This window comes from Acinetobacter sp. Ag2 (assembly GCF_001005515.1).
In the GTDB taxonomy this organism is placed as follows: Bacteria; Pseudomonadota; Gammaproteobacteria; order Pseudomonadales; family Moraxellaceae; genus Acinetobacter; species Acinetobacter bereziniae.
Genome location: NZ_LBNA01000047.1, coordinates 1 through 115343 on the forward strand (window position 1 = coordinate 1; position 115343 = coordinate 115343).

Here is a 115343-nt window from a genome sequence, read left to right on the forward strand (position 1 = left end):
AATCAATGATAATATTTCGATTAATCAATCAGTAAAAATCCACACAAGTTGTTCTTCATATTCTCTTAATGATCTTCTTCACGCTTCGTCAGCATCAAGCTAGGTCGGCTATATTACTCTCTATCTCTAGAAAGTCAACTGTGATTTCAAATTATTTTTTAAACTTCCTTTCTAAAACCCAACTTAATCAATTTAACCAAGTCATTGTTTTATAAGAAGTTTTAATCTTCATCACCGCCGATGGATGTGCATTCTACAGCATTCCTAACCTAACACAACCCCTTTTTTTAATCTTTCTGTTCGGATGGATGTTTTTTCCTCAAATTCACCCTTTTTTTTGCTTCTTTATCTATTTTTTAAGCATTATGAGCGCAGGTTGGCTCGATTTACTGGATAATTTATTTTCTTTATCGATTTCTTGCCACTTTAAAGGGCGACAATCAATATATTCACAATAACCACTTTCGCCTTGGTAGCGTTGTTCATTGATTTGCAGTTGATAACTAAAACTACCGACATAACCTGCCGCTAAACCAAATTTATAATCACCCCGACTTTGAGCTTGGATACTGATAGAAATTTTTTCATCTTGGTATTGCCACTCAAACTCTCTGGGCAAATACATTTCTTGTTGGTTAATCGTTTTTACTTTAGGGAAAACACGCTGAATATTAAATACAACTTGTCGATCAAACATTTTGGCTTCAAGTGTTTGAATATTTCGCATATAGATACGAGAATGCAAGGTGTTATTCATTTGGTCACAACTATAAACACAAATGATTTGTAACTCATCATTCAATTGAATGAGTTGATAAGTGTAGAGCGCATAAGGAAGATATGGAAAATTCACCATACGCATATATTCAAAAGCCGCGTATTGTTGAATATCATATTTTTGATCTTTGTATTGGATACAACCTTCACAGTGCGCAACCAAAGACCAATTCTCAGCAAAACCAAATTTCAAATGAATAAAATGCGAAACCAAAGGCAAAGTCGTGATCTTTAAATCAAAACTTAATTCGCTATCCCACCTTCGCATTACAAAATTTGGAATTTTTCCAAAAACCTGTTCTTTTTGACCAAACTCAAATTTTACTTTGGATTGATCATCAACCTGAAACTGACAATCATGCTGAATCGAATAGCCATTGAGTTGTCCCACCATATGGGCACTTGTACTGCCCAATACAGTGGCAGTATCTAAAGCAGTGGTCGAGATTTCATTTTGATTGCAGAAAACAGCGTTATTCGGTTGCCCGATCAAACTATAGAAATTGAGATAATGTAATGGAGCCGGTAAGTTAGCCAAAACCAACTTTTGATGCGCAATTTTGTATTTATCTTTGGGAGGGTGATAGCAAAGTTCAGTGGGCGTTTGAGCTTGATTCAGTTGTTTAGACTGATCTAAGAATTCTTGAAACAACCGCATATCAAGCTCCTTACCATAGGTTTTATTTTATATCTTATTCAACCGTATTCTTTCTTGCCAAGAATGTTGTTACAAAACCAGAAATAGCATAGATAATTGAAATCACCAATATTCCTACAGGAATATTATAAGTCATTGCTGCAAGGATAAATACAGCGATTGGCAATACAAAGAATGGTACTCGCTTACGATCCACTGTTTTAAATGAATAGTATTTAATATTGGAAATCATCAACAAACCAACGGCAATAATGACAAACGCATTGGTTGCCTGAATAGCACCATCTTTAAGATTAAAAATATAACTGAAATCTTGTCCAACCCAAACCCATGCGATAATAATGATTGCAGCCAAAGGACTCGCAACACCGATAAAATAACGTTTATCGACCACACCAATTTGTACGTTAAAACGTGCTAAACGGAATGCAGCACAAGCCGTATAAACAAAACAGGCAGCCAAACCAATTCTACCTAAATCATGCATACTCCAGCTATACATTAAGATAGCAGGTGCAACACCAAACGCCAGCAAGTCTGAAAGTGAATCGAATTGCTCACCAAAGGCACTCTGTGCACCAATTGCACGTGCCACTCGACCATCCAAACCATCAAATAATGCTGCCAGGAAAATGGCATAAATCGCTTGAGTAAAATCACCATTCATACTGGCAATAATGGAATAAAAGCCTGATAACAACGCTGAAGTTGTAATCAGGTTCGGCCACAAATAGATCCCGCGACGTTTTACTTTTTGCCCTTCATGCGTATGCTCTTCCTCTTCAACCTCAAAAGTAATGCCATCAAATCCAAGGTCTTGGTTTGAAGAGTTTGGGCTTTCTGGTTTATTTATATTTGTCATTTTCGAATCCTATCTATGGCTCTTATTTTGGAGCTGTTGATATCTCACCTAAGATTTTATCACATTCATTTCTAAGTGAAATTGATACGAATTACTCAAATTATTTGGTCATAATTTGTAATTCGCATCATTATTCACCTTTCTAGCTATTGCCAGAAATGAATTATTCGCCCACCAACCAACGCACAGCAGCATGCCCACCATTTTCACTCATGCGCAAATGTGGGAATAACCATTGCAATGCTTCATCCGCATCTTCAGAAAATTTCCATGGTGGATTGATGACCAACAAACCACAACCATTTAATCCAACTGGCGTATCGTCGGGCCATACACAAACTTCACAAATCAACTGACGGCGAATCCCTGTTTTAATCATTTTCTTTTCAAAACGTTCAATCATGGCACGGTCTTTGATCGGATACCAAATTGCGAATACACCTGTAGACCATTTTTTATATGCAGCAGCGATTAATTCAACCAGTTGCGGAAAGTCTTTACGTTCTAACTCATAAGGTGGATCAATCATCACCAAACCACGTTTTTCTTTTGGTGGAATTACCCCTAAAAGCCCTTCGTATGCATCACGTTCATGCAAGCCTGCACGTTTGTCGCGGATATTAAAATACAATTGCTGAAACACATCACGCTGCATTTCAAAGATTGTTGCCTTGTCTATATCTCGCATTGCTTCAAGTGCAAACCAAGGTGAGCCTGGATAAGCACCTTTTCCAGAACCTGCACGCATATCTTCAACCACTTTGAGGTATTGTTTTACCCCTTCTGGTGCATTGCGTTTAATTGAATCATCAAGCTTAACGAGACGATGAATGCCCGTTAAGAATTCACCTGATTTTTGCGCTTCAGATGTAGATAAATCGTATTTGCCCGCACCACCATGTGTATCTATATAACGATAGGGTTTGTCTTTAGCATTGAGACGTGTCAATAGTTGGAGCAATAACACATGTTTCATGACATCGGCAAAGTTGCCTGCATGGAAATGGTGACGGTAATTCATGTTTCGATTAATTCCTGAGTTCAATGGTTATTTTAACACGAAAAAATATTTCTTCACTGTCCATCGTTTGTTCTAATATAGCAACAGCCCCTCAAACACTAATTTTTGGTTATTTATGGAAGCACTTTCCCTCCCAAAGTCATGGAATGTTGATCAAATTCTTGATGATTTAGATCAACATGGATTTACTGTTATTGACCATGCCTACCCGGCTGAATATGTACAACAATTGATGCAAGAGTGTACCGAAAATTTAAACCGTTTCCGTGATGCGGCAATTCAAAATGGTGTAATCAGCAAGATTCGCAGTGATCATATTTTATGGATCAATGAAGATTTAGAAATTGCTCAACAGCATATCCAAGCGTTGCAACAGCTCGTTCAAATTTTCAATGCAACATTTTACTTGGGAATCAAAGAAATCGAAGCTCATTTTGCTTGCTATAACGCAGGTGAGTTTTATGCCTTGCATCGAGATAATCCTCAAGGCAAAAATGGTCGTATGATTTCTACAGTGTATTATTTACATAATGAATGGCAGGATAACTGGGGAGGTAAATTGCATTTACAAGACAAAAATAATGTATGGCATACTTTAGAACCCAAACCCAATCGAATCGCCTTATTCCAAAGCGACTTATTGCATGAAGTTCTTGAAGCTAAACATCAACGGCTTTCAATTACAGCATGGCTCAGAAGCGATACCCCTATCCTATAAGTGCTTTAACGAAAAGATCAGCCATATTGCAAATTCTTGTAGTTATAAAACTTTTAGGATTATTGAATAGCTTTGACCATTTTGGTCTTGAGTATTTAAATATGCAACGCTCCATCTCAAAGTAATCGGCTTTAAATTATTGAAATAAACCTCATAATAGAGTGTAGAAATTAAGAGGATTCAGCATATGTTTGATAATACAAAACAAATCATCTCGCGTATTGGTGAAACTGATCAATTGTATTTGTCAGGCAATACACCTGAACTTGCACTTGAACGTGGTGATCTACGTTTACAGTTAGTCACGCAAAGTCATTCAAAACAGGAACAGATACATTTTTTACAAGAAGCGATTGTATTACTTGAAACTGCGCGTCTGGAATACGAAGAAATGCCGATGTCATTGTATATACAGCTTTCTTTGCATTTAGCCAAAGCCTATATGATTTACTTTGAACTGACTAAAGAATCGCGTTATGCCCTGATCACACAGCAAATCTTGAAACCGATGACTCAACATGAGCATGCAGATATTTACTTTATGTTGGCTTATGCTTCTGTAAGCAAGCATGATTTTGCTTTGACTCGTCATTGGTTAAATAAATATATCAAAACTGCAGATTTTGATTTAACACTACTTCGACAACATCATGCTTTTCAACCTGTTCGAAGTGAACCTTGGTTCAGCCAAATGATCCAAAGTAAATTACATTAAGCATTTGGTGTAAAGTCACCATGACATGAACTGGCGACCCTTAAAAAAAGAAAAGATGGCTAGTGTAGCCATCTTTTTTGTTGCGCTTGGGAAAAGTGAAAGCGTTAAGCTGTTTGTAATTTATAAGCATCTAAATGGAGTTGTTGGTTTAACTCGTCAATCCAAATTGCCCAATCATCATCTTGTACCAAATGACTGATTAATAAATCACGCTGAGATCTATTCCAAAATGGTGCTTCATGTAGAGACACATTTGCGGGTAGCTGGTGGGTTCGTACATAAAGTTCAATCGCTGCTGAACTATTGGCTAAACCCAGTTGGGAAAACAGTAACTCTAAGGATGGTTTGTTCGTCCTGAGCATATCGCCCTCCTTATATAAGTTTATTTGTCATTAGATATACAATTAACTTATAAGAAAGGTCATACAAAAGATAGTTGTATTTTTGGTTTTCTTGTTTCAATTTGTGATTAAAATTCAAACAAAGCTTGCTTCAACAGACAGTGTTTCATTGTATTGTGTTCAATTTCACCAATAAAAAAGCACTCTATGTAGAGTGCTTTTTCAAAATTAATCTTAAATAGATTAAATTTTTTAATTATTTAAGCATATCTGCAATTGCAGCACGCTCTTCTTCAAGTTCTTGAAGTGTTTTATCCATACGTTCACGGCTGAATGCGTCAATTTCTAAGCCTTCAACACGTTTGTATTCGCCATTTTCACAAGTTACTGGAACACCGTAGATTACGCCTTCAGGAATACCATAAGAACCGTCTGAAGGAATTCCCATCGTTACCCATTCGCCATTTGTGCCGAGTGCCCAATCACGCATATGGTCGATTGCAGCATTTGCAGCAGAAGCAGCAGAAGAAAGACCACGTGCTTCGATGATCGCAGCACCACGTTTACCAACAGTTGGAAGGAATACGTTTGCGTTCCAATCAGCATCGTTGATTTTGTCTTTTAGGTTTTCGCCATTTGCAGTTGCAAAACGGTAGTCAGCATACATTGTTGGAGAGTGGTTACCCCAAACTGTAAGGTTTTTGATGTCAGCTACAGCAACACCAGCTTTTTGAGCAATTTGAGTTAACGCACGGTTGTGGTCAAGACGTAACATTGCAGTAAAGTTTTTCGCTGGAAGGTCTGGAGCAGATTTCATTGCGATATAAGCATTTGTATTTGCAGGGTTACCTACAACAAGTACTTTTACGTCACGGCTTGCTACTTCGTTAAGCGCTTGACCTTGACCAATGAAGATTTCACCGTTCACTTTCAACAAGTCAGCACGTTCCATACCAGGACCGCGTGGACGTGAACCAACCAATAACGCGTAGTCAGCATCTTTAAATGCAACTTTTGGATCATCAGTACCGATCATGCCAGCCAATAATGGGAAAGCACAGTCATCTAATTCCATCATTACGCCTTTAAGCGCAGCTTGAGCTTTCTCAAATGGAACTTCTAACAATTGCAAAATAACGGGTTGGTCTTTACCAAGCATTTCACCGCTAGCGATACGGAATAATAAGCTGTAACCGATTTGACCAGCTGCGCCAGTAACGGCAACGCGAACAGGTTGCTTCATGTAATTATCTCCAATGAGGATCGTTAATGTGATTAAACGGTTAAATCCGTTTTAATCGAATTATCATAAACGGCAAAGATTGTACTCCAATCCTTTGACACTTGCATGTAAAAGAGAATGAATTTCAACAAAAGTATGATAGGAAATATAAATAAAATAGCTCAAAAAGAATGGGTTCTAACGACAATTCAGCTTTATTTGTGAATATATCTGCTTTTCAGGGATGACCAGACACAAAATCTAAAATACCAACAGCGGCTAATATGTACCCTTGATTGAGAATGTATTTGGACAATTTGAAACAATATGATTCGAGCATTGTTTATACTGCCCATTGACCCGATAACATACTTGAACTTCAGTTAATACTGGATTTGATGATGAACTTTGACAAGTGAAGCGAATACTATCATTGTTCATTCCCGGATTTAATCTTACAAATTGTGTTTTTAAAGCATTGTGCTGTACGTTTTTATTTTCTGAACTGGTCAAATCTGCTGGAATTTTAAGTCGATCAGCCAAATTGATAACTGTTCTAAAATACTGACTGGCATTCATCGGGACACATCCCCCCACACTCCGCCAAAGTTGAATGCGGGCATTTTCCTCTGGCATCACTCGAGCTACAACCTTTGCCTGCAAAGGCGTTAAGCTTGCAGATGAATTGGTGGTGCAATTTCTCTCAGTTGTTTCGGGCAATAAACCTGAAATCGTTAATGAATATCCTTCTAAACATTTGCGTTGTTTTTGTTTAGATGAATCCAAGGCACAAACCGCTGGCGTCAATTGCACCTGCATCACATAACCTTGTAATTGCGGTGCTGCATGTAACGGCACATTGACCAAAAAAAATCCCGCACAGCATACAGTCAATGCCGTGCAAAACTTCTTTAATTTACGCAAAATATTGAAAATCATTGATTTACCAACAAAGTTTCATCCAAGTTTAAAGCGATTATTGTGATACACGAGTTGGAATCACAGGCATACGACTTTCAATGGCTTGAGGTCCTTGTCCTAATAAAATTCCATAATGCGCAGCATTGGTCATCACATTTTTTACATAGTCACGAGTCTCATTCAAAGGAATGGACTCTGTATACTGATCTGCTGAAAGATTTTGATAATCAGGTTGCCAACGTTTAGCACGGTTTGGTCCTGCGTTATAACCTGCTGTTGCCAAAACTGGATTACTGCTTAATTGCCCATGTATCATTGACAAATAGAAAGTACCATAACGAATATTGGTATTGGCATCACTGAGTGCAGCAGGATTATATGTTTCACCCATCTGTCTTGCCACCAATTTTGCCGTGCCTGGCATGATTTGCATCAAACCGCCCGCCCCCACATGTGAACGAGCAGCGGTGACAAAACGACTTTCTTGGCGCATTAAACCATATGCCCAAGCAGGGTCAATCCCAGCATTTCGGCTATGGCTAACAACTAAAGATTGATGTGGTGTCGCATAACGATAGGTATAGTTGTGTTTTTTCTCTGTACGCTCTGCCGCATAGATTGCCCGATCATACCAGCCCATATCAGTGGCACGTTTTGCAGCAGCAAGCAGTAATCCATCATCATGCTTCAAGTATGCCTGACGTACAGCCCAATTCCATTCTCTATTGGTATAGGTTGCTGGGGCATTGATATTACGTAAAGTAAACGCACGACGAAAATGAATATCACTATTTAACCGTTGTTGATCGTCTGTCGAGGGTTGCTCTCTTGCTGGGCTATCATTATATTTTTGCCCCAAATGATCTTTGGCAAGCAAATTATGATAATCATCGCCTGACATAGCCAAACGCTGATAAATCTCACGTGCTGTTCTTTTCGATAGCGCATCACTACGTTGTTCAGACGCACGTGCTAACCAATATTGCCAACGATCTTCTTGTTTTTGCGTGACGCTCATACTGTCAATTGCACGAATCACACTTTCCCATGCACCAAATCGTATCGCTTGGCGTGCATACACCTCAGCTTCTTCAGCGCTAAAAGGCACACCATAACTGGCATCAAAGTTTTGCAGCACTTCGCGATTAAAATTATTTTTCATGACTGTTGTGCCACCTATATAGCCCACAGTACGATAAATATATTTTTGCACATCTTCTGGCACACCCTGAACCAACTTAGGTACAGACTGCAAAGCACTGGTTAAATCTGTATCCGCTGCACGACCCAAGGCATACACTAAATAAGCATAATCTTGCACATTCGTTTTCGGTGCTGACCATAAGTAATTGAGTGGATTCGCTTGAATTTGGTTTAACTGGGTCAAAGATAAATTAATACCAATTGATTGTGCTGTCGCTATAGCCAAACCAGATTGTCCTGCTCTTAATTGTGCATAAAGACGTTGTTGACGATCTTGTGTCGTCATCAGTGGACTAGACAACATCATCCGCCCCAAACCATTACAGGATTCAGGCTGAGTGTTGGTCGTCAGCCAAACATCTTTGAATTCAGCAAAAACCAAGGCATCACCTGTTTTGGCACGAACTTGTGCAACGGCACAGCGTTCTGCTTGGTCTGGATTGGTGACATATTGCAATACAGGTTGGGCACTTGAAAAATCTGCTTGTTTGACTTTTTCTTCCACATAGTCTGCCGCTAACTTTTCAGCCATTGCCGATTGTGGGTAACGTTGCGCAAAGCTAATAATGTTGCCAGCAGGTTGAAAAGCAAGATTAGCATTCAACATCCAATATTCAGGATAGTAGCCTAAAGTATCATTTTGCATTGAGACACGGTATTGTTCTAAAGCACTTGGATTATTGGCATTACGCAGCGCATCGTTAAACTGCTCTTCAGCCGCATAAGTCACTTGCAGGCTTGTACATGCAACTGTGCCTAAAAGGTAAAGTTTTAATTTATTTTGCTTAAGTTGCTGCTTTAACACCGTTTTTCTCTCAACTTGCATGACGTGCCTTGACTTGCTGATGCACTTATTTGTGCCTAGTTTAATTATTCTAATCCATTTCTACTGTTGTGTTATGTAACCTCATGATTCATCATTAATAATCTATTCTGTTTTTCTTGATTTTTTTCATTTGTGTTCCTCACTGTTCTTAAGCTAGCAGTGATATTTAAATATTTCCCTGAATTCCATTTAAATGCTGTAAAATAGCGCGCCTTTTGCGAGTCTGTTAAAATAACAAACTCAATGCGAATTTAAAATTCCCTTTATTCATAGGATAGACCCCTCCATGACGGTTCAAACCTTCATTCCAAATGGTGCCAAAGCTGCCTCAGAAAACACTGTAACCCAGCCACAGCACACCCCAGCCGACGGTACGGTTAAAAAACTGTATATCGAAACGCAAGGGTGTCAGATGAATGAGTATGACAGTCATCGTATGGCAGATCTTTTAGGCGACTCACACGGTTATGTGCTCACAAGCGATCCAAGTGATGCAGATATTCTACTGATGAATACTTGTTCAATCCGCGAAAAAGCCCAAGAAAAAGTATTTTCGGAATTAGGACGCTGGCGCAAACTTAAAGAAAAAAATCCTGATCTTGTTATTGGTGTCGGCGGTTGTGTTGCTTCACAAGAAGGTGACAACATCCAAAAGCGTGCGCCTTATGTTGATATGGTTTTTGGTCCACAAACTTTGCATCGTTTACCGCAAATGTTAGATCAACATGTTGATCAAATTGAAAAACCTAAAAAAGATAAAATTAAGCTGGTGGATATCTCATTCCCTGACATTGAAAAGTTCGACTTTTTGCCTGAACCACGCGTAGAAGGCTACAAAGCATTCGTTTCTATCATGGAAGGCTGTTCAAAATATTGTTCATTTTGCGTAGTTCCCTACACACGTGGTGAAGAAGTATCTCGTCCTTTGGATGATGTCTTGGCAGAAATTGCAGGTTTGGCTGAAAAAGGTGTGCGTGAGATCAGTCTATTGGGTCAAAATGTGAATGGTTATCGTGGTGAGACCTTTGAAGGCGAAATTTGCACATTCGCAGATTTATTGCGTCTTGTTGCAGAAATTCCAGGTATTGGTCGCTTACGTTATACCACCTCACATCCACTCGAATTTAATGACGATTTGATCCAATGCTATCGCGACTTACCACAAATGGTTTCACATTTGCACTTACCTGTGCAAAGTGGCTCAAATGATGTTTTACAAGCGATGAAACGTAATCACACCATTGATGTTTATATCGAAAAAATTGCCAAATTGCGCAAAGTTCGCCCAGATATGCATTTATCTTCAGATTTCATCATCGGTTTTCCGGGAGAAACAGATGCGCATTTTGAAGAGACTTACCAGTTTATCCAAGATTTAGACTTTGACCATTCTTATAGTTTTGTATATTCAAAGCGTCCAGGCACACCTGCATCTGAATTACCAGATGACACACCTGATGAAGTGAAAAAGGAACGTTTAGCCAAAGTTCAGCATTGGATTAAGCAATCCAGTATCCGTAAAACAGATGCTATGTTGGGTACTATTCAACGCGTTTTGGTTGAGAATGTTTCGAACAAAGATCCAAATTTATTGGTGGGTACAGCCGACAATACACGTTTAGTAACATTTGTAGGTGATGCCTCTTGGGTCGGACGCTTTGCAGAGATTGAGATTACGGAGATTAAGACCTTAAATTTAGTTTACGGAGAACTCTTGAATCTTGAGCCTGACGTGGCGTAATGTAAGGGTATAGACTTTACTTTTAAAAAGGATATCTCTTGACTGCAGCGATTCGACGTACAGTAGCTTTTCCAGGTATTTCAGTTGAACGTTTAAAAAGCATGCTTGGTGCTTATAACGGTCATCTGAAACAAATCGAACAACGTTTAAATGTCAGTATTTCACACCGTGGCGACAGCTTTTATATTGATGGTGAATTAGAAGCAGTGGAGCGAGTTGAAGCCTTATTGCAGCGTTTGCATGCTGAAGCTGAACTCTCTCAAGAAATCAGTGCTGATACGATCCATTTAATGATTCAAGGCAGTCAAACTGACCGCGAGTTACAAGAAGACCTTTCGGACAATGAGCACACAGGCTTAGATGAAGTCTGGTTGCAAACCCGCAAAGGTCGAATTAATCCTCGTGGTGCCAATCAAAAGCGTTATGTACAACGCATTTTACAGAGTGATATTTCTTTCGGGATCGGTCCTGCGGGTACAGGGAAAACCTATCTTGCCGTTGCTGCCGCTGTCGACATGCTCGAACGTAACGAAATTCAACGTATTCTTTTGGTTCGCCCTGCTGTTGAAGCTGGTGAAAAATTGGGCTTTTTACCGGGTGACTTGAGTCAAAAGATCGACCCTTATTTACGCCCACTCTATGATGCACTCTATGAGATGCTTGGCTTTGAAAAAGTTGCAAAACTTATCGAACGCCAAGTCATTGAAGTCGCACCACTTGCCTATATGCGTGGTCGAACATTAAACCACTCATTCGTGATTTTAGATGAAGCTCAGAACACCACGCCAGAACAGATGAAAATGTTCTTAACACGACTAGGTTTTGGTTCTCGTGCAGTCATCACAGGTGATATTACACAGGTCGATTTACCACGAGGACAACAGTCTGGTCTGGCACACGCCTTACGAATCATCGAAAAAATCAAGGAAATTCATATCACACGTTTCCATTCTCGGGATGTGGTTCGTCATCAGCTGGTACAGAAAATCGTCGAAGCTTATGAAGGATGGGACAGTGAACAATATCGTTTAAGTGCTGAAGCACGTGCTGAACGTAAAGCACGTCAGGAAGCCTTAATTGCTGAAAATGATTCTGCGGCAGATGCTCAACACCTTGATGCAACTGCTTCAAATCAGGAAAATGTTTAAGGACTGTTTTTGAAACTTAGCTTATCGTTACAACAATCGTTTGAAGCACCAACTCTGGTGCTCAAACGTGCCTATTTAAAGAAAGTCATTGAAACCACTTTACGTTATATCGAAGTTGATCAAGATTGTGAAATTGGAATCGCTTGCGTAGATAATGAAGAAAGCCATCAATTAAACTTTGAATATCGTGAAAAAGACAAACCCACCAATGTGTTGTCTTTTCCAAGTGACATTCCTGAAGAAGTGCTACCACTTTTGGATGCGTTACCTTTAGGTGATTTAGTCATTTGTATCCCGGTGGTGTTGCAAGAAGCCATTGAACAGCAAAAAACGCCGATTGAACATTTTACCCATATGTTGGTTCATGGAACACTGCACTTGATGGGTTATGATCATGAAACTTCAGATCAAGATGCCGAAGAAATGGAAGCATTAGAAATCGAGATCTTAAAAAAACTTGGCTTCGAAAACCCTTATACTGTAAAAGAAGATTGATCTTCCGATCAAAATTAAATCCTTCTAAAAAGAAGGATTTTTTATTTCATCAAAACAGTACCTATGCACATCATTACCACGCACCACTCGCACGCATAGCGATACTTTGGAATCACCAAATATAAATCAACCTAAGCATATAGTTTGGTATTTTTCATCATAGATGGTCGTACTTACATATGACATGTGGATGCCTTCCAATGCATGGAAGACTCAAAAGATATGAATTGTAGCGCTCACACAGCATCAGTAAATCCCAAGCACCAGCGACACAAAATATTTTAGACTGCACGTTTAAGACTTCAAAAAATATTATCGAAAACTTTCCCAAATTCCAATTTGCCCTTCTTTCACGTGTGGAATATTGCCCAGTTTAATCCAGGGCATATTATCTCCATGAAAATCACTGCCTACTGAAACCTTTAATGCATGTTCAGCAATCATTCGATCAACCATTTGGCGTGTTGAAGCGGTTTCAATCGCAGGAGGTAACTCAATAGCATCGCCCCCGTGTTGAGCAAATAATTCAATCAAATAACGAATATTGGTTGCTGATAAATCATAGCGTGTAGGATGTGCCAATACCGCAAAGCCCTGACTTTCATGAATTACTTGTATTGTTTCTGCCAAGCCTAAACCATCAAACTTCACATAAGCTTTTTTGCCCTCTTTGATGTATTTATCAAATGCTTGCTGTGCGCGCTGCACAATGCCCTTTTCAACCAATGTTTTCGCAATATGCGTTCGTGTAATTCGATCAGGCTCACCATCTACCTTTGCCACAACATCGGCATAAATATCTTGGTGAATCAAAGGAATCAACAACTCACAAATTTCCTTTGCTCGTTCCGCACGAATTTTTTTCTGTGCTGTTAAAAGCCGTTGTAAAGGTTCAGGATTTTGCATATTGAGTGCAACGATATGTACGCCATAACTCTTTTTTGTGGCGGGTCTAGACCACTGACTCGATATTTCTACACCTGAAATGATTTGAATTGGTTGATTTTTTGCAAATTGTTCAGCTTGTATTAAGCCATCCATGCTATCGTGGTCCGTCAATGCAAGCGTATGTATGCCTTTTTCGATGGCAGCTTCAACCAGTAATGCTGGTGTTAAAGTTCCATCAGAAATATTACTGTGAGTATGTAAATCTATGCCTTGCATCTTTTATACTATCCCATCAACCTGAACAGACTAGATACTTTAACATGAAAGCACTTTTAGACTTTGTGCCCCTCATAATTTTCTTTTATTTATACAAAACGGTTGATCCCAAAGATGTTGATCATCCCTTACTACAGTTGATCGGCTCAGCAGGTGGTGTAAATAACAATAACATTCTTGTTGCAACAACAGGTTTGATTATTTCAATGCTTGTTGTCTATGGTGCTTTATTCATTTCACAAAAATTCCGTCTGGATAAACAACAATGGTTTGTTTTATTTATGACTGTGATTTTTGGTGGAATCACTTTAATGTTAAGTGATGACTTCTATATTCGCTTAAAAGCTGCAATTCTGAATTTAGTTTTTGCAGGCGCTTTCTTGCTTTCTCCTTATTTTGGTAAAGATAAAAAACCACTCATTCAACGACTATTTGGTCCGGTTTTAGACCTGACTGAAAAAGGTTGGAAAAATTTAAACTTTGCTTGGGCAGCGATGTTCATTGTGATGTCAGGTTTACATGTTTTCTTTGCTTTTTTATTTGCAGGCGGCAAATATTGGGGAGAATTTACAGCATTTGGTGACATGATTGTGATGTTTTCCTTTATCATTATCCAGTTTGTTATATTACGAAAACACTTCAAGTCAGGCGACGAATAAAGTGTTTTAGAAAAATCGAGAAATATCATGCCATTATTTGTAATTACCTGTACTGATCAAGAAGGTACAGTAGAAAAACGTCTTGCTGTACGTCCACAGCATTTGGCTCGACTAGAAAAATTAGATGCTGAAGGTCGTGTTATTGTGGCTGGAGCAATGCCCGTTGATCGTGAAAATCCCCAAGCAGGTTTTTATGGCAGTACGATGATTCTTGATTTTGAAAGTCGTGAGGCATTAGATGAATGGCTGAAAGACGAACCTTTCCTTAAAGAAGGAATTTATCGTCATATCGATGTTAAGCCATTCAATAAAGCATTACCTAAGGGATAACAAAATGCGCGTTGTCGTTCAAAGCTTACTTCGTCTGACTTTAAGTTCTACGATACTTCTATCTCCTATGTTATGGGCAGAGCCAACACAGGCACTCACAGCTCAAACAACGACAGCAGCGCCTTCCGCTCAGGCGAACCCAACTGTCGCGCCACCAAAACCCAATATCATTCCTGCAGTTGCTGGTGCAAATGCGACAGTTCAAACTCAGGCACAGGCACAAGAAAATAAACCTTTGACTGCTGAACAAATTGTCAAGGAAAAAGCGTCTCAAGATGCCAAAGTCAAGGCTTTAGTTAAAGACCAAGCAACTCGGTTGCAACAGCTTGAAAAAGCCAATTTAGAAGCCTTGGCGCAGAACCAAGAATTACAATTGAAAAATGATAATCTTGGAGTGCAGGTTCAAGTCCTACAAAGTGAACAAAGCGCACAAATGTTTTTATATGGTGCAGCTACCATTGCCGTGGGTGTATTACTTGGCTTTTTAATCGCAAGCTATATCTATACCAAACGCCGTCGTCAGTGGTAAACCACGATCAAGACCGCATTCATCCAGATACTCTAATGCCCTTCACGTATAAAAGTTGTTTTCGACATTTTTATGCCTGCTGGGCATTCTTATTGAAATATGTTTTAGAACAGCTAGACTACATTTAAATGCGATTTACCTACTGGAAAAAGTTGTAAATAGTATCTAGCGTCAAATCAAGTGTTGTAAATCTTCATGATCTGTTGGCATCATAATGCTCTATCGTTTTGAATATGAATAATTTCAAGCGTTCTCCACATCTCAATCATTAAAAGGTAATTCACGTTGTCAAATGCCATTCAAACTGCCGACTTAGACTGGCAATGTGTTGATGGAATTGAAGTTCCAATTTCAAAACAATTTGGTGATGTCTATTTTTCAAAAGACAATGGACTACTAGAAACACGACATGTTTTTTTGAATGGCAATGACCTTGAAACCAGACTGGGGGCTTTGCGTGATTTTGAGTATTTTTGTGTAGGTGAGACAGGTTTTGGTACAGGACTCAATATTCTCGCCTTATGGCAACTTTGGCAACAGGTTCGTCCCGATAATCATAGTCACTTGCACGTCATCAGCGTCGAAAAGTTCCCACTGTCTAAGCAAGATTTAATCCGTGCTTTAGCAGTCTGGTCTGAGCTAAAAGGTTTTTCACAACAACTGATTGAACAGTACCCCTTACCAATTGCAGGATGCCATCGTTTAAACTTTCCTGAAGCCCGATTTTCAATTGATCTTTGGTTAGGTGATGCACATGATGTCTTTCCCCTTATTGCAAAAACCCATCCCGTCAATGCATGGTTTTTAGATGGTTTTGCGCCTTCATGCAATCCTGACATGTGGGAAGCCAATGTTTTAAACAATCTCATCAGACTTTCTGACATAGGAACAACATTTGCCTCATTCAGTGTAGCAGGCGTGCTTAAGCGCGGTTTAACACAACACGGTATCACCATTTCACGTCCACGTGGTTTTGGACATAAACGCGAGATGTTAAAAGCGATGTGGAATGCGCCTGAGACCATTGCAGAACAAAGCCAAGAACAACAACTACACATTCATCCCACCTCAACAGATCATTTTGATCAACGTCAAATTGCGATTATTGGCGCAGGAATTGCGGGTTTAAGTTGTGCATGGGGTTTGGCTCAACGTGGACATCAAGTTACGATTTACGAGCAATCTGCCCCATTATCAGGTGCATCTGGTAATCCCTTGGCATTGCTCAATCCAAAACTCAGCCCGATTGAGCAGAGTTCAGAACATTTAATGACTTTAGCTTGGCAATATGCGCTTAATCATTATCAAAATTTTAGTGCCTTTCGTCCGATTGCCGTTCAGCAACTGGCACAAAAAAATCCGGATGAATTGCTTCACTTAGCGAGTGAATATCCTCAAGATTTACTTAAAGCACAAACAGCGGAACAACTCGATCTGCACACTCAATACAAAAGTTTGCAGTTGACTCAAGCAGGTTCAGTCTATCCGCAACAACTCAAAGATCAAATTCTTGAACATCCGTTGATTCAATTAAAACATGCCAAAATCGAAAATATTACTCAAACAAATGTTCAGCGACTGACCTTATTCGATCATCAGCATAGCCCTCTGGGCGACTTTGATCATGTGATTGTTTGCTGTGCCAAAGACAGCCAACATTTTTTTGAAAACTTTCCCATACTTAAACCCATCCGTGGGCAAGTGAGTTGGCTCAACAACAGTCAACACAAACTCAATCCCAAACATGCTTATAGCTACGGCGGTTATTGCATGCAACTTGATGATCAACAGTTGATCTTAGGCGCTTCTTTTTATCCTAATCGAGATGATAGTGAAGTATTAGCGGAAGACCATGTGCATAACTATGATCTTATCCACAGTGTATTTCCACAATATGCAGAAAGGCTCGCACCTGTTGCAGAATGGCATGGTCGTGCATCCGTACGTGCGCAGAGTTTGGATTATTTCCCATTGCTCGGAAAAGTTGAGAAAGACAAAGAAATTTATACTTTTTCAGGACTGGGTTCTAAAGGTTTTTTATTTGCACCATTGTGTAGTGAAGTTTTGATTGCAATGATTTTAAATGAAGCTTGCCCTGTGCCAGAAACGCTTTTGAGAAAATTGGATATCAAACGTTTCAATAAAAAACTAAAACCAAAGAAACCATACTTCAAGCCAAATCATGTTGATCGTTAATCACATCTACTGACAATAAAAAAGCGCCTTTCGGCGCTTTTTTACGAACCTTGTTCTAATGGTAAGCCTGCATCACGTGCAGCACGAGTACCGCCCATAAGCACGACATAATCGCGAGAACCATCTAAACTTTCTAATTTTTCAGCAGCACGAGGTGCCTTACTTCCACCGCCACATAAGATGTAGATGGACTGATCCGAATTCACTTGAGTCAAGCTCTCTGCACTTAGGCTATCGATGGGCTGATTTACAGCACCTTTCACATGACCTTCAGCAAAGGCTTTTGCGTCACGAACATCCCAGATAATGGCATCTTCTGGGAACTCAAATGTTGTAATTTCTAATTTACGGATCATTGTGCACTCCTTTGATGTAAACAACACTTGGCAAATGAAGAAAACATCCCTAGCATCTCAGATATTCTTTCTATTTGTAAAGGTCTAAACTATGCCATCTTTCGATATTGTTTCAGAATTAGAGATTTTTGAAGTCAATCATGCGGTTCAAAACACCCAAAAAGAAATTGCTACACGCTTCGACTTCCGTGGTCAGGATGTTTCTATCGAGATCAACGAAAAAGCCAAAGAGATTAAAATCTCAACTGAAAGCGATTTCCAATGTGAACAGGTTTATAGCATGCTTGAAAATCATTTCTTTAAACGTAAAGTTGATATCCAAGCACTTGATCCTCAAAAAATGACGGCTTCAGGTAAGAATGTTATTCAAGTGATCAAACTCAAAGATGGACTTGACTCAGATACCGCAAAAAAAATTAATAAAGCCATTAAAGAAAGCGGCGTCAAAGTGCAATCTTCTATCCAAGGTGACAAGATTCGTGTAACGGATAAAAAGCGCGATACATTACAGCAAGTTATGGCGTTTTTAAAAGAACAACAGTTCGGTGTACCTTTACAATTTAACAACTTCAAAGACTAAAGTCTTTAATAGCCCTATAGGTTAAGACATGACTCAGACCAATCGTTTATCTAAACTTGTAAAAGCGACTTCTAAATTCCCTAAAGGCATTCGTAGTACGCTCTGGAGTAAAGCCTTTGGTCGAGTTGTCCCTATGGTGGGTACAGCCAATATTAAATATCTCGAGGTCAGCTCTTCAAAAGTGGTGGTGGAGATTAAAAACCATCGCGCTATGCAAAATCATATTGGTCAATTACACGCTGTTGCAATGGCATTAATTGCAGAAACAGCCACAGGTTTTGTGACAGGAATGAATGTTCCTGATAGCTCAATTGTATTGATCAAAAGTATGCATATTGACTACAAACGCCCATCTAAGGGTGACATGACAGCAACAGCTACCCTTAGCCCTGAACAAATTTTAGAAATGCAGACGTCTGAAAAGGGTGAAACCCTAGTTCCAGTTACGATTATGGATGAATCAGGCAAAGAACCTGTAGAGTGCCAAATGGTTTGGGCATGGGTATCTAAAGATCGCCTAAAAAATAAATAAATGTAAATAAAACTTACTTTTAAGTAAGTATAAAAATTACTAAAGTCCCCATAATGAATGACGATTGGTCACTATATTCATCAATATTTATTCATCAAGATGATGTTAAAACATCATCTTGAAATATTGAGAATAATCATGAAATCCAATATCCCACGTAAATTAATTGTATTGATGCTCATGTTGAGTCCTGTTTTATTTTTAACAGCATGTGCCCAAAATCAAATCAACTCTAACCGCACTAACAACAGCACAAAAGTCGTGGCGGTAAACCAGCTTGCACAACAGAACAAAGCACTTGTGACTGATTTTTATGAGGGTGTATTTCAGAAACACCAAGTCAAAACTTATGCTGATCGCTATATTGGTGAACAGTATATTCAACACAATCCACGTGTTCCTGATGGCAAAGCACCATTTGTGAACTACTTTACCCAATATTTTCAAGACAATCCGGAAGCAAAAAGTGTGATTAAACGTGCGGTCGCTGAAGGAAATTTAGTATTTCTACATGTTCATTCCACAATGAATCCACAAGATCGAGGTGTTGCGATCATCGACATTTTTAGAGTTGAAAATGGCAAGATTGTTGAGCACTGGGATGTACGACAACCCGTTCCTGAGGCTAGTGCCAATCAAAACACCATGTTCTGAAACAGCAAATCTGTACTGTTCGAACCCATAAAAAAATCCCAAACAATGTTGGGATTTTTTAATTTGAAGCCATCACACTGTTTGTGATGCAAGGTGCTTTTGTTTGACATCCTCAGGAATTTGTCGTTTATTCCCTGTAACGTCTACAGCAACAAAAGTGAATACACCTGCTGTTACACGCTTGGCAGCACGTGAACTGTCGTGACTGTCCCACACTTCAATCTGCATTTGAATGGAGGTATTCCCCACTTTTAAAATTTTGGTATAACAACTAATCACATCACCCACTTTCACTGGAACAAGGAAAGTCATTTGATTAATCGAAATAGTTGCACAACGCCCTTTACTAAAACGTTCTGCATGAATAGCGCCAGCCAAGTCCATTTGTGAAACAATCCAACCACCAAAAACATCACCACTCCAGTTTGTATCCGCTGGCATTGCGATGGTTTGTAAAGACAGTGTACCTTCAGGTTTTACATGAGAATCTGACACAATAACTCCGAGCCCGTGAATTACTTAAGGGCATTCAATTGTTGATCTAACCATTCTTGTAATTGGTTAGCCCGTAACGCACCGCTAATTCTAGCAACTTCTGTGGTTTTATTCATTAAAACCAAGGTTGGTATGCTACGAATATTAAATGCACTACTCAAACGAGGGTTGGCTTCTGTATCAATTTTGGCAAAAACCACATTGGGATTACTGCCCGCCACTTGGGCAAAATGAGGTGCCATCATTTTGCATGGACCGCACCACTCTGCCCATAAATCTATCAGGATAGGTAAGTCACTGTGACTCACAAAATTACTAAAATTCTGTTCATTTAATTCAATTGGAGCAAGTGGTATAAGATTTTGATGGCATTGCCCACAACTCGGCTGCGCATTCAGCTTGTCTTCAGGAACACGGTTTTTTGCGCCACATGATGGACATACGATAATCATCTAGCTCACTCCTATATGTTGGTGTAAAAAGTCTAATTGGGTCAAAATTGCTTTTTCCAACCATTTCCCGTGATAAATATCAAAATGCGCCATATCCCACTCATGATATTGCACAAAAGGTGCTATGTTCGTCGCCGTTTCTCGACTAGATTCTATTGGGATAAAACTGTCTTTTTTAGAAGCAATAAATAACACTGGAATATTTATACTTCTTACTGTCTGAATCGGTCTAAAACGAATTAAGTTAAAGAAAACACGTGCAGGAACTTCACCACTCCAAAAATAATCGGGATGTACAATCGACATATAACCGCTGTAGCTATCTTTGGTTGGAATGAAGCAAAGATCATAGGGATGCACGACAGGTAAGGTACGTGGCAGCATCCCAACTTTTGCCCCCATATAATCTTGACTGGATATTTTTAAAGCTTTAGGAAGCTGCTGAATCGGGAATGATTTTGCCGTTTCTGCCCCATCGACATAAGGTACCTGTACCATGATCCCTTGAACATTTTTAAGTTCACTGGCAAGGCTCAATACATAACCACCACTCAGCGATGTCCCCCATAACACCATTTTCTTAGAATTTATTTTCTTTTGTGTTGCCACATAATTAACGACCGTTTTCCAATCTTCCATCTGATTTTGTAAAGAAATCAGTTCACGGGGAAAGCCAGTACTCCCTCCCCAGAAACGATAGTCAAAGAGCACAACCGCATAACCAGCTTGCGCAAATTTTTGTGCATATGCAATCAGTCTAAATTGTCTGAGACAAGCAAAGCCATGTGCCATAATGATTACAGCTGGTTTCTTTAAGTTTTTAGGACGATAAAAATCTGCGGCTATAACTTCTTGCCCGATCGGGACATACAGTGGTTCAACTGTATATGCGTACATACACACTCCATTGCGTTATCTTTTATAGATATTTCTTTTATAAATCTTTTGTAGTCCAAACTCAGTTCTGAGCTTAATGCTATTATATATAGCATATTTGATTTTAAATAATATAGGAGTGACGAAATGAGTGAAAATGTTGGTTTCGCAGGTCAAATAGGTCCAGAACATATTGCTCAAGTTGCAGAGAAAGGGTTTAAGTCTGTGATCAATAACCGCCCTGATTTAGAGGGTGGTTCAGAACAGCCTACCAGCGCACAGATCGAAGAAGCAGCACGTGCTGCTGGGTTAGATTATGTATTTTTACCTGTTGTTGCAGGACAAATTACAGAAGTCGATGTCAGAACGTTTGCGAATCGTTTTAATGAACTTCCAAAGCCGGTCCTTATGTTCTGTCGCACAGGCAATCGTTCAAATAATCTTTACCAAATTGCCAAGCAAATGGACTTATTAGACGACGAATAAAGATTGTTTCATTGAAACAAATATCATTGAGAAGCATTATTTCTTGATTAATTTTGGAATATGAAAATCATTAAAGCCATTTCAGTATACTGGAATGGCTTAAGTTAAAATATTGATGAAAAATAAAATTTAAGAATTTCACATAAAATGACGTATGTTAGTTATATAGAAAATAAATAGTTGGTGAACAAAATGTCATTCGTCATACCAGTGTGGGTTGATTATGGGGCGATTGAAGTGCTCTGGTATAGCCCTTTTGACAATATGGAAATTATTATTTCATGGTGGGAAGATCAAGAAAGTATTGATATATATAAATATAAAACAGATATCCAAGCTGCTAAAGCGATCCTACCCAATGGAATAATAATAAAAGTTACAACGCATAAAGAATCTGATTTCTTCTACAAAATACATGCAGAAAAAAAAGTCATTCTTATGCTTGATAACGATTACACATCGTATTTATCCTTTGAAGGAAAGAAATATTTTCATAAAGGAAAGCTTAATTTTTCTCCTACTCCACCCAGCATTTAAGCGAATACAAAAAACTTAACAACCTCGTTGGTATAAAATCAATTTTTTATGAGCGCATTTTTTCAAATGTCTTTTACTCACACGAATACAATAAGCTTTGACAATTTATTTATATTTTTTTGATGTTAAATCTAGCTACAATTTCCACTGACTGATCAACTTAATCAGGTTGTAATACTATCTATTCTGAAATAGTGATATGACACTATCACATCATTCACGCTATGATCATTTAGATCATATTTTTTCCTATTCAATAAGAAAAGGATTTCTCAATGCAACAAGCTTTATTCGGTGGTGGCTGTTTTTGGTGTACAGAAGCCGTTTTTTTACAGCTTAAAGGTGTTCAAAAGGTGGTAAGTGGTTATGCTGGTGGGCATACAACCAATCCTACCTATGAGGCGATTTGCAATGGAGATACCAATCATGCTGAAGTGATTTTGATTGATTTCGATCAACAACAGATCAACTATCAACAATTGCTCACTGTATTTTTTGCAATACATGATCCAACCACATTAAACCGTCAAGGCAATGATATTGGCACACAGTACCGTTCTGTCATTTATTATTTCAATGAACAGCAAAAGGTCGAGTCTGAAAGCTTTATTGAGCAACTCAAAGCAGATGGGCTAAATATTGTCACTGAACTCAGTCCAGCCCCAATCTTCCATCCTGCGGAAGAATATCATCAAAACTTCTTTGCTCGAAACCCTGCGCAGGGATACTGTAATTTTGCCATTCCTCCTAAACTGCTCAAATTACATAGCCAATTCCAAGACTTACTCAAAGATTAAGTCTTTTTAAAATTTAAAGCGTTTAAAATCCGTATAAAAAAACCTCCCATCTGGGAGGTTTTAAAAAATATTATCATTTTCTTGTTATTTATTAATTATCACTCATAAACGCAAGATCATTTAATCCTGCCTCACTTGCACGTGACATCACTTGTGCAACAGTATCATAACGCGACTCTTTATCGGCTCTTAGCTGAACAGCTGGTTTAACAGCTTTTTGTCCTGCTTCATCAAATCGTTTTGATAATTCATCTAAAGTAATGATTTGATCATTCCAAGCCACTTCGCCTTGCTGATTAATACTAATCGTAATGGCTTCAGGAGGTGGAGCATTCACTTCAGCGGTAGTTTTCGGTAAGGTTAACGGTATCGATGGGTTAGCAACGGTTGCTGTCACCAAGAAGATGATCATCAATACCAACATAATATCGATCAGCGGAATAAGATTCATCTCATTCATGCCAGAATCGTTGTCTTCTCCCAATTGAAAAGCCATTAAGCTTGACCTCCAACTAAACCTTTATTTGTTGCTTCAGCTTCAACTTTTTTTGTTGAAGATTCTTGCTGCAACATCGTATCAATCAATAAACCATGTGCTTGATCTTGTAATTCATTTGACAAAGTGCGATTGAAACGTACACAGATGTTATACGCCAATACAGCAGGAATTGCGACTGCAAGACCAAGCCCTGTCATGATCAACGCCTCACCAACAGGTGTTGCAACTTGCGCTAAACCTGCTTGACCGCTTTTACCGACAGCAACCAATGCATGGAAAATTCCCCATACTGTACCAAATAAACCCACAAATGGTGCCAGTGAAGCAATCGTACCTAATACAGAAACACCCTTTTCAGCATTGGCTTTCTCTACTGAAATCTGACGCAATAAAGCTTGTTCTGCAACTGCTTTACGTTGATCAAATCCAAGTGGTGCAAGTTTTGCCTTTAATGCACTCAACGCTTGAGCGAGATGGTCTTGAGCAACCTGCTTGAGTTGACGCGTGCCCAAAATACGCAAAATGAACACAGTCCACGTTGCAATAGACATTGCCAATAACACGAAATACAGTGTTTTACTGACCGCATCAGCATGTTGCCAATAAACTGAAAAGTTCATATGCACATTTCCTAATTCTTAAAAAAAATCATTTTTTAGAGACTGACAACGCAAAATCCTGCCTAATTTTAAATGGTACACCAGTGCCATTTTCTTTGTAGGCTTTAAATTTTGCAGATTGTGTCTGTTTAACAACGTAACTGTCTAAACTTGAGTTACCACTCGATTGGATCACACGTACATTGGTAATATTTCCATTCGCATCTGCGGTAATTTCAAGATTTACAACCTTTGTACCATCTTCAGGTGACATCAGTTTAAGTAACTGGTCTTTTGCAATTCGAGGACTGCGATTCCAAGACACTTGTCCGTCACTGACATTACGTGGCGTATTTCTTTGTTCTTGCTCACGACGCTGACGGTCACGTTCCTCTTGTTCACGCTTCTGTTGATCCAAACGTTTTTGATCTTCTAAACGCTTTTGCTCATCTAGACGTTTTTGCTCATCCATACGCTTCTGATCTTCTAAACGTTTTTGATCATCTAAACGTTTCTGCTCTTCAAGCTTTCTTGCACGATCATCATTTACAACAGGTTTTTTCTGTTCAATGATTTTCGGTTTAACCACCGGTTTCGGTTCGATTTTCTTCTCTACCGGCTTAGGTTTAACTTTAGGCTTGATCTGTTCAACAGGAGGTGGAGGCGGTGGTGGAGCATCTTCTTTGAGCTTTAAAAATTTGATTTTTAAAGGTTCTTTCTTGATTTGAGGTAATTCAAAAGCCTTCATATTACTGATTCCCCACAATACACCTACATGCCCAACAATAACTGCTAAGACTGCAGCAAGGACTTTTTTCTTCATCGGTGGAGGCGTTTGAAGTGGTGCAGAGGAAGACTGACTCATAAGAATCTAAATACCTAAAATTGAGTAAACTGTAAAATAATCAATTTACAGATTAAGCTCATCGGATAGAACAATTAAAGTGCAACAATGATAAATGAGAAGTGTTTTCATTTGCAACAGCTTTTTTTGCGTTTTTTATCATTTTTACAAATAAAAAAATAAAAAGGGATGCTTAAAGCATCCCTTTTTCATCTTAAAAATTTAACCAACATTCACATATTATTGAAATACAACAGTCTTGTTGCCATCGACAATAATACGATCTTCAAGATGCCATTTGACTGCTCTTGCCAAAACATTACGCTCAACATCCTGACCTAATTCACGTAATTGCTCAACAGTAAAATCGTGATTTACACGTTCTACATCTTGCTCAATAATTGGTCCTTGGTCCAAATCAGCTGTGACATAATGGGCTGTTGCACCAATCAACTTCACACCCTTTTCATAGGCTTGTTTATAAGGATTAGCGCCGACAAATGCAGGTAAGAATGAATGATGAATATTAATCACCTTCATTTCCCATTTTTGTACAAACTCTTCATCAAGAATCTGCATATAGCGTGCAAGCACCAGCAAGTCATTGCCTTGCATGAGTTCATCAATTTGCGCATACGCTTCACGCTTATTTTCTTTATTGACTGGAACCACATGGAAAGGAATACCAAAGTTCTCTACTGACTCACGCAAATCTTCATGATTTGAAACCACTTGTGTGATTTCACAATGTAAACCGCCACGTGAATGACGCCAAAGTAACTCAAGTAAAGCATGGTCGACTTTAGAGACCAAGATACCTACTTTTTTAATATCGCTCACCAAGCTTAAACGCCAATGCATGCTATAGCGTTCAGCAACATTACTTGCAAAAGTTTGGATCAGACTTTCACGACGAGATTGCAAATGGTCAAGTTCAAATTCAACACGCATGAAATAACGTCCGCCCTGAGCTTCAGTTGCGTATTGATCAAGCGCGGTAATATTTGCGCCCTGATGATACAAAAAGCTCGATACAGCTTGCACGATTCCTGGCTTGTCTTCACAAGTAATCAGTAGACGTGCTGTGTTGGCAGTAGTCATGTTCATGTTGAAGGATATCACTTATAAATTAGTTTAAAACAGCCGAGTATTCTAACGCTTTTTTAGCAGCTTTCAATCTTGATTCGGCATCAATCGTGTTTTACTGCCGATAAACTTGCAAATAATTCTGAAGAACCAAAACTTTCCAACAAGCGCTCATAGGTTTCACGGCTTTCACCACGCAAATACGGACCTTCCAAAAACACCATTTGACGTAACGCCTGCCAAATCCATTTTTCATCCAAATGATTGGAATCACTCAAATGCCCAGACATATAAAGGAAGTTTGTCCAGTTGGTCAGTACAATCCAAATATTGATAATCAACGCTTCAATTTCAGAAGCTGTCATCTGCATCAAGCCCGCTTGAACAAAGGCATGATAAATTTTTTGTCCCTGCTGCATCACTTTTCCAGCGAAACGAGGATATATTTTTCTAAAATCATCATTATTTTCTATTAAGTGATAAACATCACGATGTAAGAAACGATATTCCCAAAGTTGGCTACTCAAAACTTGAAAATAACGAATCTTATCATTTGCATTGACTTTACGGTCATCGGGTAATGAAAGCATATCTAATGTTTCTTTTTGATATTGCTCCATCAACTCTTTAATGATTTCTTGCTTGTTTCGAAAATGATAATACAAATTTCCAGGACTAATCCCAAGCTCAGCAGCAATATGATTTGTCGTAACTGCACGCTCTCCGCGTTCATTAAAAAGTTGCAGACTAATCTGCAAAATTCGATCTTTCGTTTTCAAAGTTTTGGAGCTTGACATCCTATTACCATTTTTAACCGTTAGCACAAGCTAACATAAAGTGACTTGACTATTTAGAGTATTTACTCTAAAAAATATATTATATTAACCTATTCGTAAATGGTGTTTGTCATGAACAGTCATACAAAAACAAATTCAATGACTTCCTATTCACCTGAAGTTCAACATATGCACGATCTGCTTGAACAACAGAAAGCTGCTTATCAGCGTTATCCTGTTCCTACAGCTAAAGAGCGTATTGAACGTTTAGCTCGCTTGAAAAAAGTTTTGGTAAAATATCAAGATCAATTTGCAGATGCAATCAATCAAGACTACGGCAATCGTTCAATCAGCGAAACTAAAATCGGTGAACTACTTACCTGTTTAGAGCAAATTAAATATTATAGCAAGCATTTAACAGCATGGATGAAACCATCTAAGCGCCATGTCTCTATGTTACACCAACCAGGCAAAGCCTGGGTGCAATATCAACCTCTAGGTGTAATTGGAATTATCGCACCTTGGAATTACCCATTGTTACTGTCAGTTGGACCGCTGATTTGCGCCTTGGCTGCTGGTAATCATGCCATGTTAAAGATTTCCAGTTCATCTTCTCAATTTGGTTATGTGCTTGAAAATGCATTATCAGAAGCATTCCCACAAGAGTTGGTTGCAGTCGTGAATGGTGGTGGACAAATTTCTGATGCTTTTTCGCATTTAGCCTTCGATAAAATCATTTTTACTGGTTCTACCAATGTTGGTAAAACAGTGATGAGTGCAGCGGCAGAGAATCTTGTGCCTGTTATTCTTGAACTGGGTGGTAAATCACCAGTGATTGTACATCCGTCTAGCGACTTAAAATTGGTGGCTGAACGAATTGCATTTGGTAAGCTTTGGAATGCAGGTCAAACCTGTGTTGCACCTGACTATATGTTCCTGCCTAAAGGTAAAACTGCTGAGTTCATTGATTCATTTAAAGAAATCGCTACAGCAATGTACCCAACCTTGCGAGACAATCAGGATTACACCAGCATCATTAATGATAAACAATACAATCGTATCCAAGGGTATTTAGAAGATGCGCGTCAACAAGGTGCTCAATTCACTGAGATTAATCCTAATCATGAGGATTTAACCGCTGTACGAAAAATTGCCCCAACATTCTTAACAGGTGTCTTACCGACTATGGACATTATGAAGAATGAAATTTTTGGTCCAGTCCTTCCAATCATGGAATATGATCAAATCGACGATGTGATTGACTTTATTAATGGCAGACCTCGTCCACTTGCTTTATACTATTTCGACTTTGACAATGCTCGTGCTGAATATGTTTCCCAACGTACTCACTCAGGACATTTCGGTCAAAATGCCGTTCTAACCCATGTTGCACAAGACGATCTACCATTTGGTGGCGTAGGTGCTTCGGGTATGGGCAAATATCATGGCCCAGAAGGTTTCTTTGGTTTATCACATGAGCGTTCAGTGATGTCTATTCCTAAGCTATTCAGCTTAAAATTCATCTTAGCGCCTTACGATAAACCCCTAAATAAAATTTTAGAGAAAACTTTCTTACGCTAACTGATCAAGGCATGATCTATCACAATAGATCAGATTGCGTTTTGACGAATTCCGCTTGTCTTTTAAGCGGAATTTTGGTATAAAACGCCCCTTGAATGAATTCAATCCGTTTTATTTTGACTGGCCATACAGATTTGCTGTTGGCTAAATCAATGGAGTTACACCATGTCTAAGGTTTGCCAAGTTACCGGCAAGCGTCCAGTCGTTGGTAACAACGTCTCACACGCCAACAACAAAACTAAACGCCGGTTCGAGCCGAACCTGCATCACCACCGTTTCTGGTTAGAAAGCGAAAAACGTTTTGTACGTCTTCGTTTAACCACTAAAGGTATGCGTATTATCGACAAATTGGGCATTGAAAAGGTTGTTGCTGACCTACGTGCTCAAGGTCAAAAGATCTAAGGAGTCTGAACCATGCGTGATAAAATTCGCCTAGTTTCTACTGCTGGTACAGGTTATTTCTATACCACTACTAAGAACAAACGTACTATGCCGGAAAAAATGGAAATCAAAAAATTTGATCCAAAAATCCGTCAACACGTTATCTTCAAAGAAGCTAAAATTAAATAATTTTAGTTTTCTTAAAAAATACGATCCATTTGGGTCGTTTTTTTTGCCTTTTTTTTCTTCAACTTGTTAAAATCTTCATCAAATTTGGCACTATTCGTGCATTTTATATGGTTTCAACTAGAGCCATACCCTTTTAGAAATGATTTTTTGAATGATTTCTCCTAAAAATTAAGGAGTATTTAGTGCCTCATGACGTAGATCTGATTATTTTGCTTGCAGTTGGCTTTGGTATAGCCCTCATTTTTGGCTATATCGCTGCACGTTTACGCCTTCCTCCTTTGATTGGTTATCTTATTGCAGGGATTATTATTAGTCCTAATACACCCGGTGTAGTCGCAGACATCACACTTGCCAATCAGCTTGCTGAATTAGGCGTGATGTTTTTGATGTTTGGTGTAGGCATGCATTTTTCCCTCAATGATTTAATGCAAGTTCGAAGAATTGCTTTACCTGGTGCAATTTTACAAATCGCAGTTGCAACCTTGTTGGGAATAGCTGTTTCCATGTTTTGGGGATGGAGTTTTGGATCTGCACTGGTCTTTGGTTTAAGTTTATCTTGTGCTAGTACCGTGGTTTTATTGAAGGCTTTGGGTGATAAAGGTTTACTCGATTCGATCAATGGTAAAATTGCAGTTGGCTGGTTATTGGTCGAAGATCTGGTCATGGTACTGGTTTTGGTTCTGCTTCCTGCAACCGCAGTACTTTTGGGAGGACATCCCATCGCAGGGCATGAGTCAGATCAAAACATTTGGATGACCTTAGGCATCACGCTACTCAAAGTCACTGGCTTTATTGCCTTTATGCTCATTATTGGGAAACGACTTGTTCCAATGATCATGCAATATGTCGCTCGTTTGGGTTCTAGAGAGCTTTTTACCTTAACAGTGGTTGCAGCAGCAGTTTCAATTGCTTATGGCTCTTACGCGATCTTTGGCGTCTCTATGGCATTAGGCGCATTCTTTGCGGGGATGGTGGTAAAAGAGTCTGATTTTAGTCATCGTGCAGAAGAAGAAACCTTACCATTAAGAGAAATTTTCTCAATCCTCTTCTTCGTTTCTGTGGGAATGTTGTTTGATCCGCGCATTATTATTGAACAACCTTTACATATTTTAGCCGTGATTGCCATCATCATGATTGGTAAAACACTCGCAGCAATGGCGTTGGTTTTATTCTTCCGCTACCCGATCAATACTGCATTGACTGTTGGTGCAAGTTTGGCACAAATTGGTGAGTTCTCATTTATTCTTGCGACATTGGGTCTCTCACTTGGTTTACTCAGCCCTGAAGCACAAAACTTGATTTTGGCAGGTGCATTATTCTCGATTACCCTAAACTCATTCCTGTTCTCTGCCATTGAGCCTGTACAGAACTGGATTCGTGAACGCTCACATTTAGCACGCTTGCTTGAACGTAGTGGTGATCCTTTGGCAATGCTTCCTGATGAAGTCGATCAAGCTTACTTGCGTGACCAAGTGGTGATTGTCGGTCATGGTGAAGTCGGTCGTCGTATCACCAAAACACTTATGGAAGATGGTATTAAAGTCGTGATCGCAGAAGAAAATCGTGAAATCGTAGAAAACTTACGTGAAAAAGGTATTGCTGCGGTTTCAGGTCGTGCCACTGAACCCAGTGTCCTTATTCAAGCGCATATTCAACATGCAAGACTATTGGTTATTTCACCGATGGATATTGTCGATATTCATAAAATTGTCGACACAGCAAAATTACTGAATCCAGAAATTCAAGTTTTGGTTTGTGCTGAAAATAAAGAAGAGGCAGAAGTTATTCGCAAAGACAATGTTGGTGAAGTCTATTATGCAAAAGAGGAAATGGCGAAAAATATGAGCAATCATATTTTGAATCAAATTCAAATTGCACACCATCATGAACCAACGCATTGAATTTGAATTGAGCTTTCAGCTCATTTAAAACAAGTGACAAAGAAAACGCACTTTAAAGTGCGTTTTTTATTTATTTTAGAAAACCAAACCTTAGCTGTACTAGCTCATATATTTCGGCTGCACATCAACAACTTCCGCATGCCATTCATCCGCCTGCTTTTCAAGTAAAGCGAATAATGCAGCTTGAATCATTTGTTGAGCTATTGCTGGTGTTTGATCACCCAATAACGCTTTCACTTCTTCATTAAATTGGATCGTGACCAATGGATCCTTTTCAGATCCTGCATTACGCAATGCCAATTCACCACCTTCGAGTTGTACTAACTCCAAAATAGCTTCTTGATTCCCAAATAACTCTTTTAACTGTTCGATAGACATAAATCCTCCATGCTCAACATGGGGCAAAGCACTGAATGCACTTTGCATCTTGTAGATATTTTATATAGTCATTTAAAACAAAATTTCAAGTGAATCTGATCAAAAAGATCAGAATTCAACCATTTCATTACGAAAACCATCAATAAGTTGTGATAAATCACGATGCCATTCTCTTAAAATTCTGGTATCTGGCAACCATGCTTGTGGTGTTTGTGTCACTTTAATAATTAAATTAGAAGATGTCTCATCTTCAGGTTCTGGCGCACTCGGTTCAGGTGCATATTGGCAAAGTCGATATGCTCTTTTAAGCTCAGCAATAAATCCTTCTTTTGCCAATTTTTGCATCACCAAAACTTCAGGTGATACTTGCCCTTTTGCTGCCATGTTCTCTTCTATCGACTTCAACGTAGGAGACAAATCATTTAAGCGATAATAACGAACCAGTTCCTGTAAAAATGCCAGAACTGCGCCATGTAAATGAAATACGGCTGCTTCACGCTGAGCTTGGGCTTGCTGAACATTTTCTGTCTGTTCTGCCTGCATACATGAAAGACGAGCAAAATAAAGTTTTTGATTGGTACGGTCTGCATGAAAGCGAGCTACACGTGACATGGATGTTCCCTAAGATTTTGGCATTTACTATATAACACCTGTTGATATTTCAAACATGCACTGTGTTATCAATTAAAACAACATAAACAAGGCATGAAAAAATGTCCACTGTCGCAGGTATCTGTGAAGTGTCAACATACTTTACTTAGCTTAATCTTTATTTCACAAAAATCACAATAAATTTTATCCATGTCGAATGTCAATAAAATGAATAGAAAAAATCCAGCAATAAAACATATTTAAATTATTATCTTATAATATTTTTTTATAAATCGTATTTGCAATAAAAAGGAGCACTCCCTGCTCCCTCTTTTGATTTAAGCTTCTGGTTTTTCTTCAGCAGCTTTGACACGAATCCCATGACCATGTAAACGCAAAGTATTCAAACCCTTGATCGCTTTTACAGCTTCTCTGCCATGTGGCATTTCAACAAAAGCAAAACCTTTTGATTTGCCTGTGGTTGCATCCAGCACCAATGTACAAGACTTCACTGTGCCAAATTGTTGGAACAACTCTAATAATTCAGCTTCTGTTACAGTGCGTTCTAAACTGCGAACTAAAATTTTCATCTTACAACCTTAAATATAAACGAGGCAAAAAACATCAAAAAGCACTCGCCTACCTACTTTTTGAATGAAAAACGATTGCTATAGTTTAATCCAGATCAATGCCAAAATCTAAATTAATCGCTTGCCGCTCGATTAAAGCACTTTTAACCGTTTGTTCTCGTTGTCTGTAATGAGTTTCTGTTGTACATAAATTTCGAGTTAAATCATTGAAGAAATAACTTTCAATTTCTCTGCCTTGTTCATCCGTCTGACGATGCGCCCAAAAGTTTAAATTTTGCTTGGTTAAAATCAATTCGTTCTGTGCACGGGTGAGTGCCACATAAAGAACTCTGCGTTCTTCCTCAACTTCATCAAAATTACCTTGTGCGCGTGCATGCGGATATTGTCCTGCGGATACATTGGCAACATAACACACTTTTTGTTCAGTTCCCTTTGCCGAATGAATCGTAATCAGTGTTACCACATCATCTTGCGACTGACGTTCGATCTCACTAATTGAAACAGGGTCAAGCACATACTCTTCTAAAAACTCACTTAATTGGCTATGTTTTGAGGCAAGCTGTTTAACCAGATCAAAATCACCCACGCGTTTATGCCAATCCTTCTTAGCATAATTCTCTTCTAACTGATTGAGAATTGCTTCAACACCAAGCCGAACACAAGCTTCAACTTCAGTTTTCAACACACTCATTTGCTTCATGATCAACAAGGTATGATCTGGAATACGCCCAAATTTCTCAAGTTTCTCCGTAATTTTTTCAATATCAGGATCAAGTAACAGCTGTTGAGCAAGCTTACTTGCACCGACATCACCAACACCATTCCAAAGGGTTAAGAAACGCATCCAAGCAATATCATCAAGCGGATTGGCAATCACACGCAATAAACTCAACAAGTCTTTGACATGTGCCGTTTCAAGTAATTTCATCCCACCAATAAACCGGTATGGAACATTGGCTTGAATAAATGCAGCTTCGATATGTCTGGCAGCAAAAGCTGAACGCACCAAGACCATATGATCATTCCATGCCGAGCCTTCCAACAAATGACGTTCTTTAATGTCGATTGCAATCCACTTTGCTTCATCAAACTCGTTTGGGAAAACATGCATACGTGGTTTAAGACCATCGCCGCGGTAAGCTTCTAGTTTTTTATCATAATGAATCGGGCTTTGCTCCAATAGCCAATTGGAGAGGTCTAAAATCTCTTGCGTAGATCGATAATTTTTTTCTAATTTGAAAATCTCTGCGTCTGGTACTCGATCTTTGAAATGATGAATGTTTTCAAAATCTGCACCACGAAAACCATAAATAGATTGTGCATCATCACCGACACAAAACAATGAGGTTTTTTCTTTCAACGGTTCTAAAATCGCCCATTGCAAAGGATTGGTATCCTGCATTTCATCAACCAGCATGTATTGACATAGGCTTGCCACATACTCAACCAATCCCTCCGATTGCGCCAAAGCCGATGCAACAACAGCCAGAATATCATCGTAATCGAGAAAGCTACGAGTGCGTTTACGGCTTTCGTACTCTTTCATAATTTCAGCAATTTGATCTTTATATTCTAAAAACTCAGGCAACTGTTTTTCTAAAGCTAAGCTGAGTTTTTGACGAGTATTGCGAGCAAAAGAATATAAATCACAAAGTTGTTGTGGCTTGGGTAACGCATTCGGGTTCTTTTTATCATCCTTGCCCCGAATCAAACGAAATAACATCAATTGATCATCACGATCAATGATTGAAAACTGGTCCAGACCAAATGCTTTCGGTGCACGGCGCAGTAGATACATGCAAAAGGTGTGGAATGTCGAAGCTCGTAATCCTCTCGCCTGATCACCCAATGCCAACTCTACTCTTGCTACAATTTCACTGGCAGAACGACGAGTAAAGGTCAAAATCTGAATTTGATTCGCAGGAATACCTTGATCTATGAGATATGCAGCACGAGCGACAATGGTTTTTGTTTTGCCACAACCTGCCCCTGCAAGCACTAGACTATGCTTGTTTTTAGTCGTAGCAGCTTGTTTTTGTTGAGGGTTTAATTCATCAATCAGGTTGGCTAAACTCATTTTCACTCATCACTTTATGGATGGTCGTTAGTTTAGCAGAGCTATCATGAAATTATGTAGTTTAAGCTCATGATCAAGTCGTGAATTGACGCTTTACTCTGGATCGAAGATCGAGAAATATTGAAGATAAAAGATTCAACCTCTATAAAAAACAATCAAAATTTACTCGATCTAGAAACACTATAGATTGATTAAGCGAGCCACATTTTCACAACAACGCTGTAAATTTTGCTCACCTTGCTTCAACGCTGTTTGTAACTCACAAGCACCATCAACAATTCCGAAAATTGCAGTAAAACCTTCAGTGTATAACTCCTCAATTCCTTGCCCCACGTACCCAGCAAAAGCAATCACTGGTTTATTCAACTTCTTAGCAACTTGCGCCACTCCAAAAGGGGTTTTACCGAACTTGGTCTGAAAATCCATACCACCTTCTCCAGTCAAAACATAATCAGCTTTCGCAACTTTTTCAGCAAGTTGAGTTTCTTCAATCACAAGCTCAACGCCTGAACGTATTTTCGCACCTGTAAATACCATCAGACCAAAACCTAAACCACCTGCTGCACCCGCCCCCTGTACATCGGCAACATCGACATTTAATTGATGTTTTACCAACTCCGCAAAATATTTTAAATTTTGATCAAGTTTTTCAACCATCTTTGGTGTTGCTCCTTTTTGTGGGGCAAACACATAAGAAGCGCCAGACGCTCCACACAAAGGATTAGTCACATCACTGGCAATGATAATCTCGGTCTGCTTTAAACGATGGTCCAATTGCGAAATATCAATGCTCTCAATTTGCTCCAGTTGCCCACCACCAACATTCACAATGTGCATATTTTTATCTAAAAATTTTGCTCCCAATGCTTGTGCCATTCCTGCACCTGCATCGTTGGTAACACTGCCCCCTAAACCGATAATGATTTTAGACACACCCAACCCTAATGCTGCTTTGATCATTTCACCTGTACCCATAGTTGTTGTCACTAAAGGATTACGTTGGGATTTTTCGATCAAGTGAATACCATTCACCATCGCCATTTCAATAACGGCTGTTTTGCCATCATCAATTAAACCTAAATAGCTTTGAACATTTTGACCGATCAAAGGACCTGTGACTTCAAAATGTACTTTACGACCATCCCGAGCAGCGACTAAAGCATCAACGGTTCCCTCACCACCGTCAGCCATAGGTACATGAATAAATTGCGCATTAGCAATGACTTTTTCAATGCCGCGTTGCATTGCAAAACAGGCTTGTTCAGCCGTCATACTTTCTTTAAATGAGTCTGGAGCAAGAACAAAAACTTTAGTCATGAGAAAATTTATTTTGGTGATATTCAAAAAATAACATAACGATTTTTTTATAGCGAATAAACTGTGAAGTGAAAAAATTAACACTCAAGAAATAATCATTATGCAACGTATAAATCTCGGTAAAACTGCCCCTGAACTCTATAAAACGGTCATCGAACTTGAAAACTTATCTATGCAAAAAGTTCAACAAGCTGGGCTAGATATAGGTTTTTCACATTTATTGAAATTACGCGCTTCTCAAATCAACCAATGTGCTTTTTGTGTGCGCATGCATACCCAAGATGCAGTTAAAGCAGGTGAGACGACTGATCGTATCTCCCTGATCAGTGCTTGGCGTGAAAGCGAATACTTTAATCAAAAAGAACGTGCAGCGTTAATTTTAATTGAAGAAATCACATTGCTTACCCAGCATCATTTTCCTGATCAAGCTTATGAGCAGGCAGCGCAACATTTATCCAGTGCTGAAATTACTGCAATTGAATGGATTGGCATTGTGATTAATACATGGAATCGCATTGCTATTTCTAGTCAATATCGTGTTGCGCCTGAATAAGTTGTAAACATTCGTTTTTTAAATTAAGTACCTGAAAAGATCAAATTTCATCAACTGAAACGGCAAAATAAAAAACGCCCGATGTAATACATCAGGCGTTTTTTATTATTGGTCTATTTTAGAAGCAAAGATTAAATTAGTGACTTGCAGGAGGAATATGCTTAATTGCTGCGGCAAAAGTCAGGTAATTCACTCCTTGAAATAAAATATCTACACCTAAGAATAATCCAAGTATCCAAAAAGGAGCATCTGGTGAAGCCAGAATAATTGCCCCTGTTGCCAAAGTTAATAAACCTGAAAATAATGTCCATCCCCATCCAGACATTGGCTTGAGCATAAAAGCATTAAAAATACGAATAAAACCACCAATCAATAAAGCAATTGCCAGAAGATTGGTAAGCACCACTGCGGTAGTCACGGGTGACTTAAATGCATAATATCCAGCAATCAGATACAGCACACCAAACAATGCCCAAAGCCAGCGGAACCCGCCATCAAAAATTTTAAATGCTGCGATAAGATGCAAAACCCCACCAATCATCATCAACGCACCAAACAGTACGACAACTGTAAGTGTTGCCATACCCAATGAAGCCAATAAGACCAATCCAAAGATGACCAACAATGCCCCAAGTAAAAGATACCATTTGCGGTTTTCATGGAGTTGGTGACGAACTAAATCATTTCCGACTGTACGCATATTCTTCTCTTGTTTGTTATTCATTGATTTGATTGTTGATCTAATTCAGCATCTTGTCTGTATAAAATCTGCATCTAAAGCATATAAAATATTGCCTTTATACGAAATCAACAAAATAACAGCTTTCCCTAGATACTATTTTACCCACCCCATCTCTTGTGCAGTTAAGCGACTGATCATGGTATCTTCCAAATGTTCAGGGGTTTTACTTTTGCTTTGGGAAAGTGGAATATAACCGCCCATAATTTCTGCATGCTGTTGCGGGTAAAGTGGTTGTTGCTCAGGATTTGCATAACCTGTTGGATAAAGAGGCTGCCCTGTCGATAAATCATATTTATCTTGAGCACCAAAGGTATGTAATAACTCATGTACTAAGACAACTTGATTACTTGCACTTTGCTTTGGTGAGGCAAATAAGTTGACTGAGCCAATACGCCCACGTTCTAAGGCAGTTGAGTGCTTTAAAACTTTCTGTAAGTTTGGATCATAATAATTCAAATACAAGGTCACAGATGGCGTTCCATCTGCTCCTTGATGTTGATTCCAAGCATAGAATCTGAACTTTAAACTCCATAATATCGTATTCAATATATTTGAAGATTCAGGAAACTTTGGCGGTAGAGTATTTAATTCACGCCCAAGCTGAAAATGAAAAGAGACTGCTTGACCACGAAAAAGTTGAGATTGCTGTGCCAAATAATGCGTCATCACTTGTAAATCATCGACAGAAATTTGCTGTATATAATGGGATGTAGAGACTTGTCCATCTGCATTGATTGGATGGAGTAAAACCACAATCGGTTTTGTCCAGTCTTGATTCATATCTCGCCAAGCATTCATTCCCACAACAAGTAGAATACCCAATAAAATTGCAATTCGAAGTTTTTTCCACATTGAATTTAGCTCTGTTTTTTACGCTTTTTAAGAAACATTTGACTCCCCTCTATTTTAGTTTCAAAGACTTCCACAGCTTTTATCAGTCCTGATAACTTTGTATAACCATAATCACGAGTATCAAAATCTGGCTTTACTGTACTTAAATAGGTACCAATAGAACCTAGATATGCCCAACCGTTGTCATCTGAGTTGTCTTTTACCGCCTTATAAATCAAATTTAAAGTGGCTTTATCAATGGGTGTTTTCGTTTCTTCTTTATCGATTGGAGAAGGTTTTTTGGTATCTTCATTATTTTTAGTTTCAGTACTTTGTTTTTCTTCTTCTTTCTCTTCAGCAATCAAGTTTTCAATCGAAATAAATTTATCACAGGCTTTTTTAAATGGCTCAGGTGTTTTCTTACGCCCAAAACCATAAACAACTAAACCACTTTCCCTTATTCTTGAAGCCAAAGGGGTAAAATCACTATCACTAGACACAATACAAAAACCATCCAATGCACCACCATATAATAAATCCATCGCATCGATGATCAAAATCATATCTGTAGCATCTTTACCGCTGGTATATGCAAATTGCTGTACAGGTGTAATCGCATGCGGCAATAAGACTTCTCTCCATTTTTTTAGAGAATCACTGCTCCAATCTCCATAAACACGCTTTACACTAGCAATCCCGTATTTTGCCACTTCCTCCAATACCGACGAAATTGAGTTCACAGATGAATTATCAGCATCAATTAAAACCGCAAATTTTTTAGTATTTTCCACAATATCCCCAATTTTTAGTTTTTTATTCATTCATTTATCATACCGCTTCCCATAATAATTGATATAAAAAATGCCCACTTTTGTGAGCATTTTTATGAGTAATTAAAACTTAGGCTTCAACCCATTTTCCATCTTGGTAAACCAAGGACCACTTGGTTTGTTTACCTTCTGGTGTTTCCGAACCAATATACTGTGCTTGATTCTTACGACTGAATTTCACCAATGTCGGATTTCCATCTGGGTCTTGATCGGGTGCTTGCAAAATAAATTGATATTTTGGATCGAGTTGATCTGCAACAGAACGCAATTCAGCAACCTTAGGTGCACGTGTTTCACGTACTTTCGGGAACTTACTTGCAGCCAAGAATAGACCCGCAGCACCATCACGAAGAACAAAGAAGTCATCATGTTTGGTTGAACGTAAATGTTCCATTTTGATTGGATCTACACGTGGTGGCGCAGGTTGACCATTCTTCAACACTTTACGGGTATTATCACAGCTCATACAGGCAAAATAAGGACCAAACCGACCATTTTTTAACTGCATTTCACCATCACACTTGTCACAAGGAATGGTTGGACCATCATAGCCCTTGATTTTGAACTCACCTTCTTCAAGTTCATAACCATCACAGTCTGGATTGTTTCCACAGATATGCAGTTTTCGACCACCATCAATGACATAGCTGTCCATTGCAGTACCACAAATTGGACAGCGTTTTTTCGACATCAAATCGGCAGTTTCAGCACCATCATCATCGGAAAGTGCTGCCAGTGATTCGACAGGCGTAAGATTCAACGTGCCCTTACAACGTTCTTTTGGAGGTAAGTTGTAACCTGAACAACCCAGAAAGACACCTGTCGTCCCTGTACGAATCTGCATTGGACGTTCGCATTCTTTACAGTGTACCGCCTCAACTTCTACAGGTAAGTTACGGCGCATGCCATTCTCACCTTGAGCTGTGGTTAAACGCTTTTTAAAATCGCCATAGAAACTATCAAGAAGCTCTTTCCAATTACGTTCGCCATCTGCAACTTTATCCAACTGACCTTCTAAATCCGCTGTAAAAGCGTAATTCATTAGATTGTTAAAGTTCTCATCCAAACGGTCTGTGACAATTTCCCCCATCTTCTCAGCGAAAAGACGGCGGTTGTCTAACTTGACATAGCCTCGATCTTGAATCGTCGAAATAATCGCAGCATATGTCGATGGTCGCCCGATACCCCGTTTTTCCAATTCTTTGACCAATGATGCTTCAGTAAAACGTGCAGGTGGTTTAGTGAAATGTTGAGAAGGATCAAGTTTCTCAAGTTTTAAAATTTCACCCACTTTTACGGCTGGTAATAGAACATCATCATCAGATTTGTTTTGACCACGAACTTTGGTAAAACCATCAAAAACTAGAGTACGACCTTTGGCTTTGAGCTCTACGCCATTGGCATCCACTAAAATTGTTGAAGATAAATACTCTGCAGGTGTCATTTGACATGCCACAAATTGACGCCAAATTAAATCATATAAACGTTGTGCATCACGCTCAACGCCAGCCAAGCTATCGCCTTTTAATCCAACGTTTGAAGGACGAATTGCTTCATGGGCTTCTTGTGCATTTGCCTTGTTGCCATAGCGATTGGCTTTTGCAGGTAAATATTTCGAACCAAACTCTGTTTCAATGTGCTGACGCACCATACTGACTGCATCATCACTTAAAAATGTTGAGTCAGTACGCATATAGGTAATAAAACCAGCTTCATATAAACGTTGTGCAAGCATCATGGTTTTCTTTACTGAGAAACCTAAGCGTGTACTTGCCGCTTGTTGTAGCGTTGAAGTGATATATGGCGCACTTGGATTAACCTTAGTCGGTTTATCTTCACGAGTGGCAACTTTATATTCAGCATCTTTTAAAATTTTCAACAAAGCATCAGTTTGCGCTTTATTCTGTAATTTTAATGTCTTACCAGCTTGCTTCACTACTTCTAGGCGAATCTCATCTTTTTGAGATTTAGTGTCTGCAAAAACTTGCCAATATTCTTCAGGAATAAAGGCACGAATTTCACGTTCACGTTCCACCACCAATTTCACAGCTACAGATTGCACGCGACCCGCAGATAGACCACGTGCAATTTTTTCCCATAACAATGGTGAAACCATAAAGCCAACAACTCGGTCTAGAAAACGACGAGCTTGTTGCGCATTGACTCGATTTAAATCTAGACGTGTCGGCTGTTTAAATGCTTCTTGGATGGCATTTTTGGTAATTTCATTGAAAACCACACGATGGTAACGGCTATCATCCCCACCAATGACTTCTCTCAAATGCCAAGCAATTGCTTCCCCTTCTCTATCCAAATCCGTTGCGAGATAGATTTCATCTGCATCTTTGGCAAGCTTTTTGAGTTCGGCAACAACATTCTCTTTGCCGGGAAGCACTTCATACTTAGCTTTCCAACCATGTTCTGGATCAACACCCATACGATTGACGAGTGCGGATTGTGCCTTTTCAGCCTTCTGATCTTCCGTCAACTTGGTGCGTGTTGCTGGCTTTTTTTCTGCTGTTTTACTTGAGCCGCCTGTAGGTAAATCACGGACATGACCTACGGATGACTTTACAATGTAATTTGAGCCTAAATATTTATTAATCGTTTTCGCTTTTGCAGGCGACTCCACAATCACTAATGCACGCTTTTTTCCAGCATCAGGAGATTTTGCTGTAGTGCTTTTGGATGTGGACCGAGGAGCGTTCGCCATAATAAACCACTGTTCCTATTATTAAGTTAAATTTCAGCCAATTTGAGTAAATATGCTTTCATATCATCAAGTTGTGTTGCTCTTAGGTCAGATTCTTCATCCCAATATAGCCCTACACAATTTGCCTGCATATCAATAGCATAAATCCCCTTTAATGCAATGGGAAAATCTTTAAATTTCGCATCACCTTGAATCACGTGAAGCTTTTCATCTTCGACACATGCACGCATCAGCGCTAAACGTGCATCAGGAATCAGCACACTATAATAAGCCACCATACTTGCACGAGATTCTGTTGCCATTGGGATTTTAGTCCATTCTGGCGCAGCCACCAAACGCGGATGCAAACCCATCTTTCGGGCTTTTTCACGCATTAAACCTAATGCCTTTTCTCTTGGGCTTACGCGTAAGCCAAAAATTGAGCCCAGTACAAAAACAACGATTACGAGCGCAACCCAAAGACCAGTGTGTTCCATAGTTCACCTTTAAATTCCTATATTAGAGTTGCATAAGCTGAATATAAAACGCAAGTTTAAAATTAAAATTACAACGAATCTGTAATTTTAAAGTCAGCTTAATGTCTTATTTTTCATCTCTATTTTTTTCGTAAAACGTCATCCAATCACCCAATGAGCGAATCGAACTTTCCAAAGATTTTCCCAATGCAGTAATTTGATATTCTACACGTGGAGGTACTTCTGGATAAATCTGTTTGGAGATCAGTTGGCATTCTTCTAAAAGCTTTAACTGTTTTGAAAGTTCCTTTTGAGGAATCGGTGCTAAAGCCTTTTGTAATTGATTAAATCGCACAGGATGTTGAGCTTGTATAAGATGATAAACAATCGGCAAGACCCATTTGCCTGAAAATATCGCAACGAATCGCATAATTGAACAGTTTTGCTCATATTGCACAGTTGTCATTTTTCACCTTACATAAAGCTACAATTTATAAAAGCTGATTTCAGCCTATTTCAAACCCAACAGCGACTTAGTTACCATTTGGTAAGTTCTTACATCTGCGCATAAATTTTCACAATATACGTGTTTCTTAATGACATTATAGTGAAAAAATGAGATTAAAAGACAAGACTGTTTTAATCACAGGTGCAACCAGTGGAATTGGCTTTGCTGCCGCACAACGAGCCATTGAAGAAGGTGCACGAGTAGTCTTTACTGGACGGAATATCAATCAAATTGCACAAGTTCAACAGCAATTAGGATCGCAAAGTTTCGGTTTTACATGTGACCATGCTGACTTAAATTCACAGCATGATTTTCTCAAAAAATTACAGCAATTATCCTTTATCTTTGATGTGATTTATATCAATGCAGGCGTTGTGAACCATCAACGTTTTGGGCAATGGAGCGTTGAACAATTTGATGAGGTGTTAAATACCAATCTAAAAGGTCCTTTCTTTTTGATTCAAAGCCTTCTTCCCATGATTAATCCAAACAGTTCAGTAATTTTATGTGGTTCAACCAGCATTCATATCGCATTAGAAAAAAGCAGTGTGTATGCTGCTTCAAAGATCGCCTTACGCTCCTTGGTCAAAACACTTTCAAGGGAACTGTTAAATCATAAAATACGCTTTAATCTGCTTTCTCCTGGACCGACATTTACACCTGCACTGAATAAAGTCGCAGACAGCCCTGCTGAAGTTGAACAGCTCAAAACCAGTATTGAAAATTTAGTCCCACTACAAAGACTTGCCACAGCAACAGAAATTGCCAACGCCTTTATTTATCTTGCTTCTGATGAGTCTCGTTTTGTTGTTGGAACAGAACTATTGATAGATGGTGGTGTTGCCAACTTGTAAAGCATTTAAATCAAAAAATCTGAAAGTAGATCAGAGATCTCTTGGAGTGTTTCTCTCATCTACTTGAACAGCATTAATTCAAATACATTTCATGACTGTAGACCACTTCATGCCCATTCCAATAAATATAGCCTTTTTCAATCAACTCTTTAAGCAATAAACGAACATCAGATTTAGGGAACATTTTTTCCAATAGATCGCGCAATGCATAAATATCTTTGGGTTTCGATGTTTTTAAATCATTCAGTTTATGAATCACTTCAATTTGAACAGGATCAATCTGCTCAAAGTTTTTAAACAGCACCTGTTGTACCGCTTCAAGTGATTCCTGATCATCTATTTCTTGGATAACCTGTTGCGGATGCGCATGTAAGCTTTCTAAAATTTGATCAATTTTATGTAATTTAATATGCGATTGTTTGTCCAGCTGTTGATCAGCTTGGTCATGAGAAGTTGAATTTTCTATATCGAGACTGATCCACTGTTTTAAGACCTTTTTCCGATAAGAAATTTGTTCATCAAGGCATTTCACAATTCTTAAATTAATCAGCATTCCTACAAGATGCTGTGCTTTTTCTGGCACAATTTGCAATGTATTGGCAACAGAGTTGCGTAATTTTTCAATTGTATTCGGCTTTCCTGTCATCTTTGCTAAAGCATCACAATACTTTTTAACCATTTGTAAATACGGTTTATTTTGAATTGTTTCAAGACTTGGAAGCTGTCGTTTTTGACTTGGCAATTGACCAGTCGGATCAATTTGAACAAGACGGCAATCGAGATGTACATTACGGATGATATCCAACAACACCGTACAAGTGGATGTGGCAGAAATAATTTCGATCTGTGTATCTGGTGTTAAGAGTGCCAATAATTGCCCTGCAATCACGGCATATTCATATTCTTTTTGAGCCGCTTGAGGAACGTCTAAAATCACCACTTGACCACTGTTGATCCAACTGGAAAGCGCTGTGAGATCAGTCAGTGAATAATGAAAATGCCCAGTACAATTAAAAAGATATAATGTAGCGTAATGCTCAACCATTTTACCCAGCATTGATGCTGTAGGCATATTATTTTCAAGGTCAAAAAGAACAACTGTATCCGGCATGGTCAAAAGTTTGCAATTAAACAGTGGCGTGCATTACAGCGGGCTTTCAGTAAAAGGTCAAATAAAATTGGAAATTTAACTATAAATTTCCAATTTTTACGCTCAGGTTAAATTGCACATGTCTAAAGACTATTGAATACTGGCAATCACATGATCAGCCTGACAAGTTGTCCCCACGTTTGCCGATATTTGTATTTGACCACTTTGGTGTGCGAGCACTTGAACTTCCATTTTCATGGCTTCCATAATCGCCACTACTTGCCCTTCAGTGACGTGCTCGCCTGTTTGAACTTTCCATGCCACGATTGCGCCATTAAGGGGTGCAAGCAAATGCTCAGGTAGAGTCTCAAAGGATGTTTTTTGATCTACATGTTGACTCGTTGGCATAATATTTTGGGCAAACAGCCCCGCAGGCAGTCCCAAACGGTGTAATTTCCCATCAATTTCGATATAGCTCAATGTCATCGCTTGCTGATGTTGAGGAATACTTCGCTGCGTCGGTTTTAATACCTGCTTAAAGTCATTTTCAATCCACCGAGTATGGACTTTAAATTCTTCAGTAAAATCAGGTTCATTCAATACAGCACGATGAAAATCTAGTACTGATGCAACACCTTCGATTTTAAATTGCTTGAGTGCACGTTTTGCACGTGCAATTGCGATCTCACGGGTTGAGCCTGTCACAATGAGCTTCGCCATCAAAGAATCAAAGTGGCTTGAAACTAACGAGCCTGTACGCACCCCTGTATCAACACGTACACCATGACCAAAAGGTGCTTCAAATAGACTCAATGTGCCAAATGCAGGAATAAAGCCACGACTTGGATCTTCCGCATTAATCCGGAACTCAATAGCATGCCCAAGTGCCTTTGGTGTATCTTGAATAGACAGTTCTTCACCTAATGCAACTCGGATTTGTTCAACCACCAAGTCTACCTGTGCTGTTTCTTCAGTCACAGGATGTTCGACTTGCAAACGCGTATTTACTTCAAGAAAAGACAATGTACCATTTTGGCTCAACAAATATTCAACTGTTCCTGCTCCGACATATTGTGCTGCCTGACAAATATTTTTTGCAGAACTAAGGATTTCTTGATAAATCTCATCACTGATAAATGGCGCAGGAGATTCTTCGACCAGTTTTTGATTACGGCGTTGTAGAGAACAATCTCGTGTCCCCAACACCACCACATGTCCATGCTGATCAGCGATCACCTGTGCTTCTACATGACGAGGATTATCTAAATATTGCTCAACAAAACACTCTCCACGACCAAATGCAGCCTTGGCTTCTCGAACCGCAGACTCATAGAGCTCTTTCACTTCTTCAAGTTTCCAAACCACTTTTAGACCACGACCACCGCCACCGAAAGCAGCTTTAATTGCAATAGGCAAACCATGCTGTTTGGCAAAGGCTAATGCTTCTTCTGCATTATTCAAAGGATCTTGTGTACCTTGAACCAGAGGTGCGCCGACTGAAGCTGCGATTTTACGTGCTTCAATTTTATCTCCTAATTTTTGAATCGCAGTTGGAGATGGACCTACCCATTTTAAACCAGCATCAATTACTGCTTGAGCGAACTCTGCACGTTCTGATAAAAAACCATAACCAGGATGCACCATCGTAGCTTTAGATTTCTTAGCAACATCAATGATGGCATCGATATTTAAATAGGTTTCTTTAGCGGTTGCTCCCGCTAAACCCCATGCCTCATCTGCAAGCTCGACATGTAAGCTGCCGATGTCATCATCTGCATACATGGCAATAGATGTGATACCCATATCACGACACGCTTGAATAATACGTACAGCAATTTCGCTACGGTTGGCGATTAATAGTTTTTCATTGGCATAATTTTGCTTGTTCATTTCAATTCTCTATCTCTACAAATTCGGCAATTTTTCTAAACTTGACATGGCAATCTGCAGGTATTTGCGCCACCAGATTCCAATGGTGTTTAGCAACCGAGGCAATCACGGGATAACCACCAGTAAGTGGGTGATCGTTCATAAACAAGACCGGCTGACCATTTGGTGGAATTTGTAAAGCGCCAATACAGGTACCTTCACTTTCCAACTCATGGGTCACTTTACGGTTGAGTGGTTGTTTACCCAACAAGCGCAAACCAACACGGTTACTTTCATTGGTGACTAACCAGGATTGATTGCACAGTTTCTCAATACTGTCTTGATCGAACCAATCCGTGCGGGGTCCCATCACAATATCCAGTTCAACCGTGTCGCCAAGTTGAGGGAGATTGGCTTTTGCCACGTCATTGATCGTGATATTGGATGGGACAACTTGACCTTGGTAAAGCACATCCCCCACTTTTAAGGGATGTGGACCAAGAATTGCTAAACTGTCAAAAGAACAGCTATTTAAAACAGGCTGAATGTCGAAACCACCACGAACTGCAAGATAATTTCGTAGTCCAGCACGAGGAGTTTGTATGTGAAACTCATCACCACAATCTAATGCGATGGGTTGATAACACTCAAAATCAGCGTTTTGACCATCTGCAAATTTCACATGAATATTTGAAATTGCACCCGCCACAGCAATAACCGCTGAATGTTGCATTTTTGCTTTTAAACCGCCATTTAAAATCTCAATTACGGGTGTGTCAGTTGGATTACCCACAATTCGATTGGCACTGTGCATAGAATCAATATCCATCGCACCTGCTGTCCCAACACCAATACTGGTCTGTTGAAAGCGACCTTCATCTTGAATCGAAGTTTGCAATCCAGATGCAGTCAGTTTAAATAATGGTAATTTTGAACCATTGTCTTGCACCGAGGTGATCTGTTTTGGTACATCTACAGAAATAGGATGACGTGTCACATCTTCAAAATTTACAGTCATTCCGGGTCTTAACAGTGCAGGATTCGAGCGTTCCAAATCCCACATTTTTTCAGCTGTTGTACCAATCAATTGCCAACCGCCAGGGCTATCCTTCGGATAAATGCCTGAATATTGACCTGCTAAACCTAGAGAGCCTGATGGAATTTTTTTACGGGGCGTTTTTAAACGCGGAATATCCGTAAACGGCTGGTCAGGACTATTCATATAGGCAAAACCAGGCGCAAAACCAATAAATGCGACATCCCAAGTACTTTGATGATGTTTACGAATCAAATCTGCGACAGATAAGCCCTGTAACTCTGCCACTTGTGCTAAATCTTCACCATCATAACGAATGGGAATAATCACTTGCTGGCAATGTCGCTGAATATCTAAATCTATATTTAAGCTACCGATTAAAGTCGATAAGGTTTTGAAGTCAGTGTTGATCTCATCAAAAAACACCAAAATCGTCTTTGCAGCAGGAATTAAATCTTTGATTCCTTTCAAGTGTAAATTTTGCAATTTGCTGTATAACGCCAAAGTTTCTTGCAAACTGGCAAGTTCAATCAAGAAACTATCGGAATTTACTGATAAAAATCGCATTTACTGATCCTTTCTTTTTTAACCCATCCAGACACGATCTGGAATGTCGGTAATCAACATGTGTCCCGGTGCATGACTAATTGCAAATGGAATTTTTGAGTTCATTACAGCTGCTTGAGGTGTTACACCACACGCCCAAAACACAGCAATCTCGCCCTGTTCAATACGAGATGCTTCACCAAAATCAGGTTGATTAATATCTTGAATACCTAAACTTTCAGGATGTCCAATATGCACAGGTGCACCATGCACACTTGGCATACGTGCGGTAATTTTCACAGCTTCTGAAACTTGATCCGCAGGAATTGGTCGCATGGAAACCACCATATTTCCTGAAATGCGCCCTGCTGGTTCGCAACTAATGTTGCTCAAATACATGGGTACATTGGTTTTATCATGAATATGACGGACTTCTATACCAGCATCTTGCAATGCTGTTTCAAAAGAAAAGCTACAACCAATTAAAAATGTCACCAAATCTGGATGATCATTGTAAATCTCAGTTGCATCGGTCACTTCATCGACCATTTCACCATCTTTCCAAATTCGATAGCGTGGAAAATCGGTTCGAATATCTGCATCCAATGCCAATTTTGTGGCATAAACACCTTCTTCTAGAACATCGAGAACAGGACAACTTTGAGGATTACGGTGCGCATATAATAAGAAATCATAAGCCCAATCTTTGGGTACAGAAATCATATTCACTTGGGTCATACCCGGTGCCATACCAGCCGTAGGTCGATCAAAACCTGCACGAATTTGCTGTCTTGCTTGTTGGGTCACTTTTAATTGTGCTGGGTCAACTTTGATATTTTTCAACATGTGTATCTTCCTTTATCCACAAAATGAACGAACCTGAATATCATTTTTTAACAGTTCAGCTTTAATCGCAGCAGACATTTCTAAAGCACCAGCCGTATCACCATGCAAACAAATCGTATCGGCTTGGATCGGGGTAAATACCCCATCAATGGATTCAACTCCACCGTTTTTCAGCATAGACACCACGCGTTGAGCGACAAAATCAGCATCATGCAGCACTGCACCTTGCAAACGGCGTGAAACCAATGAACCATCTCGGTTATAAGCACGATCTGCAAAAGCTTCAGAAACCACTGTTAGCCCCGCTTGACGCGCCTGATCGACCAGATTAGACCCCGCTAAAGCGACCAATACCAACTTGGGGTTATACATTTTTATCGCTGCAATGACGGCTTCAGCCTGAACTGCATCTTTGGCAATCGTGTTATAAAGTGCACCATGTGGTTTAACATAGCTCACTGCCGAACCAGCCACTTTGGCAAGTCCATCCAATGCAGAAATTTGGTAGAGCACATCAGCAATCAGCTCATCCTGAGACAAATCCATATTGCGACGACCAAAACCAACTAAATCAGGATAAGCAACATGCGCACCGATACACACATTTAATCGCACAGCCTGCTTTAATGTTTGTAATATCCCTAATGGATCACCTGCATGAAAACCACAAGCAATATTGGCACTACTGACCACAGGCAAAATTTGCTCATCATTGCCCATTTTCCATGAACCGAAACTTTCACCCAAGTCACTATTTAAATCGACAAACATCAGCGTACTTCCTTTTTAATTGAGTGTTAGATTGATTACAGTTTAGTGAGATAATTAAATACTGTTGTGAATGACATATATCCCATCCACCATGTCAGTAAGCAGGTCAGCACACCTAAAATCAATAACCATTTTGGATAGTTATAATTGCCCATGAGGTCTTTACGACATGCAGCGACATAGACAAAAATTGTCAAACCAATCGGTAAAACCAGCCCATTAAAACCACCGACAAAGATCAATAATCCAGCTGGTGTTGCACCTAAAACTACATACAACAGTAATGCCAAAGAAATAAAGCTGATGGTGATATAGTTGGTTTGTTTAGCATTTAGATTCTTTTTAAAAGCTGAAATAAATGAAACTGATGTATAAGCTGCACCGATGGTACTACTGATCCCTGCTGCCCAAAAAATCAAGCCAAACAGTTTAAACCCAAAAGTACCTGCGGCATATTGAAATGCTTGTGCTGCAGGATTGGCATCATGGCTGGCTAGATCAATTGTTGCACCACTGACCACCACACCTAAAAACGCCAAGAACAAAACATAGCGCATGATCCCAACAACTACGATCCCTTTGGTTGCCGCCTTTGCAACTTCATCAATATTTTCTGGTCCAACAGCACCCTTATCGAGTAAACGGTGTGCACCGGCATAGCAGATATAGCCTCCGACGGTTCCACCGACAATCGTGGTGATAATCGCAAAATCAATTTGGTCAGGCGCAAAAGTTTGTTGAACAGCTTGTCCCACGGGTGGCATGACAATAAAGGCGACAATGACAATTAGAATAATTTTGAGCAAACCCAAAACAATCATACTTTTGTCCATCACCAGTGTGGCTTTTCTGGAAGCAAAAATAAGAATAGCCAATGCACCACTGAGTACACCACCAACTTTGGTATCTAAACCAAATAAGGCATTTAAGCCAAGTGCTGCACCTGCAATGTTTCCGATACTAAAGAAGAATCCGCCAAGAATGACCAAAAATGCAAGTAAATAACCGCTGCCAGGTAAAGCCTTGTTGGCAATATCAGAGGCTCGCATCTGAGTCAGGGTCACCACACGCCAAATATTTTGTTGAACCACATAATCAATCAGAATAGAAATCAAGATCGCAAAGCCAAATGCTGCACCTAATTTCACTGTAAATACAGCAGTTTGTGTAAGGAACCCCGGACCCATTGCAGAAGTTGCCATCATAAATATCGATGCAACAATTGCCCATTGACGGTCAGATAATATAGTAGATTTCAATAAAGACATGTATGCGTTCCTCATCCATTTGAGCTTAATCAACGCTATTTCAAGTTAAACAAAGAACATCAATTTTTCTGAAAATATGAAATTCTTTTATCCTTTAAATCTTGAAGATTTTTTTTGGTAGTGCCCTACCAAATCTATATTTGAAATAAAAGCATAGGAAATGAGCCAGAACAATCAGCCAAAAAGATTAGCAATAAAATTTTAAAATATTGAATTTAATATGTTTTATTTTAAAAATATCATTTTCATAATGATTCATTATAGATACCGATAAGTTCTAATTATCAATAATGTGACAATTTTGGAACTTTAAAAGATCAAATTATGAATCAAAAATAAAGTACAACAGTAATAATTACTTAATTTTTAATTTTATCATTCAACTTTTTCATTGCTTTATCGGAGATCAACACCGCCAAATCCGTTAGTTTTTCCTTTAGAGCAGTATTATTTCCCTGAGTATAAATTGCAGTGAAATGAAAAGTCTTGAGCTGAATCGGGGTATCCAATATCTCTAAGCGACCATCTAAAATTTCCTTGAGTGCAGTCAATTTAGGGACAACAGCTATCCCTAAACCTTGTTCAGCTAAACGTAATAAGGTTGCCAATGAATAACTGGTAATTGAAAGTGGCTCATCTATTGCCTGTTCTTTCATTCGAGCTTTGAGTTCTTTATAAGGATAAGTAATTCTTGGATAAGTCAAAATAGTATGCGACATCAATGTACGAAATGACATTTGTCCGATGCCTCCTTTAAAGGAAGGGGATGCTAAAAAACTTAATTCAAAATCACACAGTGAACGTTCAATACATTCAAAGGGTAAAGTCGGTCCAAGCAAAAAAGCCATATCCAAATCGCCTACGCGTACACCTTCTTGCAGATCAGGAGTCAAACTCACCACGATTTCGATAGAAACTTTAGGAAACTCTTTTTGGACTTGCTCCATATATTCCACTAACCATGTGTGTACGATGGTTTCAGAGACACCTAAACGAATTGTACCCGTTAAATATTGGCTTTCAGTAAGCTCGGCAACCAGATCTGTTTCAAGCCGCATAAATTTTTCAGCATACTTGAATAATGTGGTTCCCTTATGGGTGGCTTTGATTTGACGAGAACTACGATCCAGTACTTTAAAGCCAAGGTCATTTTCAATCGCAGTAATTTTTTGTGAAATTGCGGGTTGTGTAGTTTGAAGTTTGGTCGCTGCTTTATTAAAACTTTTTAAAGTCACCACCCAATAAAATGCTTCAAGGTTTTTTAAGTTCATGATCCATCTTGACCTTATGTATGAATGATGACGGTATGCAAATCCTTTGCCAGCGTAACGGATAATTGTGTAAATGCATAAGCAGTTTAAATCATGCCAGCAACACTCAAATTACATTTTATCTCCTCAGTAATGCGGTGGACGATTGGTCATTGGATCAAAAGCAGCAATACCTTCTGACAAATCAGCGGACTCTACACGTTGATAAAGTAATTGCATTTGTTTTTTTAAATCAGCAATTTCCAAGCTCTGTTGCACAACTTGATCATTTAATTGTTCGACTAAATCATCTAAAAATGCAATTCGGACTTGCAAATCTTCGATAGGTGCGGAAAATGACGCCTGATCATCAAGATTTTTATGTTTAGTCATTTTTAGTCCTCACTGTGGGATGTTTAGGAAACCGTATGGCCTATATTACTATAAGGGATGTCCAACTTGCGTTTGGTGGACCTGCCCTGCTCGATGGCGCAAACTTCAATTTAGAACGTGGCGAACGAGTCTGTTTGATTGGCCGTAACGGTGAAGGTAAGTCTACTTTACTCAAACTGATTGAGGGAAGTTTATTACCCGATCAAGGTGAAATTGCCTTACAAAACGGAATCACCATTTCTATGCTTGCTCAGGATGTCCCTATGGACTCTGGCAAGGTTGCGGATATTGTCGCTGAGGGTGCAGGTGAAGCTGCTCAAGTCCTCAAAGAATACCATGAAGCGAGTGATGCTTGTGTATTAGGTGATATGGATGCTTGTGACCGCATGGGCAACTTGCAACATAAGCTTGACCTACTTGATGGTTGGGCTTTAGAAACCAAAGTTAATGCTATTCTCAGTAAAATGGGCTTAGATCCAGAAGCTGATTTGGCAGATTTATCTGGTGGTCGTAAACGCCGTGTTTTGTTGGCACGTGCTTTACTTACCCAACCTGATGTTTTATTACTTGATGAACCGACCAACCATCTAGACGTTGAAAGTATCGAATGGTTAGAAAAATTCTTACTCGACCAAAATAATCTCACGCTGTTATTTATTTCGCATGACCGTGCTTTTGTCGACAGTATTGCGACCCGTATCGTTGAATTAGATCGTGGTATTTTACGTAGTTATGAAGGCAACTACTCAAGATATCTCGACTTAAAAGCCCAACAAATGGAAGCAGAAGAAAAACAAAATGCTTTATTTGATAAAAAACTGGCTGAGGAAGAAGCTTGGATTCGTCAAGGCATTAAAGCACGACGTACCCGTAATGAAGGTCGTGTTCGTGCATTAAAAGATTTACGTGAACAGTCTAAAGCTCGTCGTTCGCAGCAAGGCAAAGTCAGTATGGCAACGCAAGAAGCCAATCGTTCAGGTAAGTTAGTCTTCGATATTGAACATTTACGTGTTGAATATGATGGCTACCCAATCATCAAAGATTTTTCTGCATTGGTTCTGCGTGGTGATCGAATCGGTTTGGTGGGTGATAACGGTGTCGGTAAAACGACATTGGTAAAAGCTATACTGGGTGAACTTGAACATGGTGGTTCGGTTAAAACAGGTACACAACTTGAAGTGGCTTATTTTGATCAACTGCGTAATGCGCTAGACCTTGAAAAATCAGTCATGGCAAATGTGTCGGAAGGCTCAGACTTTGTGGATGTTAACGGTGGTCGCCGTCATATCTACAGCTATTTACAAGATTTCTTATTCTCTCCTGAGCGTGCACGCACACCCGTTAAAGCACTTTCGGGTGGCGAACGAAATCGTATTCTTCTGGCAAAACTATTGCTCAAACCATCCAATCTGATCGTCATGGATGAACCAACCAATGACTTGGATATGGTGACTTTAGAGCTTCTTGAAGAAATGCTCAGTGAATATAAAGGGACCTTGTTGTTGATCTCGCATGACCGTGCCTTTATGGACAATGTGGTGACATCGACTTGGGTATTTGATGGTAAAGGCAATATTGATGAATATATTGGTGGTTATCAAGATTACCTTGAGCAACGTCCTGATCAAAAAGTTGTAGACCAAAAGAGTGATGTAAAAAAAGCCATCGCCAAAGCTGAAGCAGCCTCAGTAGCCGTTGAAGCACCAGTCAAGAAAGTAAAGCTGAGTTATAAAGACCAACGTGCTTTAGAACAATTGCCTGCCGAAATTGAGGCATTGGAAAAAGAACAGTCTGAACTCTCAGAAAAACTCGCAGACGGTTCATGGTTTGTCACAGATGCCGATGCAGCAACACAAGCTTCTCAACGCTTGGCTGAAATCGATGATCTTCTGTTGGAAAAAATGGAGCGTTGGGATCAATTAGAAGAGATGACCAAAGGTTAATTTTTTATTGTTTCTTCCAAAAAACTCCGTAAATCTGCGGAGTTTTTTTATTGTAGCAATACTCTAAAAAATCAGCACAGTTTTCACTCTAGGTATTCCCATCAGGATAAATCGCTAGCATTCCTTGATAAGTATTAAGCGTATAGATCATCTAAAGCTTGGCGCTTTTCAGGACTATGTCCTGCAAAATATAAAAAATGTGCCTGAAATTCAGCACCCGTAATAAATAAGGAGGGTTGATCTTTTTTATGTTCTAGCCACTGAAAATCTTTTAAATAAGGCTCTAAATCTGCATAGCTGTTGATCATACTGTTGTTTCCTATTTTTTATGAATGTGCCAAAGTGGCAAAGCCTGTAATCAGTAAACCACCACCCACTGCCTCACTTGCACCGATTGCCCCTGCTGTAGCCACTGCCCCACCTGCTGCGCCTGCCAAAACCACTGTTCCACAAATAAAAGCCCCTGCGACCCCAACACTGGCGGTAATTGGAATCATCATGCTTTGATACTCTTGAAGGGGTACAAGTTTGCGATAAAACTGTACTTGTGGTGAGGGGGGCACAATCAATTTACCTAAAGCACCCAGCATACTTGGAATGCCTTTTTTAGGAGTTAAAGCAATAGTTGCTGGGCGAAATGTAGCATTTTTATACGGAGTTAGATTTTTAATCGGCGGATAAACTGGAATTTTTGTTCCGCCACTGGGTGGTTTTCGGGTATCACAATGACAATCTTTATCGGAGACTTCTCGTACTTTTTTGGGAGCAATATCTTCGTAAGCTTCATATTGACCTAGCGCCCAATCATCCTTACCAAACTTAATTTCAACCAAACGCTCAATATTATCATCAAAGGGATAGAAACGCTTCCAATCAATCATCCCTGACATGCGCATTTCAATAATTTCTGCGGCTTTAATGGTTAAAATAGTCAGGTCAGGAATACGAAAATCACCTTTGGCAAGGTTTTCAATTTGGTTTTGCGCTGCACCGAGTGGAAATGTAGAAGGACGATGCATCCGTTCAGGGTTATCACTCATTAATGGTTTTGGAGGATCGCGTGTCATATCGTAACCTACTTCCGCAAGATATGCCCATACCCCAAAGTTTAAATCAGCTTCGGCACGAATCGCTGTTGTAACAGTTTGTTGGTAAAGCTTTTGTCCAATTGCTCCAATTTTAGGGGCTTTACTGGCTGCGCAAATATGTGCACATAAATAAGTTTTATTCATACCCGTTTCTAATTTAATGTCCGTACCTTTGGTACTGGGTTTTGTCGTTGATGGTTTGGTTTTATTGGGACTGGTAGAACCTGAACCACCTGTATGACGTCCAGCCATTTTTCTTATCCTTATTCTTTATCTGTGGTGTGGTATTTGTCGAAATCAGTATTTTCATCATCGTCAAGCGTTTCAAAATTGACTGGCAATTCTTCATGAGTCCACAAATGTTCTGTTTGCCCTTGTGCGTTGGTATAGCCTTCAATGAAAGAACCATCTTCTGACGTTAAACGATATTTTTGATTGACGACTGGGTGATTATCATGGTCATACAAGGTGAAAAATTCATAATACTTTTGAGGTTTAGAAATCAATTGTTCTGGAATGCTTGTATCGCTACGTCCATCACTCCATCCCATTAAGTTCTGACTGGCTTTAACCGTATGCCCGCAACTCAGTACACAACCATCATAAGCAATCTGTCTATCTTGATCGAGATGTCCTATCCAGCCTTGTTGAATGGTTTGAGGACGATTACAGCAAATTGCTTTCATTCCCACTGAAGCGACAGGTCGCCCTAAAATGATATTACTCACATTACCTTCAACCACGACCCCACCACCCGAAGTGCGATCACCAATACAGATATAATAATTAACCATTATATTTTGTTCTCTCTTTAGATATTCTAATAATAAAAAAACATCAAATAAAAAAATTATTTTATTAACAATGACATAAAATAAACATTACTATCAAGAGCAATAGTTAAGTTAAGAATAGCATTAAAAAACAGACTTTTCATTGTTAATTTGAAAGTTCAAAAGGCAACAAATCTTATTTAAAGAATAAATGAAGGCAATACTTTAAGCATTAAAATTAAATAAATCTTAAAAAATTAAAACACTTACCATTCCCCTATCATCTCACTCTACATCATTGCATTTATACTGATTTTCGCTACAAGCACTTCATGATGTTTCCATATAAATGCCTGAATATACAACTATCGAATCTAATTCAGATCTCGAATTATTTAGTGAGAATATGATCATGAAAAAAGTTACATCATTACTTATTGCAGCATTTACAACAGCAGTTTTTGCAGGTTCTGCAATGGCAGCAACACCAGCACAACATTCATCTCAACCAGTGAAAACACATCAGGTTCAAAAACAGCATAAAGCTGGACATGCCAAAAAACATCATGCAGCTGCTCATAAATCAGCAACAGCAAAAAAAGTAGAGGATAAAGCTGCAACTAAATAATCGAGTTAATTTAAACACTTTATAAATCAATGATCCTCATGCTTAAAAGCTACATCAATGATGTAGCTTTTAAATTTTTATCGCTAGAAATAATATAGATAGAGATCATTTTAAAACTTTTGCTTTACTTAAACCCCAATTTTTCAGCGGGCTTGATCAGCCACAATGATAATCTTCTTAATCCTCTATCAAATATAGACTGTTGTAAAATCCAGCAGGTCAAAACAGATAAAATGATACAAATACTCACTTCAATAAAAAGATCGAAATCCAATTGCCAATAACGTGCAACCAACATCACCACAAATCCATGTAATAGATAAACAGCCAGTGTATTTTGCCCCAAGTGTACAAAGTGCTGATTTAAACTTTTAATCCATACAAAAGTCGCATAAATCCCCAATGATGAAATGAGCAGACATGCTAGTCTCATTCCGATTCCTACAGGTATGCTGACTTTAAGTTGCGAATAACTCAAACTGCCATATAACCAAAATGGATTCAGTTGCGTGAAATAGACCAAAATAGCGATCAGCCCTAGAAGAGATAGGCTCAAAACTTTGCTAAAGTGACTTTGCTGAATTTTGACTAAAATCTCTTTTCCATATAGTGCACCAGCAACGAAAAATGGTAAAAAATTAAAAATTCGTCCAATTGAATATTGATAATTGTTCCAAGGGCTTAAACCAATACATAAAGCAAAAATCAATGCAATCAATAGGGGAAATTTTGTTTTTATCAAAAAATGGGTAATCATTGTCCATGCAATCATGCCCAACAGATACCATAGAATCCAGTAAGGTCGTTCAAATAAATTCCAATTGATTTGGAACTGCCCAGACCAGATGGCATCAAAGGCAGGAAATAAAATTTGAAAAGGTAGATACAGCGAAATAAAAAATAAAATATTCTTCCGCCATTTTTTTTCGTTAAATAACATGCCTGAAATAAAAATAAATGCAGGCATGTGTATAAAATAAATAGTCCCCAACAAGGCATGGTTAAATGAGTCATCCCATCCAATCATTCGTTCGAGGAAGTGTCCGAGAACCACAAGAAATATAAGGGTTGCCTTACAACTGTCTAAGTAAGTATCTCTCATGATCAAATGGTCGAGAATAATGATTGATCATCATTATATACCTAAAATCTGTAATTGATTTTGCTCAATCTCAGCAAGAAGCTGTCGATAAATTTTAAAATTTTCTAAATCAAAACAGACAAAATTGACTTCTTGTAAATGTGTTGTTTGCTCCAAAAAATCTGTCGTGGCTTTGATCGCAATCGATGCTGCATCATTTTTTGGAAAACGATAGATTCCTGTAGAAATATTGGGAAGTGCCAGTGTATTCAATTGCTGTTGTTCCGCCAGTTTCAGACTATTGGTATAAGCGGATTCAAGCAGTAGAGCTTCTCCTTGTTGCCCATCTTGCCAAGTCGGTCCCACAGTATGAATAACAAAGCGACTGGGTAATTGTCCAGCTGTTGTGATTACGGCTTCACCTACTGCACATCCCCCTTGTTTGGCACGAATTTTTTGACAATCAGTTAATATTGAATCCCCACCTTTCCGATGAATTGCTCCATCTACACCACCACCGCCAAGTAAAGAGGTATTTGCAGCATTTACAATCGCATCAACCTTTTGCAGTGTAATATCACCTTGAACTAATCGAATAATTTTCATTTTACTTCCTTGCTCATCATTGTTGATGATGATTCACATCTCGAGTTTTCTTCTTTAAACGGCTTCATGCTACACTTCTTTCAGTTTTAACCACCCCCAAATTTACAAAATTGCTATGAGTAAAAAGCTTCAATACGAACCTGGAAAATTTTATTGGGCATTTTTACATCCAAAATATTGGGGAATATGGATTGCAATTGTGTTCTTGATGTTACTAGCGATCTTACCTTGGGCAATTCAACACCGACTCGCGACGGTATTAGGAAATATTGCCTTTGATCGACTTAAATCACGCCGTGAAACAACTGTACGCAATTTGGAAGTCTGCTTTCCAGAATGGTCATCGGAGCAAGTACTTGAAAATTCAAGACAAGTCTTTGTTGACCAAATGATAGGTGTATTTGAAACTCTGAATGCATGGTATTCCCCACAGTGGTTTAAAAATCGTGTCAGTATTGAAGGCTTAGAACATATTACAACTGCAAAACAACAAGGTCAGGGCATATTACTTTTAGGTACACACAGTACAATGCTCGATGCAGGTGGTTATTTATGTGCCCAATTCTTTGAACCCGATGTGGTGTATCGTCCGCAAAATAATCCTTTGTTAGACATGCTGATTTATCGTTGCCGTGCAACCATTTATAAGGCACAGATTGATCATGACGATATGCGAGGATTGATTCGCCACCTCAAGGAAGGCGATGCGATTTGGTACAGCCCTGATCAAGATTTTGGACTGAAACAAGGCGTGATGGCGCCATTTTTTGGTACACCTGCGGCAACAGTAACCGCACATCGACGCTTATTAAAAATATCAAAAGCTGTGGCGATTCCTTTGTATTTTTATCGTCATGGAGATATTAAAAATCCAAAATATCATGTCTTGATTGAACCTGCCGTCGAGCCCTTACCGAGTGATGATGAATTGGATGATGCTATTCGTGTCAATAAAATCATCGAGAATCAACTTCGGATCGCACCCACACAATATATGTGGTTCCATCGTCGTTTTAAAACCCGTCCAGAAGGTTATGAAAAAATTTATTAAGTTCTTACTTTTATTTGGCTCGAATTTTAAAATCAAAAAAGCAAAGTTAAATATCCTGTAATATCGTTTCAAACATGGGCTAACAAATATAGCCGATTCAATCATCATCAAATTTCACAAATTGATATGTATTGATATGGCTATATTGGTCTCTCATTTTGAGCTGTTGCTTATCCAGTGAAATGATTTCTAAATCTTCATTTTTTGACTTGCCTGAACCATCATCCCATAGAATCCTCATTTGTATGCCATCTTGAGTTGAGTTTAATGCTTCGATAAATCCTGTTTGATCTTGAGTGATGAGCAAATAATAAGACGAAGCTTGAGAAAAACTGATTTCGGTTAAATCTTTGCGTGAACAAGGTTGCTGGCAATGATAAATACGGCGATTGAGACGTTCCCAAATCTCGCTGGATTGTAAATCATTTAAATTCTGTTTGTTCTCTTGCCGTCGTTCAACCTCTTGAGACTTTTGAACCTCAACACTCGACTTTTCACAGCCTGTTAAAATTAAATTTAAGCAAAATAGTAGAATTATTTTTTTCATTTGATTGTGGATCATCATTCAAGTCAGCGTATTTAAAAAATTGAAAATCAATACATATAATTTTTAGGTTGAAGTCATCAACCTTTCCATATTCTAAAGCGAGCCATTGCCCAAATCACATAAGGCCAAAAAATCATATTAACGATGCTATGAATACTGCTCCAAATTCGCCAATATCCCTTACCAAAAATATCTGCTCGCGCATTAAAAATCTCAATACTAAAAGCCAAGACAACCGTGAGAATCATAGCAATATTGGATTTCAGTTGGCGTTTATGAATTGCAGCGACAATAAAGTAGAAGATTAAACCTGCATAGATAAACAAAGCATCACTACTTAAACCTGTAAAATGTTTAAGGCTCAGTGCAAATTCTTGGATTTTTGATAGCAACATAAGGACTCAATTTTTATTTTCGATCTTGTCTATCACAAATTATATACTATAAATAAAGCATAACCCGAGTTCTGCGTCCTGCAAAACTCGGGTTTATGAGGTTGTGCTTTCAAATCTTATTGTTATTTTACTGTGGTTATCCATTCCAACATCAAATCCTTGATGATTGCTCCATCGACTTCGTCTTCCTTAGTGAGATTTTCCGTTCTCGTTCCATGTGTCGATGAGTAAAGATTAAAACGAATCGTGTTCAGATACTACCCGCTTAGAGACTAAATCCACGTAAGAAATTGCTTACAAAAAATCGCCTTTTTCAAGATTTCTTGTTAGACAATGACATGTCCATTTTATAGTCTTGAGCCAATTCATCGGTCACGATCTTCTCTTCTTTTTCTGCTTTTTCAATACCTTCCTGAATAGCTTCTTGAGCTTCTTGCTCATCAGAGTCAGTTTGTTCCAACTCCTCTTGACTTTGTTCAAAAATACGACTTGATTGTAACACCACATAGATTGGAAAATGATCTGAACCAATATGAGGCAACCGCTCCATATGAACTAAAGCAAAATCTGTACTGTGAAATAAGTGATCCAATGACCACCTTAAAAACTTATAGTCGGCATGAAAAGTGTTGATATATCTACGCCCCACACGAGGATCAAGCAACCCACTGATGCGTTGAAACAATCGTGTTGTTCGAGACCAAGCCACATCATTTAAATCCCCCATCACGATACAGCTTTCATCTAAATCCTTGATTTGATCACCCACAATCAATAATTCCGCATCTCGTAAAGTTGAATCTTTGGCTTCTGTCGGGCTGGGTGGTTTTGGATGCAGGCAATACAATTGTACAGTCTGTCCAGAAGGCAAAATCACTGTGGTATGGATTGAAGGAATTTCATTGCTGAGAATAAATTTAACCTCGCTGTCGACCAGCTTTAACTTGCTATAGAGATGCATGCCATACAAATTATCTAAAGGAACAGGCACACGATAAGGATAGTCTTTTTCGATCTTCGCCAACTCATTTTGCCATGTTTGATCCGTCTCAAGTGTAAGCACGAGATCAGGCTGATGTTTTTCGATTTGCTCAATCAGTAAATCATATTGCTGATTTGGCGTTAGTACGTTCGATACAATGACTGAAATCTGTTGATCTGGATTCAATTGATCATGTTGCACATGTTGAACTTGCTTTTTCCAGATAAAGGTATAGGGCAAAACCATTTTTAACTGAAAAGCCAAAGCAGCAATCAATAAAAATAAAATAATCTCACGCGCCAAGTCCCAAGGTGCATCCCAAAATAGCAATAACACCAAAGCAGTCAAACCCACATATAAAATCTGTAGTCGTGGAAAATCTGCCCCCCTAAACCACCATTCATCTCGTGGAATCAGTGACCAGAAGCTGAGCCAAATCACGATCACAGCAAGGATTTCTATCCAAATCATATTTTGTCACTCTTATATTCTTAATTTTTGAATGATTCATAAATTAATATCAATTTTGCATGTATCATAAACAAGATATATTGCACAATATAGTTGTGTTTTCATTGTGTACGCTATTGCAGTTACACGTCCTTTTGATACACTCAAACCCCTTTTAATTTTTTAACGCACCGAGGCAAAGTGACATGAAAGTAGGTCTGGTCGGTTGGCGCGGGATGGTTGGTTCCGTCCTTATGCAACGTATGGTTGAAGAGAATGATTTTGCTCATTTTGAGCCATTCTATTTCTCTACCAGTAATGCAGGTGGTGAAGCCCCTGCTTTTGGTGGTAAAACTGCTCCAGCACTTATGGAAGCGACGGACATTACCAGTCTGAAGCAAATGGATGTCATTATTACCTGTCAAGGTGGTGATTATACCTCTGAAGTTTTCCCAAAGCTTAAAGCAGAAGGTTGGTCAGGCTACTGGATTGATGCAGCGTCTACTCTACGTATGGATGACGAAGCAATCATTGTTCTTGATCCTGTAAACCTAAATGTCATCAAAGATGGTTTGGTCAATGGGATCAAAACCTTTGTCGGTGGTAACTGTACGGTTTCATTGATGTTAATGGGTATGGGTTCATTGTTCCAACACAACTTGGTGGAATGGATGACTGCGATGACCTATCAAGCAGCTTCTGGAGCTGGCGCACAAAACATGCGTGAATTGATTACAGGCATGGGCTATTTATATAACAATACTCAAGACTTGTTAGATGATCCTCGCTCTGCGATTTTAGATATTGACAGTAAGATTGCCGAATTACAACGTGGTGAAGGTTTCCCGAAAGCAAACTTTGGCGTACCTTTAGCTGGCTCTTTAATTCCTTATATTGACAAACAACTTGAAAGTGGTCAGTCAAAAGAAGAATGGAAAGGTCAAGTTGAAACCAACAAAATCTTAGGCAATGCTCAAATTGTTCCGATTGATGGTCACTGCGTACGTATTGGTGCAATGCGTTGCCACTCTCAAGCATTGACTTTGAAATTGAAGAAAGATGTGCCGCTTGATGAAATCGAAGATATGATTCGTCAGTCTAACCAATGGGCAAAAGTTGTACCCAATACACGTGAAGCATCAATGAATGATCTTACTCCTGTAGCGGTTACAGGAACGCTCTCTGTGCCTGTAGGTCGTCTGCGCAAATTAAATATGGGTAAAGAATATTTAGGCGCATTTACTGTGGGTGACCAATTACTTTGGGGTGCTGCTGAACCTTTACGTCGGATGTTACGTATCTTAATTGACTATAAAAATGCTTAAAGTCACAAAAAAGCCTTAAACATTGAAAAAGCCGATCTATCTTGATCGGCTTTTTTATGTAACTATATTTGTGTAACTCTAATGTTAATAATTTACATATAGACTACAGCGAAATATTGTATCATTGGGATGCCTTGAAATTTGTCAGAGCAATGGATAGAGATGACTGTATATAACAAATTAAAAATTGCCATTTTAGCCATCATGACGTCGCAAACAATCAGTGCGATTACGATAGATCCGATTCAAGTTCAATCAGGGTCTGGGGATCTTCTGTACGCAGAAATGAAATTTAGCAATGCCAATCCAAATGAAAAAATAGAAGTGGGTTTGGCAGATGCAGACGATATACAACATATTGGAATTACCACACAGGCACCTGGACATTTAAATTTTTATACGCGTCGTTCTGGCGATGGGACTGGGGTTATCGTCATTACATCTTCTCGCCCCATTGTTGAGTCTGAACTCAATATCTTACTCAAGGTTAAAGAAGGCAGTGCTACACATATTCAACAAGTAAGAACACCTTTAACACGTGGACGCAATAACATTCCTACACCTATGGTAAATGCCAATGCTAAAGAACAGCCACTTAAACCTCAAATTATTGTGAGTGAAAAAGACATTGCATTGAATTTGCCAACCAGCACTCAATACCAAGTTACAACACCACAAACGGTAACATCACCAACAATCAAAAAATCTAATGCAGTGCCTGATACTCAACAATCATTGGCAATCAGCGTTATTGCGCCTCCCCCACTAAAAACTGAGCAAAAAACTGCGGTGACCAATAGCGTAAGTTCTCAAAACACCACCTCTGTAGCGGTCAATAAAGACGACACTCATTCTACTGTTGTTGCAAATCCGCAAGTGGTGATCCAACCCAAACCTATTGCACAACCTGAAAAATCATCCCAACAGACTCAAACAGCACACACCCCAGCACCAAAAACTGAACCACAAAAAATAGAAAAAACTGCTGTTGAACATAAATCTGAAAAAGCCAATACGATCAAGCCTAAAAGTGACACTCAAAAAGCGTCCCAACAAAATAAACCGACCTCCAATAATAGTTTAGACAAAGCACCAAGACATGTTGTTCGTGCCAACGAATCACTTTGGAAAATTGCATCTCGTATCGCAGCAGAAACACATCAAAGTGTTCCTGAAGTCATGCGTCAAATCAAAGAGAATAATGCAGATGCTTTTATTCAAGGGGACATCAATCGTATCCGTCGAGGTGTTGCATTGAATTTAGCTGCAAGTTATCAACAAGTTCCACAACCGAAATCTAAAGTTCCACCTAAGGCACCTCAGATTGCCAAAAAGCAATCTGGTTCTGCCAAATACCGTTTAGATCAGGCGGAGATGAGTTTGGTTGCAGATAACGAGCAATCTTCTGCACAAGGTTCTGCAAAACAAAATACACAGGTGAATCAGACAACTGCTGAATTATCTACAAAAGTTATGACATCTCGTGAAAAAACAGTTAAATTACAGAAGAATGTGACCCAACTTGCATCGGCTTTACAAGAAAAGAATCAGCGAATTCAATTATTAAATGCTCGGCTTGCTCAATTGCAACAGCAATTACAACAGCAAAATGTAAAGAAGCCAAATAGTTAGGATATATTAAGGAAATTGATTCATTGTGCTCAATGAAGGGGAAATAAAATGTTGTTGTATGTGATTCCATTTGTTTTACTGTTGGTGGTTGCCATCGTTTTAAAGAAACGTGAAGATGCCAATAAAGAAAATACCAATACGACGAGTAAAAAGACCAACAATAAAAAATCGTCAAAAAAGAATGTAGCACGTACTGCACGTACCTCGCAAAAACAACAACGCACAGCTGTTGTTGAAAACGAAGTTGTGGTGCAACAAGCAACAAAACCATTGAGCCCTGAATTAAAAAGTAGTATCGAAAAACTGATTGCTGCAAAAAACTATTTTTCAGCTGAAGCAAAAATCAATCAAGCACTCAATCAAGATAATGCTCAACATGAGCTCTATCTTTACCTCTTGGATGTGCATTTAGCACAAAAAGATGAATTTGCAGTGAATCAATTGATTAACCATATTCGCTCATTGGGTCTTGATGATATTGTTGCTCAGGCTGAAGAAAAGAAAAAAGCTACTCAAACTGAAAGCCCGATTGAGTCGATTGCTTTTGTTCCAACTACACCAGAGCCTGCTGTTCCAGAAGTCAAGAATACTGCTGCATTCGATGCTTTGATTGGCAATATAGAAGCAACCCCAACGCCATCTACTGCAACTTTAGAAACACCTACTCGCAATGACGTTGAGACACTTGACTTCACCCCATCAGTTGCTCAAGAAAAATCAGAAGAAAAGCCACAAGCACTCGAATTTAATTTAGATTCATCCCCACAGACACAGACACAGACACAGACACAGACAAAGACACAGACAGAGCCTACTGTAGAGTTTTCTTTCGAAACAGTTAAACCAACAACTGAGACTGCAAAAGAAACCATAACGCCTTTAGAATTTAGTTTTACACCTAATGAGCCTATCGTTGCGCCAGTTGAAAAGCCTGTCGAAATTGAAATTGCGCCTGAATTTAAACTGGATTTTGCTGAGCCTGTTGCAACTCCAGAAAAAGAACAGACGGCAGCGCCTCAAGCATTCGAATTTAAATTAACACCAACAGAAGCTGAAACACCTGTTGAAACACAGCCTACTTTTGTTTTTGATCAAGAAACAAAATCAGAAAGTGTTGAACCTGAATCGGCAGCTTCTCAGTTGAATTTAGAAGTACCCAGCCAAGTTGAAGCAGTTACGCCTGTTGAAACAACTGATCCATTGCTAACTTCATTTCCTGAGCTTGCTCAAGTCAATGAAATTCAGCTTAATTTAGATCTTGCCCAACAATATATTCATCTAGGTGCTTATGCTTCAGCACGTGCATTATTGTCACAGGATGAGTCTGTATATACGGCTGAGCAACGCCAACAATCACAAAATTTACTGCACCAAATCGCTTGATGAGGTTATTGTCTGTTGCAATTTGATAATACGAATTGTCAGACATCACTAAGCGATTTAAGATAAAGCAGTCATTCATGGCTGCTTTTTATTATGAACAAAAAAATTGCTTTAATTTACATGGGTGGAACTTTTGGGTGTATTGGTGAGCCTTTAGCTCCCATGCCTGAACATCAATTCATTCCACAGCTCAAACGGATTCTCCCACCTCAACTGAAAATTGAATGCTTTAAAGCGCCCAGTATTAAAGACAGTAGTGCATGTACTGCAATTGATTGGTTAATGCTGATTCAACAAATTCAAAGCTTACAACTACAAAATTTTGAACATTTTGTTGTGATTCATGGGACTGATACCCTCAGCTATGCTGCTGCAACTTTATCTCGTTTCCTCGCTGAATCATGTCATGTCATTCTTACAGGAAGCCAATATCCTTTACTCAATCTTCAAGGCGATGACACACGTGATTTTACTGATGCGATTGATAATTTAAATACAGCACTCGATGCCATCACCAAGTTACCTGTAGGTGTTTATCTCACATTCTTCCATCAAGTGATTCATGCTCGTACTGCGTTAAAAACCCATAGTACTGCTTTGGACGCATTCAGAGGCTTAAAAGCGGAAGAACCTATTGATCATGACTCAACTGTTATTCAAATCCAGCTATCCCATATTGAAAAAGCCAAATCATTAAATATCGTGAATTGGATGATGGTACCCACTGAATTATTACAGTTTGAAAATAATCTCAACAGCCTCATTCAACAGCCTCCAGAATTTTTAGTGATTCAGGCTTATGGTGTTGGAAATTTAGCGGTTAATGAAATGATTATCCAAAGTTTTAAAAACTTACAAGCCAAAGGTTGCCAAATTATTTTATCAACTCAAGTCCCTCTAGGCGGTATGGATCAACGTTATGCGATTAGCAAATGGATTCAGGACTCAAAAATTTTAGTCAGTGATGCACTCAGTCAAGCAGATCTTTATGCCAAAATTCTAAAAATTTATTTACAATACCCAACTTCGCAACAATGGCATGACCATTGGTATGATCATCCTGAATAGAGGTATTTATGCAACGCTTTGCAATTGGTATTGAGTTTTGTGGCATTCGATATAAAGGTTGGCAAACTCAACAGCCTGGCGTACGTAGTATTCAGGAGACAATGGAAAAAGTACTAAGCACCATCGCGGATGAACCCATTATCTTACACGGTGCGGGTCGTACTGATGCAGGTGTCCATGCCACCAATATGGTTGCTCACTTTGATACCAATGCGATTCGTCCCATGCGTGGCTGGTTAATGGGATCTAATAGCCAATTACCCAAAGATATTTCTATCCAGTGGATCAAAGAGATGGATCGTGATTTCCATGCTCGTTTTAAGGCACAAGCACGTCGTTATCGCTATGTTGTCTATCAATCAGCGAATCGCCCTGCTTTATTACACAAGCAAGTTACCCATGCTTATTATCCACTTGATGTCGATAAGATGATTGCAGCCGCGCAAAAATTTGAAGGAACACATAATTTCGAAAGTTTCCGTGCTGCGGCATGTCAATCCAATCAACCTGTACGCCATGTTAAACACTGTCGTTTAATTCGTCATGGCAATTATTTGGTTCTGGATATTCAGGCTGATGGCTTCTTGCATCACATGGTTCGCAACATTATGGGCTGTCTACTTGAAATTGGTCAGGGCTTGTATGAAATTGATCACATTGACGAAATTTTTGCCGCACAAGACCGTAAAGCCGCTGGGATTACAGCCCCTCCTGACGGTCTATATTTCATTCATGCAGATTATCCAGAACAGTTTGAATTACCGCGACCACCTCTAGGACCACATTGGCTAAATATGCCCGAATAACTCTTTTCCAAATGAGATAAAAAATCCTTCACAATTGAAGGATTTTTTATCCAGAAAGCAGTTTAAAATTTCTCAATAATTAAAACGTTGCACTTAACGCTGTTTACGTTTTCTATATTCAACAGGTGTTTCATTGGTCCAACGTTTAAAGGCACGATAGAACGTACTTGGCTCAGAAAAACCTGTGAGATATACAATACGCTCAACACTTTCATTGGTATTCGCCAATAATTTTTTGGCTAAACGGCAACGGTAATCTGAAAGGATTTGCTGAAAACTGGTATTGGCTTCTGACAATTGGGTGCGTAACCGACGAGGGGTGATGCTCAGTTGAGCCGCCACTGTTTCCAAGGTTGTTTCACCGCTCTCCAAAGTTGAACCAATTGCTCGGCGAACTTCGCCAACCAAATCATAACGTGCCAATTCTTGAAGTTTTTCAATTGCCAACTGCTCATGTAGCTGTAACAGCTCTGGTTCAGCTTGCCACAATGGATAGTCTAAAATTGAAGGATCAAAATACAACCGTGTTTCTTTTTGCCCCAAACTTACAGGACAGCCATACACACGATAATACTCACCATCTGAAGCACCTTGAGAAAAGTTAAAATCGATGTAGATCGGTTCAAAGCGTCCTTCAGTAATGAATTTAAAGAAGCGTAAAATCCCCGAAATGGCACACTCAGAAAAATGACGGTTGACAATATTTTCGCCCCAGGGTTGTTCACCATTGGTTAAATAACAACGTCCATTGTCATCAACCACCAACTTCGCATGGAAAGCGTCACTGATCAGACGTTGATACGCAAGTGCTCGTTTGAGCCCTTCACCAAAGTTTTCACTTGAAATGAATAAATGCTCAATCACCTGCCCACGATAAAGGGGTAAATGTTCTCCGAGATGTAAACCAATATCTGGATCGTTACTGACTTCCTCGGCAGCCACCCAAAATGCAAATTGTGCATTTAATGGCGTTCGTGCATTTTGATCAACCTGACCCAATGCCACGCCTGCCTTTGATAATATTTCTTCTGTCGGCAATCCTGCACGACGGATCGCTTGATAGCCTAATCGTAAAACAACCGAAGCATCAGTTAGCTGGCTCACGCAGTGCCCTTCCTTGTATGTTATTCATTTATACTTAAAACCTTTGATTTAGATTACCGTCGATTGACCGAACTGACAATATTTATCCGCTTTTTTTTGTAGAAATTGTTTAACAATATGTTCGCCTATTTTCAAGTCATCTGCCACCTTCCCATGCCGAATAATCTTGTTTTTCTATAAAAAATTGCCTATAATTTGCGCCTTTCCAATTTGATCATCAGGTAGGCTATGGCCAATAAAGAGGAACTTATCGAGTTCGAAGGCGTTGTCACCGAAACGCTTCCTAATACTATGTTCCGTGTACGTTTAGAAAACGGTCACGAAGTGATTGCTCACATTTCTGGTAAAATGCGTAAACACTATATTCGTATTTTAACTGGCGATAATGTAAAAGTAGAAATGACACCTTATGACTTAACTAAGGGTCGTATTACTTATCGTGCACGCTAAGTTTTAGTGTAAGCAAAAGCCACTATTAGGTGGCTTTTTCAATATCTATACAATATACCATCTGGCTTACGATACATTGTTATTGTCTAGTTATTACGTTCCTGACGCTAAAATCTATTGTTAAATCTGTTTATTGATTGCCATACGTCGCATGTCATCAATTTATAATTATCCGTAAAATTCTCATTTTTACACTGCCTCTAATTATTTGTGGTGTATTTTCAACATCTTCGTCACTTTTCCCTTAATCGCATTTCAAATTTAAGCTTAGGGGTTCAATCCAACTTCGCAATCTGTCTACAGACACTTGCTTGTAGATTGATTAAACTCATTGCATAGAGCGTTTCAAATCAAACTCTCACTTGATTGGGTGAAGCTGATGAAAAAATATTTATACACCTCTACATTTGTTTCGATCGCTTTCAGTATTGCAGGCTGTCAGAGTGTTGATACCCGACCTGCAAATTTAGATCAATATTTACAACAGTTTATTGGTAAATCCAGCGCTGAAATACAAGCCGAACTAAACTTTAAAGCTTTAGGTTATCAAGTCAGTGATCATATCCAAACCACCAATGACACATTAACATATACCATCCTTCGCCCTATCAATATCCCGATGACAGGAAGCAATGCAACGGTCGGCTCAAATGCAATGGGAATGCCTGTCATTCGCTTTGACACGGCAAGCACACCGAGTTACGATGTTAACTTTAATTGCAAAGTCAGCTTTAAATTAAACAATGATATTGCCGAGTCCGTTGAATATATGGGGAGAGCCTGTTAAATGTATTTGATCACAAAGCAATAAAAAACACAGCCTAGGCTGTGTTTTTGAAAGTGATCTAAAATCTAGACTTAAGCAATCGCTGTAACCACAGCTGTACCCATCTCAGCAGTACCTACTTTGGTCATCCCTTCCGACATAATATCGCCTGTACGTAAACCTTGGTCCAACACTTGCCCTACAGCATCTTCAATTGCTTTTGCAGCCATTTCTTCACGGAAGGTATAGCGAAGCATCATTGCGACAGAAAGAATTGTTGCCAGCGGATTCGCCACGTTTTGACCCGCAATATCAGGTGCAGAACCATGACATGGTTCGTACATCCCTTTGCCATTTTCATCTAAAGATGCAGATGGAAGCATACCAATCGAACCTGTGAGCATCGCAGCTTCGTCTGAAAGAATATCACCAAACAAATTACTTGTAACAATCACATCAAATTGCTTTGGTGCACGTACCAATTGCATTGCTGCATTATCTACATACATGTGTGAAAGATTGATATTTGGATAGTGCTGTTCTTTCAATGCAGTGACGGTTTGTTTCCAAAGCTCAGTCACTTCAAGAACGTTGGCTTTATCCACCGAGCAGACTTTACCGCCACGTAAATTCGCCATTTCAAAAGCAACTTTCGCAATACGCTTAATTTCAGACTCTGCATAGACGTCGGTGTTATAACCCTGCTTCTCACCATTTTCGAGCTCACGGATACCACGTGGCTGACCAAAATAGATACCACCTGTGAGTTCACGAACGATCAGAATATCTAAGCCTGCGACAATTTCAGGCTTAAGGCTTGAAGCATCTGCCAACTGGGGATAAAGAATTGCCGGACGTAAGTTTGCGAATAGGTTTAATTCACTACGAATTTTTAATAAACCACGTTCAGGGCGGATCGAGCGCTCAATCGTGTCCCATTTTGGACCACCGACTGCACCGAGTAAAATTGCATCTGCTTTTTTTGCTTGTTCTGCTGTGACTGCTGGATAAGGTTCACCGTGAGCATCAATTGCAGCACCACCCAATAAACCATGTTCCCATGTTAAACCTAAATTAAATTTTTCATTGACACGTGTAAGTACTTTTTCAGCAGCGGCAACGATCTCTGGACCGATACCATCACCTGCCAAAATCAAAATTTGTTTAGACATTTGCAGTTCCATTTTTATTCAGCATCTATACTGATTTGAGATTAAATTTTTTGCTCAACAAATTCGCTCACCCCTGTCACTGCATTATGAGGACGACAGAAACGGCGAATTGTTCGAGTTTCTTGAAGCATATCGACACAGAGTGGTGTTGGTGAGGAAACATTCAATAAGCTTCCTGCACCCTGTGATCTTTGGCGATACATTTTAAATGTATATTTTTGATTTGCTTTAAAATCATGAATCACATGAAAAACTTCAGCATGATCTTTGGTAATTGGATAGAACCGAACCACCATTTCATATTGCTGCGGTGGAATCGTTAAATACACACCAATTTGATCTAAAGGCTTACCTGTGAGCTTTAGATAACCTTTATCAATGGCTTTACGATTCGCACGCTGTGTATTTTCCTGCATGATAATCAAATCATTTAATCGCGCAAATTCACAATGCTCTGCACCTGAGCAATAAACTGAAACTGTATTTTGGCTCATCTGATTTTTTTCAGCTTGTTTAATACGAACCAAATCAACCATTTGTGCTGATTGGCATGCACTCAAGATTAAACCTGTCAAACTGATTAAAACACCACGAACTAAAAACTTAGTCATCGCTCAACCCCAACCCTTGCATTACCGAGCCAACATTCATTTTGTTATGCTTTGCATGTTAGCAAGAGTTAGGCATTCACGCTACGAGTAAAATGTTCACTGAAAATTAACCTTGAATTTCAGCAAATACCCAAGGACGTGATTGCTTGGTTTTTTCTTCATAAGCACGAATTTCATCTGCTGCCTGTAAAGTCAAACCAATATCATCCAAACCATTCAATAAGCAGTGCTTGCGGAATGGATCTACTTCGAATTTGAATGCCTCACCACTTGGTGTACGGACTTCCTGTGCTTCTAAATCTATCGTGAGCTGATAGCCATCAGTAGCAGCACATTCTTTAAATAATTGATCAACAATTTCTTCAGACAAAATTACTGGCAACATGCCATTTTTAAAACTGTTGTTGAAAAAGATATCTGCATAACTTGGTGCAATCACGGTACGGAAACCGAACTCTTCCAATGCCCAAGGCGCGTGCTCACGACTTGAACCACAGCCAAAGTTTGCACGAGAAATTAAAACAGATGCACTTTGATAACGCGGCTGGTTTAAAACAAAATCTGGATTCTTAGGACGCTTAGTATTATCCTGCCCCGGATAACCCTCATCCAAATAACGCAATTCATCAAATAAATTGTCACCAAAACCCGTACGTTTAATTGATTTTAAAAACTGTTTTGGAATAATTAAATCTGTATCAACATTGGCACGGTCTAATGGTGCAACAATACCTTGTTCAACGGTATAAGTTTTCATAGTTTGCTCCTTAACCCAGCTTAGAATGAACGAACATCGACAAAATGACCTGCAATCGCCGCAGCTGCTGCCATTGCTGGACTCACCAGATGAGTACGACCACCATTCCCTTGACGACCTTCAAAGTTACGGTTTGAAGTTGATGCACAGTGTTCGCCAGGCTGTAACTTATCCGCATTCATCGCTAAACACATCGAGCAACCCGGCTCACGCCATTCAAATCCAGCTTCGATCAAGATTTTATCTAAACCTTCAGCTTCTGCTTGTTGTTTCACTAAACCAGAACCCGGTACAACCATCGCTTGCTTGATACTTGAAGCCACTTTTTTACCTTTGGCTACAGCAGCAGCTGCACGAATATCCTCTATACGAGAGTTGGTACAAGAACCAATGAAAACACGGTCCAATTGAATATCTGCCAACGCCTGACCAGCATTTAAACCCATATATTGATAAGCACGAGTCCAGTCATTACGTTGCACGTCATCTTTGGCTTGTTCTAAAGTTGGAACCGCTTGAGAGACTGGAATGACCATTTCTGGAGACGTTCCCCAAGACACTTGTGGTTCAATTTCTTCACCATTTAAAACCACAACTGTATCAAAGTGTGCGTCATCATCAGAATGCAAAGTATTCCAATAAGCTACAGCAGCATCCCATTGCTCACCTTGTGGTGCATAAGGACGACCCTTTACATACTCAATCGTTTTTTCATCAACAGCTACCATACCGACGCGTGCACCGCCTTCGATAGCCATATTGCACACCGTCATACGACCTTCAATCGACATATCACGGAAGACTTGACCACCAAATTCAATCGCATGACCTGTACCGCCAGCAGTCCCAATTTTACCAATAATGGCTAACACCACATCTTTAGGCGTCACACCTTGACCCAATGTACCATCGACACGAACCAGCATATTCTTCATTTTCTTTTGAACTAAGCATTGTGTTGCCAATACATGTTCTACTTCTGAAGTTCCGATTCCATGTGCCAAACAACCAAATGCACCATGTGTGGCTGTGTGTGAATCACCACATACCACCGTCATTCCTGGTAAAGTCAAACCTTGCTCTGGACCAACCACATGTGCAATCCCTTGACGAATATCATTAATGTCAAATTGCACCACATTAAATGTTTTACAGTTATCATCTAAAGTTTGAACTTGGATACGTGAAGTATCATCTTCAATTCCAGCAATTCCTTCAGAACGTTCTTTGGTTGAAGTGGGTACGTTATGGTCAGGAGTCGCGACATTGGCACTCAAACGCCATGGTTTACGCCCAGCAAGCTGCAAACCTTCAAATGCCTGAGGAGAAGTTACTTCATGCAATAGATGACGATCGATATAAAGTAATGCAGAGCCATCATCTCGTTGTTTTACTAGATGGTCATCCCATAATTTATCATATAAGGTTTTTGCTTTTTGGTTTTCGCCTGCCATGTCGATGTGCTCCACTGGACTGGGTAATTCTTTCATTAATGTCGATTATAACCACGTTTTTACATAAATCTAATTTATCATTTTTATCAGTTTAAAAACTTTTTGGAATCCATTAAAACTATTTCCATATCATTCTTTGCCAGATAAATGACTTGAAATCATGCTCTATTTTTCAGCTCAAAAAATCATATTTTCAAATAATAGGCATGATCAAAATTCAAAGATTCATTGTAGATAAGCTTAAATGAAGTTAAAAGTTTAATCCTCATCAACCCTAGCTCTCCAATGAAATCAGTTTGCTAGATCACCGATTACACCATGACCTAACTTTCACTTTTCCCAGAACTTTTAAATAGAATGATAAAAGTGAGCATCGATTTATTTCACCTTAATCTAGGCGGTTAACAACCTCTTTTCAATTATTCTTTATTATTTATTTAGAAATCCAATCAGCATGAGTCAAAAAAACCTTTTTACATTGCAATTGATAATGATTATTATTTAAATAATGAATCAATAAGTGGTGAACCTCGTGGCAAATATCCAAAACTTCTTACAAAACAATCAACGCGTTTTCAAGAAAACATTAAGCTACTACATCATGCACATTACTGTCGCAATGTTGGTTGCTTATGTGGTGACGGGTAACTTTTGGATGGCTGTGACATTAAGTCTACTCGAACCTACAGTTCAAGCCTTTGCATTCTTTTTCCATGAAAAAGTCTGGAATAAAAGAGATCAAAAAATTGCTCAAAGAACAGAAGTGAAAGCTTAGATAAATTGACTGTAGCTGTGGAGGTGTTAATCACCACCACCTCCACAGCTACTACAACTACTACAAGAAGATGAAGAGTCTGAACTATGACTATGAGAGTGTCCAGAATCATGTGAAGAACTCGAACCAGAACAGGAACTTGAAGAACATGACGAGGTTGAAGATGAACAAGAGGATGTCGTGGCTGTAGAAGAAGCGTCTGATGTGGAGCTCATCATTTGACTATACATTCCAAGCATGAACGGCAAACTAAAAATCAGTCCTTTTTCCCAACGAATATGACCATCGACTAGAAACAATCTCGGTAAAACTTGAGTATTTTCTGGATTTAAACCATGTAAATGGCATGTACTTTGCCATGTATTGAGCAATTGTTTTTTTTGAGAGGCTCTTTGTGCTTCTGTCGGTAGTGGATCATGGGGTTGATGAATTAATTCATAACCTAAGAAGTTTAGGCACATCGTTCGATAAAATGTATCAAACTCTTCAATTAATACATGCCATAGGGCATCTACAGAATGAGAAGGCATAGCATACGCATCTTTACACAAAAGATGAATCGCTAAATAATCTTTAAAACCCTCTTCAATATAAGCATATGATGATGTCGCAATATTGGGATGTCGCTGTTTAAATACCCGCCAAACTTCAGCAGGAATTTTAAAATCATTCCATGCGCGGATTTTTCGTAGTCTGTATATGCGTGCTCTTAACCAAAATATACCGATGATGCCGACAAGAATGGCAAGAAAATAAATTTGGAAGAAATATAACAATACTAAACTGATTCCCCCGAGAATCAGCATAATCACTAGAAATCTTCCCCAAGATATTGGCAATGTGTCACGAGCGCGTTGTTGAAAGTCATCAATGGTGCTTCGAGTAGGTTGAGTCAAATAATATTTCCTTGATTATTTTTATTGTTACACTATAAATCAGTCAACTTAGCTGTGTACAGTTTAAACCTGTATGAAAGTTTTATCATTGTAACCAAGCACAGATCACAATAGCCAAAATCGAAAAAAAGTGAAAATTACTTTGATTAATTCTTAAAACTTCTCAATAATAAAATACGCATAAAAATTCTTTATGGATGGAAAGATCATGAATCTCGCTGCTTTTGAAGCTTTTGTCAAAGTTATGGAAACTGGTTCTATTTCGATGGCAGCAGAACATCTATTTATTACCCAGCCTGCTGTGACCAAACGGATACACAGTCTAGAAGAATATTTTGGTGTCAAACTATTTGAATCCGCAGGACGTGGTGTTCAAGCAACACATGCAGCACATTCACTATTGCCCAAAGTAAAAAATTGGCTCAATGAATTAGGGGATATTCACCATACCCTCAGCCATGAGCAAGGTGAAGTAAGAGGAAAACTCAAAATTGGAACCAGTCACCATATTGGTTTACATCATTTACCACAGCACTTAAAAAAATATGTACAACTCTTTCCAGAAGTTAAACTGGATGTACATTTTGTCGACTCTGAACAAGCGCATGAACAAGTGCTGGCAGGCGACTTGGAACTTGCTTTTTTAACCCTGCCCCCTCAGGGAGATGAACGTTTAAGTTACATCACCATCTGGAATGATCCTTTGGTTTTTGTTGTGGCTCCTTTTCATCCTTTGGCGCAAAAAAGAAATCTTAAACTTGAAGATCTAATTGAGTATCCAAGTTTATTGCCAGCTGCACAGACGTATACCAGTCAGATCACCTTAGCTGAGTTTGAAAAGAAAGGCTTAAAACCTAAAACCACCATGAGTAACAACCCTTTAGAATCTATTCGCATGCTGGTTTCAATCGGTTTAGGTTGGTCTGTTTTACCCAAAACCTTGCTCAATCAAGATTTACAACAGTTGGATCTTCATTTTGAGATGAACCGTCAATTGGGAATGGTTTGGCATCCTGCACGTACTCAATCCAGAGCTGTTCAGGAATTAATTGAAATGATGAAATAAGAAAAAATAAAGCGCTGATTATTTGAATAATGAGCGCTTTATTTAGATTGAGAATATCCTCAGCCTTATTTGACTGAATCTTCATGCAAAGACTCATTTAATTGGTCAACAATGGTTGCCCACTCCCCATCAGAACTCAATTTTTCATCTAAAAACTGACGTTGTGCATCGGTCCAAAACTCAGCTTTAGTCAAAAATGTGTCGGCATCTAACTGATGATTTTCAATAAAATTTTGAATTGCTTGTTCGCTAGAGTCTAAACCAAGTTGCTCAAATAAATTGGTCATTCTTGGACGTGTCTGGCTCATTATATAATCTCCATCAGTTTTAAAAGTTCTCAGCTCAACATAGCATTTTTACACTGAAAATGAAGCACAAAATATTCATTTATAAAAATATTTACAATTGATGAACAGATCAAATTTAGCAACCCATTCAGCATTTTCTATTCAGTGATTTGAACAGGATTGGACCGAATACATTGCTTGAATAACGCTGCAAATCAATCATAAATCCAGCTCAAAAGTTACCTTTTTATCACAAATCATGCTGTATTTTTTTATTGTTGCTGGGTTTTAAATGACAGACTCTGCTGCTGTATTTTTACTAGATTTTTATAAAAAAACAGCACCGAAGTGCTGCTGATAACGAACAAGCTGGATTAGATCGACCAATCCTGAATATCCCAACCTTGTTCTTTGGCTAACACTTCTAAACGATCATCTGGGTTTACCGCAATCGCATGATCTGCATACTCCAATAAAAAGCGATCATTGATCGAATCTGAATATGCCCAGGATTCAGTCACATCACGTCCCTCAAGCCATTGATCCAAACGTGCTAATTTGCCCTTTTGATAACATGGGATATTGGTGACTTTGCCCGTGTATTGTCCATTTTTAACTTCTGCATTGGTTGCGATAATTTCAGTAATTCCAAATTCACGAAAAATAGGCGCAGTGATAAAATCAGAAGTTGCTGTAATCCCTACTAAAGCATGCCCTAAATCTTTGTGTTTTTGAATCGCAGCAAAGCCTTTCGGGCGCATTTGTGCGCGAATGACTTTTTTCATAAACAACTGATGTAATTCAGTTAAATAGTCATTGTCATGTTGAGTCAAAAACTCAAAAACAAACTCATTATAAGCAATCGGGTCAAGTTGCCCTGCTTTATAATCTTCATAAAACTGATCATTCATCGCACGATGGCGAACTGGATCGACCAAGCCTTCATTGACCAAAAACTCTCCCCAAGAATGGTCCGAATCTGTATTTAATAAGGTGTGATCTAAGTCAAACAGCGCCAATTTCATGAAAATACTCGTTTAAACTGAAATTTAAGAAAAAAATTGTAAATCTATCACCGCTAGTCGATAGAAATTCGTTAAGATCATAGCAATTTTACAACATTATTACTTTGACTTTATCGAGTTGGACAAAAGAGTGTCAGTCCCCATATATAAAGTCAGATGAAATTAACAAATTTTAGGTAGCCAAATGATCGACTCAGAAGGTTTCCGACCCAACGTCGGGATCATTTTGGCAAATGATATTGGACAAGTTTTATGGGCAAAGCGCATTGGGCACAATGCATGGCAATTTCCTCAAGGAGGTATCCAATTTGGAGAGACTCCTGAGCAAGCTCTTTTTAGAGAACTACGTGAAGAAGTTGGGCTCTTACCCGAGCACGTCCAAATAATTGCCCAGACAGATGACTGGTTGCATTATCGTTTGCCACTTCGATACATTCGTTCGGACTCCGATCCGATTTGTATTGGACAAAAGCAAAAATGGTTTTTACTCAAACTCACAGCTTCAACGAAACATATTCAGTTGAATCTCTCTGATCCGCCCGAGTTTGATCAATGGCAATGGGTCAGTTATTGGTATCCACTTGGTCAAGTGGTTAATTTTAAACGAGATGTTTATCGTAAAGCGATGATGGAGTTATGTATGCAAATGCCACACTACACCCCTGAAATTTCTTCAAAAATATGAATGATTTTTCAAAGTAGTGCTGTTATAAATAATACTGATGAAAACGCTTTAAAACATAGCTTAGATTAGGAGCATACACCTATGTCGAACATGCAACTGGACACCTTAAGACGCATTGTACAAGAGATCAATGCATCGGTCAGTTTGCATGAATCTTTAGAAATCATGGTCAATCAAGTTTCTGAAGCAATGCATGTAGATGTATGCTCGATTTATCTGTTAGATGAACGTAATCAACGCTATGTACTCATGGCAACCAAAGGTTTAAATCAGGAGTCTGTTGGCAATGTTTCCCTACAATTAGGTGAAGGTCTCGTTGGCTTAGTCGGTCAACGTGAAGAAATTGTCAATTTAGACAATGCATTTAAGCATGAACGGTTCGCCTATTTCCCTGAAACGGGAGAAGAAATTTATAATTCGTTCCTTGGCGTACCTGTCATGTATCGGCGCAAAGTAATGGGCGTAATGGTGGTTCAAAATACTGAACCTCAAGACTTTAGTGAAGCAGCGGAATCTTTTTTAGTGACTTTGTGTGCGCAGCTATCAGGCGTTATTGCACATGCTCATGCTGTTGGAAATATTGACGTATTCCGCAAGCCAAGTAACTCCTCTAATTACAAAACGTTCCAAGGTTCATCGGGTGCAGGAGGAATTGCTCTTGGTCGTGCCATTATTCTTTATCCTCCCGCGGACCTTGCTGCTGTTCCAGATCGTGATGCCGATGACATTAGTGAAGAACTCAAGCTTTTAGATCATGCGATTGCTTCTGTACGTGAAGAAATTCAATCACTTGATGACAAAATGCAAGACTCACTTATGGCTGAAGAACGAGCACTGTTTAGTGTGTTTTTACGCATGCTGGATGAAAATGCTTTGCCTACTGAAATCAAAGAAATTATTCGAGATGGCAGTTGGGCACAAGGTGCTGTAAAGCATGTGATTGACCGCCACGTTGCTCTCTTTGCTCAAATGGAAGATGATTATTTACGAGAACGTGTCTCTGATCTCAAAGATTTAGGACGGCGAATTTTAGCAGCCTTACAAGAAGGTGATACCAGTCATAAGGAAATCACCTCTGAAAGTATTCTGATCGGAGATGAGATTAGCACTGCTGCATTAGTTGAGCTTCCTGTCGATAAGATTGCAGCAATCGTCACCTCTGAAGGTGCAGCCAACTCACATATGGTGATTGTCGCCCGCGCACTCGGTATTCCTACTGTAGTGGGTGTCACTGAATTGCCCGTCAATACCCTTGATGATGTTGAAATGATCGTGGATGCATATCAAGGACGTGTTTTTGTTAACCCACCACGCCGTCTACGTACACGATATAAAGAAATTCAAAAAGAAGAAGAGCAAATTGCCAAAGATTTAAAGCAATACGAAACCAAAGATGCCATCACGCCTGATGGCGTTGCTGTAAAGCTTTATGTCAACACAGGCTTGATGATTGATGTAGTTCGTGGTGTTCAACGTGGTGCCAAAGGTGTAGGACTCTATCGTTCTGAAATTCCGTTTATGTTACGCGAGCGCTTTCCTGGCGAAGAAGAACAACGTGCTATTTATCGTCAACAGTTGAGCCATTTTGCCAATAAACCTGTGGTAATGCGCACCTTAGATATTGGCGCTGACAAAGACTTACCTTACTTCCAAATTGAAGAAGAAAACTCAGCTTTAGGTTGGCGAGGCATTCGTTTTACCCTTGACCACCCTGAAATTTTTTCTTCGCAAATTCGTGCCATGCTTAAAGCCAGCATTGGCTTGAATAATCTTCATATTTTATTGCCGATGGTAACCAGTGTCAGTGAAGTTGAAGAAGCCCTCTATTTACTAGAGCGAGACTGGATTGCAGTTCAAGAAGAAGAACAGGTTAAAATTACCAAACCTAAAATTGGTATCATGGTTGAAGTACCAAGTGTGCTTTTACAAATTGGTGAATTTGCGGAATTGGTTGATTTCTTCTCGGTGGGTTCAAACGATTTAATCCAATATCTGCTGGCTGTCGATCGTAATAATCCACGTGTTTCAAGTGTTTACTCACACTTTCACCCGTCCATCTTGCGTGCTTTAACACGTTTGGTTCAAGAGTGTCATAAATACGATAAACCAATTAGTATCTGTGGAGAAATGGCGGGAGATCCATTGTCTGCAATTCTGCTGATGGCAATGGGTTTCAATACTTTATCGATGAGTTCAAGCAATATCTTACGTGTGCGTAAGGCGATTTGTCACGTTTCAATGAGTGATGCAGAAAAGCTACTTGAAGAAGTTGTGGCAATGAATAACCCATTGATGGTGAAAAGCTGGATGGAGTATTACTTTAAACATCATGGTCTAGCTGACATGGTAAAATCAAATCGCTTAGTGAATATTTAATTCTTATTTTTCTTAAGATTAAGCAAAAATCGTAGTCCACAAAAAAGGTCGATAATCATCAGAATATCGACCTTTTTTGTGTTTATCATAACCGCGTTTTGCATTCTTTTTACGATCTACAAACACTTGGCTCTTGTTGACTTCGTGCATGTGTTTTGCCACAAAGTTGTGAATCACAACCTCAGGCATGACTTTTTTCTTTGCCATTTTATTTACCTATTTTATGATTTACCACCTCATGAGTGGGACTGTGATATTACGCTTTTTTGTGCAGAATACAAGTATTTAAATTAATCAGCTTTGTCACTATTTAATGCCTAATCCTTGTATATATCATATTGAGACAATCTTTCAGATTGATCTTAAATGGATTTTATTCACCAGCCGACATCTTTTGAATTCAATTAAAGTTTTACAAATCAAATTAAAAATCACGTATAAATTTTAAACACCGTTCTCTATAGTATGCACATAAATTTGAATATAAGCATACTCAATACAACATAGGTTCATAAGTTAAAATTGGAGAATAATGTGCTCAATCAAAAAAAATTATCAAGCGTTCTACTCTTGTTGGTGCTTCCAACCTTCGGCTTAATGGGATGTAGTAAACCTGAGAAAGCTGAAGTCATAACAACCGAATCAAGTGCAAGTTCTGTTGCCTCAGAAACAGTAAAAACCGAATCTATTCAGAACACTTTTGATCTTTCACAGATTCCAATTTCAAATATTACGCTCGGTCAATTCCCCTATATTTCCTTGCCGAATGGCTATCAGTTTCATGACGCAACCAAAGTAAATTTTGAGAAAATACCGTTTTGGACAGGTCAACATATTCAAAACATTGAAGGGCAATTGTATAGCGCAGCTATTCAACAAAATGAGGATTACAAAGAAGGTAGCTTCTTAGAGTTACAACGTAATTTGGAAAATGTAATTCAACAATTGGGGGGCAAGCAAATTACAATGAGTAAAATTCCTCAACAAGCGTTAGACAAGCTTCCACAAAAGTTCCAAGTAGATTATGTTGCTGGTTTAGGAGATGTTTTTAATAACCCAACCCAGACCTTTGTAGTTCGTCAAGCGAATAAGAATATCTGGTTTCAACTTACTCAAACAGGAAATGGAAATGCCGGCTTATTGGTTGCTGAAACAAAACCTGTTGAAATTACAGCAAAAGTATTAAATTCAGATCAATTAAAGACTGCTTTAGACAAAGAAAATAAGGTCAATATCGAGGTCAACTTCGCCACAGATCAAGCCAATATTTTGCCTGAATCTCAGGCTCAAATAGAACAAGTCATTCAATTGTTAAAAAATAATCCTGAACTCAAATTAACTATTAATGGTCATACCGATGGTTCAGGTGATGCAAAACACAATCAAGCCCTTTCAGAACAGCGTGCAAATGCTGTTGTTAAAGCCCTCACCGATAATACTGGGATTCAACAAAATCGATTAACTGCAAAAGGTTTTGGTGATACTCAACCAGTTGCAGAAAACTCAACAGAAAATGGTAAAGCTTTAAATCGCCGAGTTGAGCTGATTAAGTCTCATTAATTTTTCTGATGAAATATTGAATTTCTCAAATTAACAAAACCCATTTTAAATCAATGGGTTTTGTTTAAGATCTATTTCTTGCATATGCAACACACTGAGCAAAATGCTGCCTAGAATAATCAAGTAAATAGTCAAATGATGTTCTAAAACGATAAATCATCCACTTATAACCTGCGATTGATTTGCTATTTTTCAAATCTTTTTTGATTCAAAAATAAAAGTTTTAGTAACAATCACTTATCAACATAAAAGAAAGATAAATTACAAAAAAAATCAATAAAACACAAAATATTAAATATTTTCAATAATATAAATTTGCTTAACTTAAAAAATGCATATATATTGTATATACATTTTTGATTATCACCTTTGGGGATATACGTCATGGCTGAATTACCCAAAAAGACAAAGGTGAATAAAAAAGATGGGCAACTCTTAATTCGCATTAACAGTGCTGAGCGTGATCAGTTTTTACAACTCTGTGAAACGATGGACACCAGCGCAGCACGTGAGTTAAGAAAATTTATCCGTAGTTTTATCAAAAAACATCAGCCAACGGATACTCAAACTAAGGAGTAACATGATGTCTAAGCAAGTTAAATCTTTAAAGCAGAAAATCAAAGCACGTTTGGAAAAAATCTCCAAACACGAAGGTAAATTAAAAAAGCTCAAGAAAAAGCTTAAAAAACAGAAGTAATTCCGATAACCTATTTTAAGTTTGAACTTTGATAAAAGTCGCTTAAAAAGAAGGGCATTATGTAAATAATGCCCTTTTTACACGGCTAAAGAACTTAGGCAAAAGCTCTACCTAATAATCTTTCTACATCTACCGATTTGGCATCCAGCATTCCAACCACCCTTCCATAAAACGCACTATAACGTGTTGCAATAAAAGCATCCGCAACAAAATCGGGTGCATGTTGTTTCAGCAAAATAGCCTGTGCCAAAATAACTAATCGGCTGACTAAGCTACGTGCCATAAATTGCAATTCATCTGCTTGTAAGCCATCAAATAATTTAAATAAAGCTTGTAATTCATTTTGTAGAATTGAATCTTGAGATGCGACTTGTGCCAATGATTTAAATAAGACTTCAATTGAATCGCGGTCACGTTGAATGGCACGTAATACATCCAAGCACATCACATTACCAGAGCCTTCCCAAATCGTATTCACTGGAGCCTCTTTAAAAATACGCGCCATAATTCCTGTATCAACATAACCATTGCCACCAAAAACTTCCATCATTTCGCCAGTCAATTCCACAGTACGTTTACATATCCAGAACTTTGCGGCTGGGGTCATGATCCGTTTCCACGCCAGTGATAATTCATCTGTATTTTCATAGCAATGCGCTAAATGAAAGCTCAGTTGCATGGCTGCTTCCGTTTCCAAGGCTAAATCGGCTAACACCGCTTGCATCAAAGGTTGTTCTGCCAAATGTTTACCAAAAGCTTTTCGTTGGCGTGTATAGGCAATGCACTGTACCAATGCTTGTCTTAACATCGCACTTGAGCCTACAGAACAAGTCAAGCGCGTATAATTTGCCATTTCAATAATGGTTGGAATGCCCCGTCCCGCTTCTCCGATCATGATGCCCCAAGCATTTTTAAATTCGACTTCTGAACTTGAGTTACTACGATTACCCACTTTATCTTTTAAACGTTGCACATGGATATTGTTTTTCGTGCCATCTTCCAACCAACGAGGAACAAAGAAACACGCCAAACCATCTTGTTCAGTTTTCGCAACAACTAAATGTGCATCACACATGGGAGCTGAGAAAAACCATTTGTGTCCTGTCAGTAGATAAGCCTGTCCACGACCTGATTCAGCAACAGGTACTGCGATGGTTTGATTGGCTCGAACATCTGAACCACCTTGCTTCTCCGTCATCCCCATACCTAACCAAATTGACTTTTTTTGAGCAATTGGCAAATCTCGTTCATCATATTCAGTAGATAATAGTTTTTCACCCACTTTTGCCCATAATTCAGGTTCATTTTGAATGAGTGTAATACTGCCTAAAGTCATCGAATTTGGACATAAATTGCCACACTCAACTTGCCCACTCAGAAAGAAACGTGCTGCCCAATCCACCCATTTGGTACTCGATTGTGGATGATTAAATGGATAAGCATGGGTATTAAATTGACGATTGAGCTTCATCCATTGGTGCCATGCTGGATGAAATTCTAAGAAATCTTTACGACGACCACGAGCATCAAAAGCATGTAATTCAGGGGTATGGCGATTGGCTAAATCGGCATATTGATAATATTCTGTGGAACCCACAATCTGCGCGAGTTGACTGAGGTTTTGCTGATCTGTACTGCCATAACGTTGCAATATTTCCTGCAACACCTGATCCGTTTCAAATAGATTGTAAGCTTGTAACTCGTCAAACTGGTTACTGATTTCATGGGTTTGCCAATTTTGTAGCGTGTTCATCCTGAAAATCCTATCTTGTTGTTTTAACCAATTACATTCAGTATAGAAGAAAATACCTTCAAGGATGTTCGGATTATTTTTATGGCTTTACCTGCAATCAATGTGCGTCGTAAACCTCGCCAATCAAGGGCTCGTATCACGCAAGAAGCGTTGATTGAAAGCTTTGTTCGGCTTTTACATGAACATCCTGCCCATAAAATTACCATTCGAGAAATCACCGATCTTGCTGGTGTTGGTTTAGGTACCTTTTATGAGTATTTTTCTAAAAAGCAAGATTTGATAGCGTTAACCATCTATCAACATGTTAAAAACAATGCTGAAACTCTTAAAAGTTATGCACAAAGCAGATATGACTTATCCACAGATTTGAGTTTTACTGACTATTTAGCGCAAATTATTCATTTTCAGATTGAGCAAATCCAATCTCAACAGTTTTTATGGGCGCAGTCTTTTCTCTTAGAACGGCAGATTTCAAGTATAGAAACTTATCAAAAAAGTTATGCCATGATGGTACAGATGTGGCAAAACATACTTAAACCTTTTATTCAGGATAATGAACAACTCCAACAGATCAGTCTAAACGTACAACGGATTTGCTATGGTTTTGTCTCTCAGACATTGTTGATTGAACCTGAGTTTAAAGATTGGAAAGTTTTAGAAAATGAAATCCTTCAGCAACTCAGCGTAATTTCAGATAAGGGAGGATCGCTGAGTTAAAAAGAAGAGGATAGTCGCATGACTCTTCATTTTACCATTCACTTTTCTTAGGCGAAATATCTTATGTTTTATAGGAAATTCTACAGGATTATCTTAACTTTCAGATTTAAAGAAGAGACCACTATCCCAACTGAAGCTGTATTTTGATTTCAATATTGCAAAAATTTATTGATTCATTCTTCCTAGCTTGTAAATGGGTATACACAACCATTTAATCGCAAAAACAAATCAAATATAATATTTTTATCAATTTTACAAATATCAAAGTTCAACTTAAAGTGTAATTGTCTCTTTTAAAAAAGCACACAACGCTTCGTATAGAAGCTGTGTATTTAAAGCAGATATCTAGTACTGCCCTGTGTCTTAAATTAAAAGATTAATCATTTAATTTAAGGACAAATAGATTTAACAATTGTTCACTATATTGGTTTTTGAAATACAGTTAATGTCATGTAATAGCGAATATTCTTTATCTATTCCATCTATTCAAAAATGAATACATGATTAATTAAAAATGGAGAAATAGAATGAGCCAAGACTCAAAAAAATGCCCTGTCACCCACCTAACAACTGCTTTTGGCGCACCTGTTGTAGACAACCAAAATAGTTTAACGGCAGGCGCACGAGGTCCTCTGCTTGCACAAGATTTATGGTTAAATGAAAAGCTCGCTAACTTTGTACGTGAGGTGATTCCAGAGCGTCGCATGCATGCCAAGGGTTCTGGTGCTTTTGGTACATTTACTGTCACTCATGACATCACACAGTACACACGCGCTAAAATCTTTTCACACATTGGTAAGAAAACAGAAATGTTCGCTCGTTTCACAACAGTCGCAGGTGAACGTGGTGCAGCAGATGCAGAACGAGATATTCGTGGTTTCGCATTAAAATTCTATACGGAAGAAGGTAACTGGGACCTTGTCGGAAACAATACCCCTGTATTTTTCATGCGTGACCCACGTAAATTCCCTGACTTAAATAAAGCCGTAAAACGTGATCCTAAAACCAATCTACGTAGTGCAACCAATAACTGGGATTTCTGGACATTATTACCAGAAGCGTTGCATCAAGTTACGATTGTAATGTCTGATCGCGGTATCCCGAAAAGCTTCCGTCATATGCATGGTTTCGGTAGTCATACTTATAGCTTCATCAATGCAAACAACGAACGTTTTTGGGTGAAATTTCATTTCCGTACACAACAAGGTATTGAAAATTTAACTGATGCCGAAGCTGAAGCAGTCGTAGCAAAAGATCGCGAAAGTAACCAGCGTGATCTATTCGATTCAATTGAAAATGGCAACTTTCCAAAGTGGAAACTTCAAGTTCAAATCATGCCAGAAACTGATGCAGAAAAAGTTCCTTATCATCCATTTGACCTCACCAAAGTTTGGCCACATGCAGATTATCCATTGATTGATGTTGGTGAATTTGAGCTGAATAAAAATCCTGAAAACTTCTTTTTAGATGTTGAACAGTCAGCATTTGCACCAAGTAATTTAGTGCCAGGAATCAGCGTCTCACCTGACCGCATGCTACAAGCACGACTTTTTAACTATGCAGATGCGCAACGTTACCGTCTTGGTGTGAACTATCAACAGATCCCAGTCAATGCTGCACGTTGCCCTGTCCACTCCAATCATCGCGATGGTCAAGGTCGTGTAGATGCCAACTATGGTGGCTTACCGCACTATGAACCGAATAGTTTTGGTCAATGGCAAGAACAGGCTGAGTTTAAAGAACCTCCATTAAAAATCAGTGGTGATGCCGATTATTGGGATTTCCGTCAGGATGATGCAGACTATTTTAGCCAACCGCGTGCCTTGTTCAACTTAATGAATGATACACAGAAACAAGCTTTGTTTGACAATACGGCGGGTGCAATGGGCGATGCCTTAGACTTCATCAAGTATCGTCATATCCGTAACTGCTATGCATGTGATCCTGCATACGGCGAAGGTGTTGCAAAAGCATTAGGGCTCAGCGTTGCCGATGCGCAAGCTGCTCGAGACAGTGATCCTGCTAAAGGGCATCCTGGTTTTCTATAATTGATTGAAACATGAAAAACCACCTTCGGGTGGTTTTTTATTGTCTATAAATCAACTATATTGAAAAAAAGCTCCCATCTAGAGTGAAAACATGCAACAGAAAATTGAAGAGATCATTCAACAATATGACATTATATTATTCGATGAAATTTGTGTGTTATGCAATGCTTGGGCAAAGTTTTTAATCCAGCATGATACTCAAGCAAGATTTAAGTTGGCTTCCGTTCAATCTCCACTGGGTCAAGCCATTTTAAACTACTATCAAATGCCCACTGAACACTTTGACACCATGTTGGTGATTAAAAATGGACAAGCAAGCCGTGAATCTACAGCATTTTTAAAAGTCATTGAAGAACTAGGCTTTCCGTTTTCTGCTTTAAAAATTGGCTATTTAATTCCAAAGTTTATCCGAAACTTTGTGTATCGCCGAATCGCTTTAAATCGCTATCGCCTATTTGGTACCACAGATCAATGCCTATTCATTTCTTCACATCATCAACACCATTTTTTGGAACATGTTGTTTATGAATCCACTTCAAGCAATTAGCCATGCCTTATTGAGTATTCAAATCACTTTAGCTGTATTATGGATTTATCAAGGCTTGGTGCCTAAAGTCATATATAAGGTCATTGAAGAACAGCAGTTTTGGGAATTTACAGGGATTCAATTCCTGAACATTCCAAGCTTAATTCAACTCTCTGGCGTTGGAGAAATCATATTTGGCATATTGTTTTTAATTTTTAGACAATCAAAGGTACTACATTATTTAAATATCATGGCAATGCTGTTCTTTATCGTTGTGGTTGCAGTTGTTTATCCACACTATTTTGTTCAGGGTTTTAATCCCTTTATCATGAATACAGCTATGGCTGCACTGTCGATTGTTGCATTACAGCTTTTGGACACTGCTAAACATTCGTAAATTTACATACGGGCATTGTTGCCAAACTGTTCTTTCCATCCCTGAGTTTCACGAGCAATTTGTTTCGCCAATCTGGTTTTTACTTCTTTAATTAGCAAAGCCCGTTCCTGTCCATGAACAAAACGCCCTTTATATTGGGTTTGCATAGTTTGAACATAATCATTCAATATACGTTGCTGTTGCTTGGTTTTTGGTGGGTGATGTAGAAATTGCAGATAGCCTTCGTCAGGATTTATCTTTAATGGATCATCCATGACATCTTCAATGTAAAGTAACGCACTTACTAGTTTAACATTTCCCTTTGCATCTACAGTATAAGTTTGTTTACGGACGCCATAGGGATAACTCCATATCCCCTGTCGATCCGCGGCAGCCCAGTAACTATAAAAAATAATCTGATTATCTTTGACTGCATAATCACCTACTTCGATTTGAGTGATACTACAGTCGCCAGATGTTGCATATAGGGTATGCGTTAAAAGTTTTTTGCCATGCCGATAAAATTCAATATCATTACGGATAAGGTCAACATCATCTTGATTCGAGGCACTTTTTAACTCAAAAACAGTTTGATTAATTTTTAGATTTTGATTCTCTGCAAAAGCAGTGCTAGATAATGCTAGTGATAGCAGGAAACATTGAATTGTATTCATTGTTCAGCTCCCTCTTTTTTTAATCAGGCATAAATATTATGTTCTAATTAAGTTCATCCATTTTAATTTATAAACATAACTTTTCTAAAACTGGAAGCAATTCACCTGCCTGATCAAAAGGTTGTGTTTGACGATAATGCGCTACTCTTTTGACCCGTTTATAATCCTGATCATCTCGACTCTTAAATTGTTCCAGTCGAGTAAATGCCCGATCTTTACATAATAGTTGATAATAATTAATTGTATATTGTTTTTTCGGATTTACACTTTTCACCCAAGCTTGGATAAGTTGATTACCATCAGATATGGTGGTGATACTTTCAAAAAATTGGGTATCTGCATGCTGATGAATTAATTTCCATTCATCCCCTGTGTCTAAATCGTATTTTTCATGAAGAGGCTTAATCCGTTCAGAATCATCAGATGATGAACTCTCAGATGTTGCCATCGTCAACTGTTCTGCAACAGCACACAGCTCATCTGAAACACAATCTGTTGCATCAGTTGCTGCAACTGTTACAGGTTTTGCCACAACCGAAGTGAATGTCAAACTCAACAACAGTGTACTTAAAGCTATTTTTATCATTTTTATCTCAACCATTGATATAAGTTAGACCACCAATTTACGTCCTTCACGAATGCAATAGAATGGATTCACCATTTTCGATGAATTCTTCATGGCCTTTTGTAAATCAAGTTCAGGCTGATCACGATTTTCATCAGTCAATTGGAAAGTACGGTAATGTATCGCCAAAGAGCGTTTAGCTTGTAAATCTAAATGTGCCTGAAATGCATCTTGTGGATTCATGTGCATATATTTCATCAACACGCGCGGTTCATATGCACCAATAGGCAATAGTGCAATACGTGGTGCACCTAAACGCTTTTGAATTTCTTTAAAATGTGGTCCATAGCCTGTATCGCCTGCAAAAAAGAAATGACCATGCTCAGACACGACCGAGAATCCACCCCACAAAGCAATATTTTGATCACGTAAACCACGACCAGAACCATGTTGTGCTGGCGTATAAACGATTTTTAAGTTTTTAAAAAGTGCAGATTGCCACCAATCCATTTCAATCACATGAAATTCTTTAGGTAAATAACTGGCATTGCCTAAACCCGTGTAGATCGGCATCGCAAATTTGTTATGCAACCATCTCAATGTTGCTAAGTCCATATGGTCATAGTGATTATGACTCAATAAAACAGCATGAATTTCTGGAAGTTGTTCTAAAGCAATTCCTGCAGGAATAACGCGTTTTGGACCACGACCATGTTTTGGACTGACATAATCTGCCCAAACAGGATCAGTTAAGAAATTATAAGGACCTATTTGTACCAACACTGTGGCATGACTTACAAACCAGACTTGCCAATCGTGATCATCGACTTCTTGGCGATTTTGCGGAAGTAGCCGCTTAGTTGCATAAAACTCTGCTGCTTCTTTTTGAGTGTCTACATTCCAAGTATAGGATTTACGTGTTCCCAGCCACTTCATAAGATCCCAACGGCTACGACCTTGTGGTTTACGTACTTCATTAAAGAAACGTTCGCCATTGTGTTGCTTAGAACCAATTACACTAAATACAGGTTTATACCAGGTGTGTGACAAACAATTTTCAGTATCAATTCGATAATGCAATTGCTGTATATGCTCAGATTGAATTGTCTTTTCTTGCATTGTATGGTCTTGTACCGTTTTATCATCCAAACGGACGATTGGCTCTTGTTTCGACATGATTACTCTAAACGCCCTTTCATTCTTTCAAGCCAAACTTGCTGTGTTTGTGGCTTGACAAATAATGCCACGATTTCGGGATGAATACTTTTAATCTTTACTTCAATTCGGTTGACACATGCTTCAATCTCATCAGAAGTTAAACCATCTTTAAACTCTAAGCTTAATGATGCAATCACCTGATGAGCACCCATTTGTTCAGTCAATACACCATTTGCTGAATATACGGCAGGATCTTCCTGAGCAACTTCTAATACATTATGACGCAGTTTTGGATCAGCAGTTTCACCCATCAGTAGTCCTTTCGTCTCTCTGGCTAAAAGTAAAGCAGAGATTGCAAGAACCACACCGATCAATATTGAAGCAATACCATCCAGTATAGGTAAATCAAACTGTTGTGCGCAGAATATACCAACAAAGGCAATGATCAAGCCGATCAATGCTGCAGAATCCTCAAAAAGCACTGTAAATGTCGTAGGATCTTTACTGCGGCGGAAACTTTCAAAATAGCCCATTTTCCCTTTCATTTTCTTAAAGCTTTTTAAGGCAATAAACCACGAAGTTCCTTCACACAGCATTGCAAATCCAAGTACAACATAATTCACCAAAGGTGATTCTATAACTTCTGGATGACGAATATGTTGAATACCCTGATAAATTGAAACCATTGCACCCAATGCAAAAACCAACAATGCAACAATAAATGCCCAAAAATATAACTCTCGACCATAGCCAAAAGGATGTTGATAATTTGCAGGTTGCTGAGATTTCTTTAAGCCATACAATAATAAAATTTCATTGAGTGTATCGACTACAGAATGAACAGCCTCACTCAACATAGCCGAACTATTGGTGATATAAGCGGCGATGAACTTTACCAAAGCAATTGCTAAATTGCCCAAAAGTGCTGCATATACAACAATTTTGTTGGAATCTGACATTTATTGTCCTGCTTTTTATCATCAAATACATCAATTTGATTTTTATACCTATCCTGCCTCATATTAACCAAACAACTTGTGATTTATTTTTATTTTTTGTTGCTTTTCACAATTGAGTGAATCTTTTTATGCAATCTGATTTAACCCCTATTCTAATGACTCATTCAAAGCACCACCCACAATTATTAGAAATTTGGGAGGCATCTGTACGTGCAACACATGATTTTTTAAATGAACAACATATTCTGCAAATTAAAGAATTAATCATTCAGCACCATTACTTTGACCATGTAAAATTGTTTCATGTGGAACGCGAACAGCAAATTGCAGGTTTTATGGGGCTAGCTTATAAAAAAATTGAAATGCTATTTGTAAACCCTATTTTTTTTGATCAAGGTATTGGCTCACTGTTGATTCAAAAAGCTTTTGAATTAGGTGCGGATGAAGTGGATGTCAATGAACAAAATACTCGCGCTTTAGAGTTTTATCTTAAACATAATTTTCAACAAATGGCGCGCTCTGAACTTGATGCGGAAGGTAATCCCTTTCCAATTTTGCATTTGAAACTGAAAAAGTAATCAAGACGATAAAGCCTGTATACCGTATGAGATAAATCTAGATCATCTCATACGGTAATAAGCTCAAAAAGTTGTAGTTAAAAGAATAATGATTAAATATTGAATTGCTGTTCATTAATATATTTTAAGAATTATTTAAAAGAGGATTTTCTATATTGAAATATCTATGGGTTTTAATAATCCATTTATTTTCTAAATACTATAACCATCTTCACCTGATCATTGTTTATCGATTATACTCTTGCAAAATCTTAATAAGACTTTTTTTGGATTATTCTTTGGACGAGTTATATGGAATTACGACACCTAAGATACTTCATTACTGTGGCTGAAGAGCTGAACTTCAGTAAAGCAGCATTGAGGCTTTATACTGCACAGCCCTCACTCAGCCAACAAATCAAAGATCTTGAAGAAGATGTCGGTGTCAAACTATTGCATCGAACCAAACGGAAAGTCGAACTGACAGAAGAAGGTGCTGTTTTTCTTGAGCAAGCACGTCTCACCTTGGCACAAGCAGATAAGGCTGTTGCCATGGCTCGACAAGTTTCTAAGGCAAAACAACAATTACTACGCATAGGTTTTGTACCTGTTGCTGAAATGAAAGTCTTCCCTTATGTGTTGCCCAATCTCAGAGTTCAAAACCCTGATTTAAAGATTGAGCTACTCAGCTTAGACAATCACGAACAAATACGTGCCATCAAAAAAGGTGATTTGGATATCAGCTTTACTCGGCATAATTTTCATAATGATACAATCGAAAGTAAATTTGTATTGCGTGAACCACTCATTTTTATTTTGCCTAAAGACCATCCACTGGCACAATACGAGCGTATTCCAGTAAAAGCACTCAATGGCGTTGATTTTGTGATTCCTGCGGAAGAGCCATCAGGTACATTACACAATTCTATTTTAGACTTTGCGAAGCAGCATCATATTGAATTTAATGTTGTGCAAAAAGTAGACAATATTTTATCTCATATCAATTCTGTGGGTATGGGGCTCGGTTGTAGTATTGTGCCTGGCTATATCGCTCCATTGGCAATGAGTAATACCGTCATTCGTCCATTAGATGTTGAACTTCCTTATTTAGACTTATATGTCAGCTATAAGAAACTTACCCACGCTGTTGCAGTACAAAAATTTATGGCTTTACTGACCAAAACGTTCCATCTTGATATCAACCGTATAGACAATTAAATGTTGCTATGGGATAAAATCATGCTGTATTTACATGATTCATCGCACAGAGTGCTTAAGACATTCTCTTGCTTACAAACAGCGAAAACTTATTCATCATTGAAAGCAACAAATACACTTGAATAAGTTACTTTCAATCTCATATATTTCTCATTTTAGAGAAAAATATCCTCTAAAGTATTAGAATGGGGGATTACCGAAGCTTTTCACTTTCTTTAATCAAGAACGACAACATAAGTCTCATCATCTGATGCTATTTCAGTTAAGATATTTCTGAATAATCATAACAATGATAGTAAAGGCTGAATGATTGTGGCGATATCGACATTTCATCATATTCGTACAGGGATTCAATCTCGTCCCTATTTTTTTATTACTTTTCTTATCACTTTTGTGGTTTATGCTGTATTGGGGCTAAGTACAGATTGGGCATGGTCAACCAAATTGTTATTCGGTTGGAATATCGCAATCATGATCTATCTAGTACTGACCATGAAGACTTTATGGGCAACCCATCAAACCCACATTCTCAAGCGAGCCCAACAACAGGATGCCAGTAAGTGGATTATTTTACTTTTGGTCATCTTTGCTTTAGTGATGTGCTTCATTGCAATTGTGGTTGAACTCTCACATATGCCCAGCAATACAATGTTTAAATTTGGGCATTTGAGCTTGGCGATATTGACCATTATTTTCGCATGGTTATTTATGCATACTGTGTTTGCCATTCATTATGCACATGATTTTTATTTGGCTGTGGCAAAGCATCAAGATGGCGGATTGGATTTTCCCAAAACACCTGAACCAACCTATCCTGAATTTCTATATTTTAGTTATGTGATCGGTACTTCTGCACAAACCGCTGATGTATCCATTACTTCTCGCTCAATGCGTGTCTTAAATATTTTACATATCCTTTTGGCCTATGGCTTTAACACTACAATTTTGGCGATCTGTATTAACGTTGCCGCAGGTTTTATCTAAATACTGAATAGCGACATGAATTCGAATCAATGTCATCGTAAAACTGTTGAAAACTCATACCGTAAAATATAATTTCTCATTTGTCGGCGACACCTCAACTTTCCGAGACAATGATGCAAAACCAGTCTAATTCCTGATTTTGCATGGTCTTGAAAGTTACTCTGCAAAAAGTGTTTGAGGATTTTTTAAGTTTTTGCGACTTTTGACTGCATCAAGATATTTTTCAATTGCTGGATGACTTTCAATCTGTGCCATCTTTAATTGCCAAAATAGCATCGAGCCCACAAAAACATCCGCTGCGGTAAATTGCTCACCACAAAGATAGGGTTGAGCTTGTTCCAAGCCTTGAATTAAAGCCGTATAAGTATCCTGAAAATTCCCATACCCGATATACATTTTTTGGTCATCAGAAATTTCAACTTTTAATGCGCGATCTGAATTGGCTGCATCCCACGGACCAGCAGCAAAGAGTAACCAACGGTAATATAAGCCACGTTTTGGATCATCTAATGCAGGTGCAAGACCTTGATCAAAAAATTTATCTGCCAAATAAGCACAAATTGCCGCCATTTCATAAATCACAATATCGCCATCAACCAAAGTTGGCACTTTCCCAAATGGATTAATTTTTAGATAAGATTCTGATTTCATTTCAGTATGATACGCCAACTCAATTTTTTCAAATTCAGCACCAAGTTCAATTAGTAGCCATTCAATCACAAGACCTCTAGATTGTGCGTTGGTATATAGTTTTAAGCCCATTTTTTCCATTCCTTTATTGTGGTCCTTTAACTATAGTCATGGGCTGTGTCAGTTTTTGTCAGGAGCGTTTGTGTTTGATTTCCTTTCTTGCTCTTTTTGCCACCATGCCTGAAAAAGATGACGTTTAAATTCAGGATAGACTGTTTCTGACACATGCATTTTTTGAATGCGATCTAAACGAAAATTTCGAAAGTCTTCGCGCAATTCACACCACGCAGCCAAAAGCATTTTGTCATTAAAATAGCCCAACACAAATGGCCAAAGTACTCGTGTAGAAATATTCTGTTTTTCATCTAAATAATCGACTTCAATTTTGACTTGATAGCGGATTGCCAAACGCACCTGTTCTACAGTTTTTTCATCAACAGCCAACCAGTGATTGATAGAACGAAGCATGGTTTCATTAATTAATTCCTGTTTATTTTTTGGAAGCACTGCATTGAGCTTCGTTAAGACGGAATGTGAGGCACTTTTCAATGCGGGATCTGGCACAGATTTTAACCAATGCAGTGCCAAAAACACTGCTTCAACTTCTGTTTCATCCAGACTCATCGGGGGAAGCAAAAAGTTTTCTTTGAGCTGAAAACCTAAACCTGCACTGCCTTCGATATGAACACCTTGATCTCGTAAACTTTCAATATCCCGATAAACGCTCCTAACACTGATTTCTAAATGCTCGGCTAAATGGCGTGCAGTAATCGGATAACGTTGTTCCCGTAAATGTTGGAGTAAAGTGAGTAATCGTATTGAGCGGCTCATAAAAAATTTTCTTGTAATGTTTTTTGCTTTTGAGTAAAGAACGTTGTTTGCCATATACAAACAACGTAAAGAGACATTTAAGCGACTTCAGAAGTATTGATTTGCGTCTTTAAAAATTGATGTAAAACAGTCACATTATTGGCAATCATCAAGGGATTAAATGTTTTCAGTACCTCAACACTATGCACACCATAACTCACACCCACACGCGGCATTGCAATTTTTTGCGCCATTTCCAGATCATATGAGGTATCCCCCACCATAATCGCCTGTGTAGCATCCATCCCCGTGTAATTTAAAATTTCAGTCAACATCAAAGGATCTGGCTTAGATTTAGTCTCATTGGCTGCGCGCGTGACTTCAAATAATTCAAGACTTTGTGTTTGAGCTAAAACTCGATCTAGACCACGACGGCTTTTCCCTGTTGCAACAGCCAATTTAATATTCTGATTTTTTAAATCGTACAACATCTCAGAGACGCCAGCGAACCACTGATCATCTTTAGAGTGTTCAACATAATGATCGCCATAACACTTCAAAATATCTGCATGCAATGCAGGAACTTGAGGAAATAGCACTTGTGCCACTTCAGGCAACCCTAAACCAATAATGCTTTTAGCTGCTTCAGGCGTTAAGGGTTGATCATAGACTTTTGCAGCAAATAATAAACTTTCAACAATTTGCCCAACTGAATCAAATAATGTTCCATCCCAGTCAAAGACAATCAGTTCTACAGGCTTTTGCATGAATTACTTCCAATATGTGTTCCGTTGATTGGGTCTTTACATTCCCGATAAAGGTTACCGTATCACAGACCAAGAGAGGTGATATTGATTTATTTTCATCCTTGACAGGTTAAAGGCATCACTTATTTTAAACATGTGGAAATTTCATCATCAAATTTCCACATGTTATAAAGCAAAAGAATAGGATCGTTTGATCCAATTAATCTTTCTTTTGTGCTCTTAGCTGTGCAACCAAACTCTGCATATCTTCGGGTAAAGGCGCGTCAATCACAGGATAACCCGGAATTTCCAAGCGCATCGCATGCAAACATAAGCGACGTGGATTTGGTCCGCGATATTCTGTCTCATGACCATATTTTTCATCCCCAACCAGAGGATGACCAATACTTAATCCATGCACACGAATTTGATGGGTACGCCCTGAAAGAGGTGACGCATAGACCAAAGTGGCATGCATAAAACGTTCAGCAACATTCCACTGCGTCTTAGATTCTTTACCATCTTTTGACACACGTACACGACGTTCGCCATTAGATAACTCATAACGCAATAATGGTTGGTCAATAAGTTGACGATCCAGACTGACCTGCCCTTTCACGATTGCGGCATAAGTTTTTTGAATCTTATGCTCCCGCAGCAAGTCTTGTAGTGTTTTTAATGTACTGCGTTTTTTACTGACCATGACCAAACCAGAAGTATCACGGTCGATACGGTGAATCAGCTCTAAATATTTTTTGCCTGTTGCTGCACGCAAGCCTTCAATCAAACCATACGCTACGCCACTCCCCCCATGTACAGCAATTCCAGAAGGTTTATTGACCACCATCAATCCTTCATCTTCATAAATTACACGGCTGAGTAAACTCTGTGCGACTTTATCAGACACAGGAGCATCCGTTTCATCTTTCTGTTCAAATCGAATGGGAGCAACACGGATTTGATCACCAATTGCCAATTTAGTTTCAGCCTTAATACGCTTTTTATTGACGCGTACTTGCCCTTCACGAATTAAGCGATAGATCCGACTTTTTGGCACACCTTTAAGACGCGTAAACAAGAAATTATCTATGCGTTGACCTTCTTGATGCTCGTCCACTTCAAACCAAGTGACACTTTGCCATTGTTGCGTAGAATTCATACAGTTACGTGATCCAATAAAAAACTAAAATTTGATTAAAAACTGATCATTTAGACTATACTTTTCATACAAAATAAGTGTATAGCCCATAGGCAGATGATTCAAGGTTTGCTATAGTCAGCGCACGGATACCACCGTAAGTGAAGTTTATTATGTTCCTTTCACCCATTGAAAATGGAATATAAAAGGTAAACCTCACGACAGATGCGGAAAGGTCCCAAAAGAATATGCCGACGCCGAAGGCTTTATTATATCGGCAAAAAGACAAACTGTTGCGTTTAATTGTACTTAAAGTACAGAAATCGGTTTGTTTAAAAATATATGTCGCCAACCCAGACGTTGGTTTTTAAACATAAACTGATACACATCAGACAAGTCGCTTTAGAGTGTTTTTCAGGACATAAGTGTTTGAGGCATTGGAACTGCACAATTTGTAAAGATACGATGATCATTCCGTATCAAGACGCTCTCACCAAAGTTGAGAGACTCTTCGAGCAATGTGATAGTGAAAGACGAACAAATCAGTCATCCAATGCACCACTTTGAGTACCAGTGAAAGCCTCAAAACTTTAATTGTGCAAAGATTAAAGAAGTATTGCAGCATCAATACAGGTATCAAAAGCCCAAGCTTGCTCAAAACAAGTGGGTTCATTACTGAAATCATATAGATGTACTGATGGTTTGAGTTTTGATCCAATATTCAGATGTTCGCTTCACTTAAACAGATAGCGAGTTGTTGGTGTGAATCACTATTAGGTGTTACACCCATGAAACGTATGTTGATTAATGCAACACATGCAGAAGAAGTTCGCGTTGCACTCATCACTGGTCACCGTCTTTATGATTTCGACTTAGAAAATCGTACCCGTGAGCAAAAGAAAGCCAATATTTATAAAGGGCATGTCACTCGCGTAGAACCCTCTTTAGAAGCTGTATTTGTAGAATATGGTGCAGGTCGTCAAGGTTTCTTGTCGATGCGCGAAATAGCCAATACATACTACAAAGCAGACCCTCGTCAAACTTCAAATATTCGTGAGTTGATCACAGAAGGTACTGAACTTTTAGTTCAAGTTGAAAAAGAAGAACGTGGCAATAAAGGTGCTGCGCTTTCGACGTATATTTCACTTGCTGGTCGCTATTTGGTGCTTATGCCAAATAATCCAAAAGGTGGCGGTATCAGTCGTCAAATTTCTGGATCAGTTCGTGAAGAATTGAAAGAAATGTTGGCATCATTGAACACTCCACGTGGTATGAGTGTCATTGTACGTACTGCGGGGATTGGTCGCTCACAAGAAGAACTACAACTCGACTTACAACATTTATTGGACCTTTGGGCGCAAATTCAAAACTCAGCGAACTCTGGTCCATCACCAATGTTGGTTCACCAAGAAGCAGGTGTGGTAACACGTGCAATTCGTGATTACTTACGTGATGACGTAGCAGAAATTTTAATTGATTCAGAGCAAGCATATAACGAAGCCTATAACTTTGTTAAAGCAGTGATGCCAAATCAATTGGATAAACTCAAAACCTATACCTTGAATGAACCATTGTTTGCTCACTTTGGTATTGAAAGCCAAATTCAAACGGCTTATGAACGTGAAGTCAAACTTCCTTCAGGTGGTTCGATTGTCATTGACCAAACTGAAGCATTGGTTTCAATTGATATCAACTCAGCAAAATCAACACGTGGTCACGACGTAGAAGAAACTGCGTTAAGCACCAACTTAGAAGCTGCGGAAGAAATTGCGCGCCAATTACGTTTACGTGATATCGGTGGTTTGGTTGTAATCGACTTTATTGATATGACCAAAGAACGTAACCAACGTATGGTTGAAGCCAAACTTCGTGAAGCAACACAAAGTGATCGTGCACGTATCCAGTTCGGTCAATTGTCACGTTTTGGTTTGATGGAAATGAGCCGTCAACGTTTACGTCCTTCATTGGAAGAAGCAACAGGTTATGTCTGCCCACGCTGTCACGGTACAGGTATGGTACGTGACTTACGCTCACTGTCTCTTTCAATCATGCGTAAGGTTGAAGAAATCGCGCTTCGTGAACGTCATGGTGAAGTTCAAGTTGAAGTGCCTGTTGAAATTGCGGCATTCTTATTAAATGAGAAACGTCACAGCCTAGTTTACTTAGAGCAAACCTCAAATGTACGCGTGACTGTACTCCCTCACCCGCATTTAGAAACACCGCATTACGAAATTTCGTATAACCCAGAAGGCTTTGCGCCGACAAGCTATGAGCGTACAGAAGCAACACGTTCAAGTGAAAAAGAATTGGGTTACCAATCTTCTGAATGGCATTTGGAAGAAGAACAGACTCAGCAAAATACAGCACCTGTTCAAGCTCAAAACAATAAGCAAAATAGAAAGCAACAACCTGCTCAAGCTCAAAAAGCAGTACCAGCACAAATTGCTCAAACATCATCAAGCCCATGCGCTTGGTTAGAAAACTTGTTTGTACAAAAACAAGCTGCAACCATTGATCAATCACGCACTGCAAATAATGCAGCAGCAGCAATTGAGCAAATGATTAATGGTGGAGCTGTCAGCCGTGGTCAGTTTGGTCAAATCAATCAGCATGCTTCAACAGCGATTGAAGCTCAGATTGTTCCTGAAACAAATGCTTATCTTTCACATACACCTGTTCAAAAGTCAGAACCGCGTGAATATGAAAAGCATGTTGAGAAAGAAGAAAAATCTCAACGCAACAATAAAAACAAAAATCGCAATAAGCATAAAGAGTCTCGTGAACAAGCGAATGATCAGCATCAAGTGATCGAAGAAGTTGTTCAAGTGACTCGTCAAGAGCAACGCCAAGAACAGCGTCAAGAGCAACGTGATCAACGTCGCCAACAAAAGCAACAGCGTTCACAACACGATCAACAGGCTGATAGCAACAATGAGCAAGCTGTTCCACGTCGTGATCGCAATCATCAACAACGCCCAAATCGCCCAAATCGCCATCGCGACAGCAGCGTATTTAATGATGAGCAACAATCAGCGCCTCACAACGCGCCTGTAGAGTTAGCTCAAACTCAAGAGAAACAACCAAAAGTTGAAATTATTGATGCACCACAACATGCGTCAATGACAACTGCATTGGTGGTCAATCTTGATCAGGCGCAAAGTGAAATTGTTGCATTGACACCACAACAAGCCACAGCACCTGCAAAAGCGAAGAAACATGATCGTCATGAAAAAGGCGAAACTGTCGCAAAAGCACCTCGCCCTGCTGAAACTCAACCTGTGGCTAAGCCTGTTGAAGAAAATCAGCATGCACAGGCTGAACCAGAACTCAGTATTGAAAAAGCTGAAGTACAGCAACCTGTTCAACGTGCGAGCAATGATCCTCGTCAAAAACGTCGTCAACAGCGTGAAGCAGCACAAGCAAAAGCAGCAACACCAAAGATCAGACCTTCACAAGTACCGACATTAAACCAGTACTCAGTTGGTTCTTTGATTCGCCATGTCTATGGTGATGATTGTGCGGTATTGATTGAACAATTTGGTCTAATTCCAACATTCAATCGTGCATTGCTTAAGTTCACAGAAGAGTATTCTGCAACCTTAATGGTTCAAGAAACTGCTGAACCTGCGAAGCAACCTGTGACACGTGATGTTGCTGTTACAAAAGCAGCACCAGAAGCACAACCTGCTGAAGTGTTAGACTTAACTCCACCAAAACCTGAAAATGACCGTCGTGTAGCCAATGACCCTCGCGAACGTCGTCGTTTAGCAAAACAGGCTGCGGTACAAGCAAAGCAAGAGCATCAGGCTGAACTTGAGCAAAATCAAGAACAAGCACAACCTGTAACGCCAGCTGAAGCTAAAGCAGAAGACACAGCAACTGTAGATGTTTCTGCACCGAAAGCTGTTGAAGAAAAAGCACCAACAGAAAATACTGTAGAAACCCCAGTAGCGCCTGTTGCAGCTAAAACAGCTACAGCAACTGAAACAGTAGCAGCAAAACCATCTAAAAGCGCAACAGCTGCGACAGAGAAAGCACAAAAAGCACAGCAAGCTTTGGCTTTAGATACAACAGCAACTTCTGATGAGGCAGAAACATCTAAGACAGATGTTGCGGCAACAGAAGAAAAGCCTGCTCGCCCTCGTCGCCCTCGTGGACGTCCACCGAAAAAAGCGACACCACCTGCTGCGGAGTAATTCAGCAAGTTTGCTTAAAATATAGCGATTAAAGGAAACCTAGTCATTTCGATGGCTAGGTTTTTTTGCTATTTTGAATAGATTTTAAAGACATTTGTCAGATTAGGTTGATTGCACTAGTCTTAAACGATTAAAAAGACAAATGTCTAAACGATAAGGTGGTTTTTATTTCCAATTTGATTCTCGAATCTGGAACTAAGAATAATATCTACAGATCATGTATACATGTTTACTCAAATGCAGACATGACATGAAAGTTGATGTGTACCTTATGCAGATCAATGACACACTAAGAAATTGTATCGGATTACGAAAAAAAAATAGGATTGATATGAGTCAAACAACACAGACCGATCTCATCGGATTTGCTGATGTAGCCGAGCGCTTACCACAGCTCATCAATAAGCTTCCAAATATCCTGACTGGACTTAAACAAGCTTATATCAGAACGCCCAACACACCTGCTGGGCTAGGTCTAGCTTTTGAGCGTGCGGTCAAACGTAATCCATATGGAGATGCGTTATTATTTGAAAACCAACGCTACAGTTATAAAGAACTGAATGCTTGGGCAAATCAAATTGCACATTTCTATCTTTCTCTTGGTATAAAAAAAGGCGATGTGATCACTGTGATGATCGAGAATCGTCCAGAGTTGATTGCAACAGTGATCGCTTTAGCAAAAATTGGCGTAACCTCTGCACTTGTGAACACTTCACAAACAGGCAAAGTACTCACACACAGTGTCAACCTCGTTAATCCTGTGGCAATTGTTGTGGGAGAAGAATGTCGTGCCGCTGTGGATGAAGTTCGTCAAGATTTAAACATCGCTTCAGATCGCCTACACTGGTTTGCAGATCAAGACACCTTAAAAGAACCAGGTAGTGCACCACAAGGCTATATCAATCTTGCACAGCAAATTGATGCATTCCCTAAATTTAATCCTGCAACAACCCACAATGTTAAAGGTAAAGATGGATTATTTTATATCTATACCTCTGGAACAACGGGATTACCTAAAGCGGTTATATTCACCAACAGTCGTTGGACACTTGCTTATGGAACCTATGGTCACATCCTAAATTTAGATGAAGATGACGTAATGTACTGTACTTTACCGCTCTACCATGCAACAGGCATGGTGGTATGTTGGTGTGGCGTCATTGCAGGTGGTTCGGCTTTGGCAATTCGACGTAAATTTTCAACCTCTGCATTTTGGTCAGATGTGAAAAAATTTAACGCATCTGCAATTGGGTACGTAGGAGAACTTTGTCGCTATCTTATGGATGCAGCCCCATCCGAACTTGATCATTCACACCGCGTTACCAAAATGATCGGTAATGGCATGCGTCCAAATATCTGGAAGAAGTTTAAACAGCGTTTTGGCGTAGAAGAAATTCTTGAACTGTACGCTTCAAGTGAAGGCAATGTGGGGTTCAGCAATATCTTCAATTTTGATAATACTGTTGGGTTTTCACCTACTCCTTATGCCATTGTACAGTTTGATAAAGAAAGTAACGAAGCAGTACGTGATGCAGATGGCTACTGTCAAAAAGTCAAAAAAGGTGAAGTGGGCTTACTGATTGGTAAAATTACCAAACGTTCTCCTTTTGATGGCTATACAGACCCCGAAAAAAACAAATCTGTGATCATGAAAGATGTCTTTAAAAAGGGCGATGCTTATTTCATTACAGGTGATTTGGTTCGTGATATCGGTTTCCGTCATGCTCAATTTGTTGATCGTCTGGGAGATACCTTCCGTTGGAAAGGCGAAAATGTATCTACCACAGAAGTTGAAAATATCTGTAGCGACTATCCCAAGATTACAGAAGCAGTGGTTTACGGCGTTGAGATTCCAAATACCAATGGTCGTGCCGGTATGGCAGCAATTACCTTACATGAAGGCGAACAGCTGACAGAACAAGATTTAAGCCAGATGGTTACAGATTTTAAAAAGAACTTACCTGCTTATGCAGTTCCAGTTTTTTTACGTATTCAACAGATTGTAGAAACGACTGGAACATTTAAATATCAGAAGAATAAATTGAAGGAACAGGCTTTTAATCCTGAAAAAACTTCTGATCGTTTACTGGTTTTATTGCCAAGTGCGACAGCATATTGTGATGTCACAGCAGAGGTTTATGCCAATATCGAAGCTTATAAATACCGTTTCTAGAAATAAAAGCCCTGTCTTCAGGGCTTTTTTAATTGATTTTGTGTTATTTATAACCGAACGTTGCAAACTTTCTTAATTTTTACTTGCGCTCTATCAATATCTTGCTAAAATACGCTCCATCAAAACAAAAGGGTCGTTAGCTCAGCTGGTAGAGCAGCGGACTTTTAATCCGTTGGTCCCGCGTTCGAATCGCGGACGACCCACCACTTATTGTTTTGACCTGTATGGATATCGAATGAAAATTACTGATTTTCATGTCGCTTTAAGTAAAGTTTTACTTTACATCCTAACTCAGGGTCGTTAGCTCAGCTGGTAGAGCAGCGGACTTTTAATCCGTTGGTCCCGCGTTCGAATCGCGGACGACCCACCATCTATATGTTTCAATCTGAACATGGATACCGAATGAAAATCTAGATTTTCATTGATTCGGATAAAGTAATACTTTATACATCCTGACTCAGGGTCGTTAGCTCAGCTGGTAGAGCAGCGGACTTTTAATCCGTTGGTCCCGCGTTCGAATCGCGGACGACCCACCACTCTTTTTTAGGGCTTCTTTCTGTGCTGTTTAAGTACTATACTAGAAACGAAACCTGCAAATATTCCGACCTAGACAAAACATCATCTTTTTTGATGCTTCGCCGTTCTCGAAATTTTGCTTGATCTTTTACTTTTGTTTAAACACTTTTAGACAAGTATTGGGTTGTTAGCTCAGTTGGTAGAGCAGTAGACTCTTAATCTATTGGTCGTGGGTTCGAACCCCACACAACCCACCAAATTTAAAAACGATCTATCTGTTTTAATTCTCAAATCGCTTTAATACATACGCTTTCATTGGTGCTGTATGGTGTTGAGCAAAATACAAACGATTTTCTTCACTTCCATTAAGAATTTTATCAATGTCCATCACCAAATTATTTTTCTCATCCACTTTATAAAAAAATTGAATTCCTTCGACTCGATTTACAATGATTTCATGCTGCGCGTCATCATAAATCCATGTATTTTTTTGATAACTTCGATTTGATTTTACATCACTATTTTCATTGCTTATTTTGCCCATATATACAAATGTACGATGCGCTGTTCCATCCGCGAGTAAGTTGATAATAAACTCTGCACTACCCTGTTCACACTTGGCAAATGGATCATCACAGCTGATTTGCACATGATAGCGTCCAACAAACTCTTCAGCTTTGGATGGCAAGGTTTCACGCTGCGGTGCAAAACCTTTAATCTCTGCCATTGCAGGTAAGGTCGCCTGCCCCGCAACTTCACTCAACTTCTTGCCATCACTGGCAGGTACAGCTTGTGTTGCTTCTTGCAAAGCAATCTCACTAGATGAATTCTGTGAATCAGAAGCCCCCTGCTGCTTATTGTTCGATTTTGAAGAATCACAAGCACTCAATAGGCTACAGATGCCTATACCTAAAATTCCAAGGAAGCTTGTTTTATGAACCATCAAATGCATAAATCCCAATAACCCAAATATACTGAGTAAAAAACATGTCAAACATTCATCTACATGCGCATATAGTATTGCGTTGTACCACTTCTCGAAATCTTCACGGTATTTTTTTTACAAAAGTATAAAAAACACTTTTTTTCAACTCGTCAGCACTTGCTTTACGTCCGCTTTTTTACAGTATTTTGAATAATTTAAGAAATATTGTTACACAGTATTAACAATTTTTATCGGCACTTTACTTGAAGAATTGTGTCAGAACTCCATTATTAAAAGTACAGAGATTGTTCTTATAGTGCTAAAGCATGATCTGTAACAGATAACTTTCTAAGGAGATTTAAATGACCAATTCTGGTTTATATCGTTCAAGCCGACATAATATGATCGCCGGTGTTATGGGCGGTATTGCTGAACGTTTTGGTTGGAATGTGACTTTGCTGCGCATCATTTTCGTGATTGTTTCATGTATGAGTGCTGCATTCCCAGGTATTCTGGTCTATCTAATTCTTTGGTTACTGATGCCTAAACAGAATTTACGTTTGAATGATCATCAAGGTTATCAGCGTCCCGTACGTACCATTTATGAAGAGAAAACCCATTAATTAACATTCTTTTAAACACTTTTCCCTTTTCTGCTACAACAGTTCCCCCAAACTGTTGTAGCTTTTTTATTCAACATCACTTTATTTTTGATGATTTAACTGTTGTTGCAATGCGGCGATCATATCTGCGCGACTGATAATTCCCACCAATTTCTGATTTTCAATCACAGGAATGTAGTTAAAAGACCGTTCCACAAAATATGGCACAAGATCTTGAATCGGCTGTGTTGGTTGTACAGTTACGACCTGTCGATTCATAATTTGTTTTACAAAGTGTTCCCATGAGGCTCGTGGATCAGCCGCTCGTTTAAACCATTCCACAATTTCATACAGCGCCAATGTACCCACCAATTCATGTGCGGCATTGACCACAGGTAAACTCATTAAATTTACCCGTTTGAATTTGTCCAAAGCTTGGTGAATATCGTCCTGCTCGTCTAAACGAATCACATCTTTACTCATAATATCCTGACAAAGAAACTCATGAACTGAACGTGCATTGGCTTTCTCTTGTGCTTCTAAAATGATTTTTTGTAAATCATATTCACTAATGTCTAAAAGCTGAGTTTGATACTCTAAGACCTCTTGAATATCTTGGGGTTGGATGGTGACCTTCTGTGTTGGTGTTGGGTCTTTAGATCGAACATTGAGCTGTGCACTTTGGGGATATTGTTTGCCTAGCATTCTGTTAAAAATAATTGCGATAGCCAACAAAAATACAGAGTTGATCAACACGGGATAGAAAATAAAATGATAGCCCAGTTGGTGTACCGAATCACCGCCCAATACCGCAGTAATTGCCACAGCTCCACTTGGCGGATGCAATGAATCGGTGCTCATCATTAAGAAGATCGACAATGCAACGGCTATACTAAATGCTTCCGTTGGATTGGAAATCAAGAGTGCGCATGTCACACCAATCAGACCAGCAATGGTATTTCCAACCACCATATTCCATGGTTGCGCCAAAGGACTTGCGGGCACTGCGAATAGCAATACAGAGGATGCTCCCATCGGTGCGATATACCATGCGTTAAAGCCGCCTAATACATACCAACAGATCAGAGAAGATATCGCCAAGCCTAAAAGTGCGCCTAAGCCACAAAGTAACCGATCTTTTAGGGGTAACACTTTAAAATTGGGTTTTAAGGTATTTAACCATTCAAGTTGCGTATGAAACACGACGATCCTGCACTTTTGCACTGTTGAAGTGCGAATTATACGTTGTTGTGATTATAAGATGTATTTATTATCCATCTTAGCTGTATAAATTTTTCTACTATATTTCTCACACAGTGATTTTTTATCGTGTATATTCAGTTAACTGCTCTAATCTTTTGCCATATTCTTGCATAGGGCAAAATTCATACATCGGTGAACCAATATAACGCCCTGCGTTTTGACACTCCTGATCAACATAGGCTTTCCATAAGCGTTGAGATTTCATCAGGTCCGTATAACGTTCTTGTTGATTGTCTTTTTGACTTTGTTTTTTAATCTGATCCAACACTTTAACAATTTCTTTTTCATAGAATGCTTTGCCTTGATGACTACATATTTCTACAACAGCATTATTAATATTGCCCAATCCAAGTTCTTCTATGGTTTGATCAACACATTTATTGTATACATCTATCTGTACATTTTGATTTTCCGCATATAGCAAAGTGGAAAAAATCACAGTAGAAAAAATAATCATTTTTAGGCATGCTTTCATTATTTAATCTCTTTTGTTGTTTTGATCATGGTTCAATATAGCAATAAATCTATTTTAAAAGCTTTATTTTTAGCGCCGAGTATTAGCTTAATCCTATTAATCACTTTTTTTCTTTTCATGAATCATCAATATGATGTGCAGTCGTTACTGACCGTATTCGGCATCAGCTTAATGATTTATTTGATTTACTGTGTGATCGTCATTCCAATTGCATATGCACTTTCTTTATGGCTTGTACATAAATATTGGCTCAATTTTTTCAGTATTTTCGCGGGTTCATTATTGATGTGGCTGATTGTTACCATGATTGGCTATTTGGTTTTTACGGGCGCGTTCCCAACGCCCATCTGGAAGTTATTCAGTGACTGGTTTTTCTATGCAATTGCAATATTTTCAGGTTGCTGTTATTGGGGATTTTTACAAGTATTTTCCTCTCAACCACACTCTGTTAGCGATAATGTAGATAGAACTGATTACTAAAAAGCTCATCAGGATCATATTTTTTCTTCAAACTGAAAAATGCATCTGTCTGTGGATATGCCAGTCGCATCTGGTCAGGACGAATATGTAAACGATAGGGTAAATAATATGTGCCATGATTTTTCAGAGCAATATCGACCAATTGCCGTGTCAGTTGTTGCATATCCTGTTCCTGTTGTGGTGTTTTCTTCTGGTTGAATAAAAAAACCAAACCAAAAACATCCTCTCGTGCATAATTCATAAAAGCATCAGGATCATATTCGACTTCTCGAATAGTAATATTGAGTAGGTCGACTTTTTTATGTTTTAAAACAGGCTTTAAATCTTGAACAAACTGTGCCAAGTAGCGTTTTGGAATAAAGTATTCATGTAATAAATCTGTTGAGTTCGGATCTTTATTTTCAATCAATGAGGCATCTTCACTTAGAATTTCATTGCGGCTGAATGTTGCATAAGGCGATATTGAATTAAGACTACTTTCAAGATCCCAACGGAGACGCTTACCATACTCGCTATCTACAGAACCACGAAACACAATACGTTTAGTTTCGGCATTTTTACTTTGTTGTTGTGATAAGGCTAAAGGCTTTTTATCTATTTTTTCAAAATAATTTAAAGTGGCTTGTTCTAAAAAGTGTTTATCTGAGATACGTAACCGTCCATATGCAAACTGCACGTTTGTATCTTCACTCACAATCCGTTGATATTGTTCTAAATAATCCTTTGGTGAAACAGCAATAGAGTGAAATACCAAAGCAACATTGTCTACCACTTTTAATTTTACATCGAGAATTATGCCAAATAATCCATAACCACCGATCACCAATTTGAACAGTTCAGGGTTTTCTCTACGACTACATTCTAATATCTCCCCCTGCGCATTCATCAATGTAAATGATTCAATGCTAGACGAAATTGGAGGCGAATTTTTTTGCCAACCATGTCCATTTACACTTATTGAACCGCCGATAGAAAAATTACTAAAAGATTGCATGACCGCAATTGATTTACCATAACGGTCTAAATAACGGAGTGCCTCTTCCCAAGTTGCACCAGAGCCGATGGTTAAAATATTATTCTTTTCATCAAGACTCATATGGCGATAAGGCAACATATTCAATGCAATACCATCCGGATAGATGGTATGTCCTCCCATACTGTGTTTTGCACCGGCAATTGAGATTTTTAAATGTCTTTCATTGGCATACTGAAGCAGTGTTTTTAATTGACTCTGAATTGCCTGTGGTGAGGTTTCAACGTCCACTACACCATGTACTTTAGTTAGATTCAGATGACTAGCATCATCTCGATAGCCTGTTGGAATGTGTTCCATGGCTTGATGTTCATTCATTTTAGTCTTAATTAGATGAATGGATGGAATTGAAATGACAGCAATTAAAATAAGTAAAAGGCTTATCCAAAGTTTGTTTCGATATTGTTTTTGCATCTTGATCAATTCTATTAAAAATTATTGTGATTGAAGTTCTGAATTAAAATTTTAGCCTTAAATATAAAACGAAGGTTCAAAAATGTCATGGTAAATATCTTAAAATAATTCATTTATTTAACATGAAATAAAGCCTCATCGTATCCCCCTGATCCATGCTTAATATCTAACACCCAAAAGACAGTTCACAATCCAAAAATTAATAATTTGATTTTTTTGTGTTAATATCAAATATATAATTTAACTTTTTAATTATGAATGATGAACAAAACACCCCTTATAATCACTTTAACTTCTTGTCTTTTTCTTAGCGCCTGCCTTTCATCGAATGAACCTGTAATTTTAGAAACTCAGCAGATTGAAATTGCAAACAACCCTTTAAGCGTACTTGAACTGACACTGATCAAGAAGGGTAAAATCTGTCTATTAAAAACAAAAACAAGTGTAAAGAATACCCCGCCTATTGAAAAAGACTGGGCTTTTTTTAGAGATGGTCTCATTTTAATTTCTGAGAATTCTACCTCAGAACCCAGCATCGATACAGACTCCCCAGATACAGAAATTGAAGCACATATTCAAGAAATGAAAATAAGAAAAGAGGCCAATCAAATGAAAAATTTGATCTCAAAAGAAAATCTTAAAAAATGTACCTGAACTGATCTGCGATGAGCGTCAATATTTGTAGACTAACCTTTGCCACACCTCCGCAAAATCCTTATACTTAGAGCCAATTTTTTCTAATACTTATAGTGGATGCTGCATGAGTCGCGCCATATCGCATATTGATACATTCCAAGGCTTAATTCTTGCCTTACAAAACTACTGGGCTGAACAAGGTTGTGTGGTGTTACAGCCTTACGATATGGAAATGGGTGCAGGGACATTCCACACTGCAACATTCTTACGCGCGCTTGGTCCTGAAACATGGAACGCAGCCTATGTTCAACCATCACGTCGTCCAAAAGACGGTCGTTACGGCGAAAACCCAAACCGTTTACAGCACTATTATCAGTTCCAAGTTGTACTTAAACCGAACCCTGACAATATTCAACAGCTTTACTTAGACTCGTTAAAAGCAATCGGTATTGATACTTTAACCCATGACATTCGTTTTGTAGAAGACAACTGGGAATCTCCAACACTGGGTGCTTGGGGCTTAGGTTGGGAAGTGTGGTTAAACGGGATGGAAGTCACTCAATTTACCTACTTCCAACAAGTAGGTGGTGTTGAATGTTATCCAGTGACTGGTGAAATTACCTATGGACTTGAACGTTTGGCTATGTACCTACAAGGCGTAGATTCTGTCTACGATTTGGTATGGACCAAAGGTCAGTTCGGTACAGTGACGTATGGTGATGTTTTCCATCAAAACGAAGTTGAACAATCGACCTATAACTTTGAATATGCCAACGTTGAAAAAATGTTTGAGCTGTTCGACTTTTACGAAGCTGAAGCAACACGTTTAATGGAAGCTGAGCTTCCACTTCCTGCATATGAACAAGTCATCAAAGCATCACACAGTTTTAACTTGCTTGATGCCCGTGGTGCTATTTCAGTCACTGAACGTCAGCGTTATATCTTACGTGTCCGTACTTTGGCTCGCTCTATTGCGCAAAGCTATGTGGCTGCCCGTGCAAAATTAGGATTTCCAATGGCGGAACCACATTTACGTGATGAAGTATTGGCACAGTTAAAGGCGCAAGTTGAAGCAGAAGCAAAAGCTGAGGAGAATAAATAATGTCTAAACATACTGTTTTATTCGAACTTGGCTGTGAAGAGTTACCACCTAAAAGCTTAAAAACGTTACGTGATGCCTTAAAAGCAGAAACAGAAAAAGGGCTAAATGAAGCGGGTTTGGCATTTGAAGCTATTGAAGCTTATGCTGCACCACGTCGTTTGGCCTTGAAGATCGTCAATGTGGATGCTGCTCAAGCAGACACCCAAAAGCGTTTTGATGGTCCTGCTGTTCAAGCGGCTTATGATGCTCAAGGCAAACCAACCAAAGCTTTGGAAGGCTTTATGCGTGGTCAAGGCATTACAGCAGATCAAGTATCAACTTTCCAAGCCGGTAAAGTTGAAAAAGTTTGTTACCTAAAAGATGTAAAAGGTCAAAGCCTTGACGTTTTACTTCCACAAATTTTACAAACAGCATTAGATAACCTGCCAATTGCTAAACGCATGCGTTCTGCTGCAAGCCGTACCGAATTTGTCCGTCCTGTGAAGTGGGTAGTATTGCTGAAAGACAATGCTGTAATTGATGCATCGATTCAAGATCACCAAACAGGCAATGTGACTTATGGTCATCGTTTTCATGCACCTGAAGCTATTGTATTGGCAAATCCAGATGCGTACTTAGATGCACTACGTCAGGCTTATGTTGTTGCTGACTTTGCTGAGCGCCAAGCGATCATTGATCAACAAGTCAAGGCTTTGGCAGATGAAGTGAATGCGACTGCGATTGTACCGGCAGATCTTCGTGATGAAGTGACAGCATTGGTGGAATGGCCTGTTGCGCTTCGTGCAAGTTTTGAAGAGCGTTTCCTTGCTGTTCCTCAAGAAGCATTGATCACGACCATGCAAGACAACCAAAAATATTTCTGTTTGGTCAACGCTGACAATAAACTACAACCTTATTTCATTACTGTTTCAAATATTGAGTCTAAAGATCCAACTCAAATTATTGAAGGGAATGAAAAAGTTGTACGTCCACGTTTGTCAGATGCTGAATTCTTCTTCTTGCAAGATCAAAAGCAGCCACTTGCATCACGTAAAGATAAATTAGCCAATATGGTGTTCCAAGCACAGTTAGGGACACTTTGGAATAAGTCTGAACGTATTGCTAAATTGGCTGTGGCATTATCTACAATCACAGGCGCAAATCCTGCGGATGCTGAAAAAGCCGCACTGCTTGCTAAATGTGACTTAACGTCTGAATTAGTCGGTGAATTCCCTGAACTGCAAGGGATTGCAGGTACTTACTATGCACGCATTGAAGGCGAGAATGATGAAGTTGCTGAAGCTTTAGGTGAACAATACCTACCTAAATTTGCAGGCGATGTTCTACCCAAAACCAAAACAGGTACAACGCTTGCGCTTGCTGACCGTTTAGATACCCTCACAGGTATTTTTGGTATTGGTCAAGCGCCAACAGGCTCGAAAGATCCATTTGCTTTACGTCGTTCTGCGATTGGTATCTTACGTTTAGTGACTGAAAATAATCTTGATGTTTCGATTGAGGAACTCATCAAGTTAGCTTTGACTGCTTATGGCGATGTATTGAAAGATCATGCGAAGACTTTAGCCGATGCTGTGGCATTCCTTGAAGGTCGTTATCGTGCTAAATACGAAGACCAAGGTGTTGCCGTTGATGTGATTCAGGCCGTTCAAGCACTTTCACCAAAATCACCTTTGGATTTTGATAAGCGTGTTACCGCAGTAAATCATTTCCGTGATTTGCCAGAAGCTGCTGCTCTCGCTGCTGCAAATAAACGTGTTGCAAATATCTTGGCGAAAGAGGCTGCACCTACAGGTGAGATTATTGAAGCTAAACTGGTAGAAGATGCAGAGAAAGCACTTTATAGCGAGATTCAAAATATCCTTCCTGTTGTTAAGCCGCTTTTAGATGCGAAAGACTACACCACTGCGCTTTCCAAGCTGGCAGCATTGCGCGCACCAATTGATGCTTTCTTTGAAGGTGTTATGGTCATGGCGGATGACGCAGAGTTAAAAGCAAACCGCTTACGTTTACTGGCACAATTACGTGATTTATTTACAAGCGTTGCGGATATTTCAGTGTTACAGCATTAAGAAATTAAATCACTGAAAAAAATAAGACCTGCCTTTTGGCAGGTTTTATTTTTCAAGCACAAAACAAAATTAATAAAGAGAAAAGTGTCTTCCTCTTTTGCCATTGAAATGATGCTTTTTAAATGAATAAAATAAAAACAAAATATGTAAATTTTCAAAATAGTCTTTAACAATCAAAAACTAAATAAAGCTTAATCTATCCAATGATTTGTATACACTGAATATCAACCTTTCAATCTGAGCGCAACAGTAATGACTAAAAAAATCATATTCCCCGCAATACTCATGACACTCGCCCTCAGCGCCTGCTCAACGACACCCACTAATCCAAATGCACCGACTGTTTTAGAACAACACAAAAATATCTCAGCAGCGCCCAACACCAAACACAATCTTGCTCGACTCATTCGCCAAACAGATAACTGTGTGATTGAATTTACAGGGAA

The 115343-nt window shown here is 38.9% G+C and carries 117 protein-coding genes, 4 tRNA genes and 1 pseudogene (1 of these 122 running past the window's edge); 56 read left to right on the top strand and 66 right to left on the bottom strand.

Features of this window, described 5'->3' with window-relative positions:
• Nucleotides 1-349: 349 nt before the first annotated feature.
• The 3 genes from AAV97_RS09155 to AAV97_RS09165 form a co-directional block, all read right to left on the bottom strand.
• A complete protein-coding gene (locus AAV97_RS09155) occupies nucleotides 350-1435 on the bottom strand; it encodes a DUF6670 family protein (protein WP_046760398.1) in 1086 nt (361 codons plus the stop codon).
• A gap of 34 nt (nucleotides 1436-1469) precedes the next feature.
• Nucleotides 1470-2297, bottom strand: coding sequence for a CDP-diacylglycerol--serine O-phosphatidyltransferase (gene pssA, locus AAV97_RS09160; protein ID WP_004826732.1), 828 nt, complete (start codon nucleotides 2295-2297; stop codon nucleotides 1470-1472).
• A 163-nt stretch (nucleotides 2298-2460) separates the two neighbouring features.
• Nucleotides 2461-3318 (bottom strand): 23S rRNA (adenine(2030)-N(6))-methyltransferase RlmJ, encoded by an 858-nt coding sequence (locus tag AAV97_RS09165; protein WP_005035691.1) that lies wholly within the window; start codon nucleotides 3316-3318, stop codon nucleotides 2461-2463.
• Between the two features lie 115 nt (nucleotides 3319-3433).
• Here AAV97_RS09165 and AAV97_RS09170 point away from each other — a divergent pair, with 115 nt between their 5' ends.
• Nucleotides 3434-4036, top strand: coding sequence for a 2OG-Fe(II) oxygenase (locus AAV97_RS09170; protein ID WP_005035690.1), 603 nt, complete (start codon nucleotides 3434-3436; stop codon nucleotides 4034-4036).
• A gap of 187 nt (nucleotides 4037-4223) precedes the next feature.
• On the top strand, nucleotides 4224-4751 hold the full coding sequence (locus tag AAV97_RS09175) for a hypothetical protein (protein WP_004826727.1): 528 nt from the start codon (nucleotides 4224-4226) through the stop codon (nucleotides 4749-4751).
• 104 nt (nucleotides 4752-4855) lie between these two features.
• On the opposite strand, the gene AAV97_RS09180 is transcribed toward AAV97_RS09175, so the two are convergent.
• The 4 genes from AAV97_RS09180 to AAV97_RS09195 form a co-directional block, all read right to left on the bottom strand.
• Nucleotides 4856-5113, bottom strand: coding sequence for a DUF2789 family protein (locus tag AAV97_RS09180; protein WP_004826725.1), 258 nt, complete (start codon nucleotides 5111-5113; stop codon nucleotides 4856-4858).
• A 235-nt stretch (nucleotides 5114-5348) separates the two neighbouring features.
• Entirely contained in the window at nucleotides 5349-6335 is a 987-nt protein-coding gene (locus tag AAV97_RS09185) for a malate dehydrogenase (RefSeq protein ID WP_004826724.1), read from the bottom strand.
• Between the two features lie 258 nt (nucleotides 6336-6593).
• The gene (locus tag AAV97_RS09190) at nucleotides 6594-7253 is read right to left on the bottom strand and encodes a ribonuclease T2 family protein (RefSeq protein ID WP_009586073.1); all 660 of its coding nucleotides are present in this window, start codon (nucleotides 7251-7253) and stop codon (nucleotides 6594-6596) included.
• A 37-nt stretch (nucleotides 7254-7290) separates the two neighbouring features.
• Entirely contained in the window at nucleotides 7291-9264 is a 1974-nt protein-coding gene (locus AAV97_RS09195; protein ID WP_046760399.1) for a lytic transglycosylase domain-containing protein, read from the bottom strand.
• A gap of 286 nt (nucleotides 9265-9550) precedes the next feature.
• Here AAV97_RS09195 and miaB point away from each other — a divergent pair, with 286 nt between their 5' ends.
• The 3 genes from miaB to ybeY are packed head-to-tail and all read left to right on the top strand — an operon-like array spanning nucleotide 9551 to nucleotide 12648.
• Nucleotides 9551-11005 carry a tRNA (N6-isopentenyl adenosine(37)-C2)-methylthiotransferase MiaB gene (miaB, locus tag AAV97_RS09200; RefSeq protein ID WP_004826717.1) on the top strand — a complete coding sequence of 485 codons (1455 nt, stop codon included), beginning with the start codon at nucleotides 9551-9553 and terminating at the stop codon, nucleotides 11003-11005.
• A gap of 38 nt (nucleotides 11006-11043) precedes the next feature.
• Nucleotides 11044-12153, top strand: a complete 1110-nt coding sequence (locus tag AAV97_RS09205; RefSeq protein ID WP_046760400.1) for a PhoH family protein — start codon at nucleotides 11044-11046, stop codon at nucleotides 12151-12153.
• A 9-nt stretch (nucleotides 12154-12162) separates the two neighbouring features.
• Nucleotides 12163-12648 (top strand): rRNA maturation RNase YbeY, encoded by a 486-nt coding sequence (ybeY, locus tag AAV97_RS09210; RefSeq protein ID WP_046760401.1) that lies wholly within the window; start codon nucleotides 12163-12165, stop codon nucleotides 12646-12648.
• Between the two features lie 312 nt (nucleotides 12649-12960).
• Here ybeY and AAV97_RS09215 read toward each other — a convergent pair whose 3' ends face one another.
• Complete coding sequence (locus tag AAV97_RS09215; RefSeq protein ID WP_004826709.1) at nucleotides 12961-13812, bottom strand: PHP domain-containing protein; 852 nt, start codon at nucleotides 13810-13812, stop codon at nucleotides 12961-12963.
• 44 nt (nucleotides 13813-13856) lie between these two features.
• Here AAV97_RS09215 and AAV97_RS09220 point away from each other — a divergent pair, with 44 nt between their 5' ends.
• The 4 genes from AAV97_RS09220 to mnmC all read left to right on the top strand — a co-directional run bounded on the left by AAV97_RS09220 (nucleotide 13857) and on the right by mnmC (nucleotide 17526).
• Nucleotides 13857-14471, top strand: coding sequence for an inner membrane-spanning protein YciB (locus tag AAV97_RS09220; RefSeq protein ID WP_004826707.1), 615 nt, complete (start codon nucleotides 13857-13859; stop codon nucleotides 14469-14471).
• A gap of 27 nt (nucleotides 14472-14498) precedes the next feature.
• Nucleotides 14499-14801, top strand: coding sequence for a YciI family protein (locus AAV97_RS09225; protein WP_004826704.1), 303 nt, complete (start codon nucleotides 14499-14501; stop codon nucleotides 14799-14801).
• Between the two features lie 4 nt (nucleotides 14802-14805).
• Complete coding sequence (locus AAV97_RS09230) at nucleotides 14806-15330, top strand: hypothetical protein (protein ID WP_004826701.1); 525 nt, start codon at nucleotides 14806-14808, stop codon at nucleotides 15328-15330.
• A 285-nt stretch (nucleotides 15331-15615) separates the two neighbouring features.
• Nucleotides 15616-17526 carry an FAD-dependent 5-carboxymethylaminomethyl-2-thiouridine(34) oxidoreductase MnmC gene (mnmC, locus tag AAV97_RS09235; RefSeq protein ID WP_046760402.1) on the top strand — a complete coding sequence of 637 codons (1911 nt, stop codon included), beginning with the start codon at nucleotides 15616-15618 and terminating at the stop codon, nucleotides 17524-17526.
• Between the two features lie 41 nt (nucleotides 17527-17567).
• Here mnmC and AAV97_RS09240 read toward each other — a convergent pair whose 3' ends face one another.
• The gene (locus AAV97_RS09240; protein WP_005035678.1) at nucleotides 17568-17882 is read right to left on the bottom strand and encodes a rhodanese-like domain-containing protein; all 315 of its coding nucleotides are present in this window, start codon (nucleotides 17880-17882) and stop codon (nucleotides 17568-17570) included.
• A 91-nt stretch (nucleotides 17883-17973) separates the two neighbouring features.
• Here AAV97_RS09240 and AAV97_RS09245 point away from each other — a divergent pair, with 91 nt between their 5' ends.
• The 3 genes from AAV97_RS09245 to AAV97_RS09255 all read left to right on the top strand — a co-directional run bounded on the left by AAV97_RS09245 (nucleotide 17974) and on the right by AAV97_RS09255 (nucleotide 19648).
• On the top strand, nucleotides 17974-18462 hold the full coding sequence (locus tag AAV97_RS09245; protein ID WP_004826694.1) for a YajQ family cyclic di-GMP-binding protein: 489 nt from the start codon (nucleotides 17974-17976) through the stop codon (nucleotides 18460-18462).
• Nucleotides 18463-18490: 28 nt separating this feature from the next.
• Nucleotides 18491-18994: a DUF4442 domain-containing protein gene (locus AAV97_RS09250; RefSeq protein ID WP_009586131.1), complete on the top strand. Its 504-nt coding sequence runs from the start codon at nucleotides 18491-18493 to the stop codon at nucleotides 18992-18994.
• Between the two features lie 138 nt (nucleotides 18995-19132).
• Complete coding sequence (locus AAV97_RS09255) at nucleotides 19133-19648, top strand: nuclear transport factor 2 family protein (protein WP_046760403.1); 516 nt, start codon at nucleotides 19133-19135, stop codon at nucleotides 19646-19648.
• A gap of 72 nt (nucleotides 19649-19720) precedes the next feature.
• Here the strand turns inward: AAV97_RS09255 and AAV97_RS09260 are convergent, their stop codons facing one another.
• The 3 genes from AAV97_RS09260 to AAV97_RS09270 form a co-directional block, all read right to left on the bottom strand.
• A complete protein-coding gene (locus tag AAV97_RS09260; protein ID WP_181447883.1) occupies nucleotides 19721-20089 on the bottom strand; it encodes an acyl-CoA thioesterase in 369 nt (122 codons plus the stop codon).
• A gap of 74 nt (nucleotides 20090-20163) precedes the next feature.
• Nucleotides 20164-20595 (bottom strand): thioredoxin TrxC, encoded by a 432-nt coding sequence (gene trxC, locus AAV97_RS09265; RefSeq protein WP_004826686.1) that lies wholly within the window; start codon nucleotides 20593-20595, stop codon nucleotides 20164-20166.
• Nucleotides 20596-21492, bottom strand: a complete 897-nt coding sequence (locus AAV97_RS09270) for an alpha/beta hydrolase (protein WP_009586087.1) — start codon at nucleotides 21490-21492, stop codon at nucleotides 20596-20598. It abuts the gene before it with no gap.
• 126 nt (nucleotides 21493-21618) lie between these two features.
• Between AAV97_RS09270 and AAV97_RS09275 the strand changes: the two genes are divergently transcribed.
• The 3 genes from AAV97_RS09275 (at nucleotide 21619) to msrA (ending at nucleotide 23291) form a co-directional block, all read left to right on the top strand.
• A complete protein-coding gene (locus AAV97_RS09275; protein WP_004826681.1) occupies nucleotides 21619-21957 on the top strand; it encodes a TIGR01244 family sulfur transferase in 339 nt (112 codons plus the stop codon).
• Between the two features lie 192 nt (nucleotides 21958-22149).
• The gene (locus AAV97_RS09280; protein WP_009586098.1) at nucleotides 22150-22494 is read left to right on the top strand and encodes a hypothetical protein; all 345 of its coding nucleotides are present in this window, start codon (nucleotides 22150-22152) and stop codon (nucleotides 22492-22494) included.
• 275 nt (nucleotides 22495-22769) lie between these two features.
• Nucleotides 22770-23291 carry a peptide-methionine (S)-S-oxide reductase MsrA gene (gene msrA / locus AAV97_RS09285; protein WP_009586139.1) on the top strand — a complete coding sequence of 174 codons (522 nt, stop codon included), beginning with the start codon at nucleotides 22770-22772 and terminating at the stop codon, nucleotides 23289-23291.
• A 91-nt stretch (nucleotides 23292-23382) separates the two neighbouring features.
• Here the strand turns inward: msrA and AAV97_RS09290 are convergent, their stop codons facing one another.
• The 5 genes from AAV97_RS09290 to AAV97_RS09310 all read right to left on the bottom strand — a co-directional run bounded on the left by AAV97_RS09290 (nucleotide 23383) and on the right by AAV97_RS09310 (nucleotide 27116).
• A complete protein-coding gene (locus tag AAV97_RS09290) occupies nucleotides 23383-23787 on the bottom strand; it encodes an ExbD/TolR family protein (RefSeq protein WP_004826673.1) in 405 nt (134 codons plus the stop codon).
• Complete coding sequence (locus AAV97_RS09295; protein ID WP_004826672.1) at nucleotides 23787-24410, bottom strand: MotA/TolQ/ExbB proton channel family protein; 624 nt, start codon at nucleotides 24408-24410, stop codon at nucleotides 23787-23789. The genes AAV97_RS09290 and AAV97_RS09295 overlap by 1 nt, the downstream gene beginning before the upstream one ends.
• A 28-nt stretch (nucleotides 24411-24438) precedes the next feature.
• A complete protein-coding gene (locus AAV97_RS09300; protein ID WP_005035655.1) occupies nucleotides 24439-25254 on the bottom strand; it encodes an energy transducer TonB family protein in 816 nt (271 codons plus the stop codon).
• 219 nt (nucleotides 25255-25473) lie between these two features.
• Nucleotides 25474-26340, bottom strand: a complete 867-nt coding sequence (gene purU / locus AAV97_RS09305) for a formyltetrahydrofolate deformylase (RefSeq protein ID WP_004826668.1) — start codon at nucleotides 26338-26340, stop codon at nucleotides 25474-25476.
• A gap of 83 nt (nucleotides 26341-26423) precedes the next feature.
• Nucleotides 26424-27116: a TetR/AcrR family transcriptional regulator gene (locus AAV97_RS09310; RefSeq protein ID WP_004826666.1), complete on the bottom strand. Its 693-nt coding sequence runs from the start codon at nucleotides 27114-27116 to the stop codon at nucleotides 26424-26426.
• A gap of 111 nt (nucleotides 27117-27227) precedes the next feature.
• On the opposite strand from AAV97_RS09310, the gene AAV97_RS09315 reads away from it, so the two are divergent.
• The 4 genes from AAV97_RS09315 to AAV97_RS09330 all read left to right on the top strand — a co-directional run bounded on the left by AAV97_RS09315 (nucleotide 27228) and on the right by AAV97_RS09330 (nucleotide 31147).
• Nucleotides 27228-28676 carry a coniferyl aldehyde dehydrogenase gene (locus tag AAV97_RS09315; RefSeq protein ID WP_009586118.1) on the top strand — a complete coding sequence of 483 codons (1449 nt, stop codon included), beginning with the start codon at nucleotides 27228-27230 and terminating at the stop codon, nucleotides 28674-28676.
• A gap of 165 nt (nucleotides 28677-28841) precedes the next feature.
• Nucleotides 28842-29078 carry a 50S ribosomal protein L28 gene (rpmB, locus tag AAV97_RS09320; protein ID WP_000048256.1) on the top strand — a complete coding sequence of 79 codons (237 nt, stop codon included), beginning with the start codon at nucleotides 28842-28844 and terminating at the stop codon, nucleotides 29076-29078.
• A 12-nt stretch (nucleotides 29079-29090) separates the two neighbouring features.
• Entirely contained in the window at nucleotides 29091-29246 is a 156-nt protein-coding gene (gene rpmG, locus AAV97_RS09325) for a 50S ribosomal protein L33 (RefSeq protein WP_003654787.1), read from the top strand.
• A 182-nt stretch (nucleotides 29247-29428) separates the two neighbouring features.
• The gene (locus tag AAV97_RS09330; RefSeq protein ID WP_005035651.1) at nucleotides 29429-31147 is read left to right on the top strand and encodes a cation:proton antiporter; all 1719 of its coding nucleotides are present in this window, start codon (nucleotides 29429-29431) and stop codon (nucleotides 31145-31147) included.
• A gap of 99 nt (nucleotides 31148-31246) precedes the next feature.
• On the opposite strand, the gene AAV97_RS09335 is transcribed toward AAV97_RS09330, so the two are convergent.
• The 5 genes from AAV97_RS09335 to AAV97_RS09355 form a co-directional block, all read right to left on the bottom strand.
• Complete coding sequence (locus AAV97_RS09335; protein WP_004826658.1) at nucleotides 31247-31525, bottom strand: hypothetical protein; 279 nt, start codon at nucleotides 31523-31525, stop codon at nucleotides 31247-31249.
• Between the two features lie 108 nt (nucleotides 31526-31633).
• Entirely contained in the window at nucleotides 31634-32137 is a 504-nt protein-coding gene (locus AAV97_RS09340) for a DUF6586 family protein (protein WP_004826657.1), read from the bottom strand.
• 317 nt (nucleotides 32138-32454) lie between these two features.
• A complete protein-coding gene (locus AAV97_RS09345) occupies nucleotides 32455-32706 on the bottom strand; it encodes an RNA recognition motif domain-containing protein (protein ID WP_004826655.1) in 252 nt (83 codons plus the stop codon).
• An 85-nt stretch (nucleotides 32707-32791) separates the two neighbouring features.
• Nucleotides 32792-34783: an ATP-dependent helicase gene (locus AAV97_RS09350; protein WP_046760404.1), complete on the bottom strand. Its 1992-nt coding sequence runs from the start codon at nucleotides 34781-34783 to the stop codon at nucleotides 32792-32794.
• A 180-nt stretch (nucleotides 34784-34963) separates the two neighbouring features.
• Nucleotides 34964-36100: a glycerate kinase gene (locus AAV97_RS09355; RefSeq protein ID WP_046760405.1), complete on the bottom strand. Its 1137-nt coding sequence runs from the start codon at nucleotides 36098-36100 to the stop codon at nucleotides 34964-34966.
• Nucleotides 36101-36200: 100 nt separating this feature from the next.
• On the opposite strand from AAV97_RS09355, the gene AAV97_RS09360 reads away from it, so the two are divergent.
• Nucleotides 36201-36653, top strand: coding sequence for a carboxymuconolactone decarboxylase family protein (locus tag AAV97_RS09360; protein ID WP_046760406.1), 453 nt, complete (start codon nucleotides 36201-36203; stop codon nucleotides 36651-36653).
• A 136-nt stretch (nucleotides 36654-36789) separates the two neighbouring features.
• Here the strand turns inward: AAV97_RS09360 and AAV97_RS09365 are convergent, their stop codons facing one another.
• The 6 genes from AAV97_RS09365 to AAV97_RS09390 all read right to left on the bottom strand — a co-directional run bounded on the left by AAV97_RS09365 (nucleotide 36790) and on the right by AAV97_RS09390 (nucleotide 42690).
• On the bottom strand, nucleotides 36790-37353 hold the full coding sequence (locus tag AAV97_RS09365) for an HdeD family acid-resistance protein (RefSeq protein ID WP_046760407.1): 564 nt from the start codon (nucleotides 37351-37353) through the stop codon (nucleotides 36790-36792).
• Between the two features lie 135 nt (nucleotides 37354-37488).
• Nucleotides 37489-38247, bottom strand: coding sequence for a hypothetical protein (locus tag AAV97_RS09370; protein WP_046760408.1), 759 nt, complete (start codon nucleotides 38245-38247; stop codon nucleotides 37489-37491).
• A gap of 5 nt (nucleotides 38248-38252) precedes the next feature.
• Nucleotides 38253-39047 carry an NYN domain-containing protein gene (locus tag AAV97_RS09375; RefSeq protein WP_004826644.1) on the bottom strand — a complete coding sequence of 265 codons (795 nt, stop codon included), beginning with the start codon at nucleotides 39045-39047 and terminating at the stop codon, nucleotides 38253-38255.
• Between the two features lie 79 nt (nucleotides 39048-39126).
• A complete protein-coding gene (gene topA / locus AAV97_RS09380; RefSeq protein WP_042085044.1) occupies nucleotides 39127-41769 on the bottom strand; it encodes a type I DNA topoisomerase in 2643 nt (880 codons plus the stop codon).
• Nucleotides 41770-41795: 26 nt separating this feature from the next.
• On the bottom strand, nucleotides 41796-42245 hold the full coding sequence (locus tag AAV97_RS09385; protein WP_004826640.1) for an ammonium transporter: 450 nt from the start codon (nucleotides 42243-42245) through the stop codon (nucleotides 41796-41798).
• A 106-nt stretch (nucleotides 42246-42351) separates the two neighbouring features.
• A complete protein-coding gene (locus AAV97_RS09390) occupies nucleotides 42352-42690 on the bottom strand; it encodes a winged helix-turn-helix transcriptional regulator (RefSeq protein WP_004826637.1) in 339 nt (112 codons plus the stop codon).
• 149 nt (nucleotides 42691-42839) lie between these two features.
• Between AAV97_RS09390 and AAV97_RS09395 the strand changes: the two genes are divergently transcribed.
• Complete coding sequence (locus AAV97_RS09395; RefSeq protein ID WP_046760409.1) at nucleotides 42840-43586, top strand: SDR family oxidoreductase; 747 nt, start codon at nucleotides 42840-42842, stop codon at nucleotides 43584-43586.
• A 73-nt stretch (nucleotides 43587-43659) separates the two neighbouring features.
• On the opposite strand, the gene AAV97_RS09400 is transcribed toward AAV97_RS09395, so the two are convergent.
• The 8 genes and pseudogenes from AAV97_RS09400 to AAV97_RS09435 form a co-directional block, all read right to left on the bottom strand.
• A complete protein-coding gene (locus tag AAV97_RS09400) occupies nucleotides 43660-44697 on the bottom strand; it encodes a hypothetical protein (RefSeq protein ID WP_046760410.1) in 1038 nt (345 codons plus the stop codon).
• A 129-nt stretch (nucleotides 44698-44826) separates the two neighbouring features.
• Nucleotides 44827-46566: an acetyl/propionyl/methylcrotonyl-CoA carboxylase subunit alpha gene (locus AAV97_RS09405; RefSeq protein WP_046760411.1), complete on the bottom strand. Its 1740-nt coding sequence runs from the start codon at nucleotides 46564-46566 to the stop codon at nucleotides 44827-44829.
• Nucleotide 46567: 1 nt separating this feature from the next.
• The gene (locus tag AAV97_RS09410) at nucleotides 46568-48148 is read right to left on the bottom strand and encodes an urea amidolyase family protein (RefSeq protein ID WP_046760412.1); all 1581 of its coding nucleotides are present in this window, start codon (nucleotides 48146-48148) and stop codon (nucleotides 46568-46570) included.
• Between the two features lie 18 nt (nucleotides 48149-48166).
• A complete protein-coding gene (locus tag AAV97_RS09415) occupies nucleotides 48167-48973 on the bottom strand; it encodes a putative hydro-lyase (protein WP_009586102.1) in 807 nt (268 codons plus the stop codon).
• A 12-nt stretch (nucleotides 48974-48985) separates the two neighbouring features.
• A complete protein-coding gene (locus AAV97_RS09420) occupies nucleotides 48986-49744 on the bottom strand; it encodes a LamB/YcsF family protein (protein WP_046760413.1) in 759 nt (252 codons plus the stop codon).
• Between the two features lie 35 nt (nucleotides 49745-49779).
• Nucleotides 49780-51031 (bottom strand): annotated as a pseudogene (locus AAV97_RS09425) (NRAMP family divalent metal transporter).
• A 340-nt stretch (nucleotides 51032-51371) separates the two neighbouring features.
• Nucleotides 51372-52283 (bottom strand): LysR family transcriptional regulator MumR, encoded by a 912-nt coding sequence (mumR, locus tag AAV97_RS09430; RefSeq protein ID WP_004826621.1) that lies wholly within the window; start codon nucleotides 52281-52283, stop codon nucleotides 51372-51374.
• Nucleotides 52284-52409: 126 nt separating this feature from the next.
• Nucleotides 52410-52655 carry a SlyX family protein gene (locus AAV97_RS09435; protein ID WP_004826619.1) on the bottom strand — a complete coding sequence of 82 codons (246 nt, stop codon included), beginning with the start codon at nucleotides 52653-52655 and terminating at the stop codon, nucleotides 52410-52412.
• Nucleotides 52656-52690: 35 nt separating this feature from the next.
• Between AAV97_RS09435 and AAV97_RS09440 the strand changes: the two genes are divergently transcribed.
• A complete protein-coding gene (locus tag AAV97_RS09440) occupies nucleotides 52691-54598 on the top strand; it encodes an ATP-binding cassette domain-containing protein (RefSeq protein WP_009586161.1) in 1908 nt (635 codons plus the stop codon).
• A gap of 134 nt (nucleotides 54599-54732) precedes the next feature.
• On the opposite strand, the gene AAV97_RS21200 is transcribed toward AAV97_RS09440, so the two are convergent.
• The 3 genes from AAV97_RS21200 to AAV97_RS09450 are packed head-to-tail and all read right to left on the bottom strand — an operon-like array spanning nucleotide 54733 to nucleotide 56480.
• Complete coding sequence (locus tag AAV97_RS21200) at nucleotides 54733-54906, bottom strand: hypothetical protein (protein WP_171248679.1); 174 nt, start codon at nucleotides 54904-54906, stop codon at nucleotides 54733-54735.
• 18 nt (nucleotides 54907-54924) lie between these two features.
• Entirely contained in the window at nucleotides 54925-55938 is a 1014-nt protein-coding gene (locus AAV97_RS09445; RefSeq protein ID WP_042085068.1) for a hypothetical protein, read from the bottom strand.
• Nucleotides 55939-55949: 11 nt separating this feature from the next.
• A complete protein-coding gene (locus AAV97_RS09450; protein WP_042085071.1) occupies nucleotides 55950-56480 on the bottom strand; it encodes a PAAR domain-containing protein in 531 nt (176 codons plus the stop codon).
• A 391-nt stretch (nucleotides 56481-56871) separates the two neighbouring features.
• On the opposite strand from AAV97_RS09450, the gene AAV97_RS09455 reads away from it, so the two are divergent.
• The gene (locus AAV97_RS09455; RefSeq protein WP_010590781.1) at nucleotides 56872-57087 is read left to right on the top strand and encodes a hypothetical protein; all 216 of its coding nucleotides are present in this window, start codon (nucleotides 56872-56874) and stop codon (nucleotides 57085-57087) included.
• Between the two features lie 124 nt (nucleotides 57088-57211).
• Here AAV97_RS09455 and AAV97_RS09460 read toward each other — a convergent pair whose 3' ends face one another.
• Nucleotides 57212-58189, bottom strand: a complete 978-nt coding sequence (locus AAV97_RS09460; RefSeq protein ID WP_042085074.1) for an acyltransferase family protein — start codon at nucleotides 58187-58189, stop codon at nucleotides 57212-57214.
• A gap of 33 nt (nucleotides 58190-58222) precedes the next feature.
• A complete protein-coding gene (locus AAV97_RS09465; RefSeq protein ID WP_046760415.1) occupies nucleotides 58223-58774 on the bottom strand; it encodes an O-acetyl-ADP-ribose deacetylase in 552 nt (183 codons plus the stop codon).
• Between the two features lie 115 nt (nucleotides 58775-58889).
• Between AAV97_RS09465 and AAV97_RS09470 the strand changes: the two genes are divergently transcribed.
• Nucleotides 58890-59825, top strand: coding sequence for a lauroyl acyltransferase (locus AAV97_RS09470; protein WP_046760416.1), 936 nt, complete (start codon nucleotides 58890-58892; stop codon nucleotides 59823-59825).
• A gap of 97 nt (nucleotides 59826-59922) precedes the next feature.
• Here the strand turns inward: AAV97_RS09470 and AAV97_RS09475 are convergent, their stop codons facing one another.
• The 3 genes from AAV97_RS09475 to AAV97_RS09485 all read right to left on the bottom strand — a co-directional run bounded on the left by AAV97_RS09475 (nucleotide 59923) and on the right by AAV97_RS09485 (nucleotide 62220).
• The gene (locus AAV97_RS09475) at nucleotides 59923-60372 is read right to left on the bottom strand and encodes a membrane lipoprotein lipid attachment site-containing protein (protein ID WP_228136531.1); all 450 of its coding nucleotides are present in this window, start codon (nucleotides 60370-60372) and stop codon (nucleotides 59923-59925) included.
• A gap of 77 nt (nucleotides 60373-60449) precedes the next feature.
• Nucleotides 60450-60767 carry a hypothetical protein gene (locus AAV97_RS09480; protein ID WP_046760417.1) on the bottom strand — a complete coding sequence of 106 codons (318 nt, stop codon included), beginning with the start codon at nucleotides 60765-60767 and terminating at the stop codon, nucleotides 60450-60452.
• 313 nt (nucleotides 60768-61080) lie between these two features.
• Nucleotides 61081-62220 carry an endonuclease/exonuclease/phosphatase family protein gene (locus tag AAV97_RS09485; RefSeq protein WP_046760418.1) on the bottom strand — a complete coding sequence of 380 codons (1140 nt, stop codon included), beginning with the start codon at nucleotides 62218-62220 and terminating at the stop codon, nucleotides 61081-61083.
• A 185-nt stretch (nucleotides 62221-62405) separates the two neighbouring features.
• Here AAV97_RS09485 and asd point away from each other — a divergent pair, with 185 nt between their 5' ends.
• The 5 genes from asd to truA all read left to right on the top strand — a co-directional run bounded on the left by asd (nucleotide 62406) and on the right by truA (nucleotide 68413).
• The gene (gene asd, locus AAV97_RS09490; protein WP_005035594.1) at nucleotides 62406-63524 is read left to right on the top strand and encodes an aspartate-semialdehyde dehydrogenase; all 1119 of its coding nucleotides are present in this window, start codon (nucleotides 62406-62408) and stop codon (nucleotides 63522-63524) included.
• A gap of 162 nt (nucleotides 63525-63686) precedes the next feature.
• Nucleotides 63687-65156, top strand: coding sequence for a FimV family protein (locus tag AAV97_RS09495; RefSeq protein WP_042085091.1), 1470 nt, complete (start codon nucleotides 63687-63689; stop codon nucleotides 65154-65156).
• Between the two features lie 48 nt (nucleotides 65157-65204).
• Nucleotides 65205-66539 carry a hypothetical protein gene (locus tag AAV97_RS09500; protein ID WP_046760419.1) on the top strand — a complete coding sequence of 445 codons (1335 nt, stop codon included), beginning with the start codon at nucleotides 65205-65207 and terminating at the stop codon, nucleotides 66537-66539.
• 93 nt (nucleotides 66540-66632) lie between these two features.
• Entirely contained in the window at nucleotides 66633-67607 is a 975-nt protein-coding gene (locus AAV97_RS09505) for an asparaginase domain-containing protein (protein ID WP_046760420.1), read from the top strand.
• 8 nt (nucleotides 67608-67615) lie between these two features.
• Entirely contained in the window at nucleotides 67616-68413 is a 798-nt protein-coding gene (gene truA / locus AAV97_RS09510) for a tRNA pseudouridine(38-40) synthase TruA (protein ID WP_004826595.1), read from the top strand.
• Nucleotides 68414-68506: 93 nt separating this feature from the next.
• On the opposite strand, the gene AAV97_RS09515 is transcribed toward truA, so the two are convergent.
• Nucleotides 68507-69517, bottom strand: coding sequence for an AraC family transcriptional regulator (locus AAV97_RS09515; protein WP_004826594.1), 1011 nt, complete (start codon nucleotides 69515-69517; stop codon nucleotides 68507-68509).
• Nucleotides 69518-69745: 228 nt separating this feature from the next.
• Here AAV97_RS09515 and infA point away from each other — a divergent pair, with 228 nt between their 5' ends.
• On the top strand, nucleotides 69746-69967 hold the full coding sequence (infA, locus tag AAV97_RS09520) for a translation initiation factor IF-1 (protein WP_004718087.1): 222 nt from the start codon (nucleotides 69746-69748) through the stop codon (nucleotides 69965-69967).
• A gap of 379 nt (nucleotides 69968-70346) precedes the next feature.
• A complete protein-coding gene (locus AAV97_RS09525; protein ID WP_046760421.1) occupies nucleotides 70347-70754 on the top strand; it encodes a hypothetical protein in 408 nt (135 codons plus the stop codon).
• A gap of 71 nt (nucleotides 70755-70825) precedes the next feature.
• Here AAV97_RS09525 and leuB read toward each other — a convergent pair whose 3' ends face one another.
• The 4 genes from leuB to leuC form a co-directional block, all read right to left on the bottom strand.
• Nucleotides 70826-71905, bottom strand: coding sequence for a 3-isopropylmalate dehydrogenase (gene leuB, locus AAV97_RS09530; protein WP_046760422.1), 1080 nt, complete (start codon nucleotides 71903-71905; stop codon nucleotides 70826-70828).
• Nucleotides 71906-71946: 41 nt separating this feature from the next.
• Nucleotides 71947-72516: a hypothetical protein gene (locus tag AAV97_RS09535; RefSeq protein WP_004826588.1), complete on the bottom strand. Its 570-nt coding sequence runs from the start codon at nucleotides 72514-72516 to the stop codon at nucleotides 71947-71949.
• A 106-nt stretch (nucleotides 72517-72622) separates the two neighbouring features.
• Nucleotides 72623-73273 carry a 3-isopropylmalate dehydratase small subunit gene (gene leuD, locus AAV97_RS09540; RefSeq protein WP_046760423.1) on the bottom strand — a complete coding sequence of 217 codons (651 nt, stop codon included), beginning with the start codon at nucleotides 73271-73273 and terminating at the stop codon, nucleotides 72623-72625.
• 20 nt (nucleotides 73274-73293) lie between these two features.
• Nucleotides 73294-74727, bottom strand: a complete 1434-nt coding sequence (gene leuC, locus AAV97_RS09545) for a 3-isopropylmalate dehydratase large subunit (protein ID WP_004826584.1) — start codon at nucleotides 74725-74727, stop codon at nucleotides 73294-73296.
• 532 nt (nucleotides 74728-75259) lie between these two features.
• Between leuC and AAV97_RS09550 the strand changes: the two genes are divergently transcribed.
• Nucleotides 75260-75502: a DUF2061 domain-containing protein gene (locus tag AAV97_RS09550; RefSeq protein ID WP_004826583.1), complete on the top strand. Its 243-nt coding sequence runs from the start codon at nucleotides 75260-75262 to the stop codon at nucleotides 75500-75502.
• Nucleotides 75503-75528: 26 nt separating this feature from the next.
• Here AAV97_RS09550 and AAV97_RS09555 read toward each other — a convergent pair whose 3' ends face one another.
• A complete protein-coding gene (locus tag AAV97_RS09555) occupies nucleotides 75529-76398 on the bottom strand; it encodes a hypothetical protein (protein ID WP_171249363.1) in 870 nt (289 codons plus the stop codon).
• Between the two features lie 208 nt (nucleotides 76399-76606).
• On the opposite strand from AAV97_RS09555, the gene AAV97_RS09560 reads away from it, so the two are divergent.
• On the top strand, nucleotides 76607-77464 hold the full coding sequence (locus AAV97_RS09560; RefSeq protein WP_005035575.1) for a LysR family transcriptional regulator: 858 nt from the start codon (nucleotides 76607-76609) through the stop codon (nucleotides 77462-77464).
• Between the two features lie 65 nt (nucleotides 77465-77529).
• Here AAV97_RS09560 and AAV97_RS09565 read toward each other — a convergent pair whose 3' ends face one another.
• Together AAV97_RS09565 and AAV97_RS09570 are read right to left on the bottom strand one after the other, a co-directional pair.
• Entirely contained in the window at nucleotides 77530-77772 is a 243-nt protein-coding gene (locus AAV97_RS09565; protein ID WP_005035573.1) for a DUF2789 family protein, read from the bottom strand.
• A gap of 353 nt (nucleotides 77773-78125) precedes the next feature.
• Entirely contained in the window at nucleotides 78126-78776 is a 651-nt protein-coding gene (locus tag AAV97_RS09570) for an HAD family hydrolase (RefSeq protein WP_046760424.1), read from the bottom strand.
• A gap of 184 nt (nucleotides 78777-78960) precedes the next feature.
• Between AAV97_RS09570 and AAV97_RS09575 the strand changes: the two genes are divergently transcribed.
• Together AAV97_RS09575 and ptsP are read left to right on the top strand one after the other, a co-directional pair.
• Nucleotides 78961-79461: an RNA pyrophosphohydrolase gene (locus tag AAV97_RS09575; RefSeq protein WP_005035569.1), complete on the top strand. Its 501-nt coding sequence runs from the start codon at nucleotides 78961-78963 to the stop codon at nucleotides 79459-79461.
• A gap of 81 nt (nucleotides 79462-79542) precedes the next feature.
• Nucleotides 79543-81837, top strand: coding sequence for a phosphoenolpyruvate--protein phosphotransferase (gene ptsP, locus AAV97_RS09580; RefSeq protein ID WP_004826571.1), 2295 nt, complete (start codon nucleotides 79543-79545; stop codon nucleotides 81835-81837).
• A gap of 18 nt (nucleotides 81838-81855) precedes the next feature.
• Here ptsP and AAV97_RS09585 read toward each other — a convergent pair whose 3' ends face one another.
• On the bottom strand, nucleotides 81856-82044 hold the full coding sequence (locus tag AAV97_RS09585) for a hypothetical protein (protein WP_004826569.1): 189 nt from the start codon (nucleotides 82042-82044) through the stop codon (nucleotides 81856-81858).
• A gap of 327 nt (nucleotides 82045-82371) precedes the next feature.
• On the opposite strand from AAV97_RS09585, the gene AAV97_RS09590 reads away from it, so the two are divergent.
• Both AAV97_RS09590 and AAV97_RS09595 read left to right on the top strand, forming a co-directional pair.
• Complete coding sequence (locus tag AAV97_RS09590; protein ID WP_046760425.1) at nucleotides 82372-83397, top strand: OmpA family protein; 1026 nt, start codon at nucleotides 82372-82374, stop codon at nucleotides 83395-83397.
• A gap of 384 nt (nucleotides 83398-83781) precedes the next feature.
• On the top strand, nucleotides 83782-83976 hold the full coding sequence (locus AAV97_RS09595; RefSeq protein ID WP_004718119.1) for a hypothetical protein: 195 nt from the start codon (nucleotides 83782-83784) through the stop codon (nucleotides 83974-83976).
• Nucleotides 83977-84188: 212 nt separating this feature from the next.
• Here AAV97_RS09595 and AAV97_RS09600 read toward each other — a convergent pair whose 3' ends face one another.
• A complete protein-coding gene (locus AAV97_RS09600) occupies nucleotides 84189-85847 on the bottom strand; it encodes an acyl-CoA dehydrogenase family protein (protein WP_042087426.1) in 1659 nt (552 codons plus the stop codon).
• Nucleotides 85848-85928: 81 nt separating this feature from the next.
• On the opposite strand from AAV97_RS09600, the gene AAV97_RS09605 reads away from it, so the two are divergent.
• From AAV97_RS09605 to AAV97_RS09620, 4 genes are all read left to right on the top strand, one after another.
• Nucleotides 85929-86564 (top strand): TetR/AcrR family transcriptional regulator, encoded by a 636-nt coding sequence (locus tag AAV97_RS09605; protein WP_042087429.1) that lies wholly within the window; start codon nucleotides 85929-85931, stop codon nucleotides 86562-86564.
• Nucleotides 86565-87091: 527 nt separating this feature from the next.
• Nucleotides 87092-88612: a catalase gene (locus AAV97_RS09610; RefSeq protein ID WP_004826559.1), complete on the top strand. Its 1521-nt coding sequence runs from the start codon at nucleotides 87092-87094 to the stop codon at nucleotides 88610-88612.
• Nucleotides 88613-88703: 91 nt separating this feature from the next.
• Entirely contained in the window at nucleotides 88704-89159 is a 456-nt protein-coding gene (locus AAV97_RS09615) for a thiol-disulfide oxidoreductase DCC family protein (protein ID WP_005035560.1), read from the top strand.
• A complete protein-coding gene (locus AAV97_RS09620; RefSeq protein ID WP_042087430.1) occupies nucleotides 89137-89535 on the top strand; it encodes a DoxX-like family protein in 399 nt (132 codons plus the stop codon). Before AAV97_RS09615 ends, AAV97_RS09620 begins: the two co-directional genes overlap by 23 nt.
• A 2-nt stretch (nucleotides 89536-89537) precedes the next feature.
• Here AAV97_RS09620 and AAV97_RS09625 read toward each other — a convergent pair whose 3' ends face one another.
• The 4 genes from AAV97_RS09625 to AAV97_RS09640 all read right to left on the bottom strand — a co-directional run bounded on the left by AAV97_RS09625 (nucleotide 89538) and on the right by AAV97_RS09640 (nucleotide 92870).
• Nucleotides 89538-90188 (bottom strand): hypothetical protein, encoded by a 651-nt coding sequence (locus AAV97_RS09625; RefSeq protein WP_042087432.1) that lies wholly within the window; start codon nucleotides 90186-90188, stop codon nucleotides 89538-89540.
• Nucleotides 90189-90255: 67 nt separating this feature from the next.
• A complete protein-coding gene (locus AAV97_RS09630; protein ID WP_046760426.1) occupies nucleotides 90256-90774 on the bottom strand; it encodes a hypothetical protein in 519 nt (172 codons plus the stop codon).
• Nucleotides 90775-90798: 24 nt separating this feature from the next.
• Entirely contained in the window at nucleotides 90799-91929 is a 1131-nt protein-coding gene (locus AAV97_RS09635; RefSeq protein WP_081409731.1) for an MBL fold metallo-hydrolase, read from the bottom strand.
• Nucleotides 91930-91931: 2 nt separating this feature from the next.
• Entirely contained in the window at nucleotides 91932-92870 is a 939-nt protein-coding gene (locus AAV97_RS09640; protein ID WP_004826547.1) for a cation diffusion facilitator family transporter, read from the bottom strand.
• Between the two features lie 128 nt (nucleotides 92871-92998).
• On the opposite strand from AAV97_RS09640, the gene AAV97_RS09645 reads away from it, so the two are divergent.
• The 3 genes from AAV97_RS09645 (at nucleotide 92999) to AAV97_RS09655 (ending at nucleotide 95629) form a co-directional block, all read left to right on the top strand.
• Nucleotides 92999-93448 carry a GNAT family N-acetyltransferase gene (locus tag AAV97_RS09645; RefSeq protein WP_005035550.1) on the top strand — a complete coding sequence of 150 codons (450 nt, stop codon included), beginning with the start codon at nucleotides 92999-93001 and terminating at the stop codon, nucleotides 93446-93448.
• Between the two features lie 291 nt (nucleotides 93449-93739).
• The gene (gene hcaR, locus AAV97_RS09650) at nucleotides 93740-94645 is read left to right on the top strand and encodes a DNA-binding transcriptional regulator HcaR (RefSeq protein ID WP_009586123.1); all 906 of its coding nucleotides are present in this window, start codon (nucleotides 93740-93742) and stop codon (nucleotides 94643-94645) included.
• Between the two features lie 306 nt (nucleotides 94646-94951).
• On the top strand, nucleotides 94952-95629 hold the full coding sequence (locus tag AAV97_RS09655) for a DUF1345 domain-containing protein (protein WP_009586086.1): 678 nt from the start codon (nucleotides 94952-94954) through the stop codon (nucleotides 95627-95629).
• A 156-nt stretch (nucleotides 95630-95785) separates the two neighbouring features.
• Here the strand turns inward: AAV97_RS09655 and AAV97_RS09660 are convergent, their stop codons facing one another.
• From AAV97_RS09660 to AAV97_RS09675, 4 genes are all read right to left on the bottom strand, one after another.
• Nucleotides 95786-96391: a glutathione S-transferase family protein gene (locus AAV97_RS09660; protein WP_042088481.1), complete on the bottom strand. Its 606-nt coding sequence runs from the start codon at nucleotides 96389-96391 to the stop codon at nucleotides 95786-95788.
• 48 nt (nucleotides 96392-96439) lie between these two features.
• Nucleotides 96440-97150, bottom strand: coding sequence for a helix-turn-helix transcriptional regulator (locus AAV97_RS09665; RefSeq protein WP_009586092.1), 711 nt, complete (start codon nucleotides 97148-97150; stop codon nucleotides 96440-96442).
• Between the two features lie 77 nt (nucleotides 97151-97227).
• Nucleotides 97228-97896 (bottom strand): HAD-IA family hydrolase, encoded by a 669-nt coding sequence (locus AAV97_RS09670; protein ID WP_042088484.1) that lies wholly within the window; start codon nucleotides 97894-97896, stop codon nucleotides 97228-97230.
• A gap of 199 nt (nucleotides 97897-98095) precedes the next feature.
• On the bottom strand, nucleotides 98096-99034 hold the full coding sequence (locus AAV97_RS09675) for an RluA family pseudouridine synthase (RefSeq protein WP_046760427.1): 939 nt from the start codon (nucleotides 99032-99034) through the stop codon (nucleotides 98096-98098).
• 767 nt (nucleotides 99035-99801) lie between these two features.
• On the opposite strand from AAV97_RS09675, the gene AAV97_RS09680 reads away from it, so the two are divergent.
• The 6 genes from AAV97_RS09680 to AAV97_RS09705 all read left to right on the top strand — a co-directional run bounded on the left by AAV97_RS09680 (nucleotide 99802) and on the right by AAV97_RS09705 (nucleotide 106155).
• On the top strand, nucleotides 99802-103209 hold the full coding sequence (locus tag AAV97_RS09680) for an Rne/Rng family ribonuclease (protein WP_046760428.1): 3408 nt from the start codon (nucleotides 99802-99804) through the stop codon (nucleotides 103207-103209).
• Nucleotides 103210-103540: 331 nt separating this feature from the next.
• Nucleotides 103541-105382 carry a long-chain-acyl-CoA synthetase gene (locus tag AAV97_RS09685; RefSeq protein WP_046760429.1) on the top strand — a complete coding sequence of 614 codons (1842 nt, stop codon included), beginning with the start codon at nucleotides 103541-103543 and terminating at the stop codon, nucleotides 105380-105382.
• Between the two features lie 130 nt (nucleotides 105383-105512).
• Nucleotides 105513-105588: transfer RNA gene (locus tag AAV97_RS09690), tRNA-Lys, on the top strand.
• An 88-nt stretch (nucleotides 105589-105676) separates the two neighbouring features.
• Nucleotides 105677-105752, top strand: a tRNA-Lys gene (locus AAV97_RS09695).
• A gap of 90 nt (nucleotides 105753-105842) precedes the next feature.
• Nucleotides 105843-105918 (top strand) — tRNA-Lys (locus tag AAV97_RS09700).
• 161 nt (nucleotides 105919-106079) lie between these two features.
• Nucleotides 106080-106155: transfer RNA gene (locus tag AAV97_RS09705), tRNA-Lys, on the top strand.
• Nucleotides 106156-106178: 23 nt separating this feature from the next.
• Here the strand turns inward: AAV97_RS09705 and AAV97_RS09710 are convergent.
• Nucleotides 106179-106841 (bottom strand): hypothetical protein, encoded by a 663-nt coding sequence (locus AAV97_RS09710; RefSeq protein WP_046760445.1) that lies wholly within the window; start codon nucleotides 106839-106841, stop codon nucleotides 106179-106181.
• A 344-nt stretch (nucleotides 106842-107185) separates the two neighbouring features.
• On the opposite strand from AAV97_RS09710, the gene AAV97_RS09715 reads away from it, so the two are divergent.
• Nucleotides 107186-107446: a PspC domain-containing protein gene (locus AAV97_RS09715; protein WP_005035529.1), complete on the top strand. Its 261-nt coding sequence runs from the start codon at nucleotides 107186-107188 to the stop codon at nucleotides 107444-107446.
• 81 nt (nucleotides 107447-107527) lie between these two features.
• Here AAV97_RS09715 and AAV97_RS09720 read toward each other — a convergent pair whose 3' ends face one another.
• Together AAV97_RS09720 and AAV97_RS09725 are read right to left on the bottom strand one after the other, a co-directional pair.
• Entirely contained in the window at nucleotides 107528-108628 is a 1101-nt protein-coding gene (locus tag AAV97_RS09720) for an HPP family protein (protein ID WP_042088491.1), read from the bottom strand.
• A 121-nt stretch (nucleotides 108629-108749) separates the two neighbouring features.
• Nucleotides 108750-109166, bottom strand: coding sequence for a lysozyme inhibitor LprI family protein (locus AAV97_RS09725; protein WP_373467634.1), 417 nt, complete (start codon nucleotides 109164-109166; stop codon nucleotides 108750-108752).
• 114 nt (nucleotides 109167-109280) lie between these two features.
• On the opposite strand from AAV97_RS09725, the gene AAV97_RS09730 reads away from it, so the two are divergent.
• The gene (locus AAV97_RS09730) at nucleotides 109281-109643 is read left to right on the top strand and encodes a hypothetical protein (RefSeq protein WP_228136532.1); all 363 of its coding nucleotides are present in this window, start codon (nucleotides 109281-109283) and stop codon (nucleotides 109641-109643) included.
• On the opposite strand, the gene AAV97_RS09735 is transcribed toward AAV97_RS09730, so the two are convergent.
• The gene (locus AAV97_RS09735; RefSeq protein WP_046760432.1) at nucleotides 109612-111090 is read right to left on the bottom strand and encodes an FAD-binding oxidoreductase; all 1479 of its coding nucleotides are present in this window, start codon (nucleotides 111088-111090) and stop codon (nucleotides 109612-109614) included. The two genes, AAV97_RS09730 and AAV97_RS09735, sit on opposite strands and share 32 nt — an antisense overlap.
• 261 nt (nucleotides 111091-111351) lie before the next feature.
• Between AAV97_RS09735 and AAV97_RS09740 the strand changes: the two genes are divergently transcribed.
• The 4 genes from AAV97_RS09740 to AAV97_RS09755 all read left to right on the top strand — a co-directional run.
• A complete protein-coding gene (locus tag AAV97_RS09740) occupies nucleotides 111352-111744 on the top strand; it encodes a hypothetical protein (RefSeq protein ID WP_046760433.1) in 393 nt (130 codons plus the stop codon).
• 106 nt (nucleotides 111745-111850) lie between these two features.
• On the top strand, nucleotides 111851-112828 hold the full coding sequence (glyQ, locus tag AAV97_RS09745; RefSeq protein ID WP_004826512.1) for a glycine--tRNA ligase subunit alpha: 978 nt from the start codon (nucleotides 111851-111853) through the stop codon (nucleotides 112826-112828).
• Entirely contained in the window at nucleotides 112828-114897 is a 2070-nt protein-coding gene (gene glyS / locus AAV97_RS09750) for a glycine--tRNA ligase subunit beta (RefSeq protein WP_046760434.1), read from the top strand. The genes glyQ and glyS overlap by 1 nt, the downstream gene beginning before the upstream one ends.
• 252 nt (nucleotides 114898-115149) lie before the next feature.
• Nucleotides 115150-115343 carry the 5' portion of a hypothetical protein gene (locus AAV97_RS09755; protein ID WP_046760435.1) on the top strand. It continues 190 nt past the right edge of the window, so 194 of the gene's 384 nt are visible here — the first part of the coding sequence; the start codon lies at nucleotides 115150-115152; the stop codon falls past the right edge of the window.

Bases quoted from the DNA above. Each gene is read 5' to 3' on its own strand.
- AAV97_RS09290 (WP_004826673.1), bottom strand. From the start codon at position 23,787: ATGGCTTTTCAATTGGGAGAAGACAACGATTCTGGCATGAATGAGATG.
- AAV97_RS09640 (WP_004826547.1), bottom strand. From the start codon at position 92,870: ATGTCAGATTCCAACAAAATTGTTGTATATGCAGCACTTTTGGGCAAT.
- rpmB (WP_000048256.1), top strand. From the start codon at position 28,842: ATGTCTAAGGTTTGCCAAGTTACCGGCAAGCGTCCAGTCGTTGGTAAC.
- AAV97_RS09560 (WP_005035575.1), top strand. From the start codon at position 76,607: ATGAATCTCGCTGCTTTTGAAGCTTTTGTCAAAGTTATGGAAACTGGT.
- AAV97_RS09370 (WP_046760408.1), bottom strand. From the start codon at position 38,247: ATGTGGAAAAAACTTCGAATTGCAATTTTATTGGGTATTCTACTTGTT.
- AAV97_RS09445 (WP_042085068.1), bottom strand. From the start codon at position 55,938: ATGGCTGGACGTCATACAGGTGGTTCAGGTTCTACCAGTCCCAATAAA.
- AAV97_RS09195 (WP_046760399.1), bottom strand. From the start codon at position 9,264: ATGCAAGTTGAGAGAAAAACGGTGTTAAAGCAGCAACTTAAGCAAAAT.
- AAV97_RS09350 (WP_046760404.1), bottom strand. From the start codon at position 34,783: ATGAGTTTAGCCAACCTGATTGATGAATTAAACCCTCAACAAAAACAA.
- AAV97_RS09665 (WP_009586092.1), bottom strand. From the start codon at position 97,150: ATGAGCCGCTCAATACGATTACTCACTTTACTCCAACATTTACGGGAA.
- glyS (WP_046760434.1), top strand. From the start codon at position 112,828: ATGTCTAAACATACTGTTTTATTCGAACTTGGCTGTGAAGAGTTACCA.
- AAV97_RS09620 (WP_042087430.1), top strand. From the start codon at position 89,137: ATGAATCCACTTCAAGCAATTAGCCATGCCTTATTGAGTATTCAAATC.
- AAV97_RS09655 (WP_009586086.1), top strand. From the start codon at position 94,952: ATGATTGTGGCGATATCGACATTTCATCATATTCGTACAGGGATTCAA.
- AAV97_RS09420 (WP_046760413.1), bottom strand. From the start codon at position 49,744: ATGTTTGTCGATTTAAATAGTGACTTGGGTGAAAGTTTCGGTTCATGG.
- asd (WP_005035594.1), top strand. From the start codon at position 62,406: ATGAAAGTAGGTCTGGTCGGTTGGCGCGGGATGGTTGGTTCCGTCCTT.
- topA (WP_042085044.1), bottom strand. From the start codon at position 41,769: ATGGCGAACGCTCCTCGGTCCACATCCAAAAGCACTACAGCAAAATCT.
- AAV97_RS09535 (WP_004826588.1), bottom strand. From the start codon at position 72,516: ATGACTAAGTTTTTAGTTCGTGGTGTTTTAATCAGTTTGACAGGTTTA.
- AAV97_RS09165 (WP_005035691.1), bottom strand. From the start codon at position 3,318: ATGAATTACCGTCACCATTTCCATGCAGGCAACTTTGCCGATGTCATG.
- AAV97_RS09190 (WP_009586073.1), bottom strand. From the start codon at position 7,253: ATGATTTTCAATATTTTGCGTAAATTAAAGAAGTTTTGCACGGCATTG.
- AAV97_RS09295 (WP_004826672.1), bottom strand. From the start codon at position 24,410: ATGAACTTTTCAGTTTATTGGCAACATGCTGATGCGGTCAGTAAAACA.
- AAV97_RS09475 (WP_228136531.1), bottom strand. From the start codon at position 60,372: ATGAAAAAAATAATTCTACTATTTTGCTTAAATTTAATTTTAACAGGC.
- miaB (WP_004826717.1), top strand. From the start codon at position 9,551: ATGACGGTTCAAACCTTCATTCCAAATGGTGCCAAAGCTGCCTCAGAA.
- AAV97_RS09240 (WP_005035678.1), bottom strand. From the start codon at position 17,882: ATGATCCGTAAATTAGAAATTACAACATTTGAGTTCCCAGAAGATGCC.
- pssA (WP_004826732.1), bottom strand. From the start codon at position 2,297: ATGACAAATATAAATAAACCAGAAAGCCCAAACTCTTCAAACCAAGAC.
- AAV97_RS09740 (WP_046760433.1), top strand. From the start codon at position 111,352: ATGAACAAAACACCCCTTATAATCACTTTAACTTCTTGTCTTTTTCTT.
- AAV97_RS09570 (WP_046760424.1), bottom strand. From the start codon at position 78,776: ATGAAATTGGCGCTGTTTGACTTAGATCACACCTTATTAAATACAGAT.
- AAV97_RS09575 (WP_005035569.1), top strand. From the start codon at position 78,961: ATGATCGACTCAGAAGGTTTCCGACCCAACGTCGGGATCATTTTGGCA.
- AAV97_RS09310 (WP_004826666.1), bottom strand. From the start codon at position 27,116: ATGTCAAGCTCCAAAACTTTGAAAACGAAAGATCGAATTTTGCAGATT.
- AAV97_RS09230 (WP_004826701.1), top strand. From the start codon at position 14,806: ATGCGCGTTGTCGTTCAAAGCTTACTTCGTCTGACTTTAAGTTCTACG.
- AAV97_RS09680 (WP_046760428.1), top strand. From the start codon at position 99,802: ATGAAACGTATGTTGATTAATGCAACACATGCAGAAGAAGTTCGCGTT.
- AAV97_RS09415 (WP_009586102.1), bottom strand. From the start codon at position 48,973: ATGTTGAAAAATATCAAAGTTGACCCAGCACAATTAAAAGTGACCCAA.
- AAV97_RS09715 (WP_005035529.1), top strand. From the start codon at position 107,186: ATGACCAATTCTGGTTTATATCGTTCAAGCCGACATAATATGATCGCC.
- AAV97_RS09735 (WP_046760432.1), bottom strand. From the start codon at position 111,090: ATGCAAAAACAATATCGAAACAAACTTTGGATAAGCCTTTTACTTATT.
- AAV97_RS09375 (WP_004826644.1), bottom strand. From the start codon at position 39,047: ATGAATAAAAAACTAAAAATTGGGGATATTGTGGAAAATACTAAAAAA.
- AAV97_RS09400 (WP_046760410.1), bottom strand. From the start codon at position 44,697: ATGCCGGATACAGTTGTTCTTTTTGACCTTGAAAATAATATGCCTACA.
- AAV97_RS09345 (WP_004826655.1), bottom strand. From the start codon at position 32,706: ATGAAAATTTTAGTTCGCAGTTTAGAACGCACTGTAACAGAAGCTGAA.
- infA (WP_004718087.1), top strand. From the start codon at position 69,746: ATGGCCAATAAAGAGGAACTTATCGAGTTCGAAGGCGTTGTCACCGAA.
- AAV97_RS09255 (WP_046760403.1), top strand. From the start codon at position 19,133: ATGAAATCCAATATCCCACGTAAATTAATTGTATTGATGCTCATGTTG.
- leuD (WP_046760423.1), bottom strand. From the start codon at position 73,273: ATGAAAACTTATACCGTTGAACAAGGTATTGTTGCACCATTAGACCGT.
- AAV97_RS09505 (WP_046760420.1), top strand. From the start codon at position 66,633: ATGAACAAAAAAATTGCTTTAATTTACATGGGTGGAACTTTTGGGTGT.
- leuC (WP_004826584.1), bottom strand. From the start codon at position 74,727: ATGGCAGGCGAAAACCAAAAAGCAAAAACCTTATATGATAAATTATGG.
- AAV97_RS09685 (WP_046760429.1), top strand. From the start codon at position 103,541: ATGAGTCAAACAACACAGACCGATCTCATCGGATTTGCTGATGTAGCC.
- AAV97_RS09260 (WP_181447883.1), bottom strand. From the start codon at position 20,089: ATGCCAGCGGATACAAACTGGAGTGGTGATGTTTTTGGTGGTTGGATT.
- AAV97_RS09175 (WP_004826727.1), top strand. From the start codon at position 4,224: ATGTTTGATAATACAAAACAAATCATCTCGCGTATTGGTGAAACTGAT.
- AAV97_RS09245 (WP_004826694.1), top strand. From the start codon at position 17,974: ATGCCATCTTTCGATATTGTTTCAGAATTAGAGATTTTTGAAGTCAAT.
- AAV97_RS09595 (WP_004718119.1), top strand. From the start codon at position 83,782: ATGGCTGAATTACCCAAAAAGACAAAGGTGAATAAAAAAGATGGGCAA.
- AAV97_RS09395 (WP_046760409.1), top strand. From the start codon at position 42,840: ATGAGATTAAAAGACAAGACTGTTTTAATCACAGGTGCAACCAGTGGA.
- AAV97_RS09675 (WP_046760427.1), bottom strand. From the start codon at position 99,034: ATGAATTCTACGCAACAATGGCAAAGTGTCACTTGGTTTGAAGTGGAC.
- msrA (WP_009586139.1), top strand. From the start codon at position 22,770: ATGCAACAAGCTTTATTCGGTGGTGGCTGTTTTTGGTGTACAGAAGCC.
- trxC (WP_004826686.1), bottom strand. From the start codon at position 20,595: ATGATTATCGTATGTCCATCATGTGGCGCAAAAAACCGTGTTCCTGAA.
- AAV97_RS09500 (WP_046760419.1), top strand. From the start codon at position 65,205: ATGTTGTTGTATGTGATTCCATTTGTTTTACTGTTGGTGGTTGCCATC.
- AAV97_RS09710 (WP_046760445.1), bottom strand. From the start codon at position 106,841: ATGGTTCATAAAACAAGCTTCCTTGGAATTTTAGGTATAGGCATCTGT.
- AAV97_RS09360 (WP_046760406.1), top strand. From the start codon at position 36,201: ATGCAACGTATAAATCTCGGTAAAACTGCCCCTGAACTCTATAAAACG.
- AAV97_RS09615 (WP_005035560.1), top strand. From the start codon at position 88,704: ATGCAACAGAAAATTGAAGAGATCATTCAACAATATGACATTATATTA.
- AAV97_RS09585 (WP_004826569.1), bottom strand. From the start codon at position 82,044: ATGGCAAAGAAAAAAGTCATGCCTGAGGTTGTGATTCACAACTTTGTG.
- leuB (WP_046760422.1), bottom strand. From the start codon at position 71,905: ATGTCTAAACAAATTTTGATTTTGGCAGGTGATGGTATCGGTCCAGAG.
- AAV97_RS09355 (WP_046760405.1), bottom strand. From the start codon at position 36,100: ATGACTAAAGTTTTTGTTCTTGCTCCAGACTCATTTAAAGAAAGTATG.
- AAV97_RS09280 (WP_009586098.1), top strand. From the start codon at position 22,150: ATGTCATTCGTCATACCAGTGTGGGTTGATTATGGGGCGATTGAAGTG.
- AAV97_RS09635 (WP_081409731.1), bottom strand. From the start codon at position 91,929: ATGTCGAAACAAGAGCCAATCGTCCGTTTGGATGATAAAACGGTACAA.
- glyQ (WP_004826512.1), top strand. From the start codon at position 111,851: ATGAGTCGCGCCATATCGCATATTGATACATTCCAAGGCTTAATTCTT.
- AAV97_RS09170 (WP_005035690.1), top strand. From the start codon at position 3,434: ATGGAAGCACTTTCCCTCCCAAAGTCATGGAATGTTGATCAAATTCTT.
- purU (WP_004826668.1), bottom strand. From the start codon at position 26,340: ATGAACATGACTACTGCCAACACAGCACGTCTACTGATTACTTGTGAA.
- AAV97_RS09565 (WP_005035573.1), bottom strand. From the start codon at position 77,772: ATGAGCCAGACACGTCCAAGAATGACCAATTTATTTGAGCAACTTGGT.
- AAV97_RS09275 (WP_004826681.1), top strand. From the start codon at position 21,619: ATGAGTGAAAATGTTGGTTTCGCAGGTCAAATAGGTCCAGAACATATT.
- AAV97_RS09625 (WP_042087432.1), bottom strand. From the start codon at position 90,188: ATGAATACAATTCAATGTTTCCTGCTATCACTAGCATTATCTAGCACT.
- AAV97_RS09495 (WP_042085091.1), top strand. From the start codon at position 63,687: ATGACTGTATATAACAAATTAAAAATTGCCATTTTAGCCATCATGACG.
- AAV97_RS09185 (WP_004826724.1), bottom strand. From the start codon at position 6,335: ATGAAGCAACCTGTTCGCGTTGCCGTTACTGGCGCAGCTGGTCAAATC.
- AAV97_RS09645 (WP_005035550.1), top strand. From the start codon at position 92,999: ATGCAATCTGATTTAACCCCTATTCTAATGACTCATTCAAAGCACCAC.
- AAV97_RS09485 (WP_046760418.1), bottom strand. From the start codon at position 62,220: ATGATTTGGATAGAAATCCTTGCTGTGATCGTGATTTGGCTCAGCTTC.
- AAV97_RS21200 (WP_171248679.1), bottom strand. From the start codon at position 54,906: ATGATCAACAGCTATGCAGATTTAGAGCCTTATTTAAAAGATTTTCAG.
- AAV97_RS09630 (WP_046760426.1), bottom strand. From the start codon at position 90,774: ATGATAAAAATAGCTTTAAGTACACTGTTGTTGAGTTTGACATTCACT.
- AAV97_RS09365 (WP_046760407.1), bottom strand. From the start codon at position 37,353: ATGCGTACAGTCGGAAATGATTTAGTTCGTCACCAACTCCATGAAAAC.
- truA (WP_004826595.1), top strand. From the start codon at position 67,616: ATGCAACGCTTTGCAATTGGTATTGAGTTTTGTGGCATTCGATATAAA.
- AAV97_RS09410 (WP_046760412.1), bottom strand. From the start codon at position 48,148: ATGCGATTTTTATCAGTAAATTCCGATAGTTTCTTGATTGAACTTGCC.
- AAV97_RS09335 (WP_004826658.1), bottom strand. From the start codon at position 31,525: ATGTCTATCGAACAGTTAAAAGAGTTATTTGGGAATCAAGAAGCTATT.
- AAV97_RS09435 (WP_004826619.1), bottom strand. From the start codon at position 52,655: ATGACTAAACATAAAAATCTTGATGATCAGGCGTCATTTTCCGCACCT.
- AAV97_RS09460 (WP_042085074.1), bottom strand. From the start codon at position 58,189: ATGAGAGATACTTACTTAGACAGTTGTAAGGCAACCCTTATATTTCTT.
- AAV97_RS09525 (WP_046760421.1), top strand. From the start codon at position 70,347: ATGAAAAAATATTTATACACCTCTACATTTGTTTCGATCGCTTTCAGT.
- mumR (WP_004826621.1), bottom strand. From the start codon at position 52,283: ATGAACTTAAAAAACCTTGAAGCATTTTATTGGGTGGTGACTTTAAAA.
- AAV97_RS09405 (WP_046760411.1), bottom strand. From the start codon at position 46,566: ATGAACAAGCAAAATTATGCCAATGAAAAACTATTAATCGCCAACCGT.
- AAV97_RS09315 (WP_009586118.1), top strand. From the start codon at position 27,228: ATGAACAGTCATACAAAAACAAATTCAATGACTTCCTATTCACCTGAA.
- AAV97_RS09450 (WP_042085071.1), bottom strand. From the start codon at position 56,480: ATGGTTAATTATTATATCTGTATTGGTGATCGCACTTCGGGTGGTGGG.
- AAV97_RS09670 (WP_042088484.1), bottom strand. From the start codon at position 97,896: ATGCAAAAGCCTGTAGAACTGATTGTCTTTGACTGGGATGGAACATTA.
- AAV97_RS09610 (WP_004826559.1), top strand. From the start codon at position 87,092: ATGAGCCAAGACTCAAAAAAATGCCCTGTCACCCACCTAACAACTGCT.
- AAV97_RS09250 (WP_009586131.1), top strand. From the start codon at position 18,491: ATGACTCAGACCAATCGTTTATCTAAACTTGTAAAAGCGACTTCTAAA.
- AAV97_RS09390 (WP_004826637.1), bottom strand. From the start codon at position 42,690: ATGACAACTGTGCAATATGAGCAAAACTGTTCAATTATGCGATTCGTT.
- AAV97_RS09465 (WP_046760415.1), bottom strand. From the start codon at position 58,774: ATGAAAATTATTCGATTAGTTCAAGGTGATATTACACTGCAAAAGGTT.
- AAV97_RS09600 (WP_042087426.1), bottom strand. From the start codon at position 85,847: ATGAACACGCTACAAAATTGGCAAACCCATGAAATCAGTAACCAGTTT.
- AAV97_RS09225 (WP_004826704.1), top strand. From the start codon at position 14,499: ATGCCATTATTTGTAATTACCTGTACTGATCAAGAAGGTACAGTAGAA.
- AAV97_RS09385 (WP_004826640.1), bottom strand. From the start codon at position 42,245: ATGGAACACACTGGTCTTTGGGTTGCGCTCGTAATCGTTGTTTTTGTA.
- AAV97_RS09300 (WP_005035655.1), bottom strand. From the start codon at position 25,254: ATGAGTCAGTCTTCCTCTGCACCACTTCAAACGCCTCCACCGATGAAG.
- hcaR (WP_009586123.1), top strand. From the start codon at position 93,740: ATGGAATTACGACACCTAAGATACTTCATTACTGTGGCTGAAGAGCTG.
- AAV97_RS09730 (WP_228136532.1), top strand. From the start codon at position 109,281: ATGAATCATCAATATGATGTGCAGTCGTTACTGACCGTATTCGGCATC.
- AAV97_RS09155 (WP_046760398.1), bottom strand. From the start codon at position 1,435: ATGCGGTTGTTTCAAGAATTCTTAGATCAGTCTAAACAACTGAATCAA.
- AAV97_RS09470 (WP_046760416.1), top strand. From the start codon at position 58,890: ATGAGTAAAAAGCTTCAATACGAACCTGGAAAATTTTATTGGGCATTT.
- AAV97_RS09440 (WP_009586161.1), top strand. From the start codon at position 52,691: ATGGCCTATATTACTATAAGGGATGTCCAACTTGCGTTTGGTGGACCT.
- AAV97_RS09340 (WP_004826657.1), bottom strand. From the start codon at position 32,137: ATGTCACGTGTAGCTCGCTTTCATGCAGACCGTACCAATCAAAAACTT.
- AAV97_RS09220 (WP_004826707.1), top strand. From the start codon at position 13,857: ATGAAAGCACTTTTAGACTTTGTGCCCCTCATAATTTTCTTTTATTTA.
- rpmG (WP_003654787.1), top strand. From the start codon at position 29,091: ATGCGTGATAAAATTCGCCTAGTTTCTACTGCTGGTACAGGTTATTTC.
- AAV97_RS09270 (WP_009586087.1), bottom strand. From the start codon at position 21,492: ATGTACGCATATACAGTTGAACCACTGTATGTCCCGATCGGGCAAGAA.
- AAV97_RS09660 (WP_042088481.1), bottom strand. From the start codon at position 96,391: ATGGGCTTAAAACTATATACCAACGCACAATCTAGAGGTCTTGTGATT.
- ptsP (WP_004826571.1), top strand. From the start codon at position 79,543: ATGTCGAACATGCAACTGGACACCTTAAGACGCATTGTACAAGAGATC.
- AAV97_RS09480 (WP_046760417.1), bottom strand. From the start codon at position 60,767: ATGTTGCTATCAAAAATCCAAGAATTTGCACTGAGCCTTAAACATTTT.
- AAV97_RS09605 (WP_042087429.1), top strand. From the start codon at position 85,929: ATGGCTTTACCTGCAATCAATGTGCGTCGTAAACCTCGCCAATCAAGG.
- AAV97_RS09180 (WP_004826725.1), bottom strand. From the start codon at position 5,113: ATGCTCAGGACGAACAAACCATCCTTAGAGTTACTGTTTTCCCAACTG.
- AAV97_RS09215 (WP_004826709.1), bottom strand. From the start codon at position 13,812: ATGCAAGGCATAGATTTACATACTCACAGTAATATTTCTGATGGAACT.
- AAV97_RS09455 (WP_010590781.1), top strand. From the start codon at position 56,872: ATGAAAAAAGTTACATCATTACTTATTGCAGCATTTACAACAGCAGTT.